General features: G+C 29.8%; 98 protein-coding genes and 1 tRNA gene (2 of these 99 cut by a window edge). 44 read left to right on the top strand and 55 right to left on the bottom strand.

The window, feature by feature from the left end:
• A protein-coding gene (locus FRY74_RS07825) for a bifunctional 5,10-methylenetetrahydrofolate dehydrogenase/5,10-methenyltetrahydrofolate cyclohydrolase (protein ID WP_147100247.1) crosses the window boundary here: on the top strand, positions 1-43 show its final stretch. It extends 839 nt beyond the left edge of the window; the window shows 43 of its 882 coding nt (coding positions 840-882); its start codon lies off the left edge, out of view; it ends in the stop codon at positions 41-43.
• 27 nt (positions 44-70) lie between these two features.
• On the opposite strand, the gene FRY74_RS07830 is transcribed toward FRY74_RS07825, so the two are convergent.
• The 5 genes from FRY74_RS07830 to FRY74_RS07850 all read right to left on the bottom strand — a co-directional run bounded on the left by FRY74_RS07830 (position 71) and on the right by FRY74_RS07850 (position 4448).
• Positions 71-706: a CPBP family intramembrane glutamic endopeptidase gene (locus FRY74_RS07830; RefSeq protein WP_147100248.1), complete on the bottom strand. Its 636-nt coding sequence runs from the start codon at positions 704-706 to the stop codon at positions 71-73.
• Positions 707-791: 85 nt separating this feature from the next.
• Positions 792-2072: a replication-associated recombination protein A gene (locus FRY74_RS07835; RefSeq protein ID WP_147100250.1), complete on the bottom strand. Its 1281-nt coding sequence runs from the start codon at positions 2070-2072 to the stop codon at positions 792-794.
• A 99-nt stretch (positions 2073-2171) separates the two neighbouring features.
• Entirely contained in the window at positions 2172-2534 is a 363-nt protein-coding gene (locus FRY74_RS07840; protein ID WP_147100252.1) for a hypothetical protein, read from the bottom strand.
• Positions 2535-2643: 109 nt separating this feature from the next.
• Positions 2644-3609, bottom strand: a complete 966-nt coding sequence (gene rfaD / locus FRY74_RS07845; RefSeq protein ID WP_147100254.1) for an ADP-glyceromanno-heptose 6-epimerase — start codon at positions 3607-3609, stop codon at positions 2644-2646.
• A 2-nt stretch (positions 3610-3611) separates the two neighbouring features.
• Positions 3612-4448 carry a menaquinone biosynthesis family protein gene (locus FRY74_RS07850; RefSeq protein WP_147100256.1) on the bottom strand — a complete coding sequence of 279 codons (837 nt, stop codon included), beginning with the start codon at positions 4446-4448 and terminating at the stop codon, positions 3612-3614.
• A 111-nt stretch (positions 4449-4559) separates the two neighbouring features.
• Here FRY74_RS07850 and FRY74_RS07855 point away from each other — a divergent pair, with 111 nt between their 5' ends.
• Positions 4560-5186: an inorganic pyrophosphatase gene (locus FRY74_RS07855; RefSeq protein WP_147100258.1), complete on the top strand. Its 627-nt coding sequence runs from the start codon at positions 4560-4562 to the stop codon at positions 5184-5186.
• A 4-nt stretch (positions 5187-5190) separates the two neighbouring features.
• Here FRY74_RS07855 and bioD read toward each other — a convergent pair whose 3' ends face one another.
• The 3 genes from bioD to bioB are packed head-to-tail and all read right to left on the bottom strand — an operon-like array spanning position 5191 to position 8017.
• The gene (gene bioD / locus FRY74_RS07860; protein WP_147100260.1) at positions 5191-5802 is read right to left on the bottom strand and encodes a dethiobiotin synthase; all 612 of its coding nucleotides are present in this window, start codon (positions 5800-5802) and stop codon (positions 5191-5193) included.
• Complete coding sequence (locus FRY74_RS07865; protein ID WP_147100262.1) at positions 5799-6893, bottom strand: aminotransferase class I/II-fold pyridoxal phosphate-dependent enzyme; 1095 nt, start codon at positions 6891-6893, stop codon at positions 5799-5801. The genes bioD and FRY74_RS07865 overlap by 4 nt, the downstream gene beginning before the upstream one ends.
• Before the next feature lie 8 nt (positions 6894-6901).
• Positions 6902-8017: a biotin synthase BioB gene (bioB, locus tag FRY74_RS07870; protein WP_147100264.1), complete on the bottom strand. Its 1116-nt coding sequence runs from the start codon at positions 8015-8017 to the stop codon at positions 6902-6904.
• Positions 8018-8151: 134 nt separating this feature from the next.
• Here bioB and trmD point away from each other — a divergent pair, with 134 nt between their 5' ends.
• Positions 8152-8826, top strand: a complete 675-nt coding sequence (gene trmD / locus FRY74_RS07875) for a tRNA (guanosine(37)-N1)-methyltransferase TrmD (RefSeq protein WP_147100266.1) — start codon at positions 8152-8154, stop codon at positions 8824-8826.
• Here trmD and FRY74_RS07880 read toward each other — a convergent pair.
• On the bottom strand, positions 8823-9026 hold the full coding sequence (locus tag FRY74_RS07880; RefSeq protein WP_147100268.1) for a membrane or secreted protein: 204 nt from the start codon (positions 9024-9026) through the stop codon (positions 8823-8825). The two genes, trmD and FRY74_RS07880, sit on opposite strands and share 4 nt — an antisense overlap.
• A 30-nt stretch (positions 9027-9056) precedes the next feature.
• On the bottom strand, positions 9057-10547 hold the full coding sequence (locus FRY74_RS07885) for a lipopolysaccharide biosynthesis protein (protein ID WP_147100270.1): 1491 nt from the start codon (positions 10545-10547) through the stop codon (positions 9057-9059).
• Between the two features lie 103 nt (positions 10548-10650).
• Here FRY74_RS07885 and FRY74_RS07890 point away from each other — a divergent pair, with 103 nt between their 5' ends.
• Complete coding sequence (locus FRY74_RS07890) at positions 10651-11292, top strand: carboxypeptidase-like regulatory domain-containing protein (protein ID WP_147100272.1); 642 nt, start codon at positions 10651-10653, stop codon at positions 11290-11292.
• On the opposite strand, the gene FRY74_RS07895 is transcribed toward FRY74_RS07890, so the two are convergent.
• The 5 genes from FRY74_RS07895 to FRY74_RS07915 all read right to left on the bottom strand — a co-directional run bounded on the left by FRY74_RS07895 (position 11277) and on the right by FRY74_RS07915 (position 15846).
• Positions 11277-12065 carry an inositol monophosphatase family protein gene (locus FRY74_RS07895; protein ID WP_147100274.1) on the bottom strand — a complete coding sequence of 263 codons (789 nt, stop codon included), beginning with the start codon at positions 12063-12065 and terminating at the stop codon, positions 11277-11279. The genes FRY74_RS07890 and FRY74_RS07895 overlap by 16 nt on opposite strands.
• Positions 12066-12227: 162 nt before the next feature.
• Positions 12228-13865, bottom strand: a complete 1638-nt coding sequence (locus FRY74_RS07900) for a PspC domain-containing protein (RefSeq protein ID WP_147100276.1) — start codon at positions 13863-13865, stop codon at positions 12228-12230.
• Between the two features lie 23 nt (positions 13866-13888).
• Positions 13889-14212, bottom strand: a complete 324-nt coding sequence (locus tag FRY74_RS07905) for a PadR family transcriptional regulator (protein ID WP_147100278.1) — start codon at positions 14210-14212, stop codon at positions 13889-13891.
• Between the two features lie 114 nt (positions 14213-14326).
• Positions 14327-14989 (bottom strand): SanA/YdcF family protein, encoded by a 663-nt coding sequence (locus FRY74_RS07910; protein WP_223265848.1) that lies wholly within the window; start codon positions 14987-14989, stop codon positions 14327-14329.
• 2 nt (positions 14990-14991) lie between these two features.
• Positions 14992-15846 carry a UbiA-like polyprenyltransferase gene (locus FRY74_RS07915; protein WP_147100280.1) on the bottom strand — a complete coding sequence of 285 codons (855 nt, stop codon included), beginning with the start codon at positions 15844-15846 and terminating at the stop codon, positions 14992-14994.
• 106 nt (positions 15847-15952) lie between these two features.
• On the opposite strand from FRY74_RS07915, the gene ettA reads away from it, so the two are divergent.
• The 3 genes from ettA to FRY74_RS07930 all read left to right on the top strand — a co-directional run bounded on the left by ettA (position 15953) and on the right by FRY74_RS07930 (position 20757).
• Positions 15953-17635 (top strand): energy-dependent translational throttle protein EttA, encoded by a 1683-nt coding sequence (ettA, locus tag FRY74_RS07920; protein ID WP_147100282.1) that lies wholly within the window; start codon positions 15953-15955, stop codon positions 17633-17635.
• 190 nt (positions 17636-17825) lie between these two features.
• Positions 17826-20231 carry a choice-of-anchor L domain-containing protein gene (locus FRY74_RS07925; protein ID WP_147100285.1) on the top strand — a complete coding sequence of 802 codons (2406 nt, stop codon included), beginning with the start codon at positions 17826-17828 and terminating at the stop codon, positions 20229-20231.
• Between the two features lie 13 nt (positions 20232-20244).
• Positions 20245-20757 (top strand): hypothetical protein, encoded by a 513-nt coding sequence (locus FRY74_RS07930; RefSeq protein WP_147100287.1) that lies wholly within the window; start codon positions 20245-20247, stop codon positions 20755-20757.
• A 49-nt stretch (positions 20758-20806) separates the two neighbouring features.
• Here the strand turns inward: FRY74_RS07930 and FRY74_RS07935 are convergent, their stop codons facing one another.
• On the bottom strand, positions 20807-21382 hold the full coding sequence (locus FRY74_RS07935) for an HD domain-containing protein (RefSeq protein WP_147100289.1): 576 nt from the start codon (positions 21380-21382) through the stop codon (positions 20807-20809).
• 78 nt (positions 21383-21460) lie between these two features.
• Between FRY74_RS07935 and hisS the strand changes: the two genes are divergently transcribed.
• From hisS to FRY74_RS07960, 5 genes are all read left to right on the top strand, one after another.
• Complete coding sequence (hisS, locus tag FRY74_RS07940) at positions 21461-22828, top strand: histidine--tRNA ligase (protein WP_147100291.1); 1368 nt, start codon at positions 21461-21463, stop codon at positions 22826-22828.
• 84 nt (positions 22829-22912) lie between these two features.
• Positions 22913-24436: a histidine ammonia-lyase gene (gene hutH / locus FRY74_RS07945; protein WP_147100293.1), complete on the top strand. Its 1524-nt coding sequence runs from the start codon at positions 22913-22915 to the stop codon at positions 24434-24436.
• Positions 24426-25079 (top strand): alpha/beta hydrolase, encoded by a 654-nt coding sequence (locus FRY74_RS07950; RefSeq protein ID WP_147100295.1) that lies wholly within the window; start codon positions 24426-24428, stop codon positions 25077-25079. Before hutH ends, FRY74_RS07950 begins: the two co-directional genes overlap by 11 nt.
• 118 nt (positions 25080-25197) lie before the next feature.
• Entirely contained in the window at positions 25198-28113 is a 2916-nt protein-coding gene (locus FRY74_RS07955; protein WP_147100296.1) for a zinc-dependent metalloprotease, read from the top strand.
• Positions 28114-28174: 61 nt separating this feature from the next.
• Complete coding sequence (locus FRY74_RS07960; RefSeq protein ID WP_147100299.1) at positions 28175-28594, top strand: YybH family protein; 420 nt, start codon at positions 28175-28177, stop codon at positions 28592-28594.
• Between the two features lie 2 nt (positions 28595-28596).
• Here the strand turns inward: FRY74_RS07960 and FRY74_RS07965 are convergent, their stop codons facing one another.
• Entirely contained in the window at positions 28597-28989 is a 393-nt protein-coding gene (locus FRY74_RS07965; RefSeq protein ID WP_147100301.1) for a DUF423 domain-containing protein, read from the bottom strand.
• A gap of 98 nt (positions 28990-29087) precedes the next feature.
• Between FRY74_RS07965 and FRY74_RS07970 the strand changes: the two genes are divergently transcribed.
• The 3 genes from FRY74_RS07970 to FRY74_RS07980 are packed head-to-tail and all read left to right on the top strand — an operon-like array spanning position 29088 to position 32305.
• Entirely contained in the window at positions 29088-30434 is a 1347-nt protein-coding gene (locus FRY74_RS07970) for a saccharopine dehydrogenase family protein (protein WP_147100303.1), read from the top strand.
• 24 nt (positions 30435-30458) lie between these two features.
• On the top strand, positions 30459-31139 hold the full coding sequence (gene mqnB, locus FRY74_RS07975; protein WP_147100305.1) for a futalosine hydrolase: 681 nt from the start codon (positions 30459-30461) through the stop codon (positions 31137-31139).
• Positions 31140-31153: 14 nt separating this feature from the next.
• Entirely contained in the window at positions 31154-32305 is a 1152-nt protein-coding gene (locus tag FRY74_RS07980) for a hypothetical protein (RefSeq protein ID WP_147100307.1), read from the top strand.
• Between the two features lie 6 nt (positions 32306-32311).
• Here the strand turns inward: FRY74_RS07980 and FRY74_RS07985 are convergent, their stop codons facing one another.
• Both FRY74_RS07985 and mutL read right to left on the bottom strand, forming a co-directional pair.
• Positions 32312-33046 carry a rhomboid family intramembrane serine protease gene (locus FRY74_RS07985; protein WP_147100309.1) on the bottom strand — a complete coding sequence of 245 codons (735 nt, stop codon included), beginning with the start codon at positions 33044-33046 and terminating at the stop codon, positions 32312-32314.
• Positions 33046-34908: a DNA mismatch repair endonuclease MutL gene (gene mutL / locus FRY74_RS07990; protein ID WP_147100311.1), complete on the bottom strand. Its 1863-nt coding sequence runs from the start codon at positions 34906-34908 to the stop codon at positions 33046-33048. The genes FRY74_RS07985 and mutL overlap by 1 nt, the downstream gene beginning before the upstream one ends.
• A 132-nt stretch (positions 34909-35040) precedes the next feature.
• On the opposite strand from mutL, the gene FRY74_RS07995 reads away from it, so the two are divergent.
• The 3 genes from FRY74_RS07995 to FRY74_RS08005 are packed head-to-tail and all read left to right on the top strand — an operon-like array spanning position 35041 to position 39573.
• Positions 35041-36654 carry an aryl-sulfate sulfotransferase gene (locus tag FRY74_RS07995; protein ID WP_147100313.1) on the top strand — a complete coding sequence of 538 codons (1614 nt, stop codon included), beginning with the start codon at positions 35041-35043 and terminating at the stop codon, positions 36652-36654.
• A complete protein-coding gene (locus FRY74_RS08000; protein ID WP_147100314.1) occupies positions 36655-37563 on the top strand; it encodes an RluA family pseudouridine synthase in 909 nt (302 codons plus the stop codon).
• Positions 37564-37608: 45 nt separating this feature from the next.
• The gene (locus FRY74_RS08005) at positions 37609-39573 is read left to right on the top strand and encodes a tetratricopeptide repeat protein (protein WP_147100316.1); all 1965 of its coding nucleotides are present in this window, start codon (positions 37609-37611) and stop codon (positions 39571-39573) included.
• Here the strand turns inward: FRY74_RS08005 and FRY74_RS08010 are convergent.
• The 3 genes from FRY74_RS08010 to rpmH all read right to left on the bottom strand — a co-directional run bounded on the left by FRY74_RS08010 (position 39555) and on the right by rpmH (position 43025).
• A complete protein-coding gene (locus FRY74_RS08010) occupies positions 39555-39827 on the bottom strand; it encodes a DUF4834 family protein (protein WP_147100318.1) in 273 nt (90 codons plus the stop codon). The two genes, FRY74_RS08005 and FRY74_RS08010, sit on opposite strands and share 19 nt — an antisense overlap.
• Positions 39828-39903: 76 nt before the next feature.
• On the bottom strand, positions 39904-42720 hold the full coding sequence (gene carB / locus FRY74_RS08015; RefSeq protein ID WP_147100319.1) for a carbamoyl-phosphate synthase large subunit: 2817 nt from the start codon (positions 42718-42720) through the stop codon (positions 39904-39906).
• Positions 42721-42866: 146 nt separating this feature from the next.
• Positions 42867-43025 carry a 50S ribosomal protein L34 gene (gene rpmH, locus FRY74_RS08020; protein WP_147100321.1) on the bottom strand — a complete coding sequence of 53 codons (159 nt, stop codon included), beginning with the start codon at positions 43023-43025 and terminating at the stop codon, positions 42867-42869.
• 195 nt (positions 43026-43220) lie between these two features.
• On the opposite strand from rpmH, the gene FRY74_RS08025 reads away from it, so the two are divergent.
• Positions 43221-44246 carry a radical SAM/SPASM domain-containing protein gene (locus FRY74_RS08025; protein ID WP_147100323.1) on the top strand — a complete coding sequence of 342 codons (1026 nt, stop codon included), beginning with the start codon at positions 43221-43223 and terminating at the stop codon, positions 44244-44246.
• A gap of 3 nt (positions 44247-44249) precedes the next feature.
• Here the strand turns inward: FRY74_RS08025 and FRY74_RS08030 are convergent, their stop codons facing one another.
• Positions 44250-46211: an LTA synthase family protein gene (locus tag FRY74_RS08030; RefSeq protein ID WP_147100325.1), complete on the bottom strand. Its 1962-nt coding sequence runs from the start codon at positions 46209-46211 to the stop codon at positions 44250-44252.
• A gap of 96 nt (positions 46212-46307) precedes the next feature.
• Here FRY74_RS08030 and FRY74_RS08035 point away from each other — a divergent pair, with 96 nt between their 5' ends.
• From FRY74_RS08035 to rlmB, 5 genes are read left to right on the top strand one after another with little or no spacing between them, the layout of a single operon-like run.
• Positions 46308-47105, top strand: a complete 798-nt coding sequence (locus FRY74_RS08035; RefSeq protein WP_147100327.1) for an SDR family oxidoreductase — start codon at positions 46308-46310, stop codon at positions 47103-47105.
• Between the two features lie 18 nt (positions 47106-47123).
• On the top strand, positions 47124-47804 hold the full coding sequence (locus FRY74_RS08040; RefSeq protein WP_170227982.1) for a L,D-transpeptidase: 681 nt from the start codon (positions 47124-47126) through the stop codon (positions 47802-47804).
• Between the two features lie 45 nt (positions 47805-47849).
• On the top strand, positions 47850-49190 hold the full coding sequence (gene rmuC / locus FRY74_RS08045; RefSeq protein WP_147100331.1) for a DNA recombination protein RmuC: 1341 nt from the start codon (positions 47850-47852) through the stop codon (positions 49188-49190).
• The gene (locus tag FRY74_RS08050) at positions 49190-50485 is read left to right on the top strand and encodes a GWxTD domain-containing protein (RefSeq protein WP_147100333.1); all 1296 of its coding nucleotides are present in this window, start codon (positions 49190-49192) and stop codon (positions 50483-50485) included. Before rmuC ends, FRY74_RS08050 begins: the two co-directional genes overlap by 1 nt.
• 6 nt (positions 50486-50491) lie before the next feature.
• Entirely contained in the window at positions 50492-51235 is a 744-nt protein-coding gene (gene rlmB, locus FRY74_RS08055; protein ID WP_147100335.1) for a 23S rRNA (guanosine(2251)-2'-O)-methyltransferase RlmB, read from the top strand.
• On the opposite strand, the gene FRY74_RS08060 is transcribed toward rlmB, so the two are convergent.
• Complete coding sequence (locus FRY74_RS08060) at positions 51224-52765, bottom strand: hypothetical protein (protein WP_147100337.1); 1542 nt, start codon at positions 52763-52765, stop codon at positions 51224-51226. The genes rlmB and FRY74_RS08060 overlap by 12 nt on opposite strands.
• A gap of 172 nt (positions 52766-52937) precedes the next feature.
• Between FRY74_RS08060 and FRY74_RS08065 the strand changes: the two genes are divergently transcribed.
• Positions 52938-55268 carry a M1 family aminopeptidase gene (locus FRY74_RS08065; RefSeq protein WP_147100339.1) on the top strand — a complete coding sequence of 777 codons (2331 nt, stop codon included), beginning with the start codon at positions 52938-52940 and terminating at the stop codon, positions 55266-55268.
• Here the strand turns inward: FRY74_RS08065 and bioA are convergent.
• Entirely contained in the window at positions 55262-56530 is a 1269-nt protein-coding gene (bioA, locus tag FRY74_RS08070) for an adenosylmethionine--8-amino-7-oxononanoate transaminase (protein ID WP_147100341.1), read from the bottom strand. The genes FRY74_RS08065 and bioA overlap by 7 nt on opposite strands.
• Positions 56531-56639: 109 nt before the next feature.
• On the opposite strand from bioA, the gene FRY74_RS08075 reads away from it, so the two are divergent.
• The gene (locus FRY74_RS08075; protein WP_147100343.1) at positions 56640-57536 is read left to right on the top strand and encodes a rhomboid family intramembrane serine protease; all 897 of its coding nucleotides are present in this window, start codon (positions 56640-56642) and stop codon (positions 57534-57536) included.
• Between the two features lie 5 nt (positions 57537-57541).
• Here the strand turns inward: FRY74_RS08075 and uvrB are convergent, their stop codons facing one another.
• Positions 57542-59551, bottom strand: a complete 2010-nt coding sequence (gene uvrB / locus FRY74_RS08080) for an excinuclease ABC subunit UvrB (RefSeq protein WP_147100345.1) — start codon at positions 59549-59551, stop codon at positions 57542-57544.
• Between the two features lie 9 nt (positions 59552-59560).
• Entirely contained in the window at positions 59561-61006 is a 1446-nt protein-coding gene (locus FRY74_RS08085; protein WP_147100347.1) for a hypothetical protein, read from the bottom strand.
• Positions 61007-61093: 87 nt separating this feature from the next.
• Between FRY74_RS08085 and FRY74_RS08090 the strand changes: the two genes are divergently transcribed.
• Positions 61094-62491: a poly(ethylene terephthalate) hydrolase family protein gene (locus FRY74_RS08090; RefSeq protein ID WP_147100349.1), complete on the top strand. Its 1398-nt coding sequence runs from the start codon at positions 61094-61096 to the stop codon at positions 62489-62491.
• Between the two features lie 70 nt (positions 62492-62561).
• Here the strand turns inward: FRY74_RS08090 and FRY74_RS08095 are convergent, their stop codons facing one another.
• The 3 genes from FRY74_RS08095 to trkA all read right to left on the bottom strand — a co-directional run bounded on the left by FRY74_RS08095 (position 62562) and on the right by trkA (position 68100).
• Complete coding sequence (locus FRY74_RS08095) at positions 62562-65141, bottom strand: DUF5723 family protein (RefSeq protein ID WP_147100351.1); 2580 nt, start codon at positions 65139-65141, stop codon at positions 62562-62564.
• 140 nt (positions 65142-65281) lie between these two features.
• A complete protein-coding gene (locus FRY74_RS08100; protein WP_147100353.1) occupies positions 65282-66757 on the bottom strand; it encodes a TrkH family potassium uptake protein in 1476 nt (491 codons plus the stop codon).
• The gene (gene trkA, locus FRY74_RS08105; protein WP_147100355.1) at positions 66757-68100 is read right to left on the bottom strand and encodes a Trk system potassium transporter TrkA; all 1344 of its coding nucleotides are present in this window, start codon (positions 68098-68100) and stop codon (positions 66757-66759) included. Before trkA ends, FRY74_RS08100 begins: the two co-directional genes overlap by 1 nt.
• Before the next feature lie 125 nt (positions 68101-68225).
• Here trkA and FRY74_RS08110 point away from each other — a divergent pair, with 125 nt between their 5' ends.
• Positions 68226-69011, top strand: coding sequence for an O-methyltransferase (locus FRY74_RS08110; protein WP_147100357.1), 786 nt, complete (start codon positions 68226-68228; stop codon positions 69009-69011).
• Between the two features lie 213 nt (positions 69012-69224).
• Here FRY74_RS08110 and FRY74_RS08115 read toward each other — a convergent pair whose 3' ends face one another.
• The 7 genes from FRY74_RS08115 to FRY74_RS08145 all read right to left on the bottom strand — a co-directional run bounded on the left by FRY74_RS08115 (position 69225) and on the right by FRY74_RS08145 (position 75697).
• A complete protein-coding gene (locus FRY74_RS08115) occupies positions 69225-69677 on the bottom strand; it encodes a hypothetical protein (protein ID WP_147100358.1) in 453 nt (150 codons plus the stop codon).
• Between the two features lie 128 nt (positions 69678-69805).
• A complete protein-coding gene (locus tag FRY74_RS08120; RefSeq protein ID WP_147100359.1) occupies positions 69806-70417 on the bottom strand; it encodes a class I SAM-dependent DNA methyltransferase in 612 nt (203 codons plus the stop codon).
• A gap of 2 nt (positions 70418-70419) precedes the next feature.
• Positions 70420-71256, bottom strand: coding sequence for a hypothetical protein (locus FRY74_RS08125; protein WP_147100361.1), 837 nt, complete (start codon positions 71254-71256; stop codon positions 70420-70422).
• A 5-nt stretch (positions 71257-71261) separates the two neighbouring features.
• Positions 71262-72602: an FAD-dependent oxidoreductase gene (locus FRY74_RS08130; protein WP_147100363.1), complete on the bottom strand. Its 1341-nt coding sequence runs from the start codon at positions 72600-72602 to the stop codon at positions 71262-71264.
• Between the two features lie 2 nt (positions 72603-72604).
• Positions 72605-73888 (bottom strand): kynureninase, encoded by a 1284-nt coding sequence (gene kynU / locus FRY74_RS08135; protein WP_147100365.1) that lies wholly within the window; start codon positions 73886-73888, stop codon positions 72605-72607.
• An 89-nt stretch (positions 73889-73977) separates the two neighbouring features.
• Entirely contained in the window at positions 73978-74577 is a 600-nt protein-coding gene (locus tag FRY74_RS08140; protein ID WP_147100367.1) for a ribonuclease HII, read from the bottom strand.
• Positions 74570-75697 carry a glycosyltransferase family 4 protein gene (locus FRY74_RS08145; RefSeq protein WP_147100368.1) on the bottom strand — a complete coding sequence of 376 codons (1128 nt, stop codon included), beginning with the start codon at positions 75695-75697 and terminating at the stop codon, positions 74570-74572. The genes FRY74_RS08140 and FRY74_RS08145 overlap by 8 nt, the downstream gene beginning before the upstream one ends.
• 101 nt (positions 75698-75798) lie before the next feature.
• Here FRY74_RS08145 and FRY74_RS08150 point away from each other — a divergent pair, with 101 nt between their 5' ends.
• Genes FRY74_RS08150 through FRY74_RS08165 form a run of 4 tightly spaced genes read left to right on the top strand, consistent with a single transcriptional unit; the run spans position 75799 to position 80685 of the window.
• Positions 75799-77217 carry an oligosaccharide flippase family protein gene (locus FRY74_RS08150; protein ID WP_170227983.1) on the top strand — a complete coding sequence of 473 codons (1419 nt, stop codon included), beginning with the start codon at positions 75799-75801 and terminating at the stop codon, positions 77215-77217.
• 60 nt (positions 77218-77277) lie between these two features.
• Positions 77278-78276, top strand: coding sequence for a Wzz/FepE/Etk N-terminal domain-containing protein (locus FRY74_RS08155; RefSeq protein WP_147100372.1), 999 nt, complete (start codon positions 77278-77280; stop codon positions 78274-78276).
• 6 nt (positions 78277-78282) lie between these two features.
• Positions 78283-79236, top strand: coding sequence for a Wzz/FepE/Etk N-terminal domain-containing protein (locus tag FRY74_RS08160; protein WP_147100374.1), 954 nt, complete (start codon positions 78283-78285; stop codon positions 79234-79236).
• A gap of 3 nt (positions 79237-79239) precedes the next feature.
• Positions 79240-80685 carry an O-antigen ligase family protein gene (locus tag FRY74_RS08165; protein ID WP_147100376.1) on the top strand — a complete coding sequence of 482 codons (1446 nt, stop codon included), beginning with the start codon at positions 79240-79242 and terminating at the stop codon, positions 80683-80685.
• Here FRY74_RS08165 and FRY74_RS08170 read toward each other — a convergent pair.
• The 3 genes from FRY74_RS08170 to secDF all read right to left on the bottom strand — a co-directional run bounded on the left by FRY74_RS08170 (position 80662) and on the right by secDF (position 85943).
• Entirely contained in the window at positions 80662-81885 is a 1224-nt protein-coding gene (locus FRY74_RS08170) for a PP2C family protein-serine/threonine phosphatase (RefSeq protein ID WP_147100377.1), read from the bottom strand. The two genes, FRY74_RS08165 and FRY74_RS08170, sit on opposite strands and share 24 nt — an antisense overlap.
• Positions 81878-82810, bottom strand: coding sequence for a UDP-3-O-(3-hydroxymyristoyl)glucosamine N-acyltransferase (locus FRY74_RS08175; protein WP_147100379.1), 933 nt, complete (start codon positions 82808-82810; stop codon positions 81878-81880). The genes FRY74_RS08170 and FRY74_RS08175 overlap by 8 nt, the downstream gene beginning before the upstream one ends.
• Before the next feature lie 109 nt (positions 82811-82919).
• A complete protein-coding gene (gene secDF, locus FRY74_RS08180) occupies positions 82920-85943 on the bottom strand; it encodes a protein translocase subunit SecDF (protein WP_147100381.1) in 3024 nt (1007 codons plus the stop codon).
• 164 nt (positions 85944-86107) lie between these two features.
• On the opposite strand from secDF, the gene FRY74_RS08185 reads away from it, so the two are divergent.
• Positions 86108-88369, top strand: a complete 2262-nt coding sequence (locus tag FRY74_RS08185; RefSeq protein WP_147100383.1) for a T9SS type A sorting domain-containing protein — start codon at positions 86108-86110, stop codon at positions 88367-88369.
• On the opposite strand, the gene FRY74_RS08190 is transcribed toward FRY74_RS08185, so the two are convergent.
• The 3 genes from FRY74_RS08190 to FRY74_RS08200 form a co-directional block, all read right to left on the bottom strand.
• Positions 88359-88787, bottom strand: a complete 429-nt coding sequence (locus FRY74_RS08190) for a retropepsin-like aspartic protease (protein ID WP_147100385.1) — start codon at positions 88785-88787, stop codon at positions 88359-88361. The two genes, FRY74_RS08185 and FRY74_RS08190, sit on opposite strands and share 11 nt — an antisense overlap.
• 48 nt (positions 88788-88835) lie before the next feature.
• Positions 88836-88908 (bottom strand) — tRNA-Gly (locus FRY74_RS08195).
• A 25-nt stretch (positions 88909-88933) separates the two neighbouring features.
• On the bottom strand, positions 88934-89869 hold the full coding sequence (locus FRY74_RS08200; RefSeq protein ID WP_147100387.1) for a malate dehydrogenase: 936 nt from the start codon (positions 89867-89869) through the stop codon (positions 88934-88936).
• A 201-nt stretch (positions 89870-90070) separates the two neighbouring features.
• Here FRY74_RS08200 and FRY74_RS08205 point away from each other — a divergent pair, with 201 nt between their 5' ends.
• From FRY74_RS08205 to FRY74_RS08245, 9 genes are all read left to right on the top strand, one after another.
• On the top strand, positions 90071-91300 hold the full coding sequence (locus FRY74_RS08205) for a Glu/Leu/Phe/Val dehydrogenase dimerization domain-containing protein (protein WP_147100389.1): 1230 nt from the start codon (positions 90071-90073) through the stop codon (positions 91298-91300).
• Between the two features lie 34 nt (positions 91301-91334).
• Complete coding sequence (nhaD, locus tag FRY74_RS08210; protein WP_147100391.1) at positions 91335-92705, top strand: sodium:proton antiporter NhaD; 1371 nt, start codon at positions 91335-91337, stop codon at positions 92703-92705.
• Between the two features lie 215 nt (positions 92706-92920).
• Positions 92921-94285, top strand: a complete 1365-nt coding sequence (locus FRY74_RS08215) for an MBOAT family O-acyltransferase (protein ID WP_170227984.1) — start codon at positions 92921-92923, stop codon at positions 94283-94285.
• On the top strand, positions 94285-95211 hold the full coding sequence (locus FRY74_RS08220) for a hypothetical protein (RefSeq protein WP_147100395.1): 927 nt from the start codon (positions 94285-94287) through the stop codon (positions 95209-95211). The genes FRY74_RS08215 and FRY74_RS08220 overlap by 1 nt, the downstream gene beginning before the upstream one ends.
• A gap of 73 nt (positions 95212-95284) precedes the next feature.
• Positions 95285-96070, top strand: coding sequence for a sulfotransferase family 2 domain-containing protein (locus tag FRY74_RS08225; protein WP_147100397.1), 786 nt, complete (start codon positions 95285-95287; stop codon positions 96068-96070).
• A 213-nt stretch (positions 96071-96283) separates the two neighbouring features.
• Positions 96284-97567, top strand: a complete 1284-nt coding sequence (locus FRY74_RS08230; RefSeq protein WP_394344897.1) for an MBOAT family O-acyltransferase — start codon at positions 96284-96286, stop codon at positions 97565-97567.
• Positions 97567-98493, top strand: a complete 927-nt coding sequence (locus FRY74_RS08235) for a hypothetical protein (RefSeq protein ID WP_147100401.1) — start codon at positions 97567-97569, stop codon at positions 98491-98493. Before FRY74_RS08230 ends, FRY74_RS08235 begins: the two co-directional genes overlap by 1 nt.
• 3 nt (positions 98494-98496) lie before the next feature.
• On the top strand, positions 98497-99912 hold the full coding sequence (locus FRY74_RS08240) for an MBOAT family O-acyltransferase (RefSeq protein WP_147100402.1): 1416 nt from the start codon (positions 98497-98499) through the stop codon (positions 99910-99912).
• On the top strand, positions 99912-101210 hold the full coding sequence (locus FRY74_RS08245; protein ID WP_147100404.1) for an alginate O-acetyltransferase AlgX-related protein: 1299 nt from the start codon (positions 99912-99914) through the stop codon (positions 101208-101210). Before FRY74_RS08240 ends, FRY74_RS08245 begins: the two co-directional genes overlap by 1 nt.
• On the opposite strand, the gene FRY74_RS08250 is transcribed toward FRY74_RS08245, so the two are convergent.
• Genes FRY74_RS08250 through FRY74_RS08260 form a run of 3 tightly spaced genes read right to left on the bottom strand, consistent with a single transcriptional unit; the run spans position 101207 to position 105238 of the window.
• Positions 101207-102610 (bottom strand): MBOAT family O-acyltransferase, encoded by a 1404-nt coding sequence (locus tag FRY74_RS08250; protein ID WP_147100406.1) that lies wholly within the window; start codon positions 102608-102610, stop codon positions 101207-101209. The genes FRY74_RS08245 and FRY74_RS08250 overlap by 4 nt on opposite strands.
• Entirely contained in the window at positions 102610-104124 is a 1515-nt protein-coding gene (locus FRY74_RS08255; RefSeq protein ID WP_147100408.1) for a hypothetical protein, read from the bottom strand. Before FRY74_RS08255 ends, FRY74_RS08250 begins: the two co-directional genes overlap by 1 nt.
• A complete protein-coding gene (locus FRY74_RS08260) occupies positions 104114-105238 on the bottom strand; it encodes a hypothetical protein (protein WP_147100410.1) in 1125 nt (374 codons plus the stop codon). Before FRY74_RS08260 ends, FRY74_RS08255 begins: the two co-directional genes overlap by 11 nt.
• 114 nt (positions 105239-105352) lie before the next feature.
• Here FRY74_RS08260 and FRY74_RS08265 point away from each other — a divergent pair, with 114 nt between their 5' ends.
• Together FRY74_RS08265 and FRY74_RS08270 are read left to right on the top strand one after the other, a co-directional pair.
• Positions 105353-106093, top strand: coding sequence for a glycosyltransferase family 2 protein (locus FRY74_RS08265; protein ID WP_147100412.1), 741 nt, complete (start codon positions 105353-105355; stop codon positions 106091-106093).
• Positions 106093-107289, top strand: coding sequence for a hypothetical protein (locus FRY74_RS08270; protein ID WP_147100414.1), 1197 nt, complete (start codon positions 106093-106095; stop codon positions 107287-107289). Before FRY74_RS08265 ends, FRY74_RS08270 begins: the two co-directional genes overlap by 1 nt.
• On the opposite strand, the gene FRY74_RS08275 is transcribed toward FRY74_RS08270, so the two are convergent.
• The 9 genes in view from FRY74_RS08275 to FRY74_RS08315 are tightly spaced (at most 42 nt apart) and all read right to left on the bottom strand, a layout consistent with a single transcriptional unit that may run on beyond the window.
• Positions 107279-109147, bottom strand: coding sequence for a glycosyltransferase family 2 protein (locus FRY74_RS08275; RefSeq protein ID WP_170227986.1), 1869 nt, complete (start codon positions 109145-109147; stop codon positions 107279-107281). The two genes, FRY74_RS08270 and FRY74_RS08275, sit on opposite strands and share 11 nt — an antisense overlap.
• Before the next feature lie 10 nt (positions 109148-109157).
• Positions 109158-110021 carry a glycosyltransferase family A protein gene (locus FRY74_RS08280; protein WP_147100418.1) on the bottom strand — a complete coding sequence of 288 codons (864 nt, stop codon included), beginning with the start codon at positions 110019-110021 and terminating at the stop codon, positions 109158-109160.
• The gene (locus FRY74_RS08285; RefSeq protein WP_147100420.1) at positions 110018-110797 is read right to left on the bottom strand and encodes a glycosyltransferase family 2 protein; all 780 of its coding nucleotides are present in this window, start codon (positions 110795-110797) and stop codon (positions 110018-110020) included. Before FRY74_RS08285 ends, FRY74_RS08280 begins: the two co-directional genes overlap by 4 nt.
• A complete protein-coding gene (locus tag FRY74_RS08290) occupies positions 110797-111882 on the bottom strand; it encodes a DegT/DnrJ/EryC1/StrS family aminotransferase (protein ID WP_147100422.1) in 1086 nt (361 codons plus the stop codon). Before FRY74_RS08290 ends, FRY74_RS08285 begins: the two co-directional genes overlap by 1 nt.
• Complete coding sequence (locus tag FRY74_RS08295; protein ID WP_147100424.1) at positions 111879-112247, bottom strand: sugar 3,4-ketoisomerase; 369 nt, start codon at positions 112245-112247, stop codon at positions 111879-111881. The genes FRY74_RS08290 and FRY74_RS08295 overlap by 4 nt, the downstream gene beginning before the upstream one ends.
• A 42-nt stretch (positions 112248-112289) precedes the next feature.
• A complete protein-coding gene (locus FRY74_RS08300) occupies positions 112290-113333 on the bottom strand; it encodes a glycosyl transferase (protein WP_147100425.1) in 1044 nt (347 codons plus the stop codon).
• Entirely contained in the window at positions 113330-114154 is an 825-nt protein-coding gene (locus FRY74_RS08305) for a TIGR04325 family methyltransferase (protein ID WP_170227987.1), read from the bottom strand. The genes FRY74_RS08300 and FRY74_RS08305 overlap by 4 nt, the downstream gene beginning before the upstream one ends.
• A complete protein-coding gene (locus tag FRY74_RS08310; protein WP_147100428.1) occupies positions 114138-115175 on the bottom strand; it encodes an exostosin domain-containing protein in 1038 nt (345 codons plus the stop codon). Before FRY74_RS08310 ends, FRY74_RS08305 begins: the two co-directional genes overlap by 17 nt.
• Positions 115168-115343, bottom strand: the 3' portion of a protein-coding gene (locus tag FRY74_RS08315; protein ID WP_147100430.1) for a glycosyltransferase family protein. It continues 745 nt past the right edge of the window; 176 of the gene's 921 nt are visible here — the last part of the coding sequence; its start codon lies off the right edge, out of view — the gene reads right to left on this strand; its stop codon occupies positions 115168-115170. The genes FRY74_RS08310 and FRY74_RS08315 overlap by 8 nt, the downstream gene beginning before the upstream one ends.

Here is a 115343-nt window from a genome sequence, read left to right on the forward strand (position 1 = left end):
TAGTTTATTGAAAAATACATTATTAGCTGTTAAACTAAAGTAAAATACTTTTAAAATAGGCCTTTCAGTTTTATTGAGGCATAGGAAATGCTAACATTTCTCCCATGCCCAAAGTAAACAACCAACTTCCATATAAAGAATGTTCTATTGATGTTAGCATTACTGATTTACTTTTATTGTATGTTATCGCGAATATTAGACCACCAACTAAGGTTAATCCAAGTACTAGCCAATTTTTCATAACAGAATGGGCTAAAGAAAACATAATTGCATTAACAGCAATAAGTATTGTAGTATTTGGAAACAAAGTTTTATAACGATAAAAAAAGAAAGTTCGATAAATTAATTCTTGAGGATAAACAGAGAAAAGAGCATAGAAAAAACAAACACTAATCCACATCAATACATTTTTACGAACTACAATAAATAAATTTTCGGGGTTAAGAAAATACATTAATAAAGTTGATCCAATTATCATTATTGAAAATTTTATAACAATTGATTTCCATTGTTTTGATACACTTAATTTTAATAAACTTGATTTTCTAAGTTGTTTATTCTTAATCAAATTCCAGAAAATATAAACTACTCCTACCAATGCAACTGAAATTTTAATTATCAGCAAAATAGGTAATAAGAGGAGGAGTGGTAAGGCAATAAATAAAAGGATTAACTCAAGTGAAATATAAAGTTTACTTTTTGTCATTCTTAGCTTTTAAATTTATGATGTCTTTAACAAAACATTCATTTTAAAGTTTTTAATGTTTGCTAAAATTCACAAAATAGGGTATCTAGTAGTTGTATTTATCTTTCCATTTATCTTTTAGGAAATTTCTAAAACTAGCTTCTTTAGGATTGTTCCCAGGTTCAAAAAGTGTAGTTCCTTTTATTTCATCTGGTAGATATTCTTGAACTTCAAAATTACCTTCATAACCATGAGAATATTTATAATTAGAACCGTAGCCGATATCTTTCATCAATTTGGTTGGTGCATTTCTTAAATGAAGAGGTATAGATAAATTACCAGTTTTTCGAACTAATTCTTGTGCTATATTAATAGCAGCATAAGAAGCATTACTTTTTGGTGAGGTGGCTAAATAAACAGCAGCTTGAGATAATATTATCCTTGCTTCTGGCATACCAATTACATTTATGGCTTGAAAGCAATTATTTGCAATAACCAAAGCTGTAGGGTTCGCATTTCCAATATCTTCAGAAGAAAGTATTAATAGTCGTCGGGCAATAAACTTAGGATCTTCACCACCTTCAAGCATTCGAGCTAACCAATAAACTGCAGCATTAGGATCACTTCCTCGTATTGATTTTATAAAGGCTGAAATAATATCGTAATGCTGGTCACCTGTTTTATCATAGCGAACCAAATTTTGCTGTACTGTATTTACAACGATATCGTTTGTTATTTCAATTATATCAGAAGAAAAACTATTGATAACAATCTCTAAAGTATTCAATAACTTTCGTGCATCGCCACCAGACAGTTGCAGTAAAGATTCATATTCTTTAATTACTACTTTTTTCTTTTTAAGAAATTCGTCTTGAGTTAGGGCTATGTCAATTAATTTTAATAAATCTTCTTTGGTTTGTTCTTTTAGAATGTAAACCTGACAACGAGAAAGTAGTGCTGAGATTACTTCAAATGAAGGGTTCTCGGTAGTCGCACCAATCAACGTGATAGTTCCTTTTTCTACTGCTCCTAAAAGAGAATCTTGTTGAGATTTACTAAAACGGTGTATTTCATCAATAAATAATACAGGATTATTTGTGCCGAAAAATTGTTGTGATTTTGCTTTTTCAATTACCTCTCTAACATCTTTAACGCCAGAATTAATTGCACTTAGAGTATAAAAAGGTCGTTTTAAATAATTAGCAATTATGTTTGCTAAAGTAGTTTTTCCAACTCCGGGTGGGCCCCAAAATATCATGGAAGGAATAATCCCTTTTTCGATAAAATTTCGCAAAGTACATCCTTCACCAATTAAGTGTTGTTGTCCAATATAATTTTCAAAAGTATTGGGTCTTAATCGTTCTGCTAATGGAGTTAAATTGTCGATGAGGTTTTATTTTATAATGTATATGTAAAAATAATTATAAAAAAAGAAGTGAAGAATCTTTTAGAGACTTCACTTCAATATTAAATATAGATAAATGTATTAGTTGCTAACTTTAATTTTAATCGGTTTTAAATTTTTCTCTTGATTGTTTGAATCAATTAGAACAATATCTTCGATATACAATAAATTAGGTTGATAAGTTTGAATGTTGTTTATAAATGTTTGAGGAATAGTATTTCCTGTAATAGTTTGTTCGTAGTAATTACCATTAACCGTAAAGCCTATTTTTAGAGTTTGCACACTAAATGTTGCATTACTTACAACTAACTCGTTACAATTTAACAAGTCCGTTAGAGCTATAGTGTTTGAAGTATTCGCACAAAAATTTATTGTAGTGGGGTCAGAACAATAAGAACGAATTGAAAATATAGTAGTAAATAATAGTATTAAAAAAAGTTTCATCTTTTTGAAATTTAATTAGTTATAGCTAAAATAGGTAAAAAAAATGAAGACTCTAACTTTAGAATATTTACTTTTTAAAAAATGAATTAAATAGATAATATCTGTTACATTAATAATATTTATTATCAATTAAATAATGTTTAACATAATCTTCAACACCTTCTTCCAGTGTATGGAATGGTTTGTTATAGCCAATAGATTTTAGTTTAGCCATATTTGCTTCAGTAAAATACTGGTACTTGTCTCTAATGTCTTCAGGAGTTGGTACAAAACTAATATCAGCTTCTTTGCCCATTGCTTTAAATGTGTTTTTAACTAAGTCTAAAAAGGTACGAGCCTTACCAGAACCTAAATTATACAAGCCAGAGTCTTTTCTGTGGTGTAAAAGGAACATACAAACATTTACCACATCTTTTACATATACAAAATCTCTTAATTGTTCACCATCTTTATAATTAGGATTATGAGAGGCAAATAATTTCATTTTACCAGTTTCAGTAATTTGTTTAAAAGCATGAAAAATAACCGAAGCCATTCGTCCTTTATGAAATTCGTTAGGTCCATAAACGTTAAAGAACTTTAAACCTGCCCAGAAATAAGGCTTTTTTTCTTGAGCTAAAGCCCATTTATCAAAATCATTTTTTGAATCACCGTATGGGTTTAAAGGTTTTAATTTATTTACTAAATCATGGCTATCTTCATACCCATATTCTCCCAAACCATAGGTTGCAGCAGATGAAGCATAAACTAAAGGTAAACCATGTTCAACACAAATATTCCAGATGTCTTTCGTGTAATTTAAATTAAGTTTATCAAATATGGTTTTATCAAACTCAGTAGTATCGGTTCTTGCTCCAATATGAAAAATAAACTGAACCATTTGTTGATTCTCTTTTAGCCAATAAATAAATTCTGCTCTATCAACTTTTTTAGTATAAGTTTTTCCTTCAAAGTTTTTATTCTTTTCAGTATTTGAGAAATCGTCTACTAAAACAATGTCTTTAAAACCTTCCTGGTTTAATTTACTTACTAAACAACTTGCTATAAATCCTGCAGCACCTGTAACTACTATCATAATTAATCTATAAAAATATTCTTTTCTATTTTAGGGATTATCCCTTTTTCTTGTGCTAAGTTAAACATTTGAGTAATGGCATTTTTTCCTTCCTCTCCTAAATCAATAGAGTATTTATTTACATAAAGTTCAACATGTTGCATCATTACTTTTTTATCCATTTCTTGAGCGTTTTGTTGCATATAAGTTACAGGCGATTCAGGATTATTAAATGCATACTCTATACTTTTTCGAAGCAAACGATTTACTTTTTTAAGTATCTCTGAGGGTAATTCTCGTTTAATAATAATTCCGCCTAGAGGAATTAAAGTACCAGTAGCTTTTTCCCAATATTCTCCAAGGTCAATAATTTTCTCCAATCCTTTTTCTTGATAAGTAAATCTATTTTCGTGGATAATTAACCCAGCATCTACTTTGTTGCTTAAAACAGCATTTTCAATATCAGAAAATAACATTTCTTCTTTTTTTATTGCTTCAGGATGAGCAATACTTAATAAAAAGTTTGCTGTTGTATATTTCCCCGGAATAGCAATACTCAATGCGTTGAGTGGTGATTTTTCAGTAGTTGGTTTACAAATCAATAAAGGCCCACAACCTTTTCCTAAGGCGCTTCCAGCATCTAATAAAACGTAATTATTGGTTAGATACCCAAAAGCATGATAGCTTATTTTTGTGATATCTAATTCATTATTGAATGCTTTTTGGTTTAAATCTTCTACATCACCTAAATACACATCGAAATCTAATCCTTCATTATCTATTTTATGATTGACTAATGCATCAAAAATAAAAGTGTCGTTTGGGCAAGGTGAAAATCCAATGGTAAGTTTATTGTTCAAAATATTTTAAGTTTTGGAGTATAGTTGATTAACTTCGCACTTCAAAATTAGAAACAAAAAAGTAAATAAGGTATTTATAAGCATATTTAATACCTTCTTAAAAATATTATTATGGAAAAAAAGCCTAAAAATCAATTTCTACTTCACCCTTGGCATGGCATTGAAATAGGAGAAAATGCACCTAATATTGTGACTACTTTTATTGAAATAACCCCATCTGATTCAGTAAAATATGAAATTGATAAGGCCTCAGGTTTTTTAAAAGTAGATCGGCCTCAAAAATTTTCGAATATAGTCCCTGCTTTATATGGATTTATTCCACAAACTTATTGTGCTGAAAATGTTGCTGAATTATGTATGGAGAAGTCAGAAAAAACAAATATTATTGGTGATGGAGATCCATTAGATGTTTGTGTATTGACAGAACGAAATATAACACACGGAAATATAATTGTACCAGCAATTCCAATTGGTGGATTTAGGATGATAGATAATGGAGAAGCTGATGATAAAATTATTGCAATTTTAAAAGGCGATGAGGTTTATGATGATTGGAATGATTTAGATAAATGTCCAGAATCTTTGATAAGAAGATTAAAACATTATTTTTTAACGTACAAAGGAATCCCTGGTGAAGGAGCTAAGCCTAATGTTGAAATTACTCATGTATATGGTAAAGAAGAAGCTATAAAAGTAATTATAGCAAGCCAAAAAGATTATCACAATCATTTTGAATAAAATGCTAAAAAGAATTGAAGTTATTTTTATAACTTAAAACAACATCTTTACTTATGTTCGAATGATTGTTTATTCTACCTAAATAGTTAATTCCTGTATAATTTAAAATATACTCTTCGGTCTCTTTGTTTTCATCACCATTAAAGATGATACCTTTAATTTTTAAACCTTTTTGTTTAATGGCTTCAATGCTTAATAGGGTGTGATTAATACTACCTAAGTAGTTTTGAGAAACTAAAATAGTTTCGACATCTAATTTTTTAATTAAATCAATAATTAATTGGCTATTATTTAGAGGAACCATTAAGCCTCCTGCACCTTCTATAATTAAATTGTTGGTTGTTTTTGGAATTTGAATTTGATTTAAATCAATATCAATTTTGTCAATTTTAGCAGCAGCATGTGGTGACATTGGTTGAGTTAATTGATAGGCTTCTTTATGAAAAACAGTTTTAGTATTCGATACTAATCTTTGAACTTTTATAGTGTCTGAATTTTCTAAATCACCAGCTTGAACAGGTTTCCAATAATCAGCTTCTAGTGCTTCGGTAAGGATAGCGGAAGCTACTGTTTTACCTACATCAGTACCTATACCAGTTATAAAATAATTTTTCATGAATTTAGAGATTTAATCAACGAATTTATTTGCTCGTGAGTATTAAAGTTATGTAAGCAAATTCTTAAACGTTCTTGTCCTTTTGGTACAGTTGGACTTAAAATTGGTCGAACATCAAAACCATTATTTTGTATTTGAATAGCAATTTTTTTTACTTCATCATTACCAGAAATAATAATACATTGAATTGGACTATCTGAATTAGAAGTAGGAAGATTGGATGTTAGTTTTTGAAAATGAGTAACATTACTTTTAAGCTGTTCAATTCTATCTGTATTTTGTTTTAAGAAATTGTGTGCTTTACGAATGGTTAAAATACTATGTAAAGGAAGAGCTGTAGTATAAATAAATGCCCTAGAATAGTTAATTAAATAATCTCTTAAGAGTTTGTTTCCTAATACAGCTGCTCCGTGACAGCCATAAGCTTTTCCAAAAGTTACAACTCTAGCAAATACATTATCTTGCAAATTTAACTCAGTAACTAAACCTTTTCCATTTCCATAAATTCCAACGGCATGTGCCTCATCAACAATTAAAGCAGCACCATAGTTATCACATATTTTAACTAAGTTTTCTATAGGTGCGGCATCACCATCCATTGAATAAATAGATTCTACAGCAACATATACATTTCCTGTCGATTTTTTTAATTTGGTTTCAAGGTGCTCAATGCTGTTATGTTTAAAAGAGTAGGAATTAGCATTGCTTAATTTTATGCCATCTCTAATTGAGGCATGTATTAATTCATCATAAATAATTACATCATTTCGCTGAGGAAGTGAAGAAAATATACCAATATTCGCGTTATATCCAGAATTAAAAATTAATGCTGATTCAGATTTGTAAAATTCAGCAAGAAAATCTTCAACTTCTTCTGTAATTTTATGATTACCAGAAATTAAACGCGAACCAGTTGCTCCGAAATTAGCTAACTCTTGGTCTAAAATGTGGATTTCTTTTTCAGCAGAAAAACCTAAATAATCGTTAGAGCAAAAATCAATTAATCCAGTGCTAATTTTTAAAGTCCGTAAAGCATTTTCATCTTCACGATTTTTTAATTTTTTATGGATGTAATCGTTCTGTTTTTTCATTAGAAGCTTTATTTTGTAGCTTCTTCTTTTAACGCTCTTCTTGCTGCTTTTCCTTTTTCTGTTGCTTCTACATTTCTTTCGATAATATGAGCTGGTCTGCTCCATTTTTCATTATCGTTTTCTCTAACCTCTTTGTAAGTTTCTTTTGTTTTTGGTTTCTCTCCATCAACAAAAGCTTCTTTTGGATTAATACCTAATAACTTAAACATTTCCATGTCTTCGTTATATTCAGGGTTTGGAGTAGTTAATAACTTGTCTCCTGCAAAAATTGAATTTGCTCCTGCAAAGAAGCAAAGAGCTTGACCTTCTTTTGTCATATGAGTTCTTCCTGCAGATAATCTAACTTGTGCTTTAGGCATTACAATTCTTGCGGTAGCAATCATTCTTACCATTTCAAAAATAGAAACAGGGTTTTGCTCTTCTAAAGGTGTTCCAGGAACAGGAACTAATCCATTTATTGGCACAGAACCAGGGTGTGGATTTAAGTTTGAAAGCGTATAAAGCATTCCAATTCTATCATCATCTGTTTCTCCCATTCCAATAATTCCTCCCGAGCAAACATGTATTCCTTCATTTTGAGCGTGCTCAATCGTTCTTAAACGATCATCATAGCCTCTAGTTGAAATAATTTCTTTGTAAAAATCTTCTGATGAATCTAAATTATGATTGTAAGCATACAAACCAGCTTCTTTTAATCTTCTTGCTTGATCTTGTGACAACATTCCTAAGGTGCAGCAAACTTCCATATTCATGTCGTTTACTTCTTTTACCATGTCTAACACATTATCAAAATCTTCATTATTAGTAACATTTCTCCAGGCTGCACCTAAGCATACTCTAGAAGCCCCACCTTCTTTTGCATTAAGCGCCATTTGTTTTACGGTATCAACCGTCATTAAATCATTTTTTTCAATACCTGTATGATAACGAGCTGCTTGCGGACAATAACCACAATCTTCAGAACAACCACCTGTTTTTATAGATATTAAAGAACTTACTTGAACTTCATTTGGATTATGGTTCGCACGATGCACTGTTGCTGCTTCGTATATTAATTCCATAAAGGGTTTGTCGTAAATTGCTTTTATTTCTTCTTTAGTCCAGTTGCTTCTAATTGCTGTCATAATGCTTATAATTTGAAAGACAAATTTAGTTATTAAAAAGTGGAAATTGAAAAGTTGAAAGTCGAAAGTTTGAGATAGTTTAACTTTGATAAAAAACTTTCCGAACTTTACAAGTTCAAACATTTGACTCCTTTATGAGAATTGACATTATAACTGTATTACCAGAATTATTAGAAAGTCCATTTAATGCTTCAATTTTAAAACGAGCTCAAGAAAAGGGCTTGGTTGAAGTTGTTGTTCATAATTTAAGAGATTATTCTACCAATAAACAAAAAAGTATAGATGATTATGCTTTTGGAGGTGGTGCTGGAATGGTTATGCAAATCCAACCTATTGCAGATTGTATTGAAAAATTACAAGCTGAAAGAGGTTATGATGAAATAATATATATGACTCCTGACGGAGAAACCATGAAGCAAGGAATGGTAAATACTCTTTCTTTAAAAGAAAATATTATCATTTTAGCAGGACATTACAAGGGGGTTGATGAAAGAGTGAGAGAGTTATTTATTACTAAAGAAATTTCAGTGGGAGATTTTGTATTAACAGGAGGAGAATTGCCTGCAGCAATATTAAGTGATGCAATTATAAGATTAATTCCTGGTGTAATTAGTGATGAAACATCAGCTCTTACAGATAGTTTTCAGGATAATTTATTAGCACCTCCAGTATATACAAGGCCAGAAGAATATAGGGGCAAAAAAGTGCCAGAAATACTATTAGGCGGTAATCATAAGGCAATTGAACAATGGCGTGAAGAAAAAGCCTTGGAGAGGACTAAAACTAGAAGACCAGATTTGTTAGATTAGGCAGCCTCAACTTCCTCTTTTTTACATTGCTCTTCAGGAGCAGCTCCACACAAACCACAAGGCTCTCCGTCTTTGTTTAAGACAGTATTTACACTTGCGCAAGTTTTGTCAAACTTTCCATCTTTTTTAAAAATAATTTTAACCGCCATTCCGAAAACGCCCATGGCTAATAAACCGATAACTAATAATGCTAACTTCATATTGAAAGGAATTAGACTTCAAAATTAGGATTATTTTTTCATTCTTAATTTCAATAAATACTTATCGATTAAAGAATTAATATCAGGAGAAATTTTAAAAAGATAAATTGAAGGAACGTATAAAAGTATTATAGTTATAGATTTTAATGTTACGTTTAAAATGAGATTATTGAAATCTGGAAAAATGCTAACTATAAGATAAATGCTAACACTTATAATAATGGTGAAAATGGATTTACTGGTAAATGGTAGAATCTTAAATTTTGAATAAAGAAAAACGAGATAAAATGTTACAATTAAAAATGTTGTAAATAAAGTAGCTAATGCTGCCCCTACAATTCCCATTGAAGGAATAAGTAAATAATCTGTTGAGATTAAGAGGAAAATTAATAGGAGATTTGTAAAAAATATTATCTTGAAATAATTAGAGAATTTAATAATCATACCATTTATTCCTACTGAAATTTCATAAATTTTTGCAATACATATAAATAACAAAACATATTTAGCTTGCGCATAATCTGTAGGAACTAGTTGGAAAAAACTATCGACATTTAGCCAAATCCCCAAAAAGATTAACATACCAATAATTAATAAATTATTTGAACTTTTTTTATAGATAACATTGATTTTATCAATGTCATTATTTTTCCAAGCTTCTGAAATAGATGTGTTTATGATTCTTAAAAGGGAGTAAAAAGGAATTACAATTAAAAAACTTACATAATAGGCTACTGAATAAAAAGCTACACCAGCTAATCCATCTTTATCTAAAAAACCAATGAAAAGAGAATCAATAACTGCAGCTGTCCCAGTTATACCAGCACCAAACATTGTGTAAAGTCCATAAGAAATTATTTTTTTTGTGGTTTTAATGTCAAATCTTTTAAAATTAGGTTTGATAAAGAACTCTTTAATAGTAACTAAATACATGATTTCAATAAGTACTAATAAACCATAGGCGTTGACATAGCCAAAAATAAATTGATTAAAATTTAGATAATTAAAGTAATAGAGTATAATTAAACTTAGCCAGATAAGTTTTAAAACGATATTGTCTAAAAATGAAAAAACTACACTTTTATGAAGAGCTCTCAAATAACTATCAAATAGACTTAAATAGATAATATAGAGGGTTAGAATTATAAAATAAGGATAGTTTTCATTTATGAGTGGTGAATTTTTACTGTAATAGGAAATGATGTCGGTTCTAAAAATAAAAGTTGAGAGTAAAAACAATAAGTACCCTAAAAAAGGGACCAACATTATGAAAAATAAAAAACCATTATGCTTTTTCTCTTTATTTTTAAATTGAGGGAAAAACTTTATGGTAATGTTATTAATTCCAAAAGAAAATAAGGAAGAAGTCAGCATTGCTGCAGAAACGATAATTCTCGTCAATCCAAATTCGGAAGCTGAAAAAATGTTTGGGAAAAGTAAAACAGTATTAACAGCTCCAATAATAACACCAATATATGATGTGACAAAATTTAAGATGCTTTGTTTCGAAACGACTCCCATAACACTACGAATCTAATAAAGAATTTTGACATTAGATGATTATTAAACAATATCATAGGTTATTTGAAGCTTTGAACTTAACTTTACTTAAAATTTTATTACTATGAAGATATTTTTCACAACATTAATAATCCTTTCGTCTCTTTTTATTAATGCTCAAAGCGACAATGATATTATTAATTTTAATGGTGTTATAATTGATGGAGATAGTATCACATCATTACCTTACACTCACGTTATAGTAAAAAGTACTAGAACAGGTACAGTAGCTGATTATTATGGTTTTTTCTCTATTTTAGCTCATAAAGGAGATACCATTTTATTTTCAAGAATAGGATATATTAGTGATCAGTATATCATTCCTGATACCTTAGTGGGACAAAATTATTCAGCTATACATTTAATGTATAAGGAAACTTTTGCATTAGAAGAAGTAAAAATTTATCCTTGGCCAAGTTTTGAAGAATTTAAAGAGTCTTTCACAACATTTAGTCAAAATGAGCACCTAAAGTCAATGCATGCTAATTTAGATAAAGCTACCCTAACTGAGTTGTCTGGAGATATTGCTATAGAGGGAAGTACAATATTTAAGAGAGAAGAAAACTTTCGTCACACAATGATTTATGGAACAAGCGGATATCCAGCATATGGTATTTTTAACCCTTTCGCTTGGCATAAATTTGTTAAAGATTGGAAAAGTGGAGCTTTAAAAAATAAAAAGAGTAATAATTATTTACCAAAATAGGTTTTTACCTTCGCTAAGAATTCCTCATTGATGTGGGGATTAATAGCGATTATTTCTTCTCCAAAAAGGTAATTATTGCCTCCAGAAAAATCGCTTACTTTACCACCAGCCTGTTGTACAATAAAAGCTCCAGCGGCAACATCCCATGGATTAAGACTGTATTCATAAAAAGCATCAAATCGTCCGCAAGCAACATAAGCTAAATCAACAGCAGCTGAACCTAATCTTCTTAAACCTCTTGTGTTTTTCATTAAATCTTGAAAAAGATTCATGTATTCAGTTTGTTTTTTGTAGTTGTAATAAGGGAATCCAGTAGCAATTAAACTATCCTCTAAAGTGAGGGTAGGGGTAACATTAATTTCTTTGCCATTCATGTATGCTTTACTACCTTCCCAAGCATAAAATAGTTCATCTAAGTTAATTTCATAAATAACGCCTAAAACTAATTCTTCATTTCGAATTAATCCTATACTAACACAATAACAAGGTATTCCGTGAATAAAATTAGTTGTGCCATCTAATGGATCAATAATCCAATTATAAACTTCTCCTTTTTTTGTTGAAGTTCCTTCTTCTGCAATAAAACCAGCTTCAGGAATTAATTTAGACAATTCGTTAACTAACTTTTTTTCAGCAGTTTTATCTACAAAAGTGACTAAACTGTTTTTGCTTTTTGTTTCAATATCAGCTACAGAAATTTGTTGTTTTTTAATAAATACTCCAACTTCTTTTGTTATAGAATTAACTTGCTGACAAATGGTTTCTAAGTTCATGCATCTATTTTTTTACAAAGATAATAAAAAAGGCCGCTTTAAAAGCGACCTTTTTTCTGTTTTGCACTAACTAAACAGGAGGGTAAATTAAGGTGGGATACTAACTAAACTATTAAATTACCTTTATATTTTGTTACCTTTTATTTTGTTACATCAATGGTATTATTTAGAGATGATTGGTGACTCAATTTCTACATTATACAAACTAGGATATCTTATCATCAATTCATCAGAAGTTGCACCTTCAATATCTTTACAATCTAAACAAGTTAATCCATCTTTAGTCATTACCCATTTTTTACTCATCATATCACTATCCCAAGTATTGGTAACGTTTGGAATATCATAAACCAATTCAGATATCGATTCATCAAGATAAACTGACTTACCTTCAGGAAGATATAGCTTAACTTTTATTCTTTGACCTCTTATTTTGTCCGTTTTTATATTAGAAAAGTAGTTATTTAAATTAATTGTACTATCTGTAATTGCAAATGAGTAATTAATGTTCTTAGCCTTAGTAATGGCTCCTTTTTTCGATTCTCCATTGGTATGCTTAATAATAACAAGTTTAGCACTATCTGTTTTGCTTTTGTAAATGTTTACACTCACATTGGCTTGATAAATGGAATCGTTGTCCAAAGAAATTGCAGAAAATTTACCATCTAATATTCCATTTCCGGGTATAGCAGTTGTATTAGCAGTTAAATTATAGTTATTATAATAAGCAGGTAAAGTGTGTGGTTCAGTAATGGTTTTTTGAGAAGATAATTCAGTGCCCATTTTAATACTAATTAAACCGCAAATAGATGCTCCAACTAACCAAAAAACAACCAATGCGATACCAAACGAAAAGTGAGTTTTTATATTAAATAATATTTTAAGTCCACCATAAATTATTGCTATAATTGGTATCCCAAATAATAGAATTATGCCAAAAATTGCTAAATGAAATTGGTCTTCTGAAACAAAAATTAAATTAAAAAAATCAGTTGATTCTATTGAAAAAACTCCATCTGAAGTTACAGCATAAATCATATCAGAGCCGCTTAGTCCAGCAATAAAACCAACAGCTAGAAACACACCTATTACTAAAAAAGCAAAACCAATAATGTTACCAAGAACATTAAAAACAGCTTTAAGAATCTGTCCTATAGCCTTGAAAAATTGCTCTAAGAAATAGCCGAATTTTTTGGTGTCAACTGTTTTTAATTTTTCGTTTACTTTTTTTGCTTCATCTTCAAATGTTCTTCCAATGTTCGTCACGTTTATTGGATCTCCTTTCATTTTTAATTTATCTGAAGCTGTTTTAGCTTCAGGCATTACTATCCATAAAATGATATAAAGGAAAGGTCCAAATCCTGCAAAAATAAAAGTTAATACAAAAAATAACCTTAACCAAACTGCATCTAACCCAAAATATGATGCAAGCCCTGAAGCAACACCACCTAAAATTCTATCGTCAGGATTTCTAAATAACTTTTTGTCACTTTTAAGTTTTGATTCTTTTGGAGATTCAAATTCTTCTTCTGAATCTTCATCAAGATATTGCTCTGGTTTTCCCATTGTTTCAATAACTGAAGTAACATTTTCTGATGTAATAACTTGATTTTTATCATCCATCATATTGCTAAATAATTCTGCAATACGCGATTCAATGTCAGTCATTATTTCTTCTCTTTCTTCAGAATTATTGAAATAACCTTTTATTTTATTCAAATAGTTTTTAAGTGTATCATAAGCATCTACTTCGATATGAAAAACTATTCCACTTATATTTACTGTTACTGTTTTATTCATTTTAGTATCTTTTGTTAGTGCTTTTATTTACTTGTTAATTCTACCGCTTTTACTAATTCGTCCCAAGTTGTTTTAAGTTCAGTTAAAAACTCTTTTCCTTTAGGGGTTAGCTCATAATATTTTCGAGGCGGACCTGATAAAGACTCTTCCCAACGATAAGTTAATATTTCAGCATTTTTTAATCGAGTTAGCAAAGGGTAAAGTGTTCCTTCTACAACAATTAGCTTAGCTTTTTTTAATTGATCTATTATTTCAGATGGGTAAGCTTCGCCATTGTTTAAGATAGAAAGAATACAGTATTCCAATACTCCTTTTCTCATTTGGGCTTTTGTATTTTCTATTTTCATATTGTTATACCAGTTATATTACAATACAAAGATATATATAAAACATTGTATTGTGCAATACATAGTACTAATAAAAATTTTAAAACACTGATAATCAGTTAGTATTATTTTAAATTAAAGATTTATAATCTCTTTTTCCCCTAAGAATTTAGGTTGAGTATTGAGAATGTAGAGGTCAATTATGGCTTTTGTTCTTGCAAAATATTCACGAACATTTGTTTTAAAAGAATATTTCTCTGGTGGATCTTGTGCAGCAAAACCGATTGCATGAATATTAAATTTTTTAGCAATGTATAAGGCTCTTTCGAGATGAAATCGTTGTGATATAATAATAAAGTTGTCCTGTCCGAATACTTCTTTGCATCTTACTACTGAATCCAAAGTTCTAAACCCTGCAAAGTCTAATGTTATCGAACTGTCAGGAATTCCGTTTGCAATTAGTGCTTTTCTCATTTCTCGAGGTTCATTGTATGAGCTCAAGCTATTATCTCCACTAACAATAATGTGTTTTATTTTACCTGATTTATAAAGGCTTGTTGTGGCTTCTATTCTATATTTAAAATATAAGTTGGTGTTTCCTCTAACAGTATATCTGCTTGTTCCTAATAAAAGTGCCACAGGTTTTTCAGGTGTGTCCTGTTCTTTACTAAATATCTTTTCTGTTGCATAATTAGCAATTAAAATATTGCTAAAAAGTACAAATCCAATTAAAACAATAGAAATACTTATAGTCCATTTATTAAGGATTAGGTTTTTTATGATGATTAGGAATTTCAAGTTTAGTTTAAGAATAAGTCCAATAAAACAAAAATTGAAAAAACAACACTAGCAATACCATTAGTAGTGAAAAATGCTAAGTTTACTTTGCTTAAATCGTTTGGTTTTACCAATATATGCTGATAAATCAGTAACAAAATAAATATTCCACATCCTATCCAATAAATATAATTTAACCCTCCGTAATAACCAGCAAACAATATAAATGAAGCAGTTAAAACGTGCAAAAAGTTAGATAGCATTAAAGCGTTTTTAGTCCCTAATAAAACAGGTATAGAATGAAGCTTTTGTTTTTTATCAAACTCTTCATCTTGTAAGGCATAAATTATATCAAAACCACTCACCCAAAACAAAACAGCAAAAGAGAAAAATAATGGAAGCCAATCAAATTTACCAGTAACTGCTAAATAGGCACCAATAGGAGCTAATGATAAACCAACACCTAAAACCAAATGGCAAAGTGCAGTAAATCGTTTGGTTAAACTATATCCCAACACAACTAATAAAGCTATTGGAGATAAATAAAAACAAAGTGGATTAATAAAATAAGTTGTTGCAATAAAAAGTATGCAATTTATAATAACAAATAGTAAAGCAGATTTTGGTTGTATTGTTCCATTTGGGATTTCACGAACAGCAGCTGTTCTTTCATTTGCCTTATCAATGTCTCTATCTATGTATCTATTAAAAGCCATTGCTGCACTTCTTGCAAAGACCATACATAAAACCACATAAATTAATTTAATCCATTCAATAGGTGTCTGAATTTGTATAGTTGCTAAGAAAAAACCAATAATTGCAAAGGGTAAAGCAAAAATGGTATGGCTAAATTTTACGAGTGATAAGTAGTTTTTCATGTTGTGATAAATCTCTTGACAAAATTAACAATACTAACTAAGTAATAAATTTAAAAATGAAACTTACTTTATTAACTTTACACTTTATAATATTTAATTTACAAAAATGAGCGACGATAAAAAAGTAATATTTGGGATGGAGAAAGTAGGCAAGACATTGCCTAATGGAAAAGTAATCTTAAAAGACATTTATTTGTCTTTCTTTTATGGAGCAAAAATTGGAATCATTGGTCTTAATGGTTCTGGTAAATCTACCGTAATGAAAATTATTGCAGGTGTTGAAGATGATTATAATGGAGAAGTTACATTTTCGCCAGGCTATACAGTTGGGTATTTAGAGCAGGAGCCAAAGTTAGATCCTACAAAAACAGTTAAGGAAATTGTTCAAGAAGGTGCACAAGAAACAATAGATGTATTGGCTGAATATGAAGCAATTAATTTGAAATTCGGAGATCCTGAAGTATATGAAAATCCAGATAAAATGGATGAGTTAATGAAGCAACAAGCTGAATTACAAGATAAAATTGATGCTTTAGGAGCATGGGAATTAGATACAAAATTAGGAAGAGCAATGGATGCTTTAAATTGCCCTCCAGAAGATGCATTAGTAGCTAATTTATCAGGAGGAGAGTTAAGAAGGGTTGCACTTTGTCGTTTATTACTTAAACAACCAGATGTATTATTATTAGATGAGCCTACTAACCACTTGGATACGGAGTCTGTTTATTGGTTGGAACAACATTTACAACAATACCCAGGAACTGTTATTGCTATTACTCACGATAGGTATTTCCTTGATAATGTTGCAGGCTGGATATTAGAATTAGATAGAGGTCACGGTATTCCTTGGAAAGGTAATTATTCATCTTGGTTAGATCAAAAATCGAAAAGATTAGCACAAGAAGAGAAGACAGAAAGCAAGCGTAAAAAGATTTTAGAGCGTGAGTTGGAATGGACTAAAATGAATGCAAAAGGCAGACAAACTAAATCTAAAGCTCGTTTAGCAAATTATGATAAGATGCTGAGCGAAAATGTAAACGAAAAAGAAGCAAGATTAGAGTTAATTATTCCTAACGGACCTCGTTTAGGAAACGAAGTATTAGATGTAGAAGGAGTAGCTAAAGGGTATGGAGATAAATTATTGTATGAAAATTTAACCTTTAAATTACCTCCTGCTGGAATTGTTGGTATTATTGGTCCTAATGGTGCTGGTAAAACAACTTTATTTAGAATGATTATGGGAGAAGAGACTCCTGATGCAGGTACATTTAAAGTAGGTGAAACAGTTAAATTAGGCTATGTTGATCAAACACATGAAGATTTAGACCCTGAAAAAACAATTTTTGAAGTATTTTCGGGGGGGACAGAAATGATGGAATTTGGAGGAAGAACGATTAATTCTAGAGCATACTTATCTAAGTTTAATTTTGCTGGAGGTGACCAAAACAAAAAAGTAGGAATCCTATCTGGTGGAGAAAGAAATAGATTACACTTAGCAATGGCAATAAAACAAGAAGCTAACGTGTTGTTACTCGATGAGCCAACCAATGATTTGGACGTAAATGCAATTAGAGCTTTAGAAGAAGGATTGGAAAATTTTGCAGGTTGTGCTGTAATTATTTCTCACGATAGATGGTTTTTGGATAGAATTTGTACTCATATTTTAGCATTTGAAGGTAATTCAGAAGTTTATTCTTTTGAAGGTTCTTATACTGAATATGAAGAGAATAGAAGAAAACGATTAGGTACTGAACCACAAAGATTTAAGTATAAGAAATTAGTTAAATAGGCTATTCAGCTATAATTATAAGCCCTACTATTAATTAATGGTAGGGCTTTTTTGTTTAAAGGCTTGTTTTTTTAGGGTTTTAAGATTCTCTCAAATTTGTTAGTGAGAATTTTTAAAGAAATGTATTTTCGTGCAACTTTTATTGCAAAACCATAGTCTTAAGAAAAAAAACATATATATATTTAAAAGAATGAAAAGAGAATTATTTATAGGATTACTTGTATTAATATCCATTAATATAAAAGCACAACTTGTTGTTAATACAGGCACTATGACTCCGACTCAATACGTACAAAATGTATTAGTAGGTGGTGGGGTTGCAGTTTCAAATGTTACTTTTTTCGGAGCTGCAGGTCAATTAGGAGATTTTGATAGTCAAAATGCAAATGTGGGTATTAACCAAGGTTTAGTATTGTCTTCTGGTAATGTTGTTAATTCTGTTGGCCCAAATAATGATAGTGGGTTTGGTACTTCTGATAATTTAAATGGCCCTGGAGATCCAGATTTACAAGCTTTATCAGGGATAGGTATGAATGATGTTGCAATTTTAGAATTTGATTTTATTCCAAGCGGAGATAGTATAAAATTTAATTATGTTTTTGGATCTGAAGAATACATGGAATGGGTCGGAGGTGGAGTAAATGATGCTTTTGGATTCTTCTTAAGTGGCCCTGGAATTGCTGGTCCATTCTCTAACAGTGCTGTTAATTTAGCTAAAATTCCAGGAACAAATACAGCAGTATCTATTGATGATGTTAATGCGTTTACAAATCAAGCATATTATATTGATAATGGAGATGGTAATTCAGCTCCATTTAACGCTGACCCTCAATATGTTCAATATGACGGGTTAACGGTTACTTTAGTTGCTGAAGCTCAGGTTCAATGTGGTCAATTATATCATATTAAAATTGCAATAGCTGATGGGGGTGATGGATCATTAAATTCAGGCGTTTTTCTTGAAGGAGGAAGTTTTTCTTCTAATGAAATAGCTATAGATATTTCTGTTCCAACTTTAGATGTTGTAAATGGAATGCCTGCTGTAATTGAAGGTTGTAGTGAGGCAATTATTAGTTTTACTAGGTCAGATATTTCAGATAGCTTAGTAATAACTTTTAATATTTCTGGTGATGCAATTAATGGATCAGATTATGCTTTTATTCCTGATAGTATAAAATTTAATGCTGGAGAAGATTCTGTTGCAATTGTTATAACCCCTTTCATTGATGGGCCAGATGATTTTGGACAAGATACCGTTACAATTTCTTACATAAGTATAAATGCCTGTGGCGATACTCTATTTTCAACAGGGTCATTTTTAATATTAGATGTACCAAATTTAGTTGTAGATGCTCCAGACTTATCAATCTGTCCAGTTTCAAATACTACTTTAACAGCCGAAGCTGCGGGAGCTGTGCCTCCTTTTGTTTATAATTGGGTAAATACATCAAACGATACGATTCAAACAGACTCAATTCATGGGATAAGTTCATTGTCTGTTCCAGGACTAGTTTCCGATACATATTATTTATATGTAACAGATAGTTGTAATTTAATAACAACTACAGATACAATTAATATTTATGTTAATGATGATATGGCAAGTATAAGCACAACTGGAGATACAACTTTGTTTTGTGCTGGACAAACAATTTCTATAGGAGCATTTCCTGATGATTTAGGAAATGTTTACGATTATGAGTGGTTTGATCAAATAGGAGGAGTTGGAATAGACAATGATAGTGTTTTAACTGTTTCTCCTGTAGCTACAATAACTTATTATGTTACTGCAACAAATGTTTGTAATGGGTCTACAGATACAGATACTGTTAATGTTATTGTGGATTATACTCCAATAGAAATTACATCAATAACAAATGATACTACGTTCCAATGTTTAGGTGTTGATTATAATCTTGATTTATATTCAGTAGTTCAAAATGGAACTTTACCTTATTCATTTGGCTGGACTGGAGATGCTTCAAGTTCTGATAGTTTATTTCAAGTAACTATGAATACACCATCAACTTATTATTTAGAAATTACAGATGCTTGTTCTTTAAAAGCTTACGATACAGTTGTGGTAACTTTTGCTCCATATGTTCCGATGAGTCTTACAACACCTACAATGGATTCTATTTGTTCTGGTTCTGAAGCTGAGGTTTCAGTTAGAGTTTTTGATGGTTTAGCTCCATATACTATTAGTTGGAATAATGGTGATACAGGAGAAAATATTGTTATAGAAACTTCTGGTTCGTCAGCAATTCCAGTTGAAGTTAATGTAACCGATAATTGTGGTCAGCAAATTAGTACAGTAGTTGAAATTCCAATAAAACTATGTGATGTAATTCCTATGAATGTTATTACACCTAATGGAGATGGGATGAACGAGTTTGTGACATTTATTAATTTAGAAAATTATGAAAACAGTAAATTAAATGTCTTTAATCGTTGGGGTAAATCAGTTTACAGTAGCGATAATTATAAAAATGATTGGGATGGAGGAAAATTAAATGATGGTACATATTTTTATGTATTAGAAGTTAACGATTCTAAATCGACAATTCTTAAAGGAACATTTACATTACTTAAATAAAAGAAGATAAAAGATGAGAAAAATTATATTAGTATTAGTCGCAATTATTTTTTCAGGAATTATAATTGCACAAGAAAAAGGACAACCAACTAAGATAAAAGGGAAAGATATTTATGCACTTTTGGTAAATAAAACTGAATTTAATAATGTTGGAACTGTTAAATTAACTGAAGAGCAGATTAATTCTACAATAAGTTTAGAAGAAAGAATAGAGTTGTTTATCAAAAATGCAGATTCAGACTTTGATTTAATAATGACTAGAAATGGATTGTCAGCTATTTTGATGAAGTATAAAGATGGAGTTGATATAGTGCCTGGAAGTGTGATTAAAATTCAAGGGAAAGATGTTTACTTGTTATCTTCTCCTCAAAAAAAATATGATGTTTTAGAATCTAAAAAAATATTAAATAAAGAGATTATAATGCCATTTAATAAAATAGTTGAAGAATCAATTAAATCAATGGATAAAGATTTTGATGCGGTGTTAATTAAAAATAATACTGTAGATTATATTGTATATCAATAATTATAAAAGAATTAAAATAAGAAAACCTCAAACATTGTTTGAGGTTTTCTTATTTTAATAACCTTAGTTGTTCGTAATATTCTAGTTTTTTTGGACGCCTAAGAGTTAGTGATGATTCTGTATAATATTGATGCTTTTTCAGGAATTTCACTTGAATTTCATTCCATTCTTCAAGGCTAAATTTATGGTCGTATTCATGAAGTTCTTTGTAAAGTGTTTCTGCTATTTTAAAAAAATCATCACGACCTAAATAATCATAATCTGCATCACACATAATTTTTTCAAGCAATGTTTGAGGTCTCGCAGTTATTCGAGTTGTAAGAATAATGTTCCCAATTGCATTAACTTGTTTCTCATTATATTTAAATTTAGGAAGTATTTCTTTTGTTAAGGTAACTGCTAGTTCTTCATTGTTTTCATATTGATATATAAACCCGGAATCATGAAATAATGCAGCTGTATTTATAATTATTTTTTCTTCTTGAGATAAGTTTTCTAATTCAGCAATTTTTATGGAAGCTTCATAAACATCCATTGTATGATGTATACCATGGTAATATAAATTAGGTTTTAACTCATTTTCTAAGCGAGTTAAAATATATTTTTTGGCATTTTTAAAGTCCATAACTTAAAGTTAAGATATTTTGTTTTACTATTTACCTTTAATGTTAGATTAACTAACTTAGCGGTTCAATTTAGAATGATGAGTAATAAGCCAAGCATACCAAAAGGGACAAGAGATTTTTCGCCAATAGAAATGGCAAGAAGAAATTATATTTTCGATACCATTAAAAAGGTGTATAAAAAATATGGCTTTCAGCAAATAGAAACCCCTGCAATGGAGAACTTGAGTACATTGTTTGGTTCAGGAGGGGATGAGAGTGATAAATTAATTTTCAAGATTTTAAATAGTGGCGATTATTTATCTAAAGCAGATGGAAAAGCTTTAGAAGAAAAAAACTCAACGGGATTAACAAAATCAATTGCTGAAAAAGCCCTTCACTACGATCTAACCGTTCCTTTTGCTCGTTATGTGGTACAAAATCAAAATGAGATTACTTTCCCATTTCGTCGATTTCAAATTCAGCCTGTTTGGCGTGCTGATAGACCTCAAAAAGGTCGCTACCGTGAGTTCTATCAATGCGATGCTGATATTATTGGTTCTGATTCGTTGTTAAATGAAGTTGATTTAATTAAAATTATTGATGATGTTTTTACTGAACTTTTTCAAGGAAAATTAAACTATACGGTATCAATTAATAATAGAAAGGTTTTAGCGGGAATTGCTGAAGCTATAGGAGAGACTGATAAATTAATTGATATTACTGTTGCAATTGATAAGTTAGATAAAATAGGGGTTGATAAAGTTTTGGAAGAATTGCAATTTAAAGGTGTTGATATTAAAGCACTAACTAAACTAAGACCTCTATTTGAATTAAAAGATGATTTAAATGAAAATCTAAAATTTTTAGAAAATCTATTATCAACTTCAGAAATTGGTAAGAAAGGGATAGAAGAATTAAGAACAGTCTTTAATTATGTAAATCAATTAGGTTTAAAAACTTCAAACCTAAAACTTGATGTTACATTAGCTCGTGGTTTAGGGTATTATACAGGAACAATTATCGAAGTTAAAGTAGATAACTTCCCGAGTATAACCGGTGGTGGTCGTTATGATGATTTAACTGGTAAATTTGGATTAAAAGATGTTTCAGGTGTTGGTATTTCATTTGGAGCAGATAGAATCTATGATGTATTATTAGACAATAATTTATATCCAGAATTTAAAGGAGATTCAACGCAAGTGTTGTTTATCAACTTTGGAGATAAAGAACAAGATTACTGCCTGCCATTATTATTTCAATTAAGAGATGCAGGCGTAAATGCAGAGATTTATCCAGAAGCAGCAAAGATGAAAAAGCAGATGACTTTTGCTAACAACAAGAATATAAAATATGTGGTGATGGTTGGTAGCGATGAAATGGAAGCTGGAAAATTAACAGTGAAGAATATGGAAAGTGGAGAACAAGAGAGTTTAACAATAGAAGAATTAATAACTTTATTTAAATAATAACCACCATTGTGAATTGATTGTCTTTTTTCTAAGGCAATTGATAAATTGATTCGTTCCTACAATGTTTTTAAAAGAATAACTATGGACATTCATTACATCAACAAAAATTGGCTAACATTAGAAGCTATTGATGAAATTTTAAAAGGAAACAAACACATTGTATTATCGCAAGAAGCTGAAGAAGCAATTGTGAAATGTCGGGCTTATTTAGATGAAAAATTAACACGACATGAAAAACCAATTTATGGTATAAATACTGGTTTTGGTTCGTTATGTAATACTGAAATATCTAAAGATGATTTAGAGGCTTTACAGCGTAATCTAGTAATGTCTCACGCTTGTGGGTTGGGAAAGGAAGTTCCACAAGAAGTGGTTAAGTTAATGTTGTTATTAAAAATTCAAGGAATTTCTTATGGTCATTCAGGAGTTCAGCTAGTAACTGTTCAACGATTAATCGATTTTTATAATAATGATGTTTTTCCTGTAGTTTATGAGCAAGGTTCGTTGGGTGCTTCTGGCGATTTGGCACCACTAGCACATTTATCTTTACCACTTTTAGGTTTGGGAGAAGTTAATTATCAAGGTAAAAAAATTACCTCAGAAGAATTAAACAAAAAATTAGGGTGGAAACCAATTAGTTTACAATCTAAAGAAGGTTTAGCTTTATTAAATGGTACGCAGTTTATGAGTGCTTATGGTATTCATTCTCTATTAAGAGCTAAAAAGCTGAGTAAATACCAAGACATAGTTACAGCAATATCTTTAGATGCTTACGATGGTAGAATAGAACCATTTAATGATTTAATCCATAAAATTCGTCCACATAACGGACAGTTTTTAACAGCAAGAAACATCAAACACGTTTTAAAAGGAAGTAAAATAATAGAGCAAGAAAAAGCTCATGTTCAAGACCCTTATTCGTTTAGATGTTCACCTCAAGTACATGGAGCTTGTAAAGATGCCATTGCTCATGTTCAACAAGTTTTTGAAACAGAAATAAATTCTGTAACTGACAATCCAACAGTTTTCGTAAATGAAGATGAGGTGATTTCTGCAGGTAATTTTCACGGACAACCTTTGGCTATGGCGTTAGATTATTTAGGAATTGCTTTAGCTGAAATTGGAAGTATTTCTGAGCGAAGAACATATAAATTAATTGGAGGGACAAGAAATTTACCACCATTTTTGGTGGCTAATCCGGGTTTAAATAGCGGGTTTATGATTCCTCAATATGCACAAGCATCAGTAGTGAGTCAGAATAAACAATTGGCAACACCTTGTTCTGTTGATACAATCGATTCATCAAACGGACAAGAAGACCATGTAAGTATGGGAGCAAATGCAGCTACTAAAGTTTACAGGATGGTTGATAATGTAGAAAAAATTATTGGTGTTGAATTATTAAATGCAGTTCAGGCATTAGAATTCAGAAAACCATTAAAGTCATCTCCATTTATACAAAAAGTAGTTTCAGCTTATCGAAAAGAAATTTCTTTTGTTACTGATGACATTTATATGCATCCAGCAATGGAAAAAAGTATTGCTTTTGTAAAAGAGGAATCTTCAAAATTATCTGTGAAAGAATTTTTGGTAAGTGAATCATAAAATTTATAGAATACCTGGAATGGGTGCTGACAAAAGGTTGTATTCTGAAATAGAACCTATTGTTGGTTATGAATTTGTTGATTTAGAATGGCGGTTAAATTATAAAAATATTAAAACGCTAAAAGATTATGCTCTTGAACTGAGTAAAGAAATTGACACTTCTCAGGCATTTTCTTTAATGGGTGTTTCAATGGGAGGGATGGTTTGTTCTGAATTGGCAGATATACTCAACCCTGAAAAAATTGTAATTATATCAAGTGCTAAAACGAGTAAAGAATTGCCAGCACATTTTAAACGATTAAAATTTCTGGGAATAACTCGTTTGTTAAATCAAGAAAAAATCAGGTATGTTTTAGGTAATTCATCTCGTTTTTTTGGGGCAATGAATAACGAGCAGCGAAAGTTATTTTACGAAATGGCAGAAAGTGTTAATCTTGATTTTATAGCATGGAGTATTAAGGCAATTTTAAACTGGAATAAAAAAAAGAGTTCACCTAAAATCATTCATATTCATGGAACAAGAGATTTTGTATTGCCATTTTCTTCAGTAAATCCTTCAATTATTATTGAAAAAGGTGACCATATGATGATTTGGAACAAATCAGCTATAATAAATAAAAAGCTAAAAGAGATTTTTATTTAAGCAACCAAAAAGGCTTAGTATCCGTTTCTCATATGTTAGTTTTTTTAATGTTGAAAACTAATATTTATAATTAATCATAAATTAATTAACTTCATAGCTTAACCTAATCACTTATCTCATGAAAAAAATAATTCTATCATTTCTTGTATTATTCATTTTCTTAATTCCTTCATTATCAAAAGCCCAGTGTGGATTTGATGTTGTTAGAGAGAAACAATTATTAGATCCTACATTTGTATTACAAGAACAGGCAAACGAGTTAAAAATTAAAAATTTTATACCACCTTCAAATGTTACGGGTAAAGCAGGTTCTGTATTAACAATTCCTGTTGTAGTTCATGTATTACATAAAGGTGAAGCGGTAGGTTCAGGAACAAATATATCTGATGCTCAAATTCAAAGCGCTATTGATAGATTGAATGAAGTTTATAGAGGATTAGATCCTAATAGTCCTCTAGATTTTGAGATTGAATTTGCATTGGCTCAAAGAGATCCTGATTGTAACGCAACAAATGGAATTAATAGGGTTTTAGCTACTGGAGTTGCCGGTTATTCTGCAAATGGAGTTTTTATGCAGTCAGTTGGTGCGGATGAAAATGAGTTAAAAGATTTAAGTAAATGGCCTGAAACAGACTATTGTAATATTTGGATTGTTTCTGAAATTGATAATAATGGAGGAGGAGCAGGTATTCAAGGGTATGCAAATTTTTTTAATGGAAATGCATATGAAGGATCTGTAATGATGGCATCTGTTTTTGGTTATGATCCAGGAAATACTAATGGTTGGGGTTTAAATAGTAACGGTGATGGAGGAACAGTTGTACATGAATTTGGACATTATTTTCATTTGTATCATACTTTTCAAGGAGATGATGCAGATTCAGGGCCTGGTTATACAGCCCAGTGTCCAGGAGATGCTGTCGTTGGTACTGATAGTGATGGTTGCTCTGATACAGAAATACACAAAAGACTTACAAGTACTTGTCCAACTGATAACGATTGTAATGGAGGTTCTGCTTATGGAATTAACACAAGAAATAACTACATGAGTTATTTTAGTTGTACAGATAGACTAACAGCAGATCAAAAAACGAGAGTTACTGCAGCAATGACAGGAACTTCAATTGTTGCTTCAAAAGGAGCTTTAGCTCCAGATCCGGCTTATTCAGCTCCGGTTGCTGTTTGTGCTACAAATTCGGTAAGCACAGGTTTTTCTGGGATAACTAATGTTGAACTTAATGGAACTAACTTTTCTTCATTTTCTTCTTCAAGTGACGGGGGCAATATTGATAATAGTGCAAGTTGTTCAGGTTATTTTGAAATTAATGCAGATATAGCTAATACAATAAATGCTACGGTTTTTCCATCTAATTTTCAGCAACTTGGGGTTTGGATAGATTGGAATGATGATGGTGATTTTAATGATGATGCTGAACAACAACACTTATCGGAAGACATAGCAGCTGGATCTATCGTACCTATTAATATTACATATCCTTCGACTATTCCATATGATGATTATGTTAGAATTAGATTTATAACGGATACTGATAACAGACATGGTTCAGGAACTATTAATAGTTCTTGCTATGCATCAATAAACCATGGTCAGTCTGAAGATTATGCTATTTATGTGCAACCAGCTTCTGGCTCAGCTCCAGTTGCAGATTTTTCTGCAAGTTCAACTTCAGTTTGCTTAAGTAATTCAATCACGTTTACAGATTCAAGCACCGAATCACCAACATCATGGTTATGGAATTTTGGAGATGGAAATTCAAGTACATTACAAAATCCTTCACATGTTTATGCTTCAGCAGGTACTTATACTGTTACCTTAACAGCAACAAATGCTTCTGGTAGTGATGATGAAGTTAAAACAAATCACATAACTGTAAATGCTAATCCAGATTTAAGTTCAACAAGTTCTTCTGATGAAACTTGTACTGGAAATGATGGTACAGCAACAGTTACTCCATCACCAGTAGGGTCTTATACTTACTCATGGAATACAGCTCCAGCCCAAACTAATGCTACAGCGACTGGGCTATCTGCTGCTACTTATAATGTTACTGTCACAAATACAGTAACAACATGTTTTGCATCTACCGATGTTGTTGTTAATAATGGTTGTTTAGCTGGAGAACCAGGTCCTTATTTTTATAATAAATATTGTAATAAAACTTTTCAATCTAATGAATATTCTGTGTGTACAGCTATAAGTGGGGCAACAAATTATGAATTTCAATTAGTAGATCAAAATACTGGCACTCCAGTTGCTTCCATTAATAGGTTAGGTAAAAACTATTTTACCTTAGCTATGATGTCAGATTGGGATTATAACACAACATATAATGTTAGAGTTCGAGCTTTTGTAAACTCAAATTGGACTGATTTCGGATCTACTTGTTCCATTACAACACCATCCTTTCCATTGCCTCAAATCTTTGGTAAGTATTGTAGCAAAATAGTTACTTCTTCAGACTATATGGTTTGTACAACAGTTCCTAATGGCACCAAATATGAATTTCAATTAGTAGATCCAGTAACTAGTATTCCAATTAGTTCTTTAGAAAGAATAGGTAAAAACTTTTTTAAATTAGATCAAATGTCAGGTTGGGATTATAATACAACTTATAATATTAGAGTTCGTGCTTTTGTTGGTTCCTCATGGATGCAATATGGATTGGATTGTTCTATAACAACTTCGCCTGCTACAATCGTTTCTGGTGATGTAGTTGCTAGGTTAGCAAACATTAATGAAGTTGAAGAAGAAATAGTTCCTACTTCAATTACAATTTATCCTAACCCAAATCAAGGAGAGTATTTATATGTTGAGTTGAGTGATTTAGGTAAAGATGCGGAGTTGATAGTTGTGGATGTTTATGGTAAGCAAATTCACAAAGAGTTTTTGAATACTGAAGAAAGTAACTATAATACAACCGTTAGATTTGATCAAAAATTAACTTCAGGTTTTTATTTGGTAACGATTATTTCAAATGGAAAATCAATTACTAAGAAATTGATTGTAAGATAATTTTAATAAAAATTTATGCTTAAAAACCCATGCTTTTGTATGGGTTTTTTACTTTTATAGGATGAAGAAATTTAGTTTAATATTTTTAATAATTGTATCAATAATGGCGTGTAATCATGATGAAGATTCATTAGAAATTAAAAAAGTAATGAGTTTGCAAGAAGAAGCATGGAATAACGGAGACATTGAGCAATTTATGGAGGGATATTGGAAATCTGATTCATTAATGTTTATTGGAAAGAATGGAATAAAGTATGGTTGGCAAACTACGCTAGATAATTATAAGGTTTCTTATCCTGATAAAACAGCAATGGGAAAGTTAAACTTTGAAATAATAAAACTTGAAGTAAATAGTTCTTCAGCTTATATGTTAGGTAAATGGAAGTTATTAAGAAAAGAAGATACTCCTAACGGATACTTTACTTTATACTGGAAAAAAATAGAAGGCAAGTGGGTAATAACAATTGACCATACTAGTTGAAATTATTTTTCTAATTTAATAGCTCCAATTAATAGATATAACCAACCGCCAATTAATAAAGTACCACCAATAGGAGTAATTGGTCCAGCAAATTTCAATAATTCAATGCCTAATATATTTTTTAGAGTTAGAATATAAATTGAACCAGAAAATAAAATGGTACCCCAGAAGATTAATTTAGAGGCTATTTCAAATTGCTTTGAGTTGTATTTTTCGGTTAACAAAAACATAAATAGTAGCACAATCGCATGGCTTATTTGGTAACGAACACCAGTATTAAAACTAACCAATTGCTCAGAAGTTAAAACAGCTTTTAATGCATGAGCACCAAAAGCTCCTAAAACTATTCCAATACAACCTAAAACAGCTGCTTTTATCAATATGTTTTTAATCATTTTATAAAAAGTTATTTGTTAGTAAATTTCACTAAAAAATATTAGGAAACCTTAAATAAATAGCGAAATTCGAGCTAATTCTTTCACAAAAAAATAACATGAAAAAAATATTAGTAATTGGAGCCGGTAGATCAACATCATCATTAATTCAATATTTACTTTTTAATGCTGAGCAAGAAGGGTGGTTTTTAACAATAGCAGATCAATCTAAAGAATTAGCTTCTAAGTCGGCTAATAACCATGAACGAGCAAAAGCTATTGCTTTTGATGTTAATAATGAGGAAGAAAGAATGAGATTGATTGATGAATCTGATTTGGTGATTTCAATGTTACCAGCTCATATGCATATTTCTGTTGCTAAAGATTGTGTTAAATATAAAAAACACATGGTTACAGCATCTTATGTCTCAAAAGAGATGAAAGAATTAAACAATGATGCTGTAAATGCAGGTGTTGTTCTTATGAATGAAATTGGTGTTGATCCAGGTATCGACCATTTATCGGCAATGCGAGTTATTGATCATATTCGTGAGAGTGGTGGTAAGTTAGAAGCCTTTGAAACATTTACGGGCGGACTTATTGCTCCTGAAAGTGATAACAATCCATGGAATTATAAATTTACATGGAATCCAAGAAATGTTGTTTTAGCAGGACAAGGAGTTTGTAAATTTATTCAGAACGGAAAATACAAGTATATTCCTTATCATAAATTATTTAGAAGAACTGAAATTATTGATATAGCTGGACATGGAAAATTTGAAGGCTATGCAAACAGAGATTCATTACAATATAGAAGTATTTATGGATTAGATGATATCCCAACAATGTATAGAGGAACATTGCGTAAGCCAGGTTTTTGTAGAGCTTGGGATGTTTTTGTTCAATTAGGAGCTACAGATGATAGTTACATTATGGATGGTTCGGAAAGTATGACACATCGAGATTTTATAAATTCTTTTTTAGCATATAATGAAACAGACTCTGTAGAGTTAAAATTCAAACATTATTTAAATATTCGTCAAGACGATGTAGATATGTTTGATAAATTTGTTTGGTTAGGTATTTTTGATAATACTCCTGTTGGATTACCAAATTCTACTCCAGCTCAAATGTTACAATGTATATTAGAGAAAAAACTTTCGTTAGAAGAAGGGGATAAAGACATGATTGTAATGTGGCACCGATTTTTGTATGAACAAAATGGTGAACACAAGGAATTGCATTCGTCGATGGTGGTAAATGGAGATGACCCAATTTACACAGCAATGGCAAAAACCGTTGGACTACCAGTAGCTATAGCAACTAAAATGATACTTAACGGAACTATAACAACTCCTGGAGTTCATATTCCTATTTCTAAAGAAATATATGAACCAATATTAGATGAGTTAGAAAATTATGGTGTTCATTTTGAAGAAAAAGAAGTGTCCCCTTCATTTTATTAAAGCCTAAAAACTAGATATAAATTCATGAAAGTCCTAATCGTTTCAGCAACCTTTTTAGAAATAGAGCCACTATTAACTCATTTTAATTTTGTTGAACAAAGCAACCAAAAACTAAGAAAATATACATTTAATACACACCAAATAGATGTTTTAATACCTGGTGTAGGTATGACTTGTACGGCTTATTGGATGGGAAAAACTTTAAATAATACTTTATACGATTTCGCAATTAATTTAGGCTTAGCAGGAAGTTTTAATGATGAAATTAAAATTGGAGAAGTAGTAAATGTTGTTTCTGACCGAATATCTGAGTTGGGTGCGCAAGATGGTGAAAAATTCTTATCCTTAATTGATATGGATTTAATTGAAGATGAAGACTTTACCTTGGTAAATGGAGAAATGATAAACTCTATACCATTAGAAAATACTACGATAAATAAATTAAGAAAAGTAAGAGCAATATCGGTAAACACAACTCATGGTGAAGAAAATGAAATTGAAAAGGTAATAAAGTTGTTTAACCCAGATGTTGAGAGTATGGAAGGAGCAGCTTTTTATTATGCTTGTCTTTTAGAAGGTATTACTTGTGCTCAAATTAGAGCAATATCAAACAAAGTTGAGCCAAGAAATAAAGAGAATTGGGATATTAAGTTAGCAGTTAAAAATTTAACTAAAACAAGTTTACAGTTGCTAAAAGAATTGTAAACTTTATAAATTAGATGAGATATTTATTTTTTATATTTTCTGTATTAAGTTTCCTTTTTATAACTAGTGGAGTTTATTCTCAAGGATGTAGTGATGCAGGTGTCTGTTCAGTCGGTTCGTTAGGTTTAGCACAATATAAATATGAAAAGTTACCTTTTGACAAGGTAAAGTTAGAAATGATAGAAGCTGAGGATACTGAAATTTTTAGTAAAGATTTTAACCCAAGAAAAAAAAGTGATACAACAGAAGTTGTTAAGCAGCAAGAAGTTTTAATAGTAGATACTCCTGTTAAGCAATTTAAGAATGAAGCTTTAACTACTTATAACATAGACTCAATAAAGGCAAATAGTAATTTTAGGAGAGATTTTTTATCTAAATCACCAAGGTTAATTTTGAATAATTTACTTTCCTATGGAGTAGGAGATAATCAAACTTCGATTATTACAAATAACTTAGAAATAAATTATAGATTATTGAATAGAAAGTTATACGCTCAAATAAAAATACCTTATATAGCCGTAAATGGAGATCTTGCAAACACGAAAGGTTTAGGTGATTTAACCCTAAGTTTAAGTTATACTGCTATCAATAAAAAGAAAAAGAATTTAAGTTTTGTAGCAGGAGTTAAAATTCCTACAAACGAATCAAATCTTTCTGAGGATAATGATCCTTTGCCAATGGTTTATCAAACAAGTTTAGGGTCTAAAGATGCATTGATTGGATTTAATTATAGATATAGTAAGTGGGATGTAACTTTTGCTTATCAACATTCTTTTAACACAACCAATAATAAATATCTCCATAACCCATTAAAAAATGATAACTATAATAGCTATTTTGAATCCAATCAATTGAAAAGAGCTGATGATGGTGTTTTTAGAATTAATAGAAGTTTTCTATTTAAAAAAGGTACAATAACATCAGGTTTATTATTTATATATCACCTGCAAAATGATACTTATGTTGATGCATTTGGAAATAGAAAAACTGCAGAAGGTTCAAAAGGTCTGACATTAAATCTAAATATTGCTGCTATTTACCCAATAGTTAAAAAAGTTGATTTCACCTTTATTTTTGCTAGACCTCTCATTATTCGTGATGCAAGACCTGACGGGTTGACACGTGATTATATTGTAATGGGAGGATTAAGGTATAGCATACCTTAACTCTAATCAATAAAAATGGTTAGAGTTTTTCTGCCAATATTTAATTAACACAAAACCAAAGAGCATTCCACCTAAGTGAGCAAAGTGAGCAACATTGTCGCCTGCATTATTAGCCATTCCTGAGTATAGTTCAATAGCACCATATATAATTACAAACCATTTTGCTTTAATTGGTATAGGAGGGAATAATAACATTAATTCTGTATTTGGAAACAACATACCAAAAGCTAATAAAATACCAAAAACAGAACCAGAAGCTCCAACGGTGGTAACATTCATTAAAGCATTAAATTTACCTGCAATAGGGTCTGTAAAATTTTGTCCAGATTGTAGGATGTCGTAACCTTTATCCATTATAAAACTTAAATCTTCAGGGCTTAAAGCATCGTATAAAGGCATTAATCTTAAATGAATAACTAACAACTGTATAAGTCCGGCACCAACGCCAGTAATCATGTAATAAATTAAAAAACGTTTACTTCCCCAAACACCTTCTAGCACTCTTCCAAACATCCATACTGCAAACATGTTAAATAATAAGTGCGTAAATTGGAAACTATGCATAAACATATAAGTAACCAATTGGTGAGGATAAAAACCTTCGCTTCCCCAGTAATGTAATCCAAAAAATGCAGATAAATCAAAGCCTTGACCGCTAAGAGCAATCATAGCAACATACATTAATCCATTAATAATTAATAGATTTTTAACAACTGGAGGAATGCTTTTAAAATCGAACATTAGTAGTTAAATTGTTTATTTAAATCGTCTAAATTCAATGATATTATTGTTGGTTTACCATTAGGTAAACTATATGGCATTTCGCAAGCAAATAAATTATCAACTAAGTTGTTCATTTCTTCAATGTTTAAATATTGGCCAGCTTTAATTGAAGCGCTTCTTGCTAGCGAAGTAGCTAAATTTTCTTTTTTATCGAGTTTTAACTCACTATTATTTAACTTAAACTGTTCTAATAGTTTTTCAATAGTTTGCTTAATGTTTTGTTCTTTTATTTCTGAAGGAATGCCAGAAATAACAAAGCTACTTCTACCAACTTTATCCATTACAAATCCTAAGGCACTAATTTCTGGTTTAATTTCATTGAGTAATTCTCCATCTGCTGATGTGAATTCAATTGTTTCAGGAAACAATAATTGTTGACTACTCGATTTTTTTGTTTTTAATTGAGTATTAAACTTTTCATATAATACTCTTTCGTGTGCTCGTTGTTGGTCAATAATTAAATAACCACTTTTAAGTTGAGTAAAAATATATTTTTTGTGCAGTTGTAATAATGTTCTGTTTCGTTCTGTTTCTTCATCCCAGTTACTAGAAATTACTTGTTGTTCAACATTTTCTTGTGGTTGATGTTCAATAATTTCAGTTGTACTTTTTTCAAAATTATCATACAACGATTCCCAATTTTTAGATTCTTGTTTTGCAGCAGCTCTTATTGCTCCATTATTAGAAGATTTGTTAGAACTAGAAACATCGGTACTAAAAGGATTGTAATTAGGGTTTACTTTAATGGTTGGTGCTTTTATGGTGTCCATTCTTTTTGATAAAGGAATGTCAAAGCTAGTTTCTTGTTCAAAATCTAAAGTTGGAGAAATGTTATACTTGCCCAAAGCTTGCTTAACTGACGTTCTGATAATTGCATAAATTGAGCGTTCATCTTCAAACTTAATTTCAGTTTTTGTAGGATGAATATTGATATCAATTTTAGAAGGATCTATCTTTAAATTAATAAAATAAGAAGGAAATTGATCTTTACTTAAAAGTTGGTCGTAAGCATTTTGAACAGCATGGTTGAGGTAGGCATTTTTAATAAATCTGTCGTTCACAAAAAAGTATTGCTCACCTCTAGTTTTTTTAGCAAATTCAGGTTTGCTTACAAAACCATCGATTGTTACAATATCTGTTGACTCAGCAACAGGGACTAATTTCTGGTTGTATTTTTCACCAAACACGCCAACAATTCGTTGTCTAAAACTTCCTTTTTTCAAATTAAATACTTCATTTTCGGCATTATACATGCTAAAAGCGATGTTAGGATGAGCTAGTGCAACTCGCTGAAATTCATCAATAATGTGTTTAATTTCTATTGGGTTAGATTTTAAAAAGTTTCTTCTAGCAGGAACATTAAAAAATAAATTTTTAATCGAAAATGAAGTGCCTTTTGGAGCAGAGCATGGTTCTTGTTCTTTTACTTCACTTCCTTCAATTAGTATTTTTGAACCTAAATCTAATCCTTCTTTTTTTGTTTTTAATTCAACTTGAGCTATGGCTGCAATCGAAGCTAGTGCTTCGCCTCTAAACCCTTTTGTGTTTAAATTAAATAAATCGTCAGCACAACTAATTTTAGAGGTAGCATGTCTTTCAAAGCTTAATCTAGCATCAGTTTCAGACATCCCTGAGCCATTATCAATTACTTGTATTAGGGCTTTTCCAGCATCTTTTATTACAAGTGTAATTGTGTCGCTTCCGGCATCAATAGCATTTTCTAGTAATTCTTTAACCGCAGATGCAGGTCTTTGAATTACTTCTCCTGCAGCAATTTGATTTGCAACAGAGTCTGGAAGAAGATGAATGATGTCTGACATTATGATTTTCTAAATATAAAAACCAAATTTACTAAGAACTTAAGAGTTACTATAGTTTCTTTATAAGTATTCTTCTTCATTTAAAAAGACTTGATTCTAAATAGCTAATTTTGTGTAAGTAAATATATTATAATGAAAAAATCAATAATAATTTTATTTGTTTCGTTTGCTCTAAATTTTTCTTTAATAGCGCAATTAACTGTAGGAACTACTTTAACAACAAATAATGTAAGTAATGGATATACTTTGTTTTCGCCAAATTTTTCATTTAACACTTATTTAATTGATAATTGTGGTAGAGTTGTAAATGAATGGAGCGCAAATTTTAGACCAGGATTATCGGTTTACCTATTAGAAGATGGTACATTAATGAGAACAGGGAGAGGAGGAAATGGATTTTTTACTGCAGGAGGAGTTGGGGGTGTTATTGAACATTATGATTGGGATAATAATTTATTATGGACCTATGAACATTCAAGTTCAACCTTTGTTCAGCATCATGATATAGAAGTGCTTCCAAATGGGAATGTATTATTAATTTCTTTTGAAAAAAAGAATGCATTTGAAAGTATTGATGCGGGAAGAAACCCATCTTTATTAAATGATAATGAGTTATGGCCGGAAATGGTTTTAGAAATTCAGCCTCTTGGTATTGATAGTGGAGTAATTGTTTGGGAATGGCATATGTGGGATCATCTAATTCAAGATTATGATAATACAAAATCTAACTATGGTGTCGTTAAAGATCATCCTGAGTTATTTGATATTAATTATACACCTAATGGTAATGATGACTGGGCTCATGTTAACTCTATAGATTATAACCCTGAACGAGATGAAATAATATTGAGCTCAAGAAGTTTTAATGAGTTTTGGATAATTGATCATAGCACTAGTTCAATAGAATCAGCTAGTCATTCAGGAGGTAATAGAGGTAAAGGAGGTGATATACTTTATCGTTGGGGAAATAATAATACTTTTAAAGGTAATGTTTCAGACGCATTATTAGATGGTCAACATGATGTTGAATGGATACCTCAAGGGCTAAAAGATGCAGGATCAATAATGGTGTTTGATAACGGTAACTTAAGAGGTTATTCCTCTATTAAAATCATAAATCCTTTAATTGATTTGTCTAATAATTATATACTTCAATCAGACACAACTTATGGGCCTAATGTGGCTGACTGGGAATATATAGCGCCAAATCCAACTGATTTTTATTCAGGAACATTATCTGGTGCAAATCGATTACAAAATGGCAATATTATGGTGTGTGAAGGGACTTCAGGTAAATTTACAGAAATTGATACATTAAAAAATATTGTATGGCAATATATAAACCCAATGACAAATTCAGGAATAACATCTCAAGGTGATCCAATTTTGGGTGTAAATACAGTTTTTAGAAGTATAAAGTATGATGCTTCATATTCTGGTTTTGATGGAAAAGATTTAACGCCTGGGTTACCAATCGAATCTAATCCTGATTTAAGTAGTTGTCTTTCCACAAATATTCAAGCTGAAAATGTTGATCCATTTAATTTAATATATCCAAATCCATTTATTGGAAAAGTTATTTTAGATGAGAGAATTATTGGAAAAGAAATTATTATCTACGACGTTTATGGGAGAATAATTTATTCTAGTTTAATTACAAATAAACAAATTGACTTGAGTTATTTTGACAAAGGAGTTTACTGGATAAAAGTTGAAAACAACATTCAAAAGGTATTAAAAAAATAGATGAAAAAAATAGCTAAACTAAGACTGAGCACCTTTGATGTTGCTGAACCAAAAGAGTTAATGACTTTTTTGCTTGAAACAATTAAAGACAAGAATAGAACTAAAATTAAGTCGATGCTTACTCATCGTCAATTTAAGGTTGGAAATGATGTTATTACTCAATACAATCATCCTTTAAAAGTAGGAGATAAAGTAACGGTAAGTTGGGATAAAGGGTTTAAAAAAGTGTCTTTTCAAGGTTTAACTATTGTTTTTGAAGATGATGATATTATTGTTATTAATAAAAGAAGTGGATTACTATCTATAGGATCGGCTAAAGAAAAGAAATTAACTGCCTATAGCATCTTAAAAAATCATGTTCAATTAGATAATCCATCGAATAGTGTTTTTGTTGTTCATCGTTTAGATAGAGATGCTTCTGGGTTAATGGTTTTTGCAAAAAACAGAAAAGCTCAGTTAGAAATGCAGTCTACATGGGATAAAACAGCTTTAAAAAGAAAGTATTTAGTTGTTGCAGAAGGTACATTTGAAAATGATGAAGATACAATTACTACTTATTTGAAAGAAAGTAAAGCGTTAATTGTTTATTCTTATTTACATGATTCAAAAGATTTCAAAAAAGCAGTATCAAGCTATACTGTTATTAAAAAGAATGAATATTTTACTTTACTTGAAGCAACATTAGAAACAGAAAGAAAACATCAACTAAGAGCTCAGTTAAAGGCAATGGAACACCCAATTTTAGGTGATAAAAAATACGATTCAACTCAAAATCCAATTGATAGAATGGCTTTTCATGCAAAAGTTTTGACATTTATTCATCCTACCACGCATAAAGAAGTAACTTTTGAAACCAAGGTTCCAGATGATTTCTTAATGTTGTTTCGAATTAAATATTATGAGAAATAAGAAATTATTGATATTTTAGGATTCTTTCTAATTTTAAAAAAGTAAATGTCAAAACATCTTAAATATTTCTATTTTACTTTTTTTATACTTTTTAGTCAGTTTAGTCTTGCTGAAAATCTTGATTCTTTAAATCAATTATTGCAAATATCTGAATCGGATAGCATTAAAATTGAGTTGTTAAATACTCTATCAGCTGTAAGTAAAAATGATGCAGACTCTAGGCTAAATTATGCTTCTCGAGCTTTAGAGTTAAGTAAAAACAATGGTACACAAATACAAATTGTTAATAGTTACTTATCTCTATCAAATGTATATCAGGATATAGGGGATTTCAATAATTCATTAGATGTTTTATTTAAAGCGTTATCAATTTCAGATTCTATTAAAGATCATGAGTTATTAGGTAAGACGAATAATAATTTAGGGAATGCATACCGAGGAATGGGGGACGTTAAAAAATCTGAAGATTTTTATAATGAATCTATTGAATCATATGAGTTATCAGGGAGTACACAGGAATTAGGAAGAACTTATAATAATTTAGGTCTTGTATATATAAAACAAGAAAAATTAGAAGATGCTATTTATGCTTATGAAAAATCTATTTCAGTTGCTAAAAAATTCAATGATCAAAAAGCTCTGGCTAATGTATTAAGTAATTTAGGCGTAGCTTATTATTTCAAAGGAGAAATAGATAAGACTATTTCTTATTTTGAAGAATCTTTAGAGATTGAAAAGCTTATAGATAATAAGTTAGGAGTTGCAATCAGTTTAAGTAATATTGGTGAGTTATATCTAGAAAAAAACAATGTAAATTTAGCCTTAGAGAATTTAATGAGGAGTATTAGATATGCTAAAGAAGTAAATGCTCAGGATTTGTTGCAGCACACTTACCTAATTGCTTCACAGATTTACGAAAAGAAAAAGGATTATAAATTAGCACTAGATTATTATCAATATCATTCAAATTTAAAAGATAGTTTAGTAGGGTTGGAAAAATCTAAATATGCTTTAGAACTAGAAACCCGATATGAATCATCTGAGAAGGAAAAGAAAATTTTAGAACTAGAAAAGCTGAAAGCTAATCAAGAACTTGAATTAACAGAAAAAAAATTAACACAAAACGTATTGATAGCTAGTGTATTGATTTTCATTTTATTACTGGTTATTTTTATTAATAGGTATAATGCAAAGAAAAAAGCAAATGAAACCTTAAGTATTTATACCAGTGAGATTGAAGAAAAAAATGCAGAAATTACCGACAGTATTATTTATGCAAAGCGAATTCAAGCTGCCATTTTACCTCCTGATAAATTAATAAAAAAGCACTTAAGAGAATCGTTTGTTATATACATACCAAAGGATATTGTTGCAGGAGATTTTTACTGGTTAGAGCAAAAAGATGATTGTGTTTTATTTGCTGTAGCTGATTGTACTGGCCATGGAGTTCCAGGAGCTATGGTAAGTGTTATATGTAATAATGCTCTTAATAGATCAGTGAGAGAGTATGGACTTACCGATCCAGGATTAATTTTAGATAAATCAAGAGAAATTGTTATTCAAGAGTTTGAAAAATCTGATGAAGATGTAAGTGATGGAATGGATATAGCTCTATGTTCAATTGTGGATAATAAATTGAGTTATGCCGGAGCTAACAATCCATTGTGGGTTATTAGAGGAAACCAAATTATAGAATTTAAAGCGACTAAACAACCTATTGGGAAATATGAAAATTCTCAAAATTATTTAACCAATACTATTGATATTATTGAAAATGATATTATTTATCTTTTTTCAGATGGTTTCGTAGATCAGTTTGGTGGAGATAAGGGTAAAAAGTTTAAAACATCACAATTTAAGCAAATGTTATTGTCAATTAAACACGAGACAATGATTAATCAACAAAAGCTAATACTTGATACTTTTAATAATTGGAAGGGTAGTTTGGATCAAATAGATGATGTGTGTATCTTAGTTGTTAAGATACAGAATCAATCGATTTCCTCATAATCTACAAACTCACCATCATTGATGGTTGATGAGTTTGTTTTTTTGCTTGTTTTTATTTTAACCTCACCTTCGTGTTCTTTAGCAAATTGTTTTGCTTGCTCAGCATCTCTATATTGTTGTTGAGATTGATTTTGAAACTGTCCCATTTTTTTATTTACCCATCTAGTTAAAAGGAAAGGGAAAACATAACGAGCTAAAAGTTTAAAACCATAGTACACTATTACTATTATTGCTATTGTTCTTAAAAGTTGCAATTTAAATTCTTTTTTAAATTATAATCTAAATTATTTCAATAACCTTTCCATTTTAAAGAAATAGACAAAATGTCATTTATCTACTTAAATAAAGATTTCTTTCAGCATAAATATCTCTAAAAAATTTGTCTTTAAGAGAATCTATAAATTGAATTGCTTCACCAGTAGATTTCATTTCTGGACCTAATTCTTTGTCAACATTAGGGAACTTACTAAAAGAGAAAACTGGTATTTTAATTGCATAGCCTTCCTTGTGAGGGTTAAAGTTGAAGTCTTTAACTTTTTTATCTCCAAGCATTACTTTTGTTGCATATTTAACGTAAGGCTCCCTATAAGCTTTCGCAATAAAAGGAACTGTTCTAGATGCTCTTGGGTTTGCTTCAATTACATAAACTACATCATCCTTAATGGCGAATTGTATGTTTATTAAACCAACAGTTTTTAAAGCAACTGCTATCTTTTTAGTAATTTCTTCAATTTGAGTGATAATTAAGTCACCTAAGTTGTATGGAGGTAAAACTGCATAAGAATCACCAGAATGAATACCTGCTGGCTCAATGTGTTGCATTATACCAATTATATATGTGTCAGTTCCATCACAAATAGCATCAGCTTCAGCTTCGATAGCTCCACCTAAAAAGTGGTCTAATAATATTTGGTTATTTGGCATTGCTTTTAAAATGTCAACTACATGATGTTCTAGCTCATCTTCATTAATTACGATTTTCATTTTTTGCCCACCTAAAACATAAGAAGGTCTAACTAATAATGGAAATCCTAAATCTTTTGATAATTCAATGGCTTGTTCAGCACTTTCAACAATGCCATATTTAGGGAATGGTATTTTAAGCTCTTCTAAAACTTTAGAAAAACGACCTCTATCTTCAGCAATATCAAGGGCTTCAAATGAAGTTCCTAAAACTTTTATTCCGTACTTTTCTAACTTTTCTGCAAGTTTTAATGCAGTTTGACCACCCAATTGGACAATTACTCCAACAGGATTTTCAAGTTTAATAATGTCGTAAATATGTTCCCAAAAAACAGGTTCAAAATATAATTTATCCGCAGTTTCAGAATCAGTAGATACCGTTTCTGGGTTACAATTAATCATTATGGTTTCATACCCTGCTTCTTTTGCAGCCATTATACCATGAACACAACTGTAATCAAACTCAATTCCTTGTCCAATTCTATTTGGTCCAGAACCAAGCACTACTATTGATTTTTTATCTGAAACAATAGATTCATTTTCATCTTCAAAAGTAGAGTAGTAGTATGGTGTTTGAGCAGGAAATTCAGCAGCACAAGTGTCAACTAATTTATATACTCTATTGATGTTCATTTCGGCTCTCTTAGTGTAAACCTCACTCTCTAAGCATTTTAATAAATGAGCTACTTGTCTATCAGCATAACCTTTCTGTTTTGCTTCGTACATTAGCTCTCTTGGTAAGGTGTCTAGCGTGTATTTTTCGATTTTTCGCTCTAGTTTTACAAAGTCTTCTATTTGTCTTAAAAACCAGTGGTCAATTTTAGTTTTTTCAAAAATAGTTTTGAAAGGGATTCCCATTTTTATTGCATCATAAATATGGAATAACCTATCCCAACTAGGGTTTTCTAAACTATGTAATATTTGGTCTTGATTAGTTAATTCTTTACCGTCAGCACCTAATCCATTACGGTTAATTTCTAAACTTTGACAAGCTTTTTGTAATGCTTCTTGAAAAGAACGTCCTATGCCCATTGCTTCTCCTACAGATTTCATTTGAAAGCCTAATCTTCTGTCAGCTCCTTTAAATTTATCGAAGTTAAAACGTGGAATTTTAACAATAACATAATCTAATGTTGGTTCAAATAGAGCAGATGTTCCAGTTATAGGATTCTTTAATTCATCTAATGAATAACCAATAGCAAGTTTAGCCGCTATCTTAGCAATAGGATAACCCGTTGCTTTTGATGCTAGAGCAGAAGACCTAGAAACTCTAGGGTTAATTTCAATTGCAATAATATCTTCATTTTCGTCATTACTTACAGAAAACTGGACATTACATCCTCCTGCAAAATTTCCAATCGAACGCATCATATGGATTGACATATCACGCATTTTTTGAAAAGTTGTATCAGATAATGTCATAGCAGGAGCTACTGTAATTGAATCTCCTGTATGAATACCCATTGGGTCAAAATTTTCTATAGAACAAATTATAATAACATTGTCATTTCTATCTCTAAGTAACTCTAATTCATATTCTTTCCAACCAATCACAGCTTTGTCAATCATTACCTCATGTATAGGTGATGCTTTTAAGCCGCGGTGTAGAGCTTCTTCATATTCTGCTGGGTCGTATATAACTGCGCCACCAGTTCCTCCTAAAGTAAATGATGGACGGATTACTAATGGGAAACCAATTTTTTGAGCAATTTCTTTTCCTTCTAAATATGATTTTGCAGTTTCAGATGGAGCCATTGGAACACCAATTTCCTCCATTTTTTGTCTAAATAATTCTCTATCTTCTGTTATATCAATTGCTTTCGTATCAACACCAATCATTTTAACATCGTGCTCTTCCCACAATCCCATCTTTTCACATTCTATAGCCAAGTTAAGAGCAGTTTGTCCACCAACAGAAGGTAATACAGCGTCTATGTCTGGATGATTTTCTAATATTTTAATAATGGAAGTAGTGTCTAAAGGTAATAAGTAAACGTTATCAGCAGTAACATCATCCGTCATAATTGTTGCCGGATTTGAGTTGATTAACGATACAATAATTCCTTCCTCTCTTAATGATCGAGACGCTTGAGACCCTGAGTAATCAAATTCACAAGCTTGACCAATAACAATGGGTCCACTTCCAATTATAAGTACATGTTTGATGCTATTATCTTTTGGCATAATTTAAGAATATTTGATGCAAAATTGTTTGTGCGAAATTACTTCAATTAGATTGATTTCTTATTGCTTATTTTTCAACAGTTATTAAAAAAATGTTCAAAAAAAAAGGAAGCTTAATGCTTCCTTTTTCTTATCTACCTATATAATTATCTCTTGTGTCTAGCTTCGTCAGACACAGTCAATTTCTTTCTTCCTTTAGCTCTTCTTCTAGCAATAACTTTTCTACCATTAGCAGATTCCATTCTACTCATGAATCCATGCTTATTTCTTCTTTTTCTTCTCGATGGTTGGAATGTTCTTTTCATTTCTTTCTGTTTTTAATCTTCCGATGTTAAATTTCGGTCTGCAAAAATAGATTTTTTTTATATAATGGCAAATATATTTATTTATTTTTTTGATTTTTATTTAATGTTTTTAAAACTAATAGTTAGCTTATGACAAATATCAGTAATAGTTATCAGTGAGCTCACTAATTTTAACATCAAAATATAAAAGTATAAATGTTAATTGGTTTAAGAGATTTTTTTGTTAGGAACCTTAAAAAAGGTACATTTTTATGGAAGGTTCTTGAGTTTTTTCAAGGGTTATTTTATGTTAAAAATTATCTTTTTTATTATAAGTGGAAATTCATTACTAAAGGAAGTTCTATAAGAGAAGTTAATATAGAGTTCAACAGTTTTTGTAATTTAAGATGTTCTTTTTGTTCGTTAGATCACGAAAAACCAAAAGTTAAAATGACACCAGAATTGTTGGATAAGTTTTTTGATAACTTGGTAAATGATGGGCGTTTTAAAAAAGTAGAAGTTATCCATTTGCATAATGGAGGAGAAACACTTTTAAATCCACAGATTAAAGAATTACTAGCTGTAATAAAAAAATATAAAGACGTTGTTTTAAATAAGGGGCTTAAGTTTCCGACCGTTTATTTATTAACCAACGGAACTCCACTTACAGAGAAAAAGACAATAGAAATTATAACAAGTGGAGCAGTTGATATAATGGAGTTTAGTATGGATGGAGGAAGTCCTCAGCGATTCGAAGAAATGCGGATTAAGGCAAAATGGGAATTGTTTTATAAAAACATAAAATATTTTTGTAACGAAAATAAACTAGCAGGTAATCCGATTAAAACCAATATTATTTCAGTAATCGATGCGAAATATCCTTTAAATACTAATTGGATGGATAAAGAATTTGTTGAAGTTTTAAGTATGGTTGATAAATATGAATTAAGACATCCTCATACTTGGGCAGGAGAAGTTGATATTGAAGGAGATTCATCAAATAGTAAAAATAAACCTCACAAAATAGGCTGTGGATTATTAATGAATCAGTTAGTTTTTTTACCAGATGGTAATATTACAGTTTGTTGTGTTGACTTAAATGGTAAAGGGATTGTTGGAAATATAAAGGATAATAATTTGTTTGATATTTATTATTCTCCCAAAAGAATAAAGTGGTTGGAATTAATGTTTAAAGGTCGAAAAGAAGAAATAGAATTGTGTAAAAACTGTGATACGTTTTAGTTGCTATTCTTCTCCAACTTTATTTTTACTCATTAAATAATAAGCTGCTTGCATGTTAGAAAATGCATAGTTTTTCATTGCTTCAGCTTTTTCTTTATTGTTATTAATACAATTATTTACAGATTTGTTTTGATACAAATGCATAGATTCTGGACCTTCTTTTCTTATAATAAGTAGATGTTCTTCATCTATAACTCCAATTTTATCATCAGCATTAAAGTAAATGTATGGTCTTGATTCGGTAAATAAATCAACGCCTAATGTGTTGTTTGTATATGGTAATTTCAATAAATTCATTAAAGTTGGAAATACATCTAATTGTCCGCCAATTTTTGAAAATGCTCTTGGTGTTTTAATTAAATTAGGAGCATATATAATAAATGGAATATGATTATAATTTAAAGAGATGTCATATCTGACATCTATAGCCCATCCATGGTCAGCTACAAAAGCAAAAATAGTATTGTCGAACCAAGGTTCTTTTTTAGCGTCATTAATAAATTTATTTAGTGACCAATCTGCATATTCACATGCGGCAAGACCATCAATTTTATGTTTAGATTTAAAATGACTAGGTATTTTGTATGGCCCATGATTACTTGTAGTCATAAAAACGGACAAAAATGGAGTTTCTTTTTTTGCCATTTTATTAATGATTGGTATAGAAAAGTCAAACATAAAATCATCAGCAACCCCAAGTGTGCTTAAAATTTTATCTTTTGGGTAATCTTTATCGCAAATAATTTTGTCAATCCCGTTCTCTGTTAAAAAACCTCCAACATTATCAAACTCAACATCATGATTTGTAAAGTAGGTTGTTGAATAGCCATTTTTCTTTAAATTACTTACAAGGTTGTTATACTTTAAGATTGGAACTTGATTCATTGCATGTCTATCGTAAAGAGCAGGAAAAGAACAAAGCGTACTAAAAATTCCATTGTGGGTGTGAATTCCTGCACTATACAAGTTTTTAAAAAAATATCCTTCATTACTAATACTATCCAAAAAAGGAGTGATATTAAATGGATTCCCATAAGTTTCCATTCTTGCAGTACTCATTCCTTCCATTAAAATTAAAACTAGATTGGGCTGTTTTGTATAATTAGAATCAGGAATTATTTTTTTTGAAATTGGAGAAGAGGGCGTACCTTCTCTGGTTAAAAAATGTTTTACATTATTAATAGCCAGTTCGTTATCCATTAAATGTAATTCCTGATTACTTGATTTTTTGGTGTCTAAATAACTCTTTAGAAAAGTAAAAACAGGGTTTAATGATATCTGATTTGCAATAGAATAATCACTAAAATAAGCATCGGTTGGCCCAAGTGGAGCAATATTTAAGTTCGCTCTACCTCTTAATCCGATAATTAATAATAGTGAAACAGAAATAAACCAAAGTATTTTTTTTAGAAAAAATGTATGGTTTGAATATTTAGTATTAAAACAAATTTTACCTATTTTTTTTATGGAAAACTGATATGCAAATACAATAACAACTAACGGAACTAATATTCCCCAATAACTAGGTTCTTGAAAAATCATTTTTAATACAAAAACGGGGTTTTCAATCCATTGAAAAACGGCAGTAGTTAACCTGTAATTAAAATGAGAAAAATAAGGAACATCAATGCTGCTTATAAGAAATGAAAATAAATAGGAAACAGTGATTAAAGTGCTTACAATTTTTACTAAAACAATTTTTTTAGTTGAAATAAAATCAGAAATAGAAAGTATTAAAAAAGGAATAATTAATAGATAGCTACTTATCACACTATCAAAGCGAAATCCTAATATGAATGATTTGCTAATAATATCAGTTCTAATGTTATTAGGGATATTTTCTATTTGTCCATAATTAACAAAAAAAGCAATTAACCTAAATATAAAAAAGATGCAAATACCGATTGTATAGCTAACAAACAGAAATTTTATATAAGGAGGTATTTTTTGTATAAGATTTTTCAAATTCTAACTCAAAAGAGATGTTCAAAAATAAGATAAACTTTAAGTTTATCAATTCGCATACTTTTTTTATAACACTTTAAAATTTAATTTAGCCAAATGGACTTAACAAACAAAATAGTATGGGTTACAGGAGCTTCTTCGGGAATAGGAGAAGCAATTTGCCATGAATTGATGAAATACAATTGTAAAATTGTATTGTCATCCAGACGAGAAAGTGAATTGTTGAGAGTTAAAAATGAATTGAAAATTAAAGATGAGAATGTGTTGATTTTACCTATTGACTTAGAGAAAAGTAATGAGGCTGAAAATTGGGTGGAAAAAGTGATTGTTAAGTTTGGGAGGATTGATTTTTTAATTAATAATGGTGGAATTAGTCAGAAGAGCTTGGTAGAAGAAACTACTGAAGCTGTTGAACGAAAAGTGATGGAGATAAATTATTTTGGGAATGTGGCCTTAGCTAAAGCAGTTTCAAAATATATGATAAAACAAAAATCGGGGAAAATAATAGTTACAACAAGTATTTTAGGAAAGTTTGGATTACCATTTCATTCAACTTATGCTGCATCTAAACATGCTTTATATGGTTTTTATGATTCGTTTCGATTAGAACTTAAAAAAGATAATGTATCTGTATTATTAGTGTCTCCGGGTTTTATAAATACAAATGTGGCCGTTAATTCTATTACTGGTGATGGATCAACTCTAAATGAAGATAGTCCTGCTCAAATTAATGGGATGAAAACTAATGTTTTTGCTCGCAAATTAGTTGGAGCTATCAAATCGGATAAGAATCATATTTTTATTGGAAGTAAAGAGTTGCTGTCTATTCCTTTTAAAACTTTTTCGCCAAATTTGTTTTATTCAATTATGTTAAAACTGAGTAAGGGAAAATAGATGAGATTGATCAATTGCATGAAAATAATTGCAACAATTGTTGTAGTAATCTTGATGTTTTCTTGTAAAACTATCCCAACAGTTAAATCACCTAGTTTAGTTGGTCAACCACCAGAAGATACTACTGTTTTTGTTGTTGATAATGAACCTTCTAATGAATCAATAGCAACTTTTTTAACTGAATATTTAAAGATAAAATATAAGGATAGAGATTTTAGTAAGTTTATCTATGTATCTATTAAACACCAAAAATTATACTTAATTGAAAAAGATAGTGTGCGTTTTAAATTCCCAATATCTTCTGCAAAATTAGGAGTAGGAAACGTACAAAATAGTATGAAAACGCCAATTGGGTTACATACTATAAAACATAAGTATGGAGATGATGTTCCGTTGGCAGGACTATTTAAATCAAGAGTTTACACCGGAAATGTTTCACCAATTTATGCCCAAAAAATTAAGTCGCCAACAGATGATGTTACAACAAGAATTATGTGGTTGCAAGGTGAAGAACCAGGGATTAACAAAGGGCGAAACATAGATTCATACAAAAGATATATTTATATACACGGAACATCTGAAGAAGGATATATTGGAGAGCCTGCTTCTCATGGATGTATTCGTATGAAAAATACAGATGTATTAAATCTTTATGAAGTTGTTGATGAAGGTACTCCTGTTCTCATTTTAAAATATTAAAGGATTACTTAAAATATCTTAACTTTAAGGTCTCAAAAACAGACTATGGATTTTACTGCTATCTTTTTATTAATTATTGGCCTAGGAATAGGTTTTGTCTTAGGGTGGCTTTTTAAAAAAAGTAAAGAAACTGAGGTTGAAAATATTAATGATACAGAAGCTTTAAATCAAGAAATAGCTGTTTTGAAAAGTAGGATAGAAGCTGCTGCAGAAAATTATAAAGAGCAAAGGCAAAAAATAGAAGATTTATCGTCCCAAAAGGATGAATTATTATCTACTAATGCTCAGTTGGCAGCAAATAATCAAAACGTTGAAGAGAAACTAAGTGAACAGAAAAAAGAAATTGAGAAGTTGCAAGAAAAATTCACATTAGAATTTGAAAATGTAGCTAATAAGTTACTAAAACAAAACTCTAGTGAATTTGCTGAATCGAATCAAAAAAGATTAGATGAAATTTTAAAACCTCTAAGAGAAAATATTAAAAACTTTGAGCAAAAAGTAGATGACAAATACGAGAAGGAATTAAAAGAACGAACTTCTTTAATGGAGCAAGTAAAAACCTTGTCGGATTTAAACCAACAAATGCGAACAGATGCACAAAATTTAACCAAAGCATTGAAAGGAGATTCGAAAGCACAAGGTAATTGGGGAGAATTTATTCTTGAAAAAGTACTTGAGAGTTCTGGTTTAGTTAAAGATCAAGAATATGTTACTCAGCATCATACAACTAATGATGAAGGGGGTAGAATTTACCCTGATGTTGTTATTAATTTACCAGATGATAAACACATTGTAGTTGACTCTAAGGTTTCGATTACGGCTTATACTAATTATCTAGAAGCAGAAACTGAAGAGGAGCAATTAAGTTTGATTAAAGCTCATATTGTATCTGTTAAAAGTCATATTGTTGGATTGAGTGAAAAGAATTATTCGAATGCAGTAGGTATTAATTCTCCTGATTTTGTATTGATGTTTATGCCATCAGAACCTTCGTTTAGCTTTACCTTACAAGCAGATGCATCTTTATATAATTATGCTTGGGATAGAAAAATTGTAATAGTTAGTCCAACAACTTTGTTAGCTACCTTAAAGACAATTGCTTCAGTTTGGAAACAAGAAAAACAAACCAAAAATGCGCTTGATATAGCAAAACAGAGTGGTGCTTTGTATGATAAATTTGTTGGGTTTTTAGAAGATTTAGAAAAAATTGAAAGAGGCTTATCAACTGCGAAAGTGGCTTATGATGGTGCTGTAAATAAGCTTAAAACAGGTTCGGGTAATATAATTCGTAGGGTAGAAGGGATTAAGAAGTTAGGAGCAAAAGCTACAAAAAATATACCTTCAAGTTTTAATGATGATGATGATATTGAGTTATTAGAGGATTAATGAATTTTAAGACACAAAATATAAAAACGAATACACCACTGAATTTATTAATAATTCTGGTTGTTTTTGTTTTTTTACATTCATGTAAATCTGGTCAAAATGCATCAAACAGAAATGTAGCAGGAATTTATATGCCTGGAATTAATTTAATTGACCCTTCTTTTAAAGTGTTTAATAAAAATGACTCGCTTACCCAATTTTATTTTCGATTAAATGCTGAAAATTTACTTTACACTAAAAAACGTAGTGATTCTACTTATACTGCTAATGTTGAAGTTACATATCAGTTAACAGAAAAAGATCAGAAAGAAATAATTGATAGTGCTACTTTAAAATTTGTAGATTTTGGAAAAAATAATCAATTAAAATATTTAGATGGAACACTTGAGTTAGCAACCCAACCAAATAAAGAGTATGATTTAATTATAATGTTTAATGATATTAATAGAGATAATTATTTAAAGAAAAGAATATACATTAATCGTTTAAATCAATTTAATTCTCAGAATTTCTTACCAACTGATACTTTAGGAAATGTAATTTTTAAAAACTATTTTAATATTGGAGATGTTGTTGAATTGAAAAAGAATGAAACCAATTCGAATAATACGATTGCATTAAAAATATATAACATTGTTCATGGTATAGCTAAACCTCCTTTTTCAGAAAGTGATACTGAAAAAAAGCAAGATTTTTTACCAGACTCTATTCAAGTTTTAACTTTTGATGAAAACAGTAAAGTTCGTTTGTCTATTTTGAGTAAGGGATTGTATCATTTTCAATCTTCAGAAATAAATAAAGAAGGACCAACATTTTATAGTTTTCAAGATAATTTTCCATCGGTAAAATCGATTGAAAACATGATTGCACCAATGCGTTATATCTCAACAAAAGATGAATACAATAAATTATTAGAAGCTGAAAACCAAAAAGTTGCAATGGATGAGTTTTGGTTAGATATTGCAGGAAGTACAGAAAGAGCAAGAACTTTAATTAAAGAATATTTTAATAGAGTTGAAAATGCAAACGAGTTCTTTACTTCTTATTTAGAAGGTTGGAAAACGGATAGGGGATTAATCTATTTAATTTATGGAACACCTACGGTTGTTTACAAACATAAAGATTATGAAAACTGGATTTATGGAGAAGAAAATAATGTAATGTCTTTAAATTTTGTTTTTTATAAAGTTAAAAATCCAATTACAAATAACGATTATAGTTTAAGTCGTTCATCAATTTATAAGACTACGTGGTATAGAGCAGTTGATACATGGCGAAGTGGAAGAATTTATTAAAATTAAATGAGAGAAAAAGAAAATATCATTTTTGGAGTTCATCCAATTATAGAAGCAATAAACTCGGGAAAAGAAATTGATAAAATTTATATTCAAAGTGATATAAGTGGCCCTGGTTTAACTGAGCTTAGAAAAGCAATAAAAAAAGGGAAGGTACCATATAGTCATGTGCCTGTTCAAAAATTAAATAGACATACGAGTGGTAATCATCAAGGGGTTATTGGGTTTATTTCTCCTATAGAAACCCAAGATATAGAAGATATATTACCACAATTGTTTGATCAAGGTAAAGTTCCATTTTTATTAATATTAGATAGAATTACTGATGTTAGAAATTTTGGAGCAATTGTTAGAACAGCAGAATGTGCTGGGGTTGATGCTATTATTATCCCCAAGAGAGAATCTGCCCAGATAAATGAAGATGCTATAAAAACTTCTACAGGAGCAATTTTTAGAGTACCAATTTGCAAGGTTGATAATCTTACCGATACTGTTTATTTACTTAAAGACAGTGGATTGACAATTGTTGGATGTACCGAAAAAACAAACACAACTGTTTATGAGTGCAATTACACAGAACCAGTTGCTGTAATTATGGGTAATGAAGAAAAGGGAATTGCGAACCAATTACTTAAAAATTGTGATAGTTTAGCTAAAATACCAATGGCTGGTGAAATAGCTTCCTTAAATGTATCAGTTGCAGCTGCAATTATTTTATATGAAGCAGTAAAACAAAGATTAGGAAACTAAATGATTTTTTCCTTGAATTAATTCAGAATAGGTCTTTTTTAATAATTTAGTATCTAACCAAGCAATAAAATCAAAGTATTTAAGAGCTACTTTTTGATAAGGGTCTTGTGTAACTTTGTTTAATTCTTTTCTAAAATTTTCTATTGTTTTAGTTAAATCATCAGGATTTTTAACCTTGATTAATTTACTCATATTTTTTAAGAAAACTGTTTCAAATTGGTGATCTGTTTCTTTCTTAGTTATAAATCGTTTTACAGATTTTATAGTATATTCTAAAAGGTCAATGTTGCCTAATTCGTAATGTATAATTAAATTTATTAATTGAGCAAAAGTAAAAATATCTTGGCGAAGCATGTTTTCATTACTATTCAATACTTTGTTAATGTACTTTAAGGCATTTTTATAATCTTCATTTCCAAAATATGCTCTTGATATGTTATAGTAAAACAATATTTCATCCTCAATGCTTAATTTACCTTGGTAAAGCTCAATTCCGTCTAAAATTTTAGGTAAAACATCATTAACTGCTGTATCGTAATTACCTAAATTTAGGTTGGTAATTAGTTCGGCATTATAGGGTAATGTAAATAAACTTAACTGGCTATCAATACTTTCGAAGCCAGTTGCAGTTTTTAAAGATTTAATTTTATTGATAGTTTCGAAACAAGTATCATAATCATTAGTGTCTAAATTATAATACATTAAACTATTTAAAGCTTTTATATATCTTTTTGGTAATTCCTTCATAATTGAAGGATTGTCTTCCATAATTTTAATTACTTTTTTAAAGTTGTTATTTGTTTCTTCAAAGTTGCCATTCGTGCTAGCACACATTCCTTTAATTGAATAACATGCTGTTGCAGCTTTAGTTGATAGAGCAGTTTTCTTACCTTTAATTAAAGGATGATTTGTAATTTCTTCAATTATTTCTTCTTCTTCAACAGTACGGGTAAATCCTTTATTTCTAATTGCGTAATTAATTTTTGAATATAACTTTTGGTACTCAGCTAGGTTGTTTAATTTTTCAATACATTCTCCTTCTTCTTTAACCAGTTCTGTTAGATTAGAATTAAAAACACCACGAGAATAGCTTTCTTCTATAAGTTTCTTTTCCCAATCAATTAAATCAAGTAAAAAGTAAAATTTTTCATATTGATAAGCGATAGATTTTGCTTTTTTTATGTATTTAGTACATTCTTTATACAAAGCTTTGTTGTATAGCAATTCAATATTTCTTAGCTGCTCTTGAAGTATTGATGCAGCAGAATTATCAGCATAAAACCCTCTTAGGCTTTTAAGAATAAGGTTGTATAGGTGATTTTTTTCAGAAGGTAAATGCTTAATAAATGTTTCTGTTTTGAATTTATTTTTAATAGCATCTTCATCATATTCAGTTTGTTCTTCAATAGCGTCAAATAGTTTCATGTAGTTTTTTTCTCCAGATTGAAGTGAAGAAGTTAACTTGAAATATCTCTTTTCAGATTTAGATAAGGATTTAATTAGCTGAAATAACTCTGTAGAAGGTTTCATAGCAATTCAATAATAAGCTTGGTTTAGTTGTACACAAAATACGTTATATTATCTCAGATGGTTGCATGGTATTTTGTAATAGGATTGCAATAATGGAGTTTTGAGAGCTATCATTTAATTAACGGTATAGATAAATCTATTTTCGGTAAATTTATTGTCTAAATTGTGCATTATGAAAATTTTATTTCTCACCTTTTTTTCCTTTTTTCTTGTGCTATTTACATATGCTCAAAATTCTAGAAGTGATACTGTTAATATATTAAAATATGAAATTAACCTTGACTTTACCGATATGGATAATCAACAAATAAAAGGTAATTGTAAGGTTAATTTTACTCCAAAGATAAATGGAGTTTCTCAGTTAAAATTAGATTTATTGGAATTGATTGTTGATTCAGTAGTTAGTATATCGGGTCCTCTAAGTTATACTTATAACGATACTCTATTAAATATAGATTTAGGATTAAGTTTAACTACTAATGATTCTTCATACGTTACTGTTTATTATCATGGCTCTCCACAACAAGATGCTACTGGTTGGGGAGGGTTTTATTTTCAGGGTAACTATGCTTTTAATTTAGGGGTGGGATTTGATGCAAATCCTCATAATTATGGAAGAGTTTGGTTTCCATGTTTCGATAATTTTGTTGAGCGTTCAGCTTATGAATTTAACATGATTACTTCAGCTGGAAAAAAAGCACATTGTAATGGGGTTTTAATTAGTGAAAATGTAATTAGTGGTGATACTATTATTAGAAAATGGGTAATGAATGAAGAGATACCTAGTTATTTAGTTTGTGTTGCAGTTGCAGATTATACAACTGTTCATCAATCTCATAATGGATTGTTGGGTAGTATTCCTATTGAATTAGTAGCCAGACCAAGTGATACAACTAATATGAAGAATTCATTTATCCATTTACCAAATGCGATTGATATTTATGAAACTGGTTATGGTCCATACCGATGGAATAAAGTTGGTTTTTCTTTAGTTCCTTTTGGTTCTGGAGCAATGGAGCATGCAACAAATATTGCTTATCCATTATCTGCTGCAAATGGTACTTTTGGTAGTGAAACATTAATGGCTCATGAGTTTGCTCACCATTGGTGGGGAGATTTGGTTACTTGCGAAACAGCAGGTGATATGTGGATAAATGAAGGGATGGCAACTTACTCTGAATATTTGTTTACAGAAAAGGTTTATGATTATGAAACTGCATTAGAGGAAATAAAGAACTCAAATAAATCCATTATACAATATTTAAATTTAAATGAAGGAGGCTATATGCCTATATCTGGAGTACCTCATGAGTATACTTACGGGGATAGAGTATATAAAAAGGGTGCTTTAATGGCTCATAATATGAGAGCTTATTTAGGTGATTCGTTGTTTTTTTATGGATTGAATGAAGTAACCAACACATTTAAGTTTAAGTCTATGAATTCCGAGCAGTTTAGAGATGAATTAACTCTTAAAACAGGTGTTGACATGACACCATTTTTTAACGATTGGATTTTCTCTCCAGGCTATGCTCATTATGAAATTGATTCTACCATAATAGCTCCTAACGGAGCTAATTATGATGTAGAGATTTTTATAGAACAAAAACTTAGAGGAAACTCAGTATTTCATACTCAAACACCAATAGAGATTACTTTTTATGATAATAATTGGAATAGAGTAAAAAGACGAGTGATAACTAATGGTCAGTTTTCTTCTGCTACAGTAACAATTCCTTTTCAACCAGTTTTAACGTTGTTAAATGAAGATAACAAATTGAATCAAGCAAGAACAGATGATAGATTGGTAATTAAATCTGCTGGAACAAAAACACTAAATAGATCGTTGTTTAACATAACAACTACATCAATTACTGATTCAGCATTATTGCATATTGAACACCATTGGGTAAAACCAGATGCCATTCAAAACAATCCAAATAATTATAGAATTTCTGAAAGTAGGTATTGGAGTGTGAAAGGTATTTTGCCTGCTGATATTGACGCTACAGCTAAAATCTATTTTGACGGCCGTTATAATTCTGGATATTTAGATGTTGATTTAGTTCCAGTAAATGGTGATAGTTTAATATTATTATATAGAGAAAACGCAACGCAAGATTGGACACTTTATCTTTATTATACTAAAACAACATTGTCGGCAACTATAGCATATGGGTGGATGACTATTGACAGTTTATTGTTGGGTGATTATGCTTTTGCAAATGGTGATTTAACAATTGGAACAACCGAAATAGCATTAAATAAAAAAGAAGTAAAAGTTTATCCAAACCCGAGTGATAGTTTTGTTACGGTTCAATTGGCAAAATCAATTAAAAATTCAACAGTACAAGTTTATGATTTAACAGGTAAATTAATTATTGAGCAGCCTATTTTTGATACACTAAAAATAAATACAAGTGACTTAGATCCTCAAACTTACATATTGCTCGTAATAAAAGAGGGTAAATCAATTTACAATCAAAAACTAGTGATTCAATAGTTAATTAAAAACTCTTCAATTGCATCATAAATTGTATTTAGTTCATCTTTTGTAATACAATAAGGGGGTAAAATATATAAGATGTTTCCAAGAGGTCTTAAGAGTATATTTTTTTCTAAGAAATAATTATAAAGAACATCTCTTAAATTATTGAAGTAAGAAGTATTAGTACCTGTATCAAATTCAATAGCTATAATAGTACCTCTTTGAGTTACGTTTTTAATCAATGAATAACTTTCTAATTTTTTTCCAAATTGCTGATGTTCTGCGATTATCATTTCTATTTGTTGCCAAGTTTCTGGTTTTTCCATTAAATCCATACTAGCACAGGATGCAGCACAAGCCAAAGGATGTCCGGTAAAAGAATGACCATGAAAAAATGTTTTAGAATGATCGTCAGATAGAAATTCATTATATATTTTATCAGAACAAACTGTTAATCCTAAAGGCATAGTTCCTCCAGTTAAGCCTTTTGATAAAGAAACAATATCTGGTTTGTTTTCAATGTAATCTGTCGCAAAGAATTTTCCAGTTCTACCAAAACCTGTCATTACTTCGTCAGCAATACAAAGCACTTCGTGTTGTTTGCAAATGACGATTAACTCATTTAAAATTTCAGAAGCATACATTACCATACCTGCAGAACCTTGAACAAGTGGTTCAAAAATAAAAGCAGCAACATCATTGTTTTTTACTTTTTCATTTAATTGTTGAATAACAATATTCTCATTTCCAGGAGTTGGTACATCTATAAATTCAACATCAAACAAAAAGGGATTAAAAGGATTATTGAAAGTATCTCTACCACCAACACTCATTGCTCCAAAAGTATCTCCGTGGTAAGCATGGTTAAAAGCAATTATTTTAGTTTTAGTTTCTTTTTTATTGTACCAATATTGAAAAGCCATTTTAATAGCGACTTCAACAGCAGTACTTCCGTTATCAGAAAAGAAAACTTTGTTTAAATAAGGTAATTTACCAATAATGCGTTCAGAAAGTTCTATAGCCTTAGGATGTGTAAACCCTGCAAAAATAACATGCTCTAAAGTGTTAAATTGTTCGCATACAGCTTCAGCAATATATGGGTGAGAGTGTCCATGTATGTTAGTCCACCAAGATGAAACTGCATCTAAAATTTTTGTGCCATTTTCAGTATAAATGTAAACACCCTCTCCTTTTACTATAGGAATGTTTAAAGGTGCTGTTTTCATTTGTGTAAACGGATGCCAGATGTATTTTTTGTCTTTTTCTTGTAAGTTCATGACTACAAAGATGAGAATAAATATGCTTCTTCTATTTTTGAAATATTAACTTTTAACAATTCACCTAAACACTATTAATGTTTAACTTTGTTGTAGAATTTTATTCATTATGAAAAACCCATTTATAGAAGATATCAAACGACAATATAAAAGTGGCTCAGCATTAATAAAGCTAATTTTTATTAATGTGGCTATGTTTTTATTAGTTCATATTGTTGGTTTGTTTTTGTGGTTTTTTGGTATTAGTAATGGTTCTGAGTTAATGGTTTATTGGTTAGCATTACCTGCCGATTTTAGCAACTTAATTACTAAACCTTGGTCGTTGATTAGTTATATGTTTTTGCACGAAAGTTTGATGCATATCTTAATGAACATGTTAGTACTGTATTTTGGAGGTCAAATATTTCTTCAATTTTTAAATCAAAACAAATTAGTTGGGGTATACTTGTTAGGTGGTTTAGCAGGTGGGCTGTTGTATATTTTAGCATTTAATATTTTTCCTGTTTTCGAAAATGTGTTAATGGGTAGTTTGGCATTAGGTGCTTCGGCATCTGTTATGGCAGTTTTAGTTGCCGCTGCTACTCATGTGCCTAATTTTGTAGTTCGCTTAGTGTTTTTAGGTAATGTAAAATTAAAATATGTTGCCTTAGTTTATGTAGTACTCGATATAATTAGTATTCGTCAAGGAAACTCTGGCGGGCATATTGCACACATTGGAGGGGCTTTGTTAGGATTTTTATTTGCTAAGCAATTACAGACAGGTAAAGATATTACCCTTTTTATAAATCAATTATTAGCATATTTTAAAACAATGTTTTCTACTAAACGTAAAATGAAAGTAGTTTATAAAAATCCGGGAAAAACAAAAACAGATTACGACTATAATGCACAAAAGAAAGCAAATCAACAAAAAGTTGATGCTATTTTGGATAAGATTGCAAAATCTGGTTACGATAGTTTAACAGGAGAGGAGAAAGCAATTTTGTTTGATGCGAGTAATAAATAATAGTTCTATTTTTTAATCATTTTTCCTATTTCCATCATTTCATCTCTTAATCGGGCCGCCTCCATAAAGTCTTCTTCTTTAGCCGCTTTTTTCATTCTGCTTTGTGTTTCTTCTAATAGCTTTTGTAATTGATCTTTATTCATGTATTGAACAACTGGATCGGCAGCTAGACTAAGTTTGTCATCATAATTAATAATATCATAAGCATCATCAATAACTTTTGATTGTCCTAAAATTTCAGCTTTAGATTTGTTTAAAGCCATTGGAACTAAATTATTATCGTTATTGTATTTAACTTGCTTTTCCCTTCTACGGTCTGTCTCATCAATTGTTTTTTGCATCGATTTAGTAACCTTATCTGCATACATTATCACCATCCCATTAATATTACGTGCGGCTCTACCTGCAGTTTGTGTTAACGAACGTTCCGAACGAAGAAAACCTTCTTTGTCGGCATCTAAAATTGCAACTAAAGATACTTCAGGTAAATCTAAACCTTCTCTTAATAGGTTAACACCAATTAATACATCAAATAAACCTAAACGTAAATCGCGTAAAATTTCTACTCGTTCAATTGTATCTACATCAGAATGAATGTAACGGCATCGTATTCCATTGTTATCGAAGTATTTATCCAATTCTTCAGCCATACGCTTAGTAAGTGTTGTTACTAAAGTACGCTCATCTTTTTCAGATCTAATGGTAATTTCCTCCATTAAATCATCAATCTGATTTAAACTTGGTCGAATTTCTATAATTGGTTCTAATAAACCAGTAGGACGAATTACTTGCTCTACAAAAATACCTTCACTTTCGTTTAGTTCGAAATCAGCAGGAGTTGCACTAACATAAATGGTTTGGTTCATTAAGCTGTGAAACTCATCAAACTTTAATGGTCTATTATCCATTGCTGAAGGTAATCTAAAACCATATTCCACTAAGTTTTGCTTACGAGAACGGTCTCCACCGTACATTGCTCCAACTTGAGATACAGTAACGTGACTTTCATCAATTACCATCATAAAATCTTTAGGGAAATAATCTAACAAACAGAATGGACGAGAACCAGGTTCACGTCTATCAAAATAACGAGAATAATTTTCAATACCTGAACAATAGCCCAATTCTCTCATCATTTCCATATCGTAAGTCACTCTATCTTCTAGTCGTTTTGCTTCTAAATGTTTTCCAATTTCTTTATAATATTCTACTTGCTTTCCTAAATCCAATTGTATTTCATGGATAGCACTCTGCATGCTTTCCTTTGTTGTGTTAAAAATATTTGCGGGGTATATGTTGAGGTAAGTAAACTCTTCTAAAGTATTGCCTGTAATAGGGTCGAATGATTCTATTTCTTCAATTTCATCACCAAAAAAGTAAATTCGATAAGCAATTTCTGCATAAGCAGGATAAACATCAACAGTATCGCCTTTTACTCTAAAATTACCTCGTTGAAAATCATTTTCAGTTCTAGAGTAAAGACTCTGAACTAGTTGAAGTAAAAATTTATTCCGACTAATAACCTCACCACATTTTATTTTTATAATATTCTTTTGAAAATCGGCCGGATTACCAATACCATAAATACATGAAACAGAAGCAATAACTATTACATCTTGTCTTCCAGAAAGTAGTGAGGTTGTTGTACTTAATCTCAATTTTTCTATCTCATCGTTAATCGACATGTCTTTCTCGATGTATGTATCAGTAACCGGTAAGTATGCTTCAGGTTGGTAATAATCGTAATAAGAAACAAAATACTCAACTGCATTATTTGGGAAAAATTGCTTGAATTCTCCATACAATTGAGCAGCTAAAGTTTTGTTGTGGCTTAAAATTAAAGTAGGCTTCTGAACTTGCTCAATCACATTGGCTACGGTAAAAGTTTTTCCAGAACCCGTTACTCCAAGAAGTGTTTGAGCTTTGGTACCATTATTTATCCCTTCAACTAATTGTTTTATTGCTTCTGGCTGATCGCCAGTAGGTTTAAAGTCAGATACTATTTCGAATGCCATACTGTAAAATTACAGAATTGCTGCTTGAACACGTTCAATAAGTTTTAGGTTATTTTCCATCAATTTATTTTCACTTAGTTCTTTTATAATTAAGGAAAGTTTGTCAGAATATTGTTTGCTTTTTTTAAGTTTTAACTGAGCTATATAGTATAAAGCTCTTATTATTAAGTCGTTCTCTTTTACTGAAACTTCACCTTTAGTAACTTTTTTGTATCGATTAAAAGTATCCACTGTATCTTCATATTTTTCATCTTGAAAATAGGCCATAATAAGTACTACAAATATTCCATCATATAGCTTGTTGAATTGTTTTTGTTGGTATTCATGTAATATTTTTTCAATTAAGTTTGAAGCTTTATTGGCTTTTTTATTTAAGATAAGATAGAGTGCATGTACGTTACATATGTTTATGTATTTTAGGTGACCTTCAGTTTTCCAATCTGTATTTTTAATTAATTGATTAGTAAAATCAGACACATCTGAAATTTCTAGTTTTAATTTTTTTGGAATAGTATTAAAATAATAATTTGTAATATAATAAGAGCCTTTTATACTTATCGCCATTGTTAATCCAATGTCTAACTTACTGTCTGTAGGAAAATAATTTTGCCATTTTTTTATGATTAAAGAACAAGCTTTATTCATTTCTTTTTCATCAAGAGTTAATCGAGTATGTTTTACCAACATATAATCTAAACTCATTAATTTTTCTGTGTATTGAGCTATAATTAAATAGCCATATTTTTCAGTTTCTTTAATGGTATGATTAATTAGTTCAAGAGTATTTTTGTTATAGAAATCAGAATGATTGCAAGTACTCAAAACATTTAAATAAGATTGTTTCGCTAATATTTCAACTGATTTTGATGTTGAATTAAACAAACTTGTAAATTGTTTCAATTCGCTTGAGGTAACTCCTTTTTTTGATGAGGTATTTTCTTTTATAATTTTATTTTGGAGATAAAGTAAATGTTCAATTTCATTTAAATATTTTAGATAATCATTTTTTAGGATTGAATTTGCAAACGATTTTTCTATACCTACTTGTTGTTTAATAATTCGAGTTAATTGAATGAGTAATTGATAATTCTCGAATTTATCAGCCACCTCTTTTACATATTTAATTTTATCATTTAGTGTCTTTTTGTTATTTTTAAAAATAAGCCATTCAATTTCTTGAATATTATGCCATAAAAAAGAGGGGAAGTTTTGACTAATAAAAGAAAAAAGTTTTAATGTATGATGTGCTAATTGATTTAGCTTTTTGATTGATTCTTTACTATTGTTGTTATAAATTTTATCAGAATAAAATTGGATGTTTTCATAAGGGTTGGTTTGTATAGTTTTTATAAGTGTAGCAGATAGTTCATGATTGTTTTGAATTAAAAAATCATGAAATAAGCCTAGTAATTCTGTCTGGCAGCTATTACATACTTTTTGAATGAGTAGTTCCATTTTTTCATCTGATTTTTATAAAAATACGAGGATTTTTTTAAAGTTAATGTTAAATTACTTTTATAAGTGTTAAAAAATTAAATAGCTATGGAAAGAAAAATAATAAGAAATACGCAAGAAATTTTAGTTATAATATTATTGTTTGGCTTAATGTTTATTGCCTCAGAAATGTTTGCTCAGCATCAAGTTGGACATACACAAATAACTTTTCAAGATGCAAGCAGAGGAAACAGAGCAATACAAACGGAAATATATTATCCAGCATCTACATCTGGCGATGATGTTTCTATAGTTGCTGGTCAATATCCAGTAATTGTATTTGGGCATGGTTTTGTGATGGCATGGAGTGCTTATGAAAACCTATGGCAATCTTATGTTCCAAGAGGTTACATTATGATGTTTCCTAGAACAGAAGGAAGTTTAACAGGAACAGATCACCAACAATTTGGATGGGATTTACAATTTTTAGTTACAGAAATGCAAAATGAAGGAGCAACTCCTGGATCAATATTTTTTAATGGGGTAGCTCCAGAAACTGCTTTAATGGGACATTCTATGGGTGGTGGAGCTTCTTTTCTGGCAGCAGATTCGTTAGTAGCAAATGGAAATATCAATCTTAAAACATTGGTGGGGTATGCTCCCGCCGAATCATCAACTAATGGAGTTTCCTCAATAAATTCAGCACTTAATATAACTGTTCCATCTGTTGTTTTCTCAGGAAGTAACGATGGAGTTACACCAGCAGCAGATCACCACACACCAATGTATGATAACTTGGCCAGCAATTGTAAAACATTTATAAATGTATTGGGTGGTGGACATTGTTATTTTGCAAACACCAATACGAATTGCGATTTTGGAGAAAGTACATCATCTACAGGAATTTCAATTACTAGAGAAGAACAACAAGATATTGCTCAAGATTTAACAAACCTTTGGTTGGATTATATGCTAAAAGGAGACTGTGATGCTTTCGATTACTTCCAAGATTCATTAGCTAATTCTACTCGAATTTCTCATTTACAAGAATGTGCGGTAAACCCAACACCTATAATTGCTGATAATTCTGGAGATTTAACTTCTTCTACAACAGGTGTGAGTTATCAATGGTATCTGGATGGAAACCCGATACCAGCAAGTAATAGTCAAACAATTACGGCAACTCAAGACGGTGATTATACTGTTGAGGTAACTTATGCTAATAGTTGTCCTGAAACTTCAGCACCTTATACAGTTACAACAACTAGTCTAGCAGAATATGCTTTAAAAGATTTTACAATTTATCCAAATCCGACAAAAGGCTTAATCACTATTAAAGGCGTTGGTTTAAAAAATGTTGAAGTACAGTTATATAATTTAGTAGGAAAGTTAATAACTAACTTTTCAGTAGATAATAATGAAACAATAAACTTAAGTAATTTACCAGAAGGTGTTTATTTATTGAAAGTAAACGGAACTACCAATCGAATTATTTTATCAAAATAAGAGTGAAATAATCTACCTATCTAAAAGGTTTTTCACAATAAAAAGTCCTCCCAATTTGGGAGGACTTTTTTTAATTTTGAATAACTGTCATTTCAACTCTTCTGTTTTTTTGTCTACCTTCTTTAGTTTTATTGTCAGCAATTGGTTTTGTTTCTCCAAACCATTTCACCTCAAATCTTGAGGAATCGACTCCAGATTTAGTTAAAAATTCTGCTACAGCTTGAGCTCTACCTTTAGATAGTCTTAAATTAGAACTTGCTGCTCCTTGACTATCTGTATGTCCAGCGATGCTAAGTGCCCAATCTGGTTTTTTCTTTAATAATAAAGCTAAATCAATTAATGAAGGAAGTGAAGTTTCTTTAATTTTTGTTTTACCTGTTTCAAATTCTAAATTAGCGAAAGCAGTATTTAAGATTTCTTCTTCTTCTTTTGTTAATTCAAGAGCAGCTCCTTTTTTAATAAAAGTATAAGCGTAGTGAGTGCTATCTTTTTTGAACGCTCTAATCTGTGAAATACTATCACTATTTTGTAAAGCAATATCTATATATGGAGGGTATTCTCCATCAGAAACTTCTAGTTCAAATAAATAACTTTTATCTGGAGATAAATTGTTGAAAATAAATTTTTCCTTACCAATCAATAAAGTATCAGATGCTAATATTTGATTCATACTATCAACTGAATGGAGTAGTTTTAACGGGCATCCTTTGTTGGAAGTAGGTCCCGGAAGTTGAGGACATCCATCTTCTTTATCCATTAATCCATCACCATCTGTATCTGGGCAACCATTAAATGTTGGGATTCCAGGAGTATCCGGACAATCATCTTCTTTATCCATAATATCGTCACCATCTCTATCTGGGCAACCATTAAATTTAACCAAACCAGAATCTGTTACACAACTATCTAGTTTGTCCATAATTCCATCATTATCTGTATCAGGACAGCCATTAAATTCTACAATACCAGAATCTAGCGGGCAATCATCTTCAGCATCTTGAATACCATCATTATCTGTATCAGGACATCCTTTAAAAGCCCACACTCCAGGTACATCTATACAGACATCAAGCTTATCAGAAACTTTGTCTTTATCTCTATCTTTAGGTCTTCCATAAGGAATAGGTAATTTTAAAGCAACATAAAAATCACCACCTCTTATTTTTGTATCTTTTCCAGGGGCAAAAAATGGTTTAATATCTCCTGTTCCAACAACAACAGGACCTGCTCTTAAACCAACACCATACCTAAAACCTGCAACAGTATTATAAGATAAAGGAAGAGAAACTCCCCACCATCTTTTCTCCCATCTTGGGGTAATAGCAAAATTATTTGGATAGTGCACTGCATTTCTGTCTTTAAGAAATAATAAGTTTAAACGCATATAATAGTTTGCGTATATATTTTTCCCAATATGATAATCAACATCAATATTTGCATGGGTTGGTAAATTCATAAAGTATTTTCCGTCATCATTTCTAAAAACAATATCTCCACTATCAGCTAGATTTAATAAAGTTGAGTCAAGAGTCCTAAAACCTTCTACGCCATCAAAAGTTTGTAAATCAAAGTTGCTGGTATTAAAAGAAAAGTTTCTACTTAAGGAACCCTTTTTATAGGTCATACCACCAATGTCATTAATTGCGGCACCAACTCTTACTTTGTATTTATTTTGGTCTCTTCGCCATAAATCGGTTTTATTATCCATGTCGTATTTAAAGTCTCTGTAATTTGGTCTCCATTCGTATACAATTCCAACATCTAAACCTAGCCCAAAATTTGAAGCACTTTTAAGAAATTCTCCTGCACTGAACTCTTCTCCGCTATTATCTTCAGGTTCAATATAGCCACCAAGGTTATCAGAATATCCATAGTCAAAATCACCTTGTATAAAGTTTGCTGTTGAATCGTTTTGAATGTTATAGTCAACATTATCAGAATAGAAATAAAATGAGCCAATTCCTTGCAAGAATTTTAATTTACCTCCAATTTTCCAAAAATGTTCGTTATCATCTTTTAATACTTGAGCATAAGCAAAGTTGTATTCGTTCCAGGAGTTCATCGATAAATTGAGATTGGCATCTTCAAGATTTAAGTTAAAGAGTTGTTGATAATCAAACTCTCTTCCAACTAACCTTATCAGCTCAGGAGAAACTTTATCTAGATTAAATAAAGTTCTATTTTTAATTTGAAACCCTATAGATATTTTTTGGTTTATTGAAATCATAATATTGAAAATATCTATTTCAGTATTTACAAAAGCAGAACGATCTTTATTTCCATTATTGAATTCAACATATTGATCGACGCCTTTATTTTTATAAAAATCAATAGAATCAGCAGAAACTAATTGATTTAAATCTTCATTATTCATCCAAGCATCAGATTTTGGATCGTCTGCATCAAATGATTTTATCCAACCGTAAGGCATGTGTTTTGGATTAAAATAAGCGTGATTATTATATCCATAAACAGAGGCGCCGAAAATAACCATATCCATTTTCATCCTATTATCAGCAATTGAAGCAGGGTTAAGATCTAAACCCATTACTCCCGAATAGTTACTTTGACGGATGCCTAGAAATTCTTGAGCATTTGCATTTGTGATGAAAATGCATATCGAAATTATTAGAGTTATTTTTTTAAACATAATTGTATTCTTGACCTGTTTAGACGAGATTTTAACATAAAACCATCGTTAAAACATCTATTTTGTTATAATTTTTGGCAATATACTAAGTTGATGTTAGTTAACAAACATCAACTTAATTGAATTACAAGAAAGCTAATTTAATTTCTTCTCCAGAAGTAGGGAGTGAACAAGATTGCAATGGTAAATAATTCTAAACGACCCATTAACATTAAAATAGATAGTACCCATTTACTAGAATCTGGAAGATGGTAAAAGTTGCCCGAAGGACCAATACTTGCAATGCCAGGCCCAACATTACCTACGCTTGTGGCTACAGCACTAACAGCTTCCATAAAATCTACCCCTAAAAATGTTACGATAATAGAGCCTACAACAAAAGTTGAAAGGTAAAAGAAAACAAACGCTAATAAGTTATAAATAATATGAGGAGGAACACCTTGACCATTTAAATGTACTGGAATTACAGCATTTGGATGTAGTTTTCGTTTAAATTCTAAAAATCCATTTTTCATTAATAATACGATTCGTACCAATTTCATACCCCCACTAGTTGATCCAGCACTTGCTCCTGTAAACAATAGTAAGAAAAACAAGAAAGTTACAAATGCACCCCAAGTTGTAAAATCGGCACTTGCAAAACCAGTTGTTGTAATAATACTAACTACTTGAAATAGTACATCTCTAAATGATTTTTCGAAACCTAAATTAGCACCAACGATTCCATAAACTGTAGGAATGATAATAAATGTTAAACCAATAACTGTTCCTATATACCATTTAAATTCATCGTTTTCCCAAAACTTTTTTAATTTAAGTTTAGCTCCAAAATACAATAATGTAAAATTGGTTCCTGCAATAAACATAAAGACTATGATAATATAGTCTACTATTGCTGAATCAAAATGAGCAACACTTGCTTGTTTAGTAGAAAAACCACCAGTTGACATTGTTGTAAGTGAATGGTTTATAGCATCATAAAAATTCATTCCACCCGGAAACATTAATAGAATGGTTTGAATTAGTGTTAAAGAGAAATAAATTAGCCAAAGTCTTTTTGCTGTTTCTTTAATTCTTGGATGAATTTTATCTTTTGTTGGTCCTGGTGCTTCTGATGCAAATAGCTCCATACCACCAACACCAAGTAATGGTAGTATAGCAATTGTTAAAACAATAATTCCCATACCTCCAATCCATTGTGTCATACTTCGCCAAAAAAGAACTCCTTTAGGCACAGCTTCTATATCATTTAATATTGAAGCTCCTGTGGTTGTTAGCCCAGATATTGTTTCAAAAAAAGCGTTGGAGTAGTTAGGTATTGCGTTTGATAATACATAAGGTAAAGAACCAAAAATAGTCATGGAAATCCAGCCTAAAGCAACAATTAAATAACCTTCTCTTTTTTTAATTTCATCGTTAGAATGGCTTTTAGTAGATAACTTTAATACTAAGCCACTAATTAAGGTAATAGCCGAAGATAAAATTAGCGGAATTAAATCTCCCTCATTATAGTAAATAGAAAATGGAATGGACAACGCCATTAAAGCTCCACAAATAATGACTAAGCTACCCACAAGGTGGATAATTACTTTTATGTTTATTAGACTTTTAGGCATTAGTTTTGGAAAAATTCTTCAACTTCATGAATAGATTTAGAAGAACAAAAAACAACAACTTTATCGCCATCTTTTAATTGAAAACCTCCAAAAGGAATTACCCCCTTGTTATCTCTAATAACACCAGCAACATTTGCACTTTCAGGAAATTTAATTTCTCTAAGAGTTTTGGTTGTTATTTTAGTATCTGCTTTAACATTAAACTCAATAATTTCTGCATCTACACCATGTAAATTAGCAATTGCCTCAACTTCTCCTTTTCTAATAAATTTAAAAATTTCGTTAGCGGCAATAATTTTTTTATTAATCAAAGTGTCTATACCAATGTTTTGAGAAAGATTAATGTAATCCATATTTTCAACACGAGCAATGGTTTTTCTCACACCATGAGATTTAGCAACTAAAGAAGAAATTATGTTCGTTTCAGAATCAGCAGTTAATGCAATAAAAGCATCCATATCGCCAATATTTTCTTCTTCTAAAATTGAAACATCTCTTCCATCAGCATTAATTACAAGTGTTTTCTTTAAACGTTCAGCAACTTCTGTTGCTTTCTCTTTATCTTCTTCTATTAAAGTAATGTTGTACTTTTTCTCTAAAATTTCGGCGGCTAAAATACCTATACGGCTAGCTCCTAAAATCATTATATTTTTAATCTGGAAACAATCTTGACCACAAATTTTAGTTACTTCTGAAATGCCCTCAGGGGTAGAAATAAAATAAACAATATCATTTTCTAGTATAACTGTATTTGCCTCTATCATTATAGTTTCTCCTTGGCGAAGAATAGCTAATGGTTTAAATGATAGGTTAGGGTTGAGGTAAGAAGTATCTACTATTGAATTAGCTTTTAAAGGTGATTTTTCATTAATAGCTATTCCAAATACAGTAAGTTTACCGTTTTCAAACTCATAATCATCTGTAAAAGCTGATTGAGTAATTAATCTTTTAATCTCTTTGGATGCTAATTCTACAGGGGAAATTATCGTGTCAACACCAAGTTCTTTATAAAATGATTGTAATTCACCTAAAGAAGTTTCGTAGTTGTTAATTCGAGCTATCGTTTTTTTAGCACCTAATTTTTTTCCTGTAATACATATCAACATGTTGGTTTCTTCAGATGAAGTTGCGGCAATTAATAAGTCGCAAGAACTGATTTTTATTTCTTTAAGAAGTTGAATGTTGGTAGCATCTCCTTTAACCGGGAAAACGTCAATATGTGATTGCACATAATTTAATCGTTTTTCATTACCATCAATTAAATAAAGGTCTTGAGCTTCACTTGCCATCATTTTTGCGATGTGAAAACCAACTTCTCCTGCTCCTGCAATTATTATCCTCATTCTAAAATAAGATTTGTATCGGGCACAAAATTACGCAATGATTGGTATTAATTATTGATTTTAGTCATGATAATAAGTAGTAATTAAATGGCTTTTAATTTTAAGGTTATGATTAACTTCGTGGTGTGAACAAGCTCAATTATCTTCAAAAATATATTAGTTACAAAGCAAAGGCTACCAATGCGCATGGCATTCACCCACCTTTTTTGTTCGAATTGTATAATAATGTTATTGTAGACCAAACTCCTTTTTATGCTTTTAGCAATATAGAATCGATACGAGCAAAGTTGTTGTTATCTAATTTAGAAATTGAGATTAACGATTTTGGAGCTGGTTCTTCAGTTAATAAATCGAAAAAAAGAGCAATAAATGATATTGCTAAAAATACCTTGAAAGCTCCAAAATACGGACAATTACTGTTTCGTTTGGTTAACCGATTTAAACCTACAACTGTTTTAGAATTGGGAACATCATTAGGTATTTCTAGTATGTATTTGGCAACAGCTAACAGTAAAACAAAAGTAACTACGGTTGAAGGGTGCCCAAATGTAACTAAGGTTGCCAAAGTAAATTTTGACAAAATTGGGTTAAAAAATATTGAATTGGTAAATGCACAATTTGATGTTTTTTTACCTGAATATTTAAAAAGAACAGGCGAACTTGATTTTGTTTTTTTTGATGGTAACCATACCAAAGAAGCTACTTTAAATTACTTTAACTTATGCTTACCTAAAGCTAACAAAAATACAGTGTTTGTTTTTGATGATATATACTGGAGCAAAGGTATGAATGAAGCTTGGGATGAAATTAAAAAACACCCAAAAATTACCTTAACGGTAGATTTATTTGCTTTAGGTATAGTATTTTTTAATACCGATTTAAGTAAAGAAGATTTTGTGTTGAGGTACTAGTGTTTCGTTTAACACTCAATCTATGTTTTTGTAGGGAAATTGAAAGTACTAAATTTTCGTTTAGCTAATTAGCCAAAGCTTTGGACTTTAACTTTTCACCCGATAAAACGTCAAAACAAATTTTTGGCGGAGTTTATTATTTGTTTTTCTGTTTCAAATTACTACCAACTGCCCTATAAAATATAGATGATGTTACCTGTTGGTTATTTTTCATTACCAATAGCCATAACCTGTGGATTTTGAAGAATTGGAGTAGTACATTCCAGACTTATCATTTTCCCAAAGTTCGACGACATATTTTGCTTCTGAAATTATTTTCTGCCAGTCACTAGTTTTTAGAATGTCTTTTTCTTTAATTGTAACATTATAAGGCAGACTACCCAATAGGTAGCGTAGTTGGCGGAGTCTATCAATCAGTTCTTTTCCAAAGCCTAATGCAATAGAATCGTGATAGATGAAGTAAGTAAAGCAATCATCGAGTAATTCCTCCCTCATTTCAAGTAATGAAGTTTTAACGTCTGGAATACTGTTTTCTATCCATACTTTCCATTGAAAATCCTCATCTGCAAACGTCTTTAGAGTGTCGTAGTATTCTCGTATAACGTGATCCTGATTATCTTTTGGTAATTTAAAAATTGATGCAGGATGCAGGTTATAGTTGTCCATATATTATTTTTTCTACTTACAGGTAACACCTTTGTTGGGAACGTTTTAACCCTTCGGCAAGCTCAGGATAAATTCATTTTACATTGTGTTAAACGAAGTTAGCGTTTATTTATCACAAAGTCAAGTAGTTATTTTCTACCCGTTAATAAGAAAACAGAATAAGTACCAGTTTCTTTGTCAATAGTGTTAGCAGTTTCAATTTTTAAGTCTTTAAAACCAGCAATTTCTGCAATTTTCATGAATTCATTTCTATCAAATCCAAAATGAAAAACGCCTGTATCTTCAGTATGAAATGAACCATTTTCTTTATCAAGGTCGGCAATTGCTATGGTTCCGTTATCTTTCAATAAGGCATAAAATTTATTAAACAACTCTTGTACATTATTGATGTGGTGTATTGTCATGGATGAGATGATTCCATCAAATTTTGTATCTAAGGTTTCTTTGGTTAAATCTAATTCAGCTATTTCTAGTTTGCAGGCTATCTGGTCTATTTTCGATTTTAAAACATCAGTCATTGCTTTAGAAACATCAATAGCAGTAATTTTACCAGCATAGGGTGCAATATTTGAGGTTAGCAGCCCAGTACCAGAGCCAAAATCCATGATGTGCATTTCTTTAGTAAAGGAAACTTCTTTTAATATTGTTTTCGCAATATTATCTACATTTTCAGTTCTAGACTTTTTGTCATCATAGTCTCCTGCTTTTTCTGCAAAAAAATCTCTTTGTTCAGCTTTCATTTTTATTCCGATTGAAAATTATCAGGATCAATTCCCATTGGGTTATAAACTTTAGGACAAGATGTAGAGCCTTTTTTCAAAAACATAAATCGTATCTTAAAAATTAGTGGGCGAGAGCGCGTATTAAAATAATCGTGCGTAGATTTTATGTGGTTAAACTCATACAAAGCAAATATTGGAGTTTCTATCATTGGCATAATAATTAAACGTTTGCCAGTTTTAAATCCTACCCCAAAAAAGTAATGTATTTCTCCAACAAAATCAGAAACAAATTTTTGGTCTTGCCCTAAAATGGTACCGCCACCACTTCGGCTTTTTATGATGAAATAATCAGCATTTAAGCCTAAACCATTTACAATAAATGTTTTTTCAGAAGCATCATAACTATGCCCAATATTAAAATTTAAGGATAAAGCATGGTCACTATAACTTCCAGTAGTTTCAGTTTGAGAATAGAGTAAATTATTAAAAGTAGTAGTTTGTGCAAAATTTTCACCACCCCTAAACCATTTATAGCTTAACCCATAATCTTGGTAGTTAAAAATACGTTTACCGTTTATTTTAAACTTCCCTATTTCTAAAAACAGTCCAAATTTACCAGTTGGTTTTGCCGTATAATCTTGAGTAAATGTTTGGTTTAGTGTGTCTGTAAAATCAATCGTTTCACTTTGTTTTAGGTAAGGAAGCATATATGTTCCACCTATTCCAAAAAACCAACCTTTATCCAATTTATCTGCACCTGTACGGTATAAACCACCACCTTTTTTTCCTGGTCCATAAGTTTGACTAAATAAAGATATACTTAGAATGAGTAAAAAAGGTAGGAGTAGTTTTTTCATGGTGTTTAATTCAATTCAGCTAAAATAGCATTTTCAACAGCTTCACTATTCCAAACGTTTTCAATGTCTTCAAATTGTGCCATTACGTTTTTCATAATTGCATCTTGCTTTTGGCCAGTTTTCCATGCTTCAGAATAGCGAATGTGGCTAAACGTAACTTGGCTATATAATGGTAACCATTTTTCTGGATGTTTCTCTGAGAAATGGGCTTCTATTTTTTTCTGTAATAGAAACTTAGGGTCACCAACATAATCACGCATTACATAATAATTGTGTAAAGATAAATCTTGAACACCATCACCATCTGGTTTTCTTAATTGTTGATATTCTTCAAAAACCTTAGGCCAATCTTCATTATGTTTTTGCATTAATTCCCACATTACAGAACAATCTTCAAAACCACAATTCATTCCTTGTCCGTAAAACGGAACAGTAGCATGAGCTGCATCTCCCATTAAAGCAGTTTTTCCATGTGTCCATGGGTAGCATCTAACAATTGCTAGTGATGATAAAGGGTGATCTTCCCAAGCATCAGCAATATTTGGCATCATTGTATAAAAATCAGGGAAAGTAGATTGGAAAAAGTTATCTACAGCTTCTTTTGATGTTAAAGTTTTAAATGAATTTGGGCCATTAAATGGCATAAACAATGTACATGTAAAAGAACCATCTTCGTTAGGCAACGCAATTAACATAAACCTGCCTCTAGGCCATATGTGTAAAGCATTTTTGTCTAACTTATATGAGCCATCTTCGTTGGCTGGTAATAATATTTCACGGTAGCCATCTTCAATGTAATTTTGACTATAATTAAATCGATCCAGTTTTTGCATCGCATTATAACGAACAGCAGAAAAAGCCCCATCAGAAGCAAAAACAACATCAGATTTAACTTCCCATTTTTTACCTGTTTCAGAATTTTCTAGAAAAACAATTCCGTTTTCTAAATCAGTTCCTACACATTTTTCGTTGTAAAAAATTTCAGCTTGTCCAGTAGCTTCAGCAATATCCATCATTCGAGCATTAACTCCTCCTCTTGATACTGAATAAATAGCTTGTCCTTCTTTCCCGTAGGGTTGGTAAGTTAAGTTACTTTCTAAATCGTGCATTATTCTTCCCGACATTGGAATAGCAATCTCTCTTACAGCATCACCAACACCAACAGTATCTAATGCTTTCCAACCTCTAGTAGATAGAGCCAAATTAATTGACTTACCAGCAGAAATTTCTGCTTTTCTAATGTCTGGTCTTCTTTCAAATAACTGAACTTTATAACCAGCTTTTGTTAAATATACTGCCCATAATGAGCCAACTAAACCTGCACCTACAATACTTGCTGTTTTCATAATTACTTTTTTAATGCGTTTGATAAAATTTGTCCAAAGCGATAAACATCTTCGAATGAATTATATAATGGAACCGGAGCCATTCTTATAGCATTCGGTTCTCTCCAATCAGAAATTACACCTTCGTTAGTTAATTCATTAAATAAATCTTTTCCATAGCCATGAGCTATTACAGAAACTTGACATCCACGTTCTTTCCAATTACGTGGAGTAATTATTTCTAATGATTTATCAGTACCAGAAAGTGAAGCATTTATATTATCAACTATAAATTCTAAATAGCCAGATAATGCTTTTTGTTTTTTTAATAGTTTCTCCATTCCTACTTCTTCAAAAATATCTATCGATGCTTTATGAGCAGCCATAGTTAAAATTGGAGCATTACTCATTTGCCAGGCTTCAGCCGATTTCATAGGTTGAAAACCTTTCTCCATCAAAAATCTTGAATCCTTATCGTGCCCCCACCATCCAGCAAAACGAGGTAAATCAGTATTGTTGCAATGACGTTCGTGAACAAAAGCTCCAGAAACTCCACCAGGACCTGAGTTTAAATATTTGTATGAACACCAACAAGCAAAATCAACATTCCATTCGTGTAATTTTAATTCGATATTACCGGCACCATGAGCTAAATCGAAACCACAATTTGCACCAACTTTATGAGCCGCTTCAGTAATTGCTTTCATATCAAAAACTTGCCCAGTAAAGTAATTTACTCCACCAATCATTACACAAGCTAAAGTATCACCAGCTTCTTCAATTGCAGAAATAATATCTTCATGTCTTATTGTTCGTTCTCCTTCTCTTGGAGCAATTTCAATGATTGCTTCATCAGGATTTAATCCAGCAGATTTCACTTGCATTTCTAAAGCATATTGATCTGATGGGAAAGCTTTTGCTTCGCAAAGAATTTTATAACGTTGAGGAGTAGGGCGGTAAAAGGAAACTAAAAGTAAATTTAAGTTTACTGTAAGGTTATTCATTACCACAACTTCTTTTGGTAAAGCTCCAACAATTTTAGCAACAGGTGCAGCAAACATTTCATGGTAAGCAAACCAAGGGTTTCTTCCATGAAAATGACCTTCAACTCCCCATTTTGCCCAATCTTCTAATTCTATATTGATGTAATCTTTGGTAGATTTAGGCTGTAATCCTAATGAGTTTCCAGTAAAATAAATGGTTTCTTTTCCATCAATAACTGGTATGTAAAATTTATTTCTGTAATCTTTTAACTCATCTTGCTCGTCTTGTTGGCGTGCAAATTCTAAACTATTTTGGTAGTTCATTTAGTACTGTTTTGAATGAACCGTAAATATACATAACTAACTTTGAAAGTAAAATATTGGAGGGGGCTAAAATTCTAGAATTTAAAAAGTCAAAGGTCTAGTTCTAACTGTTCAGGTAATAATCGAAAAGTTATGCGATGTAAATTTGTTGTCCCTACTTTTTTAATCGCTTCACGGTGTGCTTTTGTTGGATAACCTTTGTTTTTATTCCAAGCGTAATCGGGGTATTTTTCGTGAGCATTAAACATAAACTCATCTCGGTATGTTTTTGCTAAAACAGATGCCGCTGCAATAGACAAAAATTTACCATCACCTTTAATAATACACTCATGAGGAATGTCTTTATAAGCTTTAAATCGATTCCCGTCAATCAATAAAAGTTCTGGCGTTTTTTTGAGTTGTTCAACCGCTCGATGCATAGCTAGAAAAGAAGCATTTAAAATATTGATTTTATCAATTTCATGATTATCAACTATTCCAACGCCGAAGGCAATAGCATCTCTTTCAATTTCAATTCGCAACAAGTCTCTTTTCTTTTCAGATAATTGTTTAGAATCGTTAAGAAGTTTGTTTTTGTAGTTTTTTGGGAGAATTACAGCAGCAGCATAGACTGGGCCTGCTAAACAACCTCTCCCAGCTTCATCACAACCTGCTTCAATAAGTTTATTTTGAAATTTACTTTTAAGCATCAATTGTTTTTAATATTGATTCCCATAATTCATCTCCAGTCTTATCCCAATTGAACTTTTCTCCTTGTATCAAACTTTTTTGAGCAAGTTTAGCATGTAGTTTTTTATCAGTTACAATTCTAGTCATTGCATTAGCAATATCATCAACAGAAAAAGGGTTAACCAAAATTCCTGCATCTTGAACCACTTCTGGCATAGAGGTAACATTAGAAGTAATAACTGGCACTCCACTTTTCATAGCCTCAACTAAAGGAATTCCGAAACCTTCAAAAATTGGAACATAGGTTAAAGCATAAGCTGAAGCTGTTATTTTATATAAATCTTTTCGTTCAACTCTTCCACTAAAAATAATATCATTTTTATATTCTAGCTGATTAAAATGTTCTTCAATTTCTTTAGGCCACCACATCTTTTTTCCGACAATAAGAAGTTTTAAATCGGAATTGTTTTTTTGTTTAAATTGATTAAAAGCTTCAAATAATCGAACTAAATTTTTTCTTGGATGCAGAGAGCCAATAAACAGAAAAAAATCGTTTGCTTCGCTATATTTAGCTTTTATAGTTTCTTTTTCGATTTCATTTAGTGGTTTAAACTCTTTGTTCACACCGTTGTAAACGACATCAATTTTAGAAGGCTTTATTTGGTAAGTTTTTACAATATCTTGTTTCGTAAATTCAGAAACAGCAGCTATTCTTGTTGATTTTTTTGCGAAAAGTGGAAAATATTTTCGGTAATAATTTCTGTAGGCTTTTGGCAATTGTTCAGGGTGATGTTCAAAATTTAAATCATGAATAATTGCTAAAGTTTTGGTTTCAGAATTTAAAGGTATCATACCATCGGTGCCTATAAAAATATCTGGTTTTACTTTTTTAAGCCAACGTTTTAATGAGAATTGATACCAAACAATGTAGAGTAGAGGATGCCTAGCTTGTGGCTTTAAAATAACAGGTTCAATGTTATCAGCAAAAATATAATCAGAATGAGGAGGTCTGTCAAAAATAAAATAAAATGTTACTTGAGGATGAGTAAGAACAATTCTTTTAAATGATTCGTAGGTTACTAAACCAATACCATCAATCTTATTTTTAAGTAATAACCTTGTATTTACTGCAACCTTCAAGAGCTAATTTTTTAGCGAAAATAATAATATTGAATAAGATAAGTTACTTTTGTTTAAAATCAATTTTTGTGCAACGGAAGTTTATTATTAATCTCGGCTTATTGCTTTTGCTTAATTTTTTAATTAAGCCTTTCTGGATTTTTGGTATAGACCGAACTGTTCAAAATACGATTGCAGCAGAAGAATATGGGATTTATTTTACATTATTTAATTTCTCAATTCTCTTTAATATTTTATTGGATTTTGGAATAACTAATTTTAATAACCGAAATATTGCTCAACACAAGCAATTGCTAGCAAAATATTTCTCAGGTATAGTTGTTTTCAAATTTCTACTTGCAATTTTATATTTTGCAATTACTTTTATAGTTGGGTTTATTATTGGTTACGATTCTAGCCGATTTCAAATTTTATTATTTCTCTCTATCAATCAATTTCTAATTTCTTTTTTACAGTATTTAAGGTCAAATATTGCTGGTTTACAGTTGTTTGTGTTAGATAGCTTGTTCTCAGTGTTAGATAAAACCTTAATGATTGGATTATGTGCTATTTTAATTTGGGGACATCTTTTTGAAGGAGAATTTACATTGATGCAATTTATTTATGCTCAAACTTTAGCTTATTTATTAGCAGTTATTATTGTTTTTATCACAGTATTATTAAAAGCTAAAAAATTTAAATTTCGTTTAAATATTCCTTTTCTTATTTTAATAATAAAACAGACTGCACCTTATGCTTTATTGGTTTTAACGATGACTATTTATTATCGATTGGATGTAATAATGATTGATTACATGTTGGAAGATGGGGAATATCAATCATCTGTTTATGCACAAGCTTATCGATTAATGGATGCTTCTAATCAAGTTGGAGTTTTGTTTGCAGGATTATTGTTGCCAATGTTTGCTTTTATGATTCAGAAAAGAGAAAAATTAGACGACTTGATAAAGTTATCATTTGGCTTATTATTTATACCTGCTATTGTTTTAGCTTTTGTTTCTTTTTCATATGCCAATGATATAATGACTTTACTTTATCATACTAATATAGATGATGCAGTTAGAGTGTTACCAGTATTAATGTTTTGTTTTGTTGCAATTGCATCCACTTATATTTTTGGCACATTACTAACTGCTAATGGGAATTTAAAGCAGCTCAACTTTTTAGCCATAAGTGGAATGATTTTAAATGTTATTCTAAATCTTATTCTTATTCCAGAATATAAAGCTTTGGGATCTGCAATTGCTAGTTTAATTACTCAATTTGTAGTTTTATTTGCACAAATATTTCTTGTGAAAATCATTTTTAAATTAAAATTAAACTACAAACTTTTATTGAGTTTAATTAGTTTCATTTCATTATTGTTTATTACAATTTGGGTATTCCAAAAAGTAGAACTTTACTTTATTTATAAAGTGATTTTTATTAGTCTATTTGCTCTAATTTTCGCTATTTCGTTGAGAATAATAAATCTTAAGCAAATGCTTCAATTAATGCTGAACAGAGGCTCAACTGAATAGAATAAAAATAGTACTTTTACGGCTCTTTAAAATAATCTAATGAGCATTTGCTTTTAGCTGATGAGTACTGAAGACAGAAATTTATATCAATTTAATAAGCAAAGCTTTTATTCTCAGATTATGTTGTGGAAAAAGCAATTGTTGTTTGTCGCTTTATTCTCAATCATTTGCTCTTCAATTTTCTCATTTTTCATTAAAGATAAATACCAATCTTCTGTTATTTTATATCCCACAACTACAAGTTCTATTTCTAAGGCTTTAATAACAGAAAATTTTGGAGGTAAAGATGATATTCTTGAATTTGGAGATATTGAACAAGCAGAACAATTAATTCAGATTTTAAATTCGGATGAAATTAAAGATAGAATAGTTGAAAAGTATGATTTAATGAATCACTATTGTGTTGATGAAAATGATGACTACAAAAGAACTAAGTTAGATAGATTGTATAAAGACAATATTTCTTTTAAGCTAACAAAATATATGGCTGTAGAGATTAAAGTTTTAGATTGCAGTAGTGATACAGCAGCATTGATTGCAAATGATATTTCTATGTTTTTAGATACTGTAAAAAATAGAATGCGTAGGGAAATTGCGATAGAAGCTTTTAAAATTGTTGAAAATGAATATAATTATCAAAATAATTATGTTGTTAAATTAGAAGATTCACTTACCACACTTCGTCAATTAGGAGTTATCGACTATGAATCGCAAGCAGAACGAATTACTGAACAAATGTCAATTGCAATTTTACAAGGAAAACAAAATGCTGTAAAAGCTTTAGAAGATAAATTGTCAGTTTTATCAAAGTATGGAGGGGCTTATGTATCTATTCGAGATCAGTTGGAGTACGAGAAAAAACAATTAACTTTTATTCATTCAAAATACCAATCGGCAAAAGTAGATGCTGAAAGTAATTTACAACATAAATTTATTGTAAATAAAGCAGTACCAGCAGAAAAACCAGTTTATCCAATTCGTTGGTTAATAGTATTAATTTCTACAATTTCAGTATTATTGCTTTCAATTTTTTTAATATTACTTTTTAATAAAAAATAACAACACATGTTTGATTTAAAAAATATGAATCACAGCCTTCTTGAAATGTTTTTGAAAAATTTCAAGTTATTAATTATTGTAGGAATTGTTGCAGCAATTCTGTCTATTGTATTTTCATCACCAACGTTTATAGACCCTAAGTTTCAGTCACAAGCAGTTGTTTATCCTTCAAATCTAGGTGAATATTCAGAGGAAAGTCCTATTGAACAAATGATGCAATGGTTTGAATCAAGAACTATTAAAGAAAATGTAATTAAAGAGTTAGGTTTAGCTGAACATTATGATATTGATACAAAAAAAGACAGTTTAGGTCATTATTACTTATTACTAGAATATGACGAGAATGTAAGTATTAATGAAACCAAATATGAATCAGCAGAAATTACAGTTACAGATGTTGAACCAGAAATGGCATATAAAATGGTAAATAAAATTATTGAAAACCTAAACAAAGTAATAAGAGCAGAACATAAAAAAAGAGCTATTGAGGATTTTAAAACCATTGAAAATCAATTCAATAAAGTTAAAGTTGAGTTAGATTCTGTTTCAAATGAATTAAAGAAAATAAGAAAAGATTATAGTATTATTAATTACGGTGTTCAATCGATAGAAGTAATGAAAGGATATTTGAAAACTGTAGAAGGTTCTAGTAAATCGAATATTAATAATGCTGAGATTTTAAGATTAAAAGAAAATTTAGAAAATAAAGGTGGTGATTATATTGTTTTAGATCAACGAGTTTATCAACTGCTTGATTCATATAGAGCTTGGGAAAAAGAATACAACAATGCTTTAAAAATAGTTAATCGTGAAATGACATACACGAATATAGTTACACCTCCATTTATTTCTTATAAAAAGGTTTATCCGGTTAGATGGTTGATTGTTATTATTTCTACATTCTCAGCTGTATTTTTTGCATTTGTTGTTTTATTATTTTTAGGTAAAGCGAAAAAATAATCAGTGTTAAAAACACTAAAGCCATATTACATTTATCTTTTTAGTTTCTTATTTATAGTACTAAACAGTATTCTAATTGCCAATGAATTTTACTATTTAGCATTAGTCCCATTTGTATTAGCAATTGTTTATATAGCATTTTATGATGTTGAAAAACTCATGTGGTTTATTGTTTTTACAACTCCCATTTCAATGAATTTAGAAGAATTGTCTATTGGTGGAATAGGGATGTATTTGCCAACAGAACCATTAATGTTTGGTGTTATGATTCTGTTTTTTCTAAAGTTGATTGCGGATAAAAAATTCGATTCTAAAATAGTTAAACATCCGGTAACTGTTATTATTTTACTTCAATTAGGATGGATATTATTTACATCTATAACTAGTGAAATGCCTATAGTTTCATTAAAATTTTTGTTGTCAAGATTATGGTTTGTTGTTTGTTTCTATTTTATTGGAACTCAATTATTCAAAAAAATAAGTAACTATAAAATATTTTATTGGTGTTATTTAATTCCTTTAGCTGGCGTTGTAATATATGCAGTAGTTCGATTAGCAACTTATAGTTTTAATGAAAAGGCAGCTCATTGGGTAATGGAACCTTTTTTTAAAGACCACACTTCTTATGGTGCAATATTAGCAATGTTTGTGCCTATACCTTTTATCTTTTTAGCTAAAGCAGAGAAGTATTCAATTAGAGTGATAGCTGGAATTTTTTTAGCAATCCTAGTTATAGGAACTATTTTCTCTTACACTAGAGCTGCATGGGTGAGTTTGGTTGTTGCTATTGTTCTTTACTTTATATATAAATACAAAATAAAGTTTAAATATTTAGCAACAATAGGAGCGGTCGGATTAATTGTTTTAGCATTTAACTGGACTAGCTTGATGATGGATTTGGAGCGAAACAATCAAGATTCATCAGCTAATTTATCTGAGCACGTTCAATCAATTTCAAATGTATCTACTGATGCATCAAATTTAGAACGTATAAACAGATGGACATCTGCTTGGTTAATGTTTTTAGAAAGACCTGTTTTTGGATGGGGACCTGGTACTTATGTTTTTCAGTATGCTCCTTTTCAATTGTCTAAAAATAAAACAATAATAAGTACTAATGTTGGTAACAATGGAAATGCTCATAGTGAGTATATTGGTCCATTAGCTGAACAGGGATTGATTGGAACTATCATGGTAGTTTTGTTAATTAGTATGGTTTTTTATAAGGGGTCAGCTTTATATCATCGATTACCTAAAGGAGAATTAAAATCCGTTGTTCTTTTTACTTTGTTAGGATTGTTTACTTATGTAATTCATGGCTTTTTAAATAATTACTTAGATACTGATAAAGCTTCAGTTCCTTTTTGGGGGTTTATAGCTTTAATTGTTGCGATAGATGTTTATCATTCTGATAATGATTCGGAACTACTTGAAACGAAGGCCAAGTAAAGCAACATCATCACTAAACTCATTTCTAGCTTTAAACTCATTCAATTCGTAGATAATGTGGTCTATAATATTAACTATAGCTTCACTTTTGTTACTCAAGATTATTTTCTCAATAGATTGAGTACTAAATTCTTCATTATTAACATCGATTTCTTCTGTTACACCATCTGTAAAACACATTAGGACTCCATTTTTAGGGATTTTAATGTTTTTTTCTGTGATTGAAGGAAGTTGTTCGAACATACCCAAGATAGTACAACCTTCTGTTAATTCTTTAAATTGATGACCAATTAGTAAAAGAGGAGGGTTGTGTCCTGCGTTAATGAATTGTAAATTTCTAGTTGTACAATTGTATTTACCTATAAAAGCAGTAATAAATTTTTCTCGTTTAGCACTAGAAATTAAATTACAGTTAAGTTCAGTAACTAATTCAGTAAGTGAAGAAGTTCTTTTTATTAAAGAACGCAAACTTGCTTGGAAATTAGACATGATTAAAGCAGCAGAAACTCCTTTACCAGATACGTCAGCAATACAAAAAGCAATTTCATCTCTATTTAATTGAATGAAATCATAATAATCTCCTCCAACCATGTGATGAGGAATATATTTTGCAGCCACTTCAATTTCATTATTGTTAGGAAGCTTGTCTGGAAAAAGCATGGTTTGCATTTCTGATGCTAGCTCCATTTCCTTTTCAATGGCTATTTGTTTCAGGTTTTTCTTGTATAATCTTTTATTTTCAATAGCCACTACTATTAAATTAGTGAATGTTTGAATAAAAGTAAGGTGTTTTATTATTGGGCTTACCTCAATTTTTTCTCCAATCAAATCTCCAATTAAAACGTAGGCTAGGGGGTGAGATTTATGAAAGACAGGGATAATTACATCAAATTCTTGAAGATTAGGATTGTTAATAGATTGTGAACTTACAATTTCAGATATACCTAATAAATCTTTTTCAGCATTTATGATGTTACACTCAGTTCCAAAACATAATTCTTGATTCCATTTTTCTCCATCATAATTGTAAAGCAAAATTTTACCAATGTTTAAATCATCAACTAATACTTCCTTATAAATTTTAAATAAATCATCTTGAGGTAAATTATTATTGATGGCTTTAGTTAATTCTAAAAGCTTGCTAAGTTTTAATTTTCCTAGTTGTAATCGTTTCTTTATATTTTGATTTGATTTATTCACCTTTTAATTTTTCGATGATTGAAGGAATTTGTCTAATTGAAGCCATTTCTCTCATCTTTTCTCTGAATTCACCAGCTGGACTACCAAAATATGATTTGCCTGCCTCTAATGATTTAGAAACACCTGATTGAGCCATTACAGTTACATTGTCTTCAATTTTAATGTCACTAGGAATACCCGCTTGTCCCCATAAGGTAACATTATTTCCAATTACTGAACATCCTGCCACTCCAACTTGTGAAGCAATAATGCACATCTCACCAACTAAAGTGTCATGACCAATTTGAACATGATTGTCAATTTTCGTGTGTTTACCTATAATGGTATCACCTGTTACTCCTTTATCCACAGTTGAGCATGCTCCAATTTCAACATAATCCTGAATTATTGTTCTTCCTCCAGAATTCAATCTTTCTCTATGATCACCTCTATTTTTATAGTAGAATGCCATACCTCCAATAACACAATTTGATTGAATAATAACGTTGTCACCAATTATACAATTGTCATGTATTACTACATTTGGAAATAAAATAGTGTTGTTTCCAATTTTAACATTATTACCAAGTGTTACTGTAGAGTGTATTTGGCAGTTTGTACCAATTTGAGCTGAGCTAGCAACTTTCGAAGTGTTGAATTCAAAAGGGCGAAAAAATTTTATTAAGGAATTAAAATCTCTAAAAGGGTCTTCTGAGAAAATTAAACCTTTACCTTCTGGACAATCAACTTTTTGATTAATAATAACAATAGTTGCTTTAGAATTTAAAGCTTTATCATAATATTTTGGATGGTCAACAAATACAACATCCCCATTTTCAACAACATGAATTTCATTAACACCTGTAACAGGTAATTCTGGATTTCCATCAAAATCACACCCAAGTAATTGAGCAATGTTTTTGAGTGTGTTTTGAGCAATTTTCATGATTTTAATTTTTAATAAAGATAATAATACAAGGATAGAAATTAATATTATGGTATAAAAAAACCCTCACTAAATTTTAGTGAGGGTTTTTTTTATTTAATAAGTTGTTTTATTTTTTATCAATCTTTTTTGTAAAATCATACATAATTGGAGAAGCAATAAATAAAGAAGAGTATGTACCCACAATCACACCAATTAATAATGCAAACGAGAATCCTCTAATTACTTCACCACCAAAAACAAATATCATTAACAATACGAAGATTGTACTTAAAGAAGTATTAACAGTTCTACTTAATGTGCTGTTAAGAGCTTCATTAATAACGTCTTCATTGTCTCTCTTTTTAAATGATCCTAAGTATTCTCTAATTCTATCAAATACAACCACGGTATCATTTATAGAGTACCCAACTACTGTTAAGATTGCAGCAATAAAAGCTTGGTCAACTTCTAGTGAGAAAGGTAAAATACCGTAGAAAATAGAGAAAATAGCAAGTGTAATTAATACATCATGGAATAATGCGAAGATTGCACCAACACCAAATTGCCATTTTTTAAATCTAAAGACTATGTATATAAATATAATTATTAAAGAGAATAAGATAGACCAGAAAGATGATGTTTTAATGTCATCAGCAATAGTAGGACCTACTTTTTGAGAACTCATTACCTCATATTTTGAACTTAATGAAGCTAGACCTTCATTTAATTTCCCTTCAACTACATCATCAGCATTTTCATCTTCACTATCAATCATGAAAGTAGTTGTAATTTTTACTTGATTGTCATCACCAAAAGTTTTTGTTTCTGGTGAAGTTTCAAATAAACTTTCTAAGCTTTTAGAAATATCAACTGTTGATACAGGATTATCGAAACGAACAACGTAAGTTCTACCACCTTTAAAATCAATACCATATTGTAAACCTTTAGTTAATAAAGAACCAAGGCCTATAACTATTATAATTCCTGAAAGGATGTAGAATTTTTTACGGTTAGTTAAAAAGTTAATGTTAGTGTTTTTAAACGCACCATCAGTTAATTTTGTAGAGAAGCTTAAAACTTTGTTTTTATTTAAGTTAAATTCAAATATTAAACGAGTAATAAAAATTGCAGTAAATAATGAGGTACCAATACCTATTACTAATGTTTTAGCAAAACCTTCAACTGGTCCAGTTCCAAAGAACCATAATACAGCGCCAGTTAACAAAGTAGTAACGTTGGCATCAATAATAGATGAGTATGCAAACTTATATCCATCAGCAACAGCAAGTCTAGTTCCTTTACCAGCAGCGATTTCCTCTCGGATACGTTCGAAAATAAGAACGTTTGCATCAACAGACATACCAATTGTTAAGATAATACCAGCTATACCAGGTAATGTAAGAGCAATTAATTGTGGCATTGAAGCTAATACACCAAATATGAAGAACATATTTGCTAATAATGCAATAACAGATGCTATACCAGCTTTAGAGTAGTAAAATACCATATAAGCAAGTACAACTAATAAAGCAACAATGAATGAAAGCATTCCTTTGTTAATTGATTCTTGACCTAAAGTAGGACCAACAACATTTTCTTCTATAATTCTAGCAGGAGCAGGCAACTTACCAGCTTTTAAAATGTTTGCAATTAATTTTGCTTCCTCAATATCAAAGTTTCCAGTAATGTTTGATTGACCACCAGAGATTTCACCTTGAACAGTTGGGAAAGAGTAAACTAAGTTATCTAATGCAATTACAACAGATTTCCCGATGTTATCTGCTGTGATATGCTTCCATTTGTTAGCACCTTCACCGTTCATTGCCATATCAATTCTTGGAGAACCAGAAAATTGATCGAATTGTTGAGAAGCATCAATAATTACATCACCTTCTAATACAGCTTTACCTTCTCTATTATCAACTTTAATTGCTAATAATTGTAAAAATTTACCTTCGTCATCATAAGGTTTAGCAGTCCATAAAAACTTAATTCTTGGAGGGAATAAAGCTCTTACTTCTTTCATTGCCATGTAAGAATTTACTTTAGCAGTGTCTTTAATTGCTACATAACCTACTATTGGTCCTTGACCAGGGAAGTATTGTCCTTGCTCATCTTGGAAGATAGCTGGACGCATAATTGCAAATAAAGGATGGTCTTTAGCATAATCTTCAAAAGATTGCTCGGGAGTCGCTACAGCATTTGAATCAGAAGATTCACCTTCAGCACCTTCAATTTTATCTAATAAAGAAGCTGTTCCTTCTTCAGCAGAATTTACAGTAGAGTCAACTAAAGTTTCTATTGCATCAGCAACTTCTTCAGCAGTTCCTTCTGATAAAACTTCGTCAGTAACAGTTGTATCAATAACACTAGCTTTAGCTTTATTTGCAGCACCTAATAATTCGTCAGCCTGAGCTAACATTGGATAAATTTCTTGATTTTCGTAAGTTAACCAAAACTCTAATTTAGCAGTACCTTGTAATAATTGACGAACTCTAACTTTATCCTTAACACCAGGTAATTCAACTAAAATACGGTCAGAACCAGTTAATTTTTGAATATTAGGTTGAGCTGCACCAAATAAACTAATTCTAGTTCTTAATACATTAAAAGAACGCTCAATAGCATCATCAGCTTCCTCTTTAATAAAAGCTAAAACTTCTTCGTTAGTTGCATTTGGAGATAATTTATCTTTGTTATCTAGTGTATAGAATATTGAAGATAATTTTCCGTTAGGATTTTTTTCTTGATAAACTTGACCAAATAAAGTAACAAAATCAGCATTTGTAGCTTTTTGAGCAGTTTTAGCATCAATAATTGCTTGGTTAAAAGCATTGTCTTTGCTAAAAGATGATAAAGCTTTAACAACCTCGCTAATTTGAACTTCTAGAGTTACGTTCATACCACCTTTTAAATCCAAACCTAAGTTTAAAGTCTTTGTTCTTAACTCACCATAAGTGTAACCTATTATAGGATAAACCTCTTCAGAAGACATTGAATCTAAATAAGCGTATTCAACATCTGAGTCGCCATTAGCATAATCTTTTGCATCGCTTTCTACACCATTTGCTACAAATGTTAATGAAAGAGCATATAATGCTGCTAGAGCAAATAATACTGTAAATGTTGTTAATAGTCCTTTGTTTTGCATTTTTCTATTCTAAATCTATATTAATATTCCTTAAATTATAAGCCTGCAAATATAGAATTTCAAAACCTATTACACAATAGTATTATTGAATTACTTTTTTATCTGCTTGAACCGTTGTAAAATCAGTATTTTTGCAGGTAATAAATCTGTTTTTTTTAGTTAATATGAAATTAAAATCAATCATAATTACGCTTAGTTTAATTTTAGCTTTATTTAATTTAAGCGCTCAAGACAATTATACTAGAGATATTCAACTGGAAGTTTATAAACAAGATAGTTCTTTATATAAACATGCCTTTACAGGAGGGTTTAATCATATTCAATTTTCAGAAATAGATTTAAATTTAGATGGTACAAATGACTTGGTAGCTTTTGACCGATCTGGATTTAAAGTATCTACATTTATTAATAATGGTATTTCTGGAGTTGTTGATTATACATATACTCCTAAATATATTGATAGTCTACCTTCTTTTGAAAGTTGGGTTTTATTTAGAGATTATAACTGTGACGGAAAGCAAGATATCCTAACTTATTTTTCGGGCGGAGTAAAAGTTTATAAAAATACTTCAACTACATCTTTAAGTTTTGAACTAGTTACTAATGCAATACAAACAGATTACTTGCCAGATGATGGAAATGACAATAGAATTAACTTATATATCAGTTCAACTGATATTGCTGCTTTTGATGATATTGATAATGACGGAGATTTGGATATTTTAACCTTCGGTGTTAGTGGAACTAATGTAGAATATCATAAAAATTTATCACAAGAATTATATGGAACTTGCGATAGTTTAAGATTTATGCTGACAAATAAGTGCTGGGGTTATTTTTCAGAGAATTTATCTGATAATAGCGTTACCCTTTTTGATACTTGTAATTTTAACGTGGCTAATCCAGAAAGCCAACTTAATGATGAAAATGCAAAGAAACACAGTGGTTCTAGTTTGTTAACGCTGGATGTAGATGCTAATAATAGTAGAGATTTAGTATTAGGAGATATTACTTTTAATAACATGACTTTACTTTATAATTCTGATAATACTACTAATTTAACAGCAGCTTCAATGACAGTTGAAGATCAAAGTTTTCCTAGTAATTTAAGTTCGACTGCAGCAGTAGATATTAATATTTTCCCTGCTGGGTTTTATCTAGATGTTAATAATGATAATGTTAAAGATTTACTTGTTTCTACAAATTGCAACTCTGGCTGCGAAAACTATGAAAGCTCTTGGTTGTACTTAAACAACGGAGCTACAAATTTGCCCGATTTTAGTTTTAATAAAACAAACTTTTTGCAAGAAGATATGATTGAATTAGGCGAGGGGGCAAATCCAGTATTTTTTGACTATAATGATGATGGTTTATTGGATTTAGTTATAGGCAATTTTGGTGAGTTTGATAATTCACTTTCACTATTATATAAGCCATATCTATCATTGTATAAAAATGTTGGTACTGCTGCTAACCCAGCTTTTAAATTGGTTGATAGTGATTTTGCTGGTTTATCTACTATGAATTTAGATTTAGGTGGAGGTACTCCAGTTTTGGGATTAACTCCAACTTTTGGTGATTTAGACAATGATGGAGATAAGGATATGATTTTGGGAGACTATTTAGGGAATATCCATTATTTTACAAATACTGCAGGAGCTGGTAATGATGCAAATTTTGTATTAAATCAGGTGAAATATCAAGGAATAGATGTAGGTAGTTTTGCTGCTCCTTTTTTAGTTGATTTAAATAGAAACGGGAAACTAGATTTGGTAATCGGTAAAAACAACGGCTATTTTACTTTTTACGAAAATACAGGCACCGTAAGTGCTCCTTTTTATTCAAAAAAAACAGATTCATTAGGTTATGTCTCAACTTTAGAGCCTGGTTTTTTTGTTGGAAAAAGCACACCATTTATTTATGAAGATGGAGGAGAATACAAAATGCTCGCAGGTTCTTCTAGTGGGTATATTTTTAAGTACGATAATATTGAAGGTAATTTAACGGGTTCTTTTAATAAAGTTGATTCAGCTTATTTAAACTTAAAAGAAGGAAAGAACACAAGTATAGCATTAGCTGATATTACAAATGATGGGAGACTAGATATGATGATTGGTAATGATGCTGGAGGTATATCTTATTTTAAAGGAACTTTTCCAGTAAGTGTTGGACCAGAATATGAAAAGCTAGAAGGAATTAATCTTTATCCAAACCCAACTAAAGAACTATTAACATTAGATTTAGGAACTAATAATTTAAAAAATGCTTCTCTTCAGGTATTAGATTTATTAGGTAAAACAATTACATACCAAAAATTAAGTGCTAGTAAAACTACTATTAGCTTAAATGGGTTAAGCCAAGGAGTTTATTTGGTTAAGTTTTCTAACGATTTAAGGAGTAAGGTATTTAAAGTAGTTAAGGAGTAGATAAAATTAGTTTCTTTTTCTCATAATCTATCACTGCCTTGTAGTCTGTTAAAATATCGCCTCCTATAATCCCATCAATAGGTGCTAAATCTAACTTTTCGTAAGATTGGTTTACGTGTTTTAAATCTAAGATAGTGGCATCGTAATCTACAATTTCTACCTTGCCAAGTTTTAAGTTAGCTAACAATACTTTTTTGCTGGTCATGGTATTTGTACCTAATCCAGAAGAAAGTCGGTCGTGTTCCTCAAGGCTATCATCACCAATATAAGATTGTATTCTGGTTTCATCAAAAACACTTCTCGATGCGCCTGTATCAATAATGGCATTTGCAGCAATTCCATTTATAGTAATGATTACTTTTAAATGAAAGCCATCATTTTCTATCGGGAATATAGTTATTGGGAGTATTGTTTTCATTTAGTTAAAGGTAAAAAAAATGTCGGAATAAATTCCGACATTTTTAAGAGCGAGAGACGAGGCTCGAACTCGCGACCCTCAGCTTGGAAGGCTGACGCTCTACCAACTGAGCTACTCTCGCTTTAGAGTATCAAAAGTAATATAAATTATGCTAATACGCTATCTAAAAGTGCATTCGTTTTTTTAACACCTTCTGCACTTTCAGTAAGTTTTGCTTTTTCAGCAGCATTTAATTCAATTTCAACAATTTTTTCAATTCCGTTAGCTCCTAATACACAAGGAACTCCAATTGATAAACCGTTTAATCCATATTCACCTTCAACTAAAGCTGAACAAGGGAATATTTTTTTAGAATCTTGAGCAATAGCTCTAACTAATTCAGAAACTGCAGCACCAGGTGCATACCAAGCAGAAGTTCCTAATAAACCAGTTAAAGTAGCACCACCTACTTTAGTAGCTTCAACTATTTCACTCATTCTTTCAGCTGATAAAAATTCTGAAACAGGAACACTATTTCTTACTGCTTTATCAATTAATGGCACCATTCCAGTATCGCTGTGACCACCAATTACCATTCCGTCAACATCTGAAGAAGGGCAATCTAAAGCTTCTGCTAATCTGTATTTAAAACGAGCGCTATCTAATGCTCCACCCATTCCAATAATTCTGTTTTTAGGAATATTAGTTGCTTTATGAACCAAATAAGCCATTGTATCCATTGGGTTACTAACCACAATTACAATAACATTTGGAGAGTTTTTTAATAAATTTTCAGTTACTGTTTTAACAATTCCAGCATTAATACCAATTAACTCTTCACGAGTCATACCTGGCTTACGAGGAATACCACTAGTAATTACAGCCACATCACTTCCTGCTGTTTTAGTATAATCGTTTGTAACACCAGTAATTTTAGTGTCAAAACCATTTAAAGATGCACATTGCATTAAATCCATTGCTTTTCCTTCAGCAAAACCTTCTTTAATGTCAACTAAAACTACTTCTGAAGCAAAATTTTTGATTGCAATATATTCTGCACAACTTGCGCCTACTGCTCCTGCTCCTACTACTGTTACTTTCATAATTGTATTTATTTAAATGTAAGAAATAAGTGATTAATTAGGAGCGCTAAATTAAGGAAACAAAATGCTATTTACAAGATTAAAATGAAGTCTGATGTTTTAATTTTCAAGTTTTTATTTTATTGAATATTTAGCATAAATAAATCATTTATTTACTTTTGCTCACTTACAATATTTTAAGGTGTTTAAAATCAATATACAATGAAAGATTTATTAGATAAGTTTGAAAATAAAACTCCAGAAATCGTTTTTGAATGGAATGATGCTGAAACTGAAGCTCAAGGATGGGTAGTTATAAACTCGTTAAGAGGAGGAGCTGCAGGAGGTGGAACTCGTATGAGAGTTGGATTAGATAAAAGAGAAGTTGAATCGTTAGCAAAAACGATGGAAGTGAAGTTTACAGTTGCTGGTCCAGCTATAGGTGGTGCAAAGTCTGGAATTAATTTTGATCCAAATGATCCAAGAAAAGAAGGCGTTTTAAGAAGATGGTATGCAGCGGTTACTCCATTATTAAAACATTATTATGGAACTGGTGGAGATTTAAATGTTGATGAGATTCATGAAGTAATTCCTATGACTGAAGATTGTGGTGTTTGGCATCCACAAGAAGGTGTTTTTAATGGGCATTTTCAGCCTCGTGAAGCTCAAAAAATACATCGTATTGGTCAATTAAGACAAGGAGTTTTAAAAGTAATTGAAGACAGTAATTATAGTCCAGAAGTAGCTAATAAGTATGTTGTCGCTGACATGATTACTGGTTATGGAGTAGCTGAATCTGTTAAACATTATTATGATGTTTATGGTGGTTCAGTAAAAGGAAAAAGAGTAATCGTTCAAGGTTGGGGTAATGTAGGTTCTGCAGGAGCTTATTATTTAGCTCAAGATGGAGCAATAATAGTTGGTATTATTGATAGAGTAGGAGGTTTGATTAAAGAAGAAGGGTTTACTTTAGAAGAAATAAGGAAATTATTTGTTGATAAAGATGGAAATAAGTTACATGCAAACAACATGATGTCGTTTGAAGATGTAAATGCAAAAATTTGGGATATTAAAGCAGAAGTTTTCATTCCATGTGCTGCTTCAAGATTAATTACAAAAGACCAAGTTGATAGAATGATAAATGCAGGAGTTGAAGTAATTGCAGCAGGTGCAAATGTTCCTTTTGCTGATAAAGAAATTTTCTTTGGACCTATTGCGGAGTATGCGGATGATAAAATTAGTATTATACCAGATTTTATTTCTAACTGTGGAATGGCGAGGGTTTTTGCTTATTTGATGAGTAATGATTTAGGTGTTTTAGAGGATGAAGCAATTTTTAAAGATGCTTCTGAAACCATTAAAAATGCATTAAAAGCATCTCATGCAAAAAATAATAGTAAATACCATATTGCAAAAACTGCATTTGAAATTGCATTGAATCAATTAGTATAATTAGTTTTACGTTTTATAAATTACAAAATTTAAGATGGAAATTATAATCGTATTAGTATTTGTTTTAGGTTATTTAGCTATAACACTTGAACATAATTTAAAAATTGATAAACTAGTTCCAGCTGTAGCTATGATGGCAATTTGTTGGGCATTAATTGCTTTTGGTTTAGATGGTTTTCAATATTGGTTTGATTCTGCAAATCATGCTTTAATTGATGCTTTTTCTTCATTTGGCCATGAAGAAAAATTGCACTTAATGGAAGAAACACTCTTGCACCATTTAGGTAAAACTGCAGAGATTTTATTCTTCTTATTAGGAGCAATGACAATTGTGGAAATCATTGATTATTTTGATGGTTTCTCAACTTTTAAGACCTATATTAAAACAAAAAGTAAAACCAAACTTCTTTGGATATTCTCATTTTTAGCATTTATCTTATCTGCTATTATTGATAACTTAACTGCTACAATAGTTTTAATTACAATACTTCAAAAAATAATTAGCGACAAAGAAACTCGTATGTGGTTTGCTGGTTTAATTATTATTGCAGCAAATGCTGGTGGAGCATGGTCTCCAATTGGTGATGTTACAACTACAATGCTTTGGATTGGTAACAAAGTTTCTACGGATATGTTAATTCAATATTTAATTCTTCCTTCTTTATTATGTATGGCAGTTCCTTCGTTAATAGCTTCATTTATGAAGCCTTTTAAAGGTGATTTAACTGAATCTATTCAAGATAGTCCAGAAGAAGCCCATGATACTAAATATAGTCCAATAATGTTATATCTTGGTTTAGGTATGATATTATTTGTACCGGTATTCAAAACAATCACACATTTACCTCCTTATGTAGGTATGATGTTATCTTTAGGTGTTGTATGTACCTTTGCTGAAATTTTTAGTACTAGACATTTTTCACTTACTTCTTTAAGTGATCATTCTTCAGATGTTGGACATCATAGTCCTGTTCATAAATCATTATCTAAAATTGAAATGCCGAGTGTATTATTTTTCTTTGGAATTTTAATGGCTGTTGCAGCACTTGAAAGTTTAGGAATGCTATTCAATTTTGCAGAAAGTTTAAATACTACAATACCAAATTCTGACATAGTAGTTCTATTATTAGGAGTTGGTTCAGCTGTAATTGATAACGTTCCTTTGGTAGCAGCAAGTTTAGGTATGTTTCAAAATGAATTAAATGATCCACTTTGGCACTTTATCGCTTTCTCTGCTGGTACAGGGGGTAGTATGTTAATTATTGGTTCAGCTGCAGGTGTTGTAGCAATGGGAATGGAGAAAATATCATTCTTTTGGTATTTCAAAAAAATCTCTTGGTTAGCATTTATAGGTTTTGCAGTTGGTTCTGTTTCATTTATGATAATTAGAGGTTTTGTTGGTTAACCTTAAAATTAAAAGTATATATATTAAAACCCTCATTTAAAAAAATGAGGGTTTTTTGTATTTTGTAATTTTTAGAAAATGAAAAAGCAAATCAATAAATGTTTTTTAACTCTTTACATTATCTAGTTTTTTTCCCTGTAGTAGTATTACTATATTTTTTCACGCCATCTAAATATAGATGGCTTTTACTATTGGTTGCCAGTTACTATTTCTATATGGTGTGGAAGCCAATTTATATTTTATTAATTATTCTTTCAACGCTTATAGATTATTACTGTAGTGTTCAGATGGGTAAGATAGATTTAAAACCCAAAAGACGGCCTTATATCGCGGTTAGTATTTTTTCGAATTTATTAATATTAGTTGCTTTTAAATACTTCAATTTTTTTAATACAGCTGCTTATGATTTAGCTGATTTATTAAACATGGAATACGCAGTTCCAATGTTTAATGTCATTTTGCCAATGGGAATTTCTTTTTACACCTTTCAAACCATGAGTTACTCAATTGATGTTTATCGAGGTGATATTAAACCTGAAACTCATTTTGGAAAGTTTGCACTTTATGTTACTTTTTTTCCTCAGTTAGTTGCAGGGCCAATAGAAAGAGCAAAGGACTTGTTATCTCAATTTCATTTTAAATATGAATATAATCATGATAGAGCAGTTTCAGGATTAAGGTTGATATTATGGGGATTGTTTAAAAAAATTGTTATAGCTGACCAATTAAGCGGAATGGTTTCTTATGTTTTTGATAATCCTGAAAATGCAAATGGATTTTCTGTAATATTTGCTTTAATTCTTTTTACCCAACAAATTTATTGTGATTTTTCTGGTTATTCAGATATCGCCCAAGGTTCAGCTAGAGTTTTAGGGATAAGTCTTATGGATAACTTTAAATTTCCACTTTATGCTAAATCAATTGATGATTTATGGCGTAGATGGCATATTTCATTAGTAAAATGGTTTACAGATTATTTATACATTCCTTTAGGAGGAAGTAGAAAAGGAGTAAAAAGAAAATACTTGAATTTATTTATCATTTTTGCGATATCAGGTTTATGGCATGGTTCAAATTGGACCTTTATTCTTTGGGGATTGTTTAATGGTATTTTTGTTATCTATTCTAGGTTATCAGCTCCTTTTAGAGAGAAGATAATTATTAACTTTAAAATAAATAAACTTCCTAAAATTAGATATTCACTTCAAATGATAAGCTCTATTAGTTTGTTTGCATCAACTTGGATCTTTTTCTTAGCAGATAGTCTAAAAGAGTCTTTACTCTTAATTGAGAAGGTTGTATTTGACTGGGATAATGTTTTAAATAAAATTATCTATAACATTGATGGTGCTAGACAATCTACTTTGTATTTAGGAAAAGAGTTTGAGTCTTTTCTGCTAATTATAATTTTTATAATTCTGTTTGAAATGATACAATGGAAGATGAGTAAAACTTCATTAGATAATTTTTTTATTAAAAAAGTCAGATGGCAAACTTGGAGTATTTATTTATTCATACTTTTTTCAATTATGTTTATGTCTAATATAGAAGAAGCGCCATTTATTTATTTTCAATTTTAATGAGAAAACATCAATTATATAAAGTATTATTTTTTCTATTAATAATTGTATTAATTGATAGATCTTTAGGATTAATGGTTTCTAAATTGGCATTAAAATATAAGTTTGATAGAAGAATAGAACTATTAATTAATAATCAAATTGATAAAGACATACTAGTTTTGGGCTCTTCAAAAGCATTAAATGGTATAGATCCCCAAATTATTGAAAATAAAACAGGAAAATCGTGTTATAATTTAAGTTATAGCGGCTCAAATATTGAATTTCATGAGACAATTCTAGACTTAATAATTCTCTCCAAAAATCATCCATCTACTTTAATTTATTGCATAGATGACCCAGGTTCATTAATTAAGTTTGATGGTATTGTAGTTTATAGAAAAGAAGAATTGTATCCATTTGTATATAATAATGAAATTAATAATATTGTTTCTCAAAAGCTTGATAAGTCAATTTTAGCATCGAAAATTTCATCTGTTTATCATCAAAATGTAAATCTCGTTACAGCTATAAAATATTTGTTGAGAGGAAAAGAAGTTCCTGATTATGAAATAAATAATGTTGATAATTATGGTGCTAATATTATGATAGGCCACCAAGCAAAACATGAAAATATGAAGTTTGTGAATAGAAAATTTGTTTATGATACAAAATATGAGAATGATGAATATCGGAATGCATTTACTCGAATATTAGCAAAGTGTAAAGGGAATAATATTAACGTTAAACTGATTATAACACCATCTTTTGTTTCCTCCACTATTGGCTTTAGAGATAGAATTAGTGAACTTTCGAAAGATACTTTACTTGTTTATGATTATTCCAATCAATTTACAAATAATGAATTGTTTTATAATTATGAGCATCTTAATAAAAATGGAGCAACTAAATTTACAAGCTTAATAGCTGATGAATTAAATCTATAAAAGGACTTTGCATAGCAAGAAAAAATAACCGTTCTTTGAGTACTTTATCAAAAAAAATAGCTGATTTTAGAAAATGGAATTATTAAATAAGAATATTGTTTTTATGCACATTCCTAAGAATGGAGGAACAACACTTGACTCTATTTTAGATAAAAATTTTTCAGTTAATAATACATTTAATGTTAAAGTTATTGGTAATAGTGAGTTAAATATTTCTGATTTACTTAATTTAAACGAAGAAGAATTAAATAATATAAAACTATTAAAAGGTCATGTGCCTTTTGGTATTCATCAAAAACTTAGAAATCAATTTAATTACATAACACTTTTAAGAAACCCTGTTGATAGAATTGTATCTTACTATTATTACGTGCTAAGTTTACCTTCTCATAGACTATATGAACGAGTGATGAAAGAAAAAATGTCTTTATATGATTTCGCTACAAAAATAAATCAAGGAGACGTTAATAATGCTCAAATTAGAGTGATTAGTGGAATAGAAGATACTCCTGAAAATATGTTGTCAAAAGCTATAGATAACATAGACAATAATTTTTCATTTGTAGGATTGGTTGAAAAGTATGATGAGTCACTTCTTCTTCTTCAAGAACTTTATAAATTTAAAATTCCATATTATCGATCATTAAATAAAACTCCTAAAAGATCTAAGTTAGATGAAATTGATAAAAATACTTTAGTAGCAATAAAAGATTTAAATCAAGGAGATATTGATTTATATTCAATAATGGAGAAAAAGTTCAATAAAGAATTAGAAGAAGTTGATTTGTTAAACTTTAAATTAAAAAAGTTAAGAAGTGTAAATAAGTTATATAATTTTTACGCAGGGTTTAAGTCCTAACTTTCATTTCAGGAGTAAAAGATAATGTTTTTTAATTCGATACATTTTTTATTTTTTTTACCAATAGTAGTATTTCTATACTATTCATTTAAGCCAAAATATAGGTGGATAATATTGCTAATAGCAAGTTATTACTTCTATATGGTATGGAAGCCAATCTACATTTTACTAATAATTCTTTCAACTCTTATAGATTATTATTGTAGTTTAAAGATGGGGAATTATGAAGAAAAAAAACTCCGTAAGCCATACGTAATTATTAGTATCGTCAGTAATTTACTTATACTTATTACTTTTAAATACTTTAATTTTTTTAATATCGCTGCCCATGATTTAGCTAGCTTACTTGGTATAGAGTACGCTGTTTCTTACCTAAATGTGCTTTTGCCAATGGGAATTTCTTTTTATACATTTCAAACAATGAGTTATTCTCTTGATGTTTATAAAGGGAATATAAAACCAGAAAAACATCTAGGGAAATTTGCATTATATGTAACATTTTTTCCTCAGCTTGTTGCTGGACCTATTGAAAGAGCTAAAAATTTATTGTCTCAGTTTCATTTTGATTTTAAATACAACCATGAACAAACTGTTTCAGGTGTTCGATTAATAATGTGGGGGTTGTTTAAAAAAATTGTAATTGCTGATCAATTGAGTAGTATGGTTAATCATGTATATGGTAATCCAGAGGCTAGCCAAGGGTTTTCAATTTATTTTGCATCTTTATTGTTTGCTCAACAAATCTATTGTGATTTTTCAGGTTACTCAGACATAGCTCAAGGATCTGCACGAATTATGGGGGTTAAGCTAATGGATAATTTTAATTTCCCTTTTTATGCTACTTCATACAATAATTTTTGGGGTAGATGGCATACTTCTTTAATGCAATGGTTTAGAGATTATATAATGTTCCCATTAGTTCGAAAAAAATGGAAATGGCAATCAGTATTTATGACTGTTTTTTTAATAAGTGGTTTATGGCATGGTGCTGATTGGACATTTATAATATGGGGAATAATAAATGGATTTTTTGTAATCTATTCAAAAGCATCTTCAGATTTTAGAGCTAGAATGATTGTAAAGTTAGGTATAGATAAATATCCTAAAACCAGACATTTTCTTCAAATACTAGCTGTTGTAAATATTTTTTCAATATTTGGTTTGTTTTTCCCTGCTAGAAGTATGGCTGATGCTAAAATATTAATTGCAAATTATTTTAAAGGTTGGTCAGATTTAGTAGGGAATTTAATAGCTAATGAAAACGGGTTTAGGCAAGAGGTATTGTACTTAGGTAAAGATGTTGATACTTTTACCATAATAATTTTATTTTTTATACTTTTTGAAATAATACAATGGAAAATGAGTAAAAGTTCGGTAGATAATTTTTTCATTAATAAACCAAGATGGCAAGCATGGTCTATCTATTTATTCTTTATATTTTCAATAATAATAATGTCTAATATCGAGGAAACACCATTTATTTATTTTCAATTTTAATGACTAAGAGGAATATATATCGTTTATTATTATTTATAATTCTAATTATAATTATTGATCGTTCTTTAGGTTTCCTAATTTCAAATTATTCTTTAAAGTATAGGTTCGATAATCGTATAGGTTTACTTCTTAAAGATAGTCTGAATAAAGATGTTTTTATTATTGGATCATCAAGAGCTTTAAATGGGTATTCTCCTAAAGTTATAGAAGAAGAAACAAATTTTACATGTTACAATTTAGCTGTAAGTGGTTCAAATGTTGAGTTTCATGAAACTGTTTTGGATTTAATATTAAGTTCAAAGCACAAACCAAAAACCATCATATATAATTTGGATGATTGTGCTACATTAATGCAATTTAAAGGTCAAATTATTTATCCTTTTGAACAACTATACCCTTATGTAGAAAATGATAAAATAAATAAAATTGTAGCAGAAAAAATGGATAAGAATTTATGGACAACTAAGTTTTCTTTAACTTATAAGCATAATGTTAATTTTATTTCAGCAGTTAAGTATTTAAGAGGAGGAAAAGAAAAACCTTCGTTTGAAATAAACAATATTGATAAGTATGGTTCTAATTTAATGGAAGGAAAAGCTAAAGGTTTTGAAGATATGGTCTTCCAAAATAACAATCCGTATAAATTTGAGAAATCTTATAAACCATATCAGCAGTCTTTAGAAAACATCATTAATAAATGTAAATCAAATAATGTTAAATTAATTTTAGTAAATCCTCCAATCTTTTTTACTAAAAATAAAGGCTTTTTGGAAGAGGTATCTAAAATTTGTAATAACGATGCTGAAATAATAGATTATGCGGAGTTATTTGCATCCAATGATTATTTTTACAATCATGGCCATTTAAATAAAAAAGGAGCTATTGAGTTTTCTAAACAATTATCAAAAGCGTTAAATAAGAATTAAGAAATGGTATTTACTGCACCTTCATTTTTATTCTTTTTTTTACCGATAACGCTCATCTTAAATTTTCTATTTCAGAAGTTTAAAATAAGAAATACCATTCTTTTAATTCTGAGTTTATTCTTCTACATTTTTGGTGAAGGAGAATTGGTTTTGCTAATGATAGGTTCGATTGCACTTAACTTTTATTTAGGTAAATGGATTGAAAAAAAACATTCCAAATTATCGATATCAGTTGGAGTTGCTATTAATTTAATATTATTAATAGTAAACAAGTATACCGGATTTATTATTGATAATCTCAATGTGTTTTTTGAAATTTTTGATTTCCCTTTAATTTCAAATATAGAAATTAAACTTCCGGTAGGTATTTCATTTTATACATTTCAGAGTATTTCCTATTTAATAGATGTATATCGAAAAAATAATAAAGCTCAAAAAAGTTTTGTAGACTTAGCACTTTATGTATCCTTATTTCCGCAGTTAATTGCAGGTCCAATTGTACGATATAAAGATGTTGCATATCAGTTACAAAAAAGAATTCTTCATATAAAAAAGTTTAATGTTGGAGTTGAAAGATTTATAATTGGGTTAGCTAAAAAAGTAATCATTTCAAACTCATTAGCTTTAGTAGCTGATTATATTATGGATGCCGATATGAATAAGCTGGATGCATCAACAGCTTGGTTGGGTATAATATTATATTCATTACAAATTTATTTTGACTTCTCGGGTTATTCAGATATGGCTATAGGTTTGGGTAAAATGTTAGGCTTTGATTTTTTAGAGAACTTTAATTTCCCTTATGCATCAAAATCTATAAGAGAATTTTGGAGACGTTGGCATATTTCGTTAAGTAACTGGTTTAGAGATTACCTCTATATTTCATTAGGAGGTAATCGTAATGGTAACTTTAAAACCTATTTAAATTTATTTATAGTATTTTTTTTAACGGGCTTATGGCATGGGGCTAGTTGGAATTTTGTTTTATGGGGAATGATACATGGAGTATTTATTGTAATTGAGCGTTTAGGATTTGATAAAATTATTGATCGATTAAAAATTTTAAGAAATATTTACACCCTTTTTGTTGTAATGATAGCTTGGATATTTTTTAGAATAGAGACATTTTCAGATGCTATTAATTACATTTCAATAATGTTTAGCGGAACAACGAACCCTAATCATTATACCTTTAATATGTTTTTATCTACTGAAATTATCTTTGTATTAATAGTAGGAATAATACTATCTTTTAATGGATTAACCCTTTTTTATAATAAATTTTTAATCACAGATAATCAGTTACTTAACTTTACATATAAATCAATTAAAACAATAAGCCTTCTTTTCATATTTGTTTATTGTATTATGAATGTTGCTTCAGGTAGTTATAATCCTTTTATCTATTTTAGATTTTAATGAGTAAAATAATTAAATATATAATTATAGGAATTTGTATTACTTCTGTACTCTTTTTTTTCTTAAAAAGGTTTTTTGCAACTGATATTACTCTTTTTATAGCTTTAACTATAGCAGTTGCTGTTTCGATAATATTATATAAAAAGAAACAATTAAACTTTACGTTTAATCAAACACTTTTGGTTTTTAGTTTTGTGTCAATTTTATTTATTCCTTTTTTTGGAGAAAAACAAAATGAAAGTTTAGAAAATAGAAGTCTTGAACAATTTCCTGAATGGCGTTGGTCTAATGTTTGGAAGTTTTTTAGAGATTATCAAAATTACTTTAATGACAGATTTACTTTAAAAAATGAGCTGGTAGCTTTTTATGGAGAATTAAAATATGATCGCCTTAAACTAAACAATCTTACATCTCAGGTTGTTTTTGGAAAAGAAGGATGGATGTTTTTTAATGAAAAAAAAGCATTAGATAATATATCTATTGAATTTACTTTGCAAGAGCTAAAGCGTATTAATTATAATTTAACGCTTATTACCATTTGGTTTGAAGAGCATGGAATTAAATATTACTTAACATTTCCTCCATCAAAGCCAAGAGTTCACAATGAAAAAGCCCCTGATTTTCTTAACGAAAGATTAACCTATTCTTCTTCAGACCAGCTATTTGAATATCTTAAATTAAATTCTAGATATAATTTTATTAATTACGTTGATGAATTAAGAAAAGCTAAAAAAGATAATCCTGTTTACCTAAAATATGATACTCACTGGAATGAAAGAGGGGCTTATTTTGGTTATAAAAAAATATTAGATGTCCTTAATAAGGATTTCCCCAAATTACATCCTTATGAGTTGAGTGATTTTAATATTAAGAAACAAACTATGCAAACAGGTGATTTACTTCATTTATTAGGGTATAAAACTCAGTATGCTTATTTAGAGGATGCTTTTACTCCTAAAGATGGAAACCTACCCCAATTAACCTATACAACAAGATTTCCTGATAACCCCGATAATGTATTTCAAGTTTTTGAAATGCAAAACGATACTTTAGATATCGATATTTATGTAATTAGAGATAGTTATTCTGAAAATTTAAAAAAATTCTTGTCACTTAATTTTAATAAATCGGTTTATGATTGGACACCTAGAATTTCAATTCCACGAATTTTAGAGTATAAACCCAACATAATTGTACACGAAATTTTAGAAAGATTTAATTATGAATACTTTAATCTTCCTCCTGAAATTGAAAATGATACAGCTTTTGTTAATCGTTTTAATTTTGAAGATTTTTAAAATTTAAAGTAAATAAAAGGATTAAATCCAGAAGCAAATAATTCGCCTAAAGAAAGTAAAAACAAACACATTATAGAAACGAAAGAACCGACTATTTTTATTTTGTTTGAAGGCATTGATGAAAGGTGATTATTTAATTGAACTTCAAAAAAAGCACCAATAAAGGACAATAGAGCAGCTGTAAAAAGTGTGAAATAAAATTTATTTGTAAATAATTCTGACCAATTATTCATTTGTAAATCTGTATTATTTATGGCTTGAATATAATTTAAAGCTTGAGAAAGGTTGTCAACTCTAAATAATAACCATCCTAAAGACACAATTACAAACGTTGATAATATTGTAATAAAAGAAGGTAGTTTAGAGGTTAGTTTTGAGAGAAATAATCGTTCTAAAACTAAAAAGATTCCATGATAAGCTCCCCAAACTATAAAGTTCCAACTTGCTCCATGCCAAAATCCTGAAATTAAAAAAACTAATATAAGGTTGAAATAAGTTCTAACTTCACTTTTTTGATTTCCACCTAAAGGGATATATAAATAATCTCTCATCCAATTACTTAGTGTAATGTGCCATCTTTTCCAGAACTCGGTAATATTTTTAGCTATGTATGGAAAATTGAAATTTTCAGGAAATGTAAATCCCATCATTTTACCTAACCCAATAGCCATATCTGAATAGCCAGAGAAGTCAAAGTAAATCTGAAAGGAATAAGCTGTAAGACCTAAAAGAACTGCAAAAGTTGATAGTTCGGTAATAGGTAAAATAAAAATAGCATCTACAGTTTCTCCTAAAACATTAGCGATTAATATTTTCTTACCTAAACCAATTATAAATCGTCGTAATCCTAAATATACTGTGTTATAATTTATTGTTTTAAAGCGATCAGTAATTTGATTGCTTATTTCTTTAAATCGAACAATAGGCCCAGCAATAAGTTGAGGAAATAAGACAACATAGAGAAGATATTTGCTAAAATTTACTTGAAGCTCGCCATTACTTCTTTTTAAATCAACTAGGTAGCTTATTTTTTGGAAAGTAAGAAATGAAATACCAATGGGTAAGGCAACTCTTAAAAAGGTTTCGTTACTGCTTGTGTAAGTTAAAAAGTTTTCGATAAAAAAATTATAGTACTTAAAATATAGAAGTAAACCTACATTACTTAATATTCCTATATAATAAATAAACTTAAGATTGTATTTTAAATAGAATAATGCACATATGTAATCTAAAACACAACTTAATATTAAAATAAAAATAAAAGAAGGAGCTCCCCACCAATAGAACAATAAACTAGAAAATATTATCCAAGAGTTTTTTAACTTTTGAGGAATAAGATAATATACCAAAAAGAAAATTGGAGCGAAGTATAATAAAAATATAATGCTACTAAAAACCATTATTTTAAAATTAATAAAAGTCCCAAATTTTCACTTTTTTTGAGCTCAAACATAATATTGTTGTTGGTTAATGTTTCTTCAATTTCTTTAAATGGTAATGATATATCATTAACTAAGATAACTTGAGATAAGTTATTTTCCTTTAAAAAATTCATAGCTGTTACTCTTGCTCTTCTTGTTGCATATTTAAATTTAAAACCATTGTTGTTACATAAATACTCAGCGGTTCCACATAACGATTCGCCCCAAACAATATCGAAATCACATAGCTCAGAATAATAATCATTAGCATCATTATAGTTTAAATGCTCTTTGTTTATGTATCTATTAATACCATCAACACACATTGTTATTGCAAGAGCAAAAGGAAGAAGATAAAGGTGTTTAGAATAAGAAAACAATTTTGCATTTCTAAAGGTATAGATGCATATTCCAATTAAAATCATTCCTGAAGCGAAAGGGTAGTAGTCCATTTGTATTTTATGAAATATAAAAAATGAGTAATTTAATAAAGGAAATAATAATATTATTATGAATTGAAAAATCGATAACAACCTATATCGCAATTGAATTGCTAATACTAATAGCGATACTAAATGAACAACAAACCAAGGTTGGTTAAGATTTAAATAAAATTTTACATTATCCATTACTTCAAATAAGCCATGTGAAGCAATATCATGGCTTGGGTAAGTTGGAACAAAAGGATTCCCTAAGAGTAAATAGGCATATATAAAATAAGGAGTGATTCCAATTATAGAATAGCTAAAGCATTTTAAAAGAAAATTTCTTAATTCTTTAAATTCTTGTTTTTTTATTTTTTTAATTACTTCAGGAAATATAATAGCAACAAAAGGAATTAACATTAATAAGTTGACTAGCCTAAAATTTGCAGATAGAAATATAAGTAATAAAGAAATGTGAGGTTTTTTAAAAGCTATTAATCCAGCAGTAATAAATAAACAAAAAGTAAAAGCCAAAGAATTTATTCTTGCTAATTCACTTAAAAATGGTGTAGAAATGCTGAATAAAATGATAATAAAAGAGAGGGGTATTAGTATGTTATTTTTATTAGTTGATGGGTAAGCATTTTTAAAAAATAAAAATGGGATTAAAAAAGAGAAAAATATTACTAAAAAGGGAAAGCTCTTTTTTCTATATTCTATAGGAATCCAGCTAATTAAAAATGAAGTTCCAGGAGGGTATTGGTTTATAATTTTGTAATTCGTTTTTTCAGAAAAATGATAGGCATAAGGCATTATCATCCATCTATATTCTAATTCAGGAATATTATTCTTTTTTAATTCAGTTACTAAATTCTTAAGGTAAGGTCTGGGAGAGTGATCATTAAATGTATTATTGTTTGAAAAAGCCTTAGCTAAATTTAGATATCCAAATTCATCACAATCAGCAGGAAGTTTTTCATGGTTATCACTAAATCTAAGTGTTGCAGCTATAGAAAAAAGTAAGCTTAGAATAAATACATGAAATATATAGTTTTTTTTACTGTTCATGCATTTGTTCAATTTGTTCAAAAAAACCAAACCCAAAATCTATCAATGATGGAGCTGATGAAAGAATTATAATGAGATCTCTATTAACAATATCTTTAGATTGAATTATATTTGAAGTTGGACCTATTTTATTTTTATCTATATCAAATTTAGTTTTGTTGTAATACCACAACTCTGAATTTTGAGTAAAAGAATTTTTTGGAATATCAAGGTCATAAAAGCTCCAGCAGAAACTATCAGAAATGAAAAGAACATTAAGTTTATTTTGAACATTAAAATTAAAAATAGGGTAAGCCATTTTTGGAGATTCTAATTTCTCTAGTAAATTTAAAGAAGGTAAATAATCATCATCACTAAATTTTATGTTAGCTGTCAAATAAATAGAATCTAATATCAATGAAGACGTTTCTTTTTTGGTTATTGTGTTTAACTTGTTAAATAAAATATTAGCTGAATTGTATGCCCCAAAAGTACTCCAATGAGCTCCATATTTTGGTATTAAAGGGTATTTAGAAGTTGTCTTTAATTCATTAAAAATAGAGTCAAAATCAATAATATTTATTCTACCTTCTAGTAGATTTTTTTTATAATAATTGTGATTGGTAGCTTCAACTTCAATTGGTTTTGGAATTAATTTTTCGGAATAATAATTTGCTTTGTTCGGTGCGAAGCATATTAGCAAGGGAATATTGAGTGAATCTAATTTCGTTTTAGTTTTTAAAATCGAGGTTATTTTGCTGGTTAAAACTTCATCATTTAAATAATCTTCACCTCTAATTGCTTTTATATAAGTAGGGTCAAAAATGTAATTGTCTTTACCTAAAGTTAAAATCGTATTTATTTTTTTATGAATAGTATAATCAATTTGATTTCGAACTTTAATTAGTTCAGCTCTAAAAGGTGTTTGATGTTTTAAATAAATTGCAGTGCAGTCTTGATAGTTTTGATTTAGAAAACTAGAGGTTGTTAATTTAGGCATTGTGCTTAATAGGTATGCACCCTGAAGGCCTCCTAGTTTAAATGGGCTAAAACTAAATTGAAGCATTGGTAGAAAAACAATAACTAAAAATAAGTAAAGAAATACCTTGATTATTTTAGTTTGTTTTTTATTCATACTTCAAATATCTAATATTTTCGATAAACTAATTGTTTATACTCTCATTTTTAAGTGATAAATATTTAAATATCTTTGTGACTTAACTTTTTGATATAGATAAATAACTAATAGATGATTAACAATAAAAAAATAGTTGTTGTTTTACCAGCATATAATGCTGCTTTAACTCTTGAGAAAACTTATAATGAAATACCATTTGATATTGTTGATGATGTAGTTTTAGTAGATGATAAAAGCAAGGATGATACTATTAAAAAAGGTAAAGAAATAGGTATTAAACATATCGTTTCACATGACGTGAATAAAGGATATGGAGGGAATCAAAAATCTTGTTACAATAAAGCACTAGAGTTAAATGCAGATATTGTTATCATGCTTCATCCAGATTACCAATATACGCCAAAGCTTATACATTCAATGTCTTATTTAATCGCTAATGACTTGTATCATGTTGTTTTAGGATCAAGAATTTTAGGTAAAGGAGCTTTAAAAGGAGGGATGCCAATATATAAATATATAGCTAACAGAATTTTAACTCTCACACAAAATATATTAATCAACCAAAAATTATCAGAATACCATACTGGGTATAGAGCTTTTTCTAAAGAAGTTTTAGAAAAAATTAAATATGAAAGAAACTCTGATGATTTTGTGTTTGATAATCAAATGCTTTCACAAATTGTATACGCAGGATATGAAATAGCTGAAGTTACTTGTCCTACTAAATATTTTGACGAAGCATCGTCAATAAATTTAAAGCGAAGTTCAATTTATGGACTAGGAGTATTGTGGGTTTCTTTAACGCACTTTTTTAATAAAATGGGGTTTGGTAAATCTAAACTCTATCACTAATGTATTTTTCATCCTTAATTAATTCTTTAACAAAAAGGAAGGTAATTCTTATTTCAGTATTACTTATAAGTTCTTTTGTTTTATTAAGGGTATCATTTGGAGGCTTTAATTTTTCTCATTTCGTAGTTGCAGGTTCTGATTTTGTTGTTAAAGATAGTTTACATCCTAATTTAATTATTAATGAAGGACAAGGGTATGATGGCCAATTTTTTTACAGATATGCTCATAGTCCTCTAGATACATCAAGATTTGCTTATGGAGTAACGGTAGATCATATTGAATATAGAATACAACGAATTTTATATCCAACTACAGTTTGGTTATTTTCCTTAGGAGGTAAATACTATCTGCCTTTTTGGCTTGTTATTTCTAATCTTCTAGCTTTTATAGGAATAATCTATCTTTTTATTAAAATAGGTAGAATTTACAAACTAAATTCACATTTCGCTTTATTTCCATTATTTGCTTTTGGGGCATATATGTCTTTAGCTCGAGATACATCTGAACTGTTTGAAGCCTTTTTCTTTGTTCTAGCAATATATTATTTTATAAGAAATAGCATATTGCTATACACTATAGCTATACTTCTTGCAATCTTTTCAAGAGAAACTTCTTTAATAGCTATTGGACCATTGACATTATTGGTTGGTTTAAAGCTTTTGAAGGACAATAAATTTGATCTTAAATTAATTGCTAAAGGGCTTTTACTAGCAATTCCTCTTTTATTGATTTTACTTTGGAAATTTTACTTAAAAACAACGATTAACTCTGATAGATTAGTAGATGGTTCACATAATTTATCTTATCCTGTTTACGGAATTATCTATGGAGCAAAGCAAAATTTTAATTTGTCTGATTTCAAATTAATTTTTGAAACTATTTTTTGGTTCTTATTCTTAATATGGAATATTTGGTTTGTATCTATTGTTATAAAAAGTATTGAATTTAAACAAATTAAAACTCTAACGGTAAATTCAATACTTTCTATTGTATTTTTATTTTGGACTTTATTTTCATTAATTCTTGGTCCAGCTATTTATGTAGATGATTGGGGTTTTGTAAGAATATTTACGCTATGGAATCTTCTTGGGTTTATAATATTAATGCTAAATAAAAAGAGCATAAACAAGTTATTTATGCTCTTTTCAATTGGTCTATTATTCCTCCTACTAGTTCGTTTAATAATTAGAGTTTAACTCTAAAGTCATCATATTCTAATGAAAGATGTTTATTATAGCAAGGATCATGGTCAATGTACTTTTGCCATCTATCTTTAAATAGTTTATTTTCTTTCAAATGTTTTTCATATGATTCTTTAGTTTTATGAGGGTGTCCTCTTGAAATAGATTCATAATGATAGAGGGTTATCTCAGGAGTGAAGATATTGTTATAACCTTTCTCTTTTAATTTTAAACAGAAATCTACATCGTTAAATTCTATTGCCAAATCTTCACTAAACCCGTTAACTTCATCAAAACATCTTTTTCTTACCATTAAACATGCTGCAGTTACAGCTGAGAAATTATTTACACTCTTAAGGTAATTAAAATAACCAGGTTCATTTTTATCAGCGCCCACAAAAGGATGTCCTGCAATACCTCTTAAACCAATTATTACTCCTGCATGTTGAATGGTCTCGTTTTTATAAAGTAATCTAACTCCAACAGCACCAATAGATTCTCTTTGCGCTTGCTCAACTAATAATGAAATCCAATCTGGTTGTGTAACTTCAGTGTCATTGTTAAGGAGTAATAAGTAATCTCCTTTGGCTTCTTTTGCTGCATTGTTAATCAATCTAGAAAAATTAAAATCTCCATTATCAGTTATACATTTAAATCTATTTGGTTCTTTTTGTTCCCATTTTTTTACCATTTCAAAAAATGTATTTTCATCACTATTGTTGTTAATTAGAATTACTTCAAAATCGGGATACTTAGTTAAGTTAAAAATAGATTTAATGCAAGTATTAGTTAATTCAGCCATATTTTTTGACGGAATTATTATACTAACCTTCTTATAAGTTTCTATGTCATATTTAATTTTATAGAAGCCTGGTAATTCATCAATAGATTCAACCTTACCTTTAATATTTCTTCTTGTAAGTGTATCTTCTAAAGCTTTTACAGCTGCTAATGTAGCGTAAGGCTTTGTATCCATATTTAATGCTGTAGATTCACTATGAATTCTCCAGTGGTAAAGCATTTTTGGAATGTGATGTATTTTTTTACATTTTTCAATAGCTCTTAAAAAAATATCATAATCTTGACTTCCTTCCAATCCTATTCTAAATCCTCCAATTTCTTTTATAATACTAGTTCTAATAACTGAAAAATGGCAAATGTAGTTTCTGCTTAAAAAATTATCGGGACAAAAGTCAGGTTTAAAATGCCCATCTAAAAACTGTCCTTTTTCATTTATTTTATCTTCATCCGAATATAAAAAGTCAATTTCTCTATCATTGTTTAAAGCCAATACATTTTCATATAGGGCATCAGGGGTTATTAAATCATCATGGTCTAGTAAAGCTAAATATTCTCCAGTAGCGATTTCTATTGCTGAATTTGAAGCTGCAGAAATATGACCATTTTCAGTTCTAAATACATATTTTATTCGTTTATCTTTTTCAGCATAAGATTTTATGATTTTCCTTATGTTTTCATTTGGAGATACATCATCTGCAATACAAAGTTCCCAATTTGTATAAATTTGATTGATAACTGATTCTATACATTCGATAAAGAAATTTTCAGGCGGGTCATAAACAGGTAAAACTATACTGATTAATGGTCTATAAGAAAGTTCTTTTTGTTTTTCTTTTAAAATCAATAATTGCTTTTTTGTAATAAAATTTTGTTTTGCCCATTTTTTATAATGAAGATTACGAACATTAATTCCGGTTATTTTTCTTATTAGAAAAATAAATATTTTCACAAAAAGCGACCATAATCTTTTTTGTCCTCTAATTGAAAAAATAAATTTGAATATTCTATAAAAACTTCGGTTATCTTTAGTCCAAGAATTAGAAGAAACTCCTAAATACTTGTAAAATTTCATTTTAAATTTTTTAATCATTCTTATTTGTATAGTGATTTTTAAAAGTATCATTTACTAACTCACCATTTTCATTGGTAAGCCATGAGCTAGAGCTATTTGCAGTTTTTATATAAAAAAGTTGTTCTTCGGTTAAAGCTTTTGGATTAATGTACCATCCCCCATGTCTAGCAGTGTATGGTTTATTAGTTCTGATGCCACTTAAAAAGTTATGATTATTTCTTTTATAATTTGGTCTGTACATCGCAAAAGTTGTATCTATAGATGATAGATAATGCTTGTTAATTTTATTTTGCCAAAATTGATTTTCCCAATTGATTATATTTTTTTTATTTGGATTATAATCAGGAATATCATCTAAATAAAGACTAAAACCGACTTTAGTAATATCTTTATTAGTATTCAAAAGTTTAAGAAAAACAGATAAGTAGTTGCTTGGCGTTTTTTCATGAGGAACGATATCTGCATCTGTAACTATGTGGTATCCTTTTGAATATTTTTCAAACAATTCTTTGTTTTTCCAAAATACAAGATGACCAAAATTTTCTCTCAATTTATGTATAGTTACGTTGTTGTTTTTTTCTATTTCATCAAAATAAGTAAGTAGGGGTATATAGGTAGAGTTATTATCGATTATAACAATATCTTGGTGTTTGTTTAATAATAAAAAATCTACTAATTGCTTCAAATGGAATAATTGGTTATAACTAATAATGATAACAGGAATGTTTTTAGGATTCCTTATTTGATTTCTTAGATTAGAGTCAAAAATATTGTTAAACCAAATTTTTATTTTCCATTTTAATAAATTAGAATCTTCATTAAGCTTATTTCTATGAAAATGATATTTAGCTTTAATTTTAGAAAGTAAACTCATATTTTATCTATAAATTTTAAAATACCTAGGTTCCTTAAAAATCTTATAGATTTTGCATTTTTCACAGTAATAGCAAAGTTTTCTAGTTCGTTAAGTCTAACATAATCTGAAAAATTTTCTTCTATTACTTTTTGTCTTTCCTGTTTAGTCTTCTCATTATTAATTGTGCTAACTCCATCCATATAAAATTTAGACAAAACCTTATTTACATGACGAGTTGAGCAGTTATGCTTAATAAAAGCTAAGCTAAAAAATTTCCAATCGGCTACAATATTTAAGGTTTCATCATATAATCCAATTTTATGAAATAAGTCTTTTTTAATAAATGTTGTCGGATGACCAATAGTTCCCTTCAAGAAAGTATTGTTGTTTATTTCATCTGGAAATCGATGAAGATTAGTTTTATCTTTAAAAACTTGAAGTAGATCAAAATAAATTAAATCTTCAGAGTGTAATTCGGCAATATTTTCTTCTAATACATTGGTATTATATAATTCATCTCCACTGTTAATAAATAAGAGGTAATCACCATTTGCATTGTTTATACCTTTATTCATGGCGTTATAAATCCCTTTATCAGGCTCACTTACACATAAATCAATTCTATCTTTATAATCTTCTATAACTTCTTTGCTGCCATCACTACTATTACCATCAATTACAATATATTCAAAGTTTTTGTTGGTTTGATTGACAATGCTTTTTATTGTACGTTCAAGTCCAACTTTATCATTGTAATTTATTGTAATTATTGATATTAATATTGAATTGCTCATTAAAATTTGTTCATTATTTCTATCACCTTTAAAATATCTTCTTCTGTATGAAAAAATGAAATAGGTAAGCTTAATGTTGTATCATGAATTTCATCTGCAATTGGAGTCTTAATTTTATCCAAAATTCCAATCATAGCTTTTTGTTTAACTGGTGTTATAGGGTAATGAATCTCTGTTTTAACTTCATTTTTTAATAAATATTCTTTAAGCTCATCTCTTTTAGGATGTCGAATATTATAAATATGAAAAACATCATAATAATCAGTATCTATTGCTGGTTTTATATAATCAGTTTTTAAGTTGTTTTGATAAATATTTGCAAGAAATCTTTTATGCTCATTAATTTCATTTAAACGTTTAAGTTTAATAGATAAAAATGCTGCTTGTATTTCATCTAATCGAGAATTAAAGCCAACTATTTCATTATGGTATTTAATTTTAGAACCATAATTTCTAAGTGTTCTTATTGAATCAGCATTTTCAATAATACTAGTTGTAATTGCACCTCCATCAGCAATAGCTCCTAGGTTTTTTGTAGGATAAAAACTGAAAGCTCCAATGTCACCCCAATTACCGGCCTTTATTTTTTTTAGTGATGCCCCATGGGCTTGAGCACAATCTTCGATAACTTTTAAATTATTTTTTTTTGCTAAAAAATTAATACTTTCCATGTTGCACATTTTACCATAAAGATGAACAACCATTATTGCAACAGTTTTTGAAGTTATTTTTTCTTCTATTTTAGTGGGATCAATATTATAGGTGTTAATGTCTGGTTCAACTAATACTGGCTTCAAACCATTATGAATAATAGAAAGTATTGTTGCAATATATGTATTAGAAGGTACAATAACCTCTGAACCCTCTTTAAAATTAAAAGACTTGAGTGATAGAGTTAAAGCATCTAAACCATTTGCTACTCCAACACAATATTTAGCCTCACAATAGTTGCTAAAATCGTTTTCAAACGATTTTACTTTATCTCCTAAAATATACCAACCTGAATTTAAAGTATCTTCAAAAGCTTTTTTATAAGCATCAAAAAAAGGAAGATTCAGTTTGCCTAAATTTTCATAATCTATCATTTATCGTAAGGTTTGTAAATATAATCTTCGGCTTCAAAAAACTCGGAAGCAAAAACCATAAGTATTGCATCTTTAGAAAAATTATACATCGTATGCCAATCTTGAGGCTCTATAACTAAACATTTATTCGGTTGATTTAATTCAAATTTAGTCTCTGTTTTACTATCGTTATTATAAATAGTACAAGAACCTTGAATACAAATTGCCGCTTGAATTGTTTTATGATGTCGATGTCCGCCTCGAATAGAGTCGTCAACTCCGTAAATATAAAATACCCTTTTAATTTCAAAAGGAATCACTTTTTCAATTACGGTTAAGTTTCCTCTTTTATCTGTAAATGTTTTTAAATCTAATGTATATGCCATAATTTTTTATTTGGCTAGTGTAAATCCAAATTTAAGGTTTTTTTAAAGTTTTTTACTGAAATAAAAATAATGGTGTTTTAGCTTGTTTTTAATAGATTTTCCAAAAATATATTTAGGCGATTTTTTTAACTCTTTTAAATATAAAATAATTAGAGATTTTAAGCAATAGGGGTGAGTAGGAGAATTTTCAGTGCTTCCATTAGGATCAAAAGATGAATCGGCTAGGTTAATTGATTCTTTAATTTTATTTAATGTTTTGATATAAGGTTGGTAAAATAACTTTTGAACATTTTTTGATAGTAGATAGGCTGGATGAGAGAAAGACACGATATCATTATAATAATATTTTACTCCATGATAATGGTAAAATATTGCCTTAAAATTATTTCCAGTAGTTTTTTCAGTTCCAATTAAATCACCATTTTTTATTTGAAAACTGTACTGTTGAACATTCCAAGGAGCAATCCCTCCCCCAAGATGTTGTAGTTCATGAACACCTTCAAACCTTTCTGTCCAATCATCTAAATACTTTTGGTCACCAAATTTCCCATTTTCAGCAATTGCATAACACCATTCTAAGCACCTTTCTCGCCACCAGTTTAATACTTTCATGCCGTGCTCATTATTTTTAAAGGTGACAAACTGAACACAATAAATTCCACTTTCTTCAGACTGGTCATATTCTTTTGTATAGCGATGCTCTGTAATTAAAACAGATTTTTCTCCCATCTCATCAATAAGAACTTTAGGATCAGAGAAGAACATCATATCAGCATCTAAATAAGTGCAGTTCGATAAATTATACTTATTGATACTATATAGGATAGTGGAAGAAGTGCATGTCCAGCAATATTCACCGAGTTTTCTATTAGGTTTTACACGTAACAATTCTTCATCTTCAAACTCATCTAGAGAAATAACTGTAAGGTTGGGAAGGTTTTCCTTTAAAAAATAATTAAAGGTTATATCATCGAAGGCAAATACGTATAGGTGAAAGTTTTTATTATGTTTTAATAATGATTGATATAGTGCTATCCCTCTAGATAGATAATTTGAACTAAATAAAGTACAAAAGTTTAATTTCATGGTTTTCTCTTAAACACAAACCCTTTTCGGTAGGACCAAACACCATCATCTAATTTTTCTCGAGGATCAAATTTACTATCAAATTCTTTTACCAATTCATAATCAGATAAAAATGCACTAACAAATTTCTGTTCATTAAAAAACCAAGCAGGATACGAAGCTTTGTAAATGAATTCAGGTACAATTTGAACAGTTATTCTATCCTTATCTGATTCAATAAAAGCTGTTCTATCAATTATAATGTATTCAAATTTATAAGTTAGCATTTTCTTAATAAGTTCAAAAGGATCTTCAAAATAAGGAATAACACTTGATAAAAATAAAACATGATTTATATTCTCTTTTAATGCTTCTTCAATGGTATAATAAAATTTTAAGTGATTATCTTCAATATGCTTTTTACCACATTCAACAAAATGTGGTTGTTCAACCACATTCCAATTTAAATTGTTTAAGGAACTTAGAAATGATCTGTTTTGAAAATATGAGCTACCTAGTGAACCGCCAAAATCAACGATATTTAATGAGTTATCATTTTTCTCAACAATTTCTTTAAAAATATCCAATAAAGGTTGTGAATATTGAATTTCATCAAAAATTACCGAATCTCTTTCGTAAACTGCTTCGCCATTTTTAACTTTTAGAACAGAAGACTTAACTTTTTCTAATATTTCAAAATCATCATATCCAGTACATTTTTTTTTTGCATCTTCCCATTTTGAATAATTACCAAACCAGCCATGCGATTTGCCATGAGTTGTTATTGCTTTAGTTTTCTTTGAAGCAAAAAATGTAATTAGTTTATTAATTATTTTTTTCAAAATCTAAGTAATTATTAAGTTTAGAAAAGAACCCAAATGGAGAAATCCATTCTTCGTATAATTTTCTACAGTTTTGTTTTAATTGGTAAAAATCTTTATCTGATATGTCATTATGAAATTCAATAAGTCTTTGACTTATATTATCTTTTTGATTAATCCAAACTACATATTTTTTCCAATCAATAATATGATCATACGGTAATACACAATCAGTATCTATAAATACTGGAATTTTACCACAACTAAGAACTTCATACAATCTGTAAGAGAAATTTCCAGCTCCTCTGACAACTAAAGCATAGTCTGAAGAATACATGTTTTGGATATATTCTTCTCTTGCCATTTTTTTATCTAATCCTGCTGCCCAAAATCCGTTTCTAAAAATGAAATTAGTTTTTACACCTTTACTTTTAATTAAATTTCTGATAGCTTTTCCTCTTAGTTTTGGACCAATTTCATATATATTATATGTTTTTGATGTTAGTTTATCCTTATAATTATTCAAAATATCCTTTAATGAAGGCCGGAGATAATCAATGTACCCACAATAACTAATGGAAGGGTTAACAGGCTTTTTGGTCGTTTCATTAAACCTAGAGTTATAAAAATCTTTACTCCAGCCAGGTAAAGCAAATTCATTTTTACTTTTAGTTGATTTATAAAATGAAGTTCTAAGGATGATCACATTATCTAAAGGAATATTGTAATCATAGTCTGAATTATAAAAAACTAAAATAGGCTTATTTGATTTTTTATAATTATTGACAAACTTCTGAGCTATTTTGATGTCACTTTCTTCGAATGAAAACTCAAAAGGCAAAACGACAATGTCAGCATCATTCTCATTGTTTACTAGTTTAAAAATCTTACTACTATTATTAATGTAATTCTCAAACCTTCCATAGTCGGGGTCATTAATATCTTCTTTCGGCGAATCAAAAAAAGGATAAAGCATTATAGTAACGTTTTTACCACTAGGTAAATAATTTAAATCGGTATATAAATTTAAAATGTTACTCACTTTTAATATAATTCTTAATGTAGTTTAGGATACCATTATTTTTGTTCACCTTTTTAAGTGAGTTAAAGTATTTAATAAATTGTTTCTTAGCCAATTTATTTTCAATAGCAGGTTGTTTTACAATATTAATTGCAGTTTTCGAAAGGTTTACATCCCATGAGTTTGAAA

The organism is Vicingus serpentipes, from assembly GCF_007993035.1.
GTDB classification, from domain to species: domain Bacteria; phylum Bacteroidota; class Bacteroidia; order Flavobacteriales_E; family Vicingaceae; genus Vicingus; species Vicingus serpentipes.

What these genes read in the sequence shown, in the direction of transcription:
- FRY74_RS07865 (WP_147100262.1), bottom strand. Translation starts at nt 6,893, where the DNA reads ATGAAAAAACAGAACGATTACATCCATAAAAAATTAAAAAATCGTGAA.
- FRY74_RS08040 (WP_170227982.1), top strand. Translation starts at nt 47,124, where the DNA reads ATGAAAATAATTGCAACAATTGTTGTAGTAATCTTGATGTTTTCTTGT.
- FRY74_RS07985 (WP_147100309.1), bottom strand. Translation starts at nt 33,046, where the DNA reads ATGTTCGATTTTAAAAGCATTCCTCCAGTTGTTAAAAATCTATTAATT.
- bioA (WP_147100341.1), bottom strand. Translation starts at nt 56,530, where the DNA reads ATGAACTTACAAGAAAAAGACAAAAAATACATCTGGCATCCGTTTACA.
- FRY74_RS08060 (WP_147100337.1), bottom strand. Translation starts at nt 52,765, where the DNA reads ATGAAACCTTCTACAGAGTTATTTCAGCTAATTAAATCCTTATCTAAA.
- mutL (WP_147100311.1), bottom strand. Translation starts at nt 34,908, where the DNA reads ATGTCAGACATCATTCATCTTCTTCCAGACTCTGTTGCAAATCAAATT.
- FRY74_RS08265 (WP_147100412.1), top strand. Translation starts at nt 105,353, where the DNA reads ATGATTAACAATAAAAAAATAGTTGTTGTTTTACCAGCATATAATGCT.
- FRY74_RS08230 (WP_394344897.1), top strand. Translation starts at nt 96,284, where the DNA reads ATGGGGAATTATGAAGAAAAAAAACTCCGTAAGCCATACGTAATTATT.
- ettA (WP_147100282.1), top strand. Translation starts at nt 15,953, where the DNA reads ATGAGCGACGATAAAAAAGTAATATTTGGGATGGAGAAAGTAGGCAAG.
- FRY74_RS07995 (WP_147100313.1), top strand. Translation starts at nt 35,041, where the DNA reads ATGAAAAAATCAATAATAATTTTATTTGTTTCGTTTGCTCTAAATTTT.
- FRY74_RS07925 (WP_147100285.1), top strand. Translation starts at nt 17,826, where the DNA reads ATGAAAAGAGAATTATTTATAGGATTACTTGTATTAATATCCATTAAT.
- FRY74_RS08220 (WP_147100395.1), top strand. Translation starts at nt 94,285, where the DNA reads ATGAGAAAACATCAATTATATAAAGTATTATTTTTTCTATTAATAATT.
- FRY74_RS08225 (WP_147100397.1), top strand. Translation starts at nt 95,285, where the DNA reads ATGGAATTATTAAATAAGAATATTGTTTTTATGCACATTCCTAAGAAT.
- FRY74_RS07955 (WP_147100296.1), top strand. Translation starts at nt 25,198, where the DNA reads ATGAAAAAAATAATTCTATCATTTCTTGTATTATTCATTTTCTTAATT.
- FRY74_RS08085 (WP_147100347.1), bottom strand. Translation starts at nt 61,006, where the DNA reads ATGGAACTACTCATTCAAAAAGTATGTAATAGCTGCCAGACAGAATTA.
- FRY74_RS07895 (WP_147100274.1), bottom strand. Translation starts at nt 12,065, where the DNA reads ATGAACTTAGAAACCATTTGTCAGCAAGTTAATTCTATAACAAAAGAA.
- FRY74_RS08000 (WP_147100314.1), top strand. Translation starts at nt 36,655, where the DNA reads ATGAAAAAAATAGCTAAACTAAGACTGAGCACCTTTGATGTTGCTGAA.
- FRY74_RS08115 (WP_147100358.1), bottom strand. Translation starts at nt 69,677, where the DNA reads ATGGACAACTATAACCTGCATCCTGCATCAATTTTTAAATTACCAAAA.
- FRY74_RS08240 (WP_147100402.1), top strand. Translation starts at nt 98,497, where the DNA reads ATGGTATTTACTGCACCTTCATTTTTATTCTTTTTTTTACCGATAACG.
- FRY74_RS08295 (WP_147100424.1), bottom strand. Translation starts at nt 112,247, where the DNA reads ATGGCATATACATTAGATTTAAAAACATTTACAGATAAAAGAGGAAAC.
- FRY74_RS08255 (WP_147100408.1), bottom strand. Translation starts at nt 104,124, where the DNA reads ATGAACAGTAAAAAAAACTATATATTTCATGTATTTATTCTAAGCTTA.
- FRY74_RS07900 (WP_147100276.1), bottom strand. Translation starts at nt 13,865, where the DNA reads ATGAATAAAACAGTAACAGTAAATATAAGTGGAATAGTTTTTCATATC.
- FRY74_RS08280 (WP_147100418.1), bottom strand. Translation starts at nt 110,021, where the DNA reads ATGAGTTTACTTTCTAAAATTAAAGCTAAATATCATTTTCATAGAAAT.
- FRY74_RS08175 (WP_147100379.1), bottom strand. Translation starts at nt 82,810, where the DNA reads ATGAAAATTGCTCAAAACACACTCAAAAACATTGCTCAATTACTTGGG.
- rmuC (WP_147100331.1), top strand. Translation starts at nt 47,850, where the DNA reads ATGGATTTTACTGCTATCTTTTTATTAATTATTGGCCTAGGAATAGGT.
- mqnB (WP_147100305.1), top strand. Translation starts at nt 30,459, where the DNA reads ATGAAAGTCCTAATCGTTTCAGCAACCTTTTTAGAAATAGAGCCACTA.
- FRY74_RS08100 (WP_147100353.1), bottom strand. Translation starts at nt 66,757, where the DNA reads ATGCCTAAAAGTCTAATAAACATAAAAGTAATTATCCACCTTGTGGGT.
- FRY74_RS08270 (WP_147100414.1), top strand. Translation starts at nt 106,093, where the DNA reads ATGTATTTTTCATCCTTAATTAATTCTTTAACAAAAAGGAAGGTAATT.
- FRY74_RS08005 (WP_147100316.1), top strand. Translation starts at nt 37,609, where the DNA reads ATGTCAAAACATCTTAAATATTTCTATTTTACTTTTTTTATACTTTTT.
- FRY74_RS07880 (WP_147100268.1), bottom strand. Translation starts at nt 9,026, where the DNA reads ATGAAGTTAGCATTATTAGTTATCGGTTTATTAGCCATGGGCGTTTTC.
- rfaD (WP_147100254.1), bottom strand. Translation starts at nt 3,609, where the DNA reads ATGATAGTAGTTACAGGTGCTGCAGGATTTATAGCAAGTTGTTTAGTA.
- FRY74_RS08140 (WP_147100367.1), bottom strand. Translation starts at nt 74,577, where the DNA reads ATGCTTAAAAGTAAATTTCAAAATAAACTTATTGAAGCAGGTTGTGAT.
- FRY74_RS07930 (WP_147100287.1), top strand. Translation starts at nt 20,245, where the DNA reads ATGAGAAAAATTATATTAGTATTAGTCGCAATTATTTTTTCAGGAATT.
- FRY74_RS08075 (WP_147100343.1), top strand. Translation starts at nt 56,640, where the DNA reads ATGAAAAACCCATTTATAGAAGATATCAAACGACAATATAAAAGTGGC.
- FRY74_RS07970 (WP_147100303.1), top strand. Translation starts at nt 29,088, where the DNA reads ATGAAAAAAATATTAGTAATTGGAGCCGGTAGATCAACATCATCATTA.
- FRY74_RS08125 (WP_147100361.1), bottom strand. Translation starts at nt 71,256, where the DNA reads ATGAAAAAACTACTCCTACCTTTTTTACTCATTCTAAGTATATCTTTA.
- FRY74_RS08035 (WP_147100327.1), top strand. Translation starts at nt 46,308, where the DNA reads ATGGACTTAACAAACAAAATAGTATGGGTTACAGGAGCTTCTTCGGGA.
- bioB (WP_147100264.1), bottom strand. Translation starts at nt 8,017, where the DNA reads ATGACAGCAATTAGAAGCAACTGGACTAAAGAAGAAATAAAAGCAATT.
- FRY74_RS08215 (WP_170227984.1), top strand. Translation starts at nt 92,921, where the DNA reads ATGGTGTGGAAGCCAATTTATATTTTATTAATTATTCTTTCAACGCTT.
- FRY74_RS07960 (WP_147100299.1), top strand. Translation starts at nt 28,175, where the DNA reads ATGAAGAAATTTAGTTTAATATTTTTAATAATTGTATCAATAATGGCG.
- hisS (WP_147100291.1), top strand. Translation starts at nt 21,461, where the DNA reads ATGAGTAATAAGCCAAGCATACCAAAAGGGACAAGAGATTTTTCGCCA.
- FRY74_RS07935 (WP_147100289.1), bottom strand. Translation starts at nt 21,382, where the DNA reads ATGGACTTTAAAAATGCCAAAAAATATATTTTAACTCGCTTAGAAAAT.
- FRY74_RS08235 (WP_147100401.1), top strand. Translation starts at nt 97,567, where the DNA reads ATGACTAAGAGGAATATATATCGTTTATTATTATTTATAATTCTAATT.
- FRY74_RS08190 (WP_147100385.1), bottom strand. Translation starts at nt 88,787, where the DNA reads ATGAAAACAATACTCCCAATAACTATATTCCCGATAGAAAATGATGGC.
- FRY74_RS08185 (WP_147100383.1), top strand. Translation starts at nt 86,108, where the DNA reads ATGAAATTAAAATCAATCATAATTACGCTTAGTTTAATTTTAGCTTTA.
- hutH (WP_147100293.1), top strand. Translation starts at nt 22,913, where the DNA reads ATGGACATTCATTACATCAACAAAAATTGGCTAACATTAGAAGCTATT.
- FRY74_RS07855 (WP_147100258.1), top strand. Translation starts at nt 4,560, where the DNA reads ATGGAAAAAAAGCCTAAAAATCAATTTCTACTTCACCCTTGGCATGGC.
- FRY74_RS08285 (WP_147100420.1), bottom strand. Translation starts at nt 110,797, where the DNA reads ATGAGCAATTCAATATTAATATCAATAATTACAATAAATTACAATGAT.
- FRY74_RS08300 (WP_147100425.1), bottom strand. Translation starts at nt 113,333, where the DNA reads ATGAAATTAAACTTTTGTACTTTATTTAGTTCAAATTATCTATCTAGA.
- FRY74_RS07840 (WP_147100252.1), bottom strand. Translation starts at nt 2,534, where the DNA reads ATGAAACTTTTTTTAATACTATTATTTACTACTATATTTTCAATTCGT.
- FRY74_RS08205 (WP_147100389.1), top strand. Translation starts at nt 90,071, where the DNA reads ATGAAAGATTTATTAGATAAGTTTGAAAATAAAACTCCAGAAATCGTT.
- nhaD (WP_147100391.1), top strand. Translation starts at nt 91,335, where the DNA reads ATGGAAATTATAATCGTATTAGTATTTGTTTTAGGTTATTTAGCTATA.
- secDF (WP_147100381.1), bottom strand. Translation starts at nt 85,943, where the DNA reads ATGCAAAACAAAGGACTATTAACAACATTTACAGTATTATTTGCTCTA.
- FRY74_RS07890 (WP_147100272.1), top strand. Translation starts at nt 10,651, where the DNA reads ATGAAGATATTTTTCACAACATTAATAATCCTTTCGTCTCTTTTTATT.
- kynU (WP_147100365.1), bottom strand. Translation starts at nt 73,888, where the DNA reads ATGAACTACCAAAATAGTTTAGAATTTGCACGCCAACAAGACGAGCAA.
- FRY74_RS07965 (WP_147100301.1), bottom strand. Translation starts at nt 28,989, where the DNA reads ATGATTAAAAACATATTGATAAAAGCAGCTGTTTTAGGTTGTATTGGA.
- FRY74_RS08275 (WP_170227986.1), bottom strand. Translation starts at nt 109,147, where the DNA reads ATGAAATTTTACAAGTATTTAGGAGTTTCTTCTAATTCTTGGACTAAA.
- FRY74_RS08260 (WP_147100410.1), bottom strand. Translation starts at nt 105,238, where the DNA reads ATGAATAAAAAACAAACTAAAATAATCAAGGTATTTCTTTACTTATTT.
- FRY74_RS08130 (WP_147100363.1), bottom strand. Translation starts at nt 72,602, where the DNA reads ATGAAAACAGCAAGTATTGTAGGTGCAGGTTTAGTTGGCTCATTATGG.
- FRY74_RS08090 (WP_147100349.1), top strand. Translation starts at nt 61,094, where the DNA reads ATGGAAAGAAAAATAATAAGAAATACGCAAGAAATTTTAGTTATAATA.
- rlmB (WP_147100335.1), top strand. Translation starts at nt 50,492, where the DNA reads ATGAGAGAAAAAGAAAATATCATTTTTGGAGTTCATCCAATTATAGAA.
- bioD (WP_147100260.1), bottom strand. Translation starts at nt 5,802, where the DNA reads ATGAAAAATTATTTTATAACTGGTATAGGTACTGATGTAGGTAAAACA.
- FRY74_RS08095 (WP_147100351.1), bottom strand. Translation starts at nt 65,141, where the DNA reads ATGTTTAAAAAAATAACTCTAATAATTTCGATATGCATTTTCATCACA.
- FRY74_RS08155 (WP_147100372.1), top strand. Translation starts at nt 77,278, where the DNA reads ATGAGTACTGAAGACAGAAATTTATATCAATTTAATAAGCAAAGCTTT.
- FRY74_RS08250 (WP_147100406.1), bottom strand. Translation starts at nt 102,610, where the DNA reads ATGGTTTTTAGTAGCATTATATTTTTATTATACTTCGCTCCAATTTTC.
- carB (WP_147100319.1), bottom strand. Translation starts at nt 42,720, where the DNA reads ATGCCAAAAGATAATAGCATCAAACATGTACTTATAATTGGAAGTGGA.
- FRY74_RS08160 (WP_147100374.1), top strand. Translation starts at nt 78,283, where the DNA reads ATGTTTGATTTAAAAAATATGAATCACAGCCTTCTTGAAATGTTTTTG.
- FRY74_RS07915 (WP_147100280.1), bottom strand. Translation starts at nt 15,846, where the DNA reads ATGAAAAACTACTTATCACTCGTAAAATTTAGCCATACCATTTTTGCT.
- FRY74_RS08290 (WP_147100422.1), bottom strand. Translation starts at nt 111,882, where the DNA reads ATGATAGATTATGAAAATTTAGGCAAACTGAATCTTCCTTTTTTTGAT.
- FRY74_RS07830 (WP_147100248.1), bottom strand. Translation starts at nt 706, where the DNA reads ATGACAAAAAGTAAACTTTATATTTCACTTGAGTTAATCCTTTTATTT.
- trkA (WP_147100355.1), bottom strand. Translation starts at nt 68,100, where the DNA reads ATGAGGATAATAATTGCAGGAGCAGGAGAAGTTGGTTTTCACATCGCA.
- FRY74_RS08120 (WP_147100359.1), bottom strand. Translation starts at nt 70,417, where the DNA reads ATGAAAGCTGAACAAAGAGATTTTTTTGCAGAAAAAGCAGGAGACTAT.
- FRY74_RS08065 (WP_147100339.1), top strand. Translation starts at nt 52,938, where the DNA reads ATGAAAATTTTATTTCTCACCTTTTTTTCCTTTTTTCTTGTGCTATTT.
- FRY74_RS07885 (WP_147100270.1), bottom strand. Translation starts at nt 10,547, where the DNA reads ATGGGAGTCGTTTCGAAACAAAGCATCTTAAATTTTGTCACATCATAT.
- FRY74_RS08050 (WP_147100333.1), top strand. Translation starts at nt 49,190, where the DNA reads ATGAATTTTAAGACACAAAATATAAAAACGAATACACCACTGAATTTA.
- FRY74_RS08245 (WP_147100404.1), top strand. Translation starts at nt 99,912, where the DNA reads ATGAGTAAAATAATTAAATATATAATTATAGGAATTTGTATTACTTCT.
- FRY74_RS08025 (WP_147100323.1), top strand. Translation starts at nt 43,221, where the DNA reads ATGTTAATTGGTTTAAGAGATTTTTTTGTTAGGAACCTTAAAAAAGGT.
- FRY74_RS07905 (WP_147100278.1), bottom strand. Translation starts at nt 14,212, where the DNA reads ATGAAAATAGAAAATACAAAAGCCCAAATGAGAAAAGGAGTATTGGAA.
- FRY74_RS08200 (WP_147100387.1), bottom strand. Translation starts at nt 89,869, where the DNA reads ATGAAAGTAACAGTAGTAGGAGCAGGAGCAGTAGGCGCAAGTTGTGCA.
- uvrB (WP_147100345.1), bottom strand. Translation starts at nt 59,551, where the DNA reads ATGGCATTCGAAATAGTATCTGACTTTAAACCTACTGGCGATCAGCCA.
- rpmH (WP_147100321.1), bottom strand. Translation starts at nt 43,025, where the DNA reads ATGAAAAGAACATTCCAACCATCGAGAAGAAAAAGAAGAAATAAGCAT.
- FRY74_RS07980 (WP_147100307.1), top strand. Translation starts at nt 31,154, where the DNA reads ATGAGATATTTATTTTTTATATTTTCTGTATTAAGTTTCCTTTTTATA.
- trmD (WP_147100266.1), top strand. Translation starts at nt 8,152, where the DNA reads ATGAGAATTGACATTATAACTGTATTACCAGAATTATTAGAAAGTCCA.